Annotated in this window: 129 protein-coding genes, 2 tRNA genes, 2 pseudogenes, 1 riboswitch and 1 other annotated feature (1 of these 135 running past the window's edge); of the genes and pseudogenes, 117 read left to right on the top strand and 16 right to left on the bottom strand. The window is 46.6% G+C overall.

Features of this window, described 5'->3' with window-relative positions; translation table 11 throughout:
* Positions 1-17: 17 nt before the first annotated feature.
* Together IEX62_RS09660 and IEX62_RS09665 are read right to left on the bottom strand one after the other, a co-directional pair.
* Complete coding sequence (locus IEX62_RS09660) at positions 18-584, bottom strand: hypothetical protein (protein WP_188775252.1); 567 nt, start codon at positions 582-584, stop codon at positions 18-20.
* Positions 574-978, bottom strand: coding sequence for a hypothetical protein (locus IEX62_RS09665; protein WP_188775253.1), 405 nt, complete (start codon positions 976-978; stop codon positions 574-576). Before IEX62_RS09665 ends, IEX62_RS09660 begins: the two co-directional genes overlap by 11 nt.
* Before the next feature lie 834 nt (positions 979-1812).
* On the opposite strand from IEX62_RS09665, the gene lysA reads away from it, so the two are divergent.
* The 3 genes from lysA (at position 1813) to IEX62_RS09680 (ending at position 5839) form a co-directional block, all read left to right on the top strand.
* Positions 1813-3147 carry a diaminopimelate decarboxylase gene (gene lysA / locus IEX62_RS09670; protein WP_188775254.1) on the top strand — a complete coding sequence of 445 codons (1335 nt, stop codon included), beginning with the start codon at positions 1813-1815 and terminating at the stop codon, positions 3145-3147.
* A gap of 270 nt (positions 3148-3417) precedes the next feature.
* A complete protein-coding gene (locus IEX62_RS09675; RefSeq protein ID WP_188775255.1) occupies positions 3418-3849 on the top strand; it encodes a peptidylprolyl isomerase in 432 nt (143 codons plus the stop codon).
* A 385-nt stretch (positions 3850-4234) separates the two neighbouring features.
* Positions 4235-5839 (top strand): amidohydrolase, encoded by a 1605-nt coding sequence (locus IEX62_RS09680; RefSeq protein ID WP_188775256.1) that lies wholly within the window; start codon positions 4235-4237, stop codon positions 5837-5839.
* A gap of 315 nt (positions 5840-6154) precedes the next feature.
* Here IEX62_RS09680 and IEX62_RS09685 read toward each other — a convergent pair whose 3' ends face one another.
* From IEX62_RS09685 to IEX62_RS09695, 3 genes are all read right to left on the bottom strand, one after another.
* A complete protein-coding gene (locus IEX62_RS09685) occupies positions 6155-7123 on the bottom strand; it encodes a hypothetical protein (RefSeq protein ID WP_188775257.1) in 969 nt (322 codons plus the stop codon).
* 968 nt (positions 7124-8091) lie between these two features.
* Complete coding sequence (locus tag IEX62_RS09690; protein ID WP_188775258.1) at positions 8092-9318, bottom strand: replication initiation protein; 1227 nt, start codon at positions 9316-9318, stop codon at positions 8092-8094.
* A 679-nt stretch (positions 9319-9997) separates the two neighbouring features.
* Positions 9998-10996, bottom strand: a complete 999-nt coding sequence (locus IEX62_RS09695) for a zinc-binding dehydrogenase (protein ID WP_188775259.1) — start codon at positions 10994-10996, stop codon at positions 9998-10000.
* Between the two features lie 125 nt (positions 10997-11121).
* Here IEX62_RS09695 and IEX62_RS09700 point away from each other — a divergent pair, with 125 nt between their 5' ends.
* The 7 genes and pseudogenes from IEX62_RS09700 to scpB form a co-directional block, all read left to right on the top strand.
* On the top strand, positions 11122-11475 hold the full coding sequence (locus tag IEX62_RS09700; RefSeq protein WP_188775260.1) for a winged helix-turn-helix transcriptional regulator: 354 nt from the start codon (positions 11122-11124) through the stop codon (positions 11473-11475).
* A gap of 90 nt (positions 11476-11565) precedes the next feature.
* A riboswitch (FMN riboswitch) is annotated at positions 11566-11737 on the top strand.
* A gap of 510 nt (positions 11738-12247) precedes the next feature.
* Entirely contained in the window at positions 12248-13348 is a 1101-nt protein-coding gene (ribD, locus tag IEX62_RS09705; protein ID WP_188775261.1) for a bifunctional diaminohydroxyphosphoribosylaminopyrimidine deaminase/5-amino-6-(5-phosphoribosylamino)uracil reductase RibD, read from the top strand.
* Positions 13349-13373: 25 nt separating this feature from the next.
* Complete coding sequence (ribE, locus tag IEX62_RS09710) at positions 13374-14045, top strand: riboflavin synthase (protein ID WP_188775262.1); 672 nt, start codon at positions 13374-13376, stop codon at positions 14043-14045.
* 52 nt (positions 14046-14097) lie between these two features.
* A pseudogene (ribB, locus tag IEX62_RS09715) lies at positions 14098-14718 on the top strand (3,4-dihydroxy-2-butanone-4-phosphate synthase); the annotation flags it as partial.
* A 77-nt stretch (positions 14719-14795) separates the two neighbouring features.
* Positions 14796-15266, top strand: coding sequence for a 6,7-dimethyl-8-ribityllumazine synthase (gene ribH, locus IEX62_RS09720; protein WP_188775264.1), 471 nt, complete (start codon positions 14796-14798; stop codon positions 15264-15266).
* 193 nt (positions 15267-15459) lie between these two features.
* The gene (locus IEX62_RS09725) at positions 15460-16251 is read left to right on the top strand and encodes a segregation and condensation protein A (RefSeq protein WP_188775265.1); all 792 of its coding nucleotides are present in this window, start codon (positions 15460-15462) and stop codon (positions 16249-16251) included.
* A pseudogene (gene scpB, locus IEX62_RS09730) lies at positions 16220-16816 on the top strand (SMC-Scp complex subunit ScpB); the annotation flags it as partial. The gene IEX62_RS09725 and the pseudogene scpB, both read left to right, overlap by 32 nt.
* Positions 16817-17506: 690 nt before the next feature.
* Here scpB and IEX62_RS09735 read toward each other — a convergent pair.
* The 4 genes from IEX62_RS09735 to IEX62_RS09750 form a co-directional block, all read right to left on the bottom strand.
* Positions 17507-18403 carry an AraC family transcriptional regulator gene (locus IEX62_RS09735; protein WP_188775267.1) on the bottom strand — a complete coding sequence of 299 codons (897 nt, stop codon included), beginning with the start codon at positions 18401-18403 and terminating at the stop codon, positions 17507-17509.
* A 281-nt stretch (positions 18404-18684) separates the two neighbouring features.
* Entirely contained in the window at positions 18685-19695 is a 1011-nt protein-coding gene (locus tag IEX62_RS09740) for a FecCD family ABC transporter permease (protein WP_188775268.1), read from the bottom strand.
* Positions 19692-20708 carry a FecCD family ABC transporter permease gene (locus tag IEX62_RS09745; RefSeq protein ID WP_188775269.1) on the bottom strand — a complete coding sequence of 339 codons (1017 nt, stop codon included), beginning with the start codon at positions 20706-20708 and terminating at the stop codon, positions 19692-19694. Before IEX62_RS09745 ends, IEX62_RS09740 begins: the two co-directional genes overlap by 4 nt.
* 94 nt (positions 20709-20802) lie before the next feature.
* Entirely contained in the window at positions 20803-21753 is a 951-nt protein-coding gene (locus IEX62_RS09750; protein ID WP_188775270.1) for an iron-hydroxamate ABC transporter substrate-binding protein, read from the bottom strand.
* Between the two features lie 166 nt (positions 21754-21919).
* Here IEX62_RS09750 and IEX62_RS09755 point away from each other — a divergent pair, with 166 nt between their 5' ends.
* The 5 genes from IEX62_RS09755 (at position 21920) to IEX62_RS09775 (ending at position 28853) form a co-directional block, all read left to right on the top strand.
* Entirely contained in the window at positions 21920-24535 is a 2616-nt protein-coding gene (locus IEX62_RS09755) for a beta-mannosidase (protein ID WP_229685707.1), read from the top strand.
* 359 nt (positions 24536-24894) lie between these two features.
* A complete protein-coding gene (locus tag IEX62_RS09760; RefSeq protein ID WP_188775271.1) occupies positions 24895-25500 on the top strand; it encodes a hypothetical protein in 606 nt (201 codons plus the stop codon).
* A 249-nt stretch (positions 25501-25749) separates the two neighbouring features.
* The gene (locus tag IEX62_RS09765) at positions 25750-26472 is read left to right on the top strand and encodes a pseudouridine synthase (RefSeq protein ID WP_188775272.1); all 723 of its coding nucleotides are present in this window, start codon (positions 25750-25752) and stop codon (positions 26470-26472) included.
* Positions 26473-26698: 226 nt separating this feature from the next.
* On the top strand, positions 26699-27415 hold the full coding sequence (locus IEX62_RS09770) for a response regulator transcription factor (RefSeq protein ID WP_188775273.1): 717 nt from the start codon (positions 26699-26701) through the stop codon (positions 27413-27415).
* A gap of 1 nt (position 27416) precedes the next feature.
* Positions 27417-28853 carry a HAMP domain-containing sensor histidine kinase gene (locus tag IEX62_RS09775; RefSeq protein WP_188775274.1) on the top strand — a complete coding sequence of 479 codons (1437 nt, stop codon included), beginning with the start codon at positions 27417-27419 and terminating at the stop codon, positions 28851-28853.
* A 246-nt stretch (positions 28854-29099) separates the two neighbouring features.
* On the opposite strand, the gene IEX62_RS09780 is transcribed toward IEX62_RS09775, so the two are convergent.
* Entirely contained in the window at positions 29100-29573 is a 474-nt protein-coding gene (locus tag IEX62_RS09780; RefSeq protein WP_229685708.1) for a DUF3592 domain-containing protein, read from the bottom strand.
* A 267-nt stretch (positions 29574-29840) separates the two neighbouring features.
* Positions 29841-31433, bottom strand: a complete 1593-nt coding sequence (gene serA, locus IEX62_RS09785; RefSeq protein ID WP_188775275.1) for a phosphoglycerate dehydrogenase — start codon at positions 31431-31433, stop codon at positions 29841-29843.
* 298 nt (positions 31434-31731) lie between these two features.
* Positions 31732-31967 (bottom strand) — a binding site (T-box leader).
* Positions 31968-32408: 441 nt separating this feature from the next.
* Between serA and IEX62_RS09790 the strand changes: the two genes are divergently transcribed.
* Positions 32409-33002 carry a CPBP family intramembrane glutamic endopeptidase gene (locus tag IEX62_RS09790; protein ID WP_188775276.1) on the top strand — a complete coding sequence of 198 codons (594 nt, stop codon included), beginning with the start codon at positions 32409-32411 and terminating at the stop codon, positions 33000-33002.
* Positions 32999-33370 carry a hypothetical protein gene (locus IEX62_RS09795; RefSeq protein ID WP_188775277.1) on the top strand — a complete coding sequence of 124 codons (372 nt, stop codon included), beginning with the start codon at positions 32999-33001 and terminating at the stop codon, positions 33368-33370. The genes IEX62_RS09790 and IEX62_RS09795 overlap by 4 nt, the downstream gene beginning before the upstream one ends.
* A 137-nt stretch (positions 33371-33507) precedes the next feature.
* Here the strand turns inward: IEX62_RS09795 and IEX62_RS09800 are convergent, their stop codons facing one another.
* Positions 33508-34443 carry a polysaccharide deacetylase family protein gene (locus tag IEX62_RS09800; protein ID WP_308422639.1) on the bottom strand — a complete coding sequence of 312 codons (936 nt, stop codon included), beginning with the start codon at positions 34441-34443 and terminating at the stop codon, positions 33508-33510.
* A gap of 358 nt (positions 34444-34801) precedes the next feature.
* On the opposite strand from IEX62_RS09800, the gene IEX62_RS09805 reads away from it, so the two are divergent.
* From IEX62_RS09805 to IEX62_RS09970, 35 genes are all read left to right on the top strand, one after another.
* Positions 34802-35413, top strand: coding sequence for a genetic competence negative regulator (locus IEX62_RS09805; protein WP_188775278.1), 612 nt, complete (start codon positions 34802-34804; stop codon positions 35411-35413).
* A gap of 124 nt (positions 35414-35537) precedes the next feature.
* Positions 35538-36236: a glutamic-type intramembrane protease PrsW gene (gene prsW / locus IEX62_RS09810; protein ID WP_188775279.1), complete on the top strand. Its 699-nt coding sequence runs from the start codon at positions 35538-35540 to the stop codon at positions 36234-36236.
* A 120-nt stretch (positions 36237-36356) separates the two neighbouring features.
* Positions 36357-37001, top strand: a complete 645-nt coding sequence (locus tag IEX62_RS09815; protein ID WP_188775280.1) for a flagellar brake protein — start codon at positions 36357-36359, stop codon at positions 36999-37001.
* A gap of 109 nt (positions 37002-37110) precedes the next feature.
* The gene (gene cmk, locus IEX62_RS09820) at positions 37111-37815 is read left to right on the top strand and encodes a (d)CMP kinase (protein WP_188775281.1); all 705 of its coding nucleotides are present in this window, start codon (positions 37111-37113) and stop codon (positions 37813-37815) included.
* Entirely contained in the window at positions 37812-38393 is a 582-nt protein-coding gene (locus IEX62_RS09825) for a lysophospholipid acyltransferase family protein (protein ID WP_188775282.1), read from the top strand. The genes cmk and IEX62_RS09825 overlap by 4 nt, the downstream gene beginning before the upstream one ends.
* A gap of 95 nt (positions 38394-38488) precedes the next feature.
* Entirely contained in the window at positions 38489-39718 is a 1230-nt protein-coding gene (rpsA, locus tag IEX62_RS09830) for a 30S ribosomal protein S1 (RefSeq protein ID WP_188775283.1), read from the top strand.
* A 331-nt stretch (positions 39719-40049) separates the two neighbouring features.
* Positions 40050-41372 carry a ribosome biogenesis GTPase Der gene (der, locus tag IEX62_RS09835; protein ID WP_188775284.1) on the top strand — a complete coding sequence of 441 codons (1323 nt, stop codon included), beginning with the start codon at positions 40050-40052 and terminating at the stop codon, positions 41370-41372.
* Between the two features lie 12 nt (positions 41373-41384).
* Positions 41385-42008: a glycerol-3-phosphate 1-O-acyltransferase PlsY gene (plsY, locus tag IEX62_RS09840; RefSeq protein WP_188775285.1), complete on the top strand. Its 624-nt coding sequence runs from the start codon at positions 41385-41387 to the stop codon at positions 42006-42008.
* The gene (locus IEX62_RS09845) at positions 42001-43044 is read left to right on the top strand and encodes an NAD(P)H-dependent glycerol-3-phosphate dehydrogenase (RefSeq protein WP_188775286.1); all 1044 of its coding nucleotides are present in this window, start codon (positions 42001-42003) and stop codon (positions 43042-43044) included. Before plsY ends, IEX62_RS09845 begins: the two co-directional genes overlap by 8 nt.
* 39 nt (positions 43045-43083) lie before the next feature.
* Entirely contained in the window at positions 43084-43698 is a 615-nt protein-coding gene (locus tag IEX62_RS09850; protein ID WP_188775287.1) for a hypothetical protein, read from the top strand.
* 9 nt (positions 43699-43707) lie between these two features.
* On the top strand, positions 43708-44079 hold the full coding sequence (locus IEX62_RS09855) for a 2Fe-2S iron-sulfur cluster-binding protein (RefSeq protein ID WP_188775288.1): 372 nt from the start codon (positions 43708-43710) through the stop codon (positions 44077-44079).
* 206 nt (positions 44080-44285) lie between these two features.
* Positions 44286-44558: a non-specific DNA-binding protein Hbs gene (hbs, locus tag IEX62_RS09860; RefSeq protein ID WP_188775289.1), complete on the top strand. Its 273-nt coding sequence runs from the start codon at positions 44286-44288 to the stop codon at positions 44556-44558.
* 174 nt (positions 44559-44732) lie between these two features.
* Positions 44733-44966 (top strand): trp RNA-binding attenuation protein MtrB, encoded by a 234-nt coding sequence (gene mtrB, locus IEX62_RS09865; protein ID WP_188775290.1) that lies wholly within the window; start codon positions 44733-44735, stop codon positions 44964-44966.
* Positions 44967-45598: 632 nt separating this feature from the next.
* Positions 45599-46459: a heptaprenyl diphosphate synthase component 1 gene (locus tag IEX62_RS09870; protein WP_188775291.1), complete on the top strand. Its 861-nt coding sequence runs from the start codon at positions 45599-45601 to the stop codon at positions 46457-46459.
* Between the two features lie 26 nt (positions 46460-46485).
* Positions 46486-47232 (top strand): demethylmenaquinone methyltransferase, encoded by a 747-nt coding sequence (locus IEX62_RS09875; RefSeq protein WP_188775292.1) that lies wholly within the window; start codon positions 46486-46488, stop codon positions 47230-47232.
* Positions 47225-48100, top strand: a complete 876-nt coding sequence (locus tag IEX62_RS09880; RefSeq protein WP_188775293.1) for a UbiA-like polyprenyltransferase — start codon at positions 47225-47227, stop codon at positions 48098-48100. The genes IEX62_RS09875 and IEX62_RS09880 overlap by 8 nt, the downstream gene beginning before the upstream one ends.
* Positions 48091-48774, top strand: a complete 684-nt coding sequence (locus tag IEX62_RS09885) for a UbiX family flavin prenyltransferase (protein ID WP_188775294.1) — start codon at positions 48091-48093, stop codon at positions 48772-48774. The genes IEX62_RS09880 and IEX62_RS09885 overlap by 10 nt, the downstream gene beginning before the upstream one ends.
* The gene (locus IEX62_RS09890) at positions 48761-49624 is read left to right on the top strand and encodes a menaquinone biosynthesis protein (RefSeq protein WP_188775295.1); all 864 of its coding nucleotides are present in this window, start codon (positions 48761-48763) and stop codon (positions 49622-49624) included. The genes IEX62_RS09885 and IEX62_RS09890 overlap by 14 nt, the downstream gene beginning before the upstream one ends.
* Positions 49621-50595, top strand: a complete 975-nt coding sequence (hepT, locus tag IEX62_RS09895) for a heptaprenyl diphosphate synthase component II (RefSeq protein WP_188775296.1) — start codon at positions 49621-49623, stop codon at positions 50593-50595. The genes IEX62_RS09890 and hepT overlap by 4 nt, the downstream gene beginning before the upstream one ends.
* A gap of 415 nt (positions 50596-51010) precedes the next feature.
* On the top strand, positions 51011-51454 hold the full coding sequence (gene ndk, locus IEX62_RS09900; protein WP_188775297.1) for a nucleoside-diphosphate kinase: 444 nt from the start codon (positions 51011-51013) through the stop codon (positions 51452-51454).
* Positions 51455-51506: 52 nt separating this feature from the next.
* Positions 51507-52307, top strand: coding sequence for a CheR family methyltransferase (locus tag IEX62_RS09905; protein WP_188775298.1), 801 nt, complete (start codon positions 51507-51509; stop codon positions 52305-52307).
* Between the two features lie 279 nt (positions 52308-52586).
* Complete coding sequence (gene aroC / locus IEX62_RS09910; protein ID WP_188775299.1) at positions 52587-53756, top strand: chorismate synthase; 1170 nt, start codon at positions 52587-52589, stop codon at positions 53754-53756.
* Positions 53757-53764: 8 nt separating this feature from the next.
* Positions 53765-54859, top strand: a complete 1095-nt coding sequence (gene aroB / locus IEX62_RS09915; RefSeq protein ID WP_188775612.1) for a 3-dehydroquinate synthase — start codon at positions 53765-53767, stop codon at positions 54857-54859.
* Position 54860: 1 nt separating this feature from the next.
* A complete protein-coding gene (gene aroH / locus IEX62_RS09920) occupies positions 54861-55229 on the top strand; it encodes a chorismate mutase (RefSeq protein WP_188775300.1) in 369 nt (122 codons plus the stop codon).
* 575 nt (positions 55230-55804) lie between these two features.
* The gene (gene trpE / locus IEX62_RS09925; protein WP_188775301.1) at positions 55805-57373 is read left to right on the top strand and encodes an anthranilate synthase component I; all 1569 of its coding nucleotides are present in this window, start codon (positions 55805-55807) and stop codon (positions 57371-57373) included.
* 78 nt (positions 57374-57451) lie between these two features.
* On the top strand, positions 57452-58492 hold the full coding sequence (gene trpD / locus IEX62_RS09930) for an anthranilate phosphoribosyltransferase (RefSeq protein WP_188775302.1): 1041 nt from the start codon (positions 57452-57454) through the stop codon (positions 58490-58492).
* Positions 58482-59306 carry an indole-3-glycerol phosphate synthase TrpC gene (trpC, locus tag IEX62_RS09935; RefSeq protein WP_188775303.1) on the top strand — a complete coding sequence of 275 codons (825 nt, stop codon included), beginning with the start codon at positions 58482-58484 and terminating at the stop codon, positions 59304-59306. The genes trpD and trpC overlap by 11 nt, the downstream gene beginning before the upstream one ends.
* A gap of 115 nt (positions 59307-59421) precedes the next feature.
* The gene (locus tag IEX62_RS09940; protein WP_229685730.1) at positions 59422-60093 is read left to right on the top strand and encodes a phosphoribosylanthranilate isomerase; all 672 of its coding nucleotides are present in this window, start codon (positions 59422-59424) and stop codon (positions 60091-60093) included.
* Positions 60093-61289, top strand: coding sequence for a tryptophan synthase subunit beta (gene trpB, locus IEX62_RS09945; protein WP_188775305.1), 1197 nt, complete (start codon positions 60093-60095; stop codon positions 61287-61289). Before IEX62_RS09940 ends, trpB begins: the two co-directional genes overlap by 1 nt.
* Positions 61290-61315: 26 nt before the next feature.
* Positions 61316-62119 carry a tryptophan synthase subunit alpha gene (gene trpA, locus IEX62_RS09950; protein WP_188775613.1) on the top strand — a complete coding sequence of 268 codons (804 nt, stop codon included), beginning with the start codon at positions 61316-61318 and terminating at the stop codon, positions 62117-62119.
* Positions 62120-62395: 276 nt separating this feature from the next.
* Entirely contained in the window at positions 62396-63493 is a 1098-nt protein-coding gene (gene hisC, locus IEX62_RS09955) for a histidinol-phosphate transaminase (protein WP_188775306.1), read from the top strand.
* 63 nt (positions 63494-63556) lie between these two features.
* Positions 63557-63682 (top strand): hypothetical protein, encoded by a 126-nt coding sequence (locus IEX62_RS23935; RefSeq protein ID WP_268239805.1) that lies wholly within the window; start codon positions 63557-63559, stop codon positions 63680-63682.
* 181 nt (positions 63683-63863) lie between these two features.
* Positions 63864-64970, top strand: a complete 1107-nt coding sequence (locus tag IEX62_RS09960; protein WP_188775307.1) for a prephenate dehydrogenase — start codon at positions 63864-63866, stop codon at positions 64968-64970.
* A 568-nt stretch (positions 64971-65538) separates the two neighbouring features.
* Positions 65539-66057, top strand: coding sequence for a sigma-70 family RNA polymerase sigma factor (locus tag IEX62_RS09965; RefSeq protein WP_229685709.1), 519 nt, complete (start codon positions 65539-65541; stop codon positions 66055-66057).
* Positions 66054-66917: a DUF4179 domain-containing protein gene (locus IEX62_RS09970; protein ID WP_188775308.1), complete on the top strand. Its 864-nt coding sequence runs from the start codon at positions 66054-66056 to the stop codon at positions 66915-66917. The genes IEX62_RS09965 and IEX62_RS09970 overlap by 4 nt, the downstream gene beginning before the upstream one ends.
* Before the next feature lie 398 nt (positions 66918-67315).
* Here the strand turns inward: IEX62_RS09970 and IEX62_RS09975 are convergent, their stop codons facing one another.
* The gene (locus IEX62_RS09975) at positions 67316-68806 is read right to left on the bottom strand and encodes a recombinase family protein (protein ID WP_188775309.1); all 1491 of its coding nucleotides are present in this window, start codon (positions 68804-68806) and stop codon (positions 67316-67318) included.
* 32 nt (positions 68807-68838) lie between these two features.
* Entirely contained in the window at positions 68839-69507 is a 669-nt protein-coding gene (locus IEX62_RS09980) for a LexA family protein (RefSeq protein ID WP_188775310.1), read from the bottom strand.
* A gap of 178 nt (positions 69508-69685) precedes the next feature.
* On the opposite strand from IEX62_RS09980, the gene IEX62_RS09985 reads away from it, so the two are divergent.
* From IEX62_RS09985 to IEX62_RS10300, 65 genes are all read left to right on the top strand, one after another.
* Positions 69686-69982 (top strand): hypothetical protein, encoded by a 297-nt coding sequence (locus IEX62_RS09985; protein ID WP_188775311.1) that lies wholly within the window; start codon positions 69686-69688, stop codon positions 69980-69982.
* A 13-nt stretch (positions 69983-69995) separates the two neighbouring features.
* A complete protein-coding gene (locus IEX62_RS09990; protein WP_188775312.1) occupies positions 69996-70154 on the top strand; it encodes a hypothetical protein in 159 nt (52 codons plus the stop codon).
* Positions 70155-70285: 131 nt separating this feature from the next.
* Entirely contained in the window at positions 70286-70474 is a 189-nt protein-coding gene (locus IEX62_RS09995; protein WP_188775313.1) for a hypothetical protein, read from the top strand.
* A 17-nt stretch (positions 70475-70491) separates the two neighbouring features.
* Positions 70492-70821 carry a hypothetical protein gene (locus tag IEX62_RS10000; protein ID WP_188775314.1) on the top strand — a complete coding sequence of 110 codons (330 nt, stop codon included), beginning with the start codon at positions 70492-70494 and terminating at the stop codon, positions 70819-70821.
* Entirely contained in the window at positions 70802-71119 is a 318-nt protein-coding gene (locus tag IEX62_RS10005) for a hypothetical protein (protein ID WP_188775315.1), read from the top strand. Before IEX62_RS10000 ends, IEX62_RS10005 begins: the two co-directional genes overlap by 20 nt.
* Positions 71116-71760 (top strand): Rha family transcriptional regulator, encoded by a 645-nt coding sequence (locus IEX62_RS10010; RefSeq protein WP_188775316.1) that lies wholly within the window; start codon positions 71116-71118, stop codon positions 71758-71760. Before IEX62_RS10005 ends, IEX62_RS10010 begins: the two co-directional genes overlap by 4 nt.
* Positions 71757-71879, top strand: a complete 123-nt coding sequence (locus tag IEX62_RS23940) for a hypothetical protein (protein ID WP_268239806.1) — start codon at positions 71757-71759, stop codon at positions 71877-71879. The genes IEX62_RS10010 and IEX62_RS23940 overlap by 4 nt, the downstream gene beginning before the upstream one ends.
* Before the next feature lie 147 nt (positions 71880-72026).
* On the top strand, positions 72027-72533 hold the full coding sequence (locus IEX62_RS10015) for a hypothetical protein (protein ID WP_188775641.1): 507 nt from the start codon (positions 72027-72029) through the stop codon (positions 72531-72533).
* Positions 72526-72798 carry a hypothetical protein gene (locus tag IEX62_RS10020; RefSeq protein WP_229685710.1) on the top strand — a complete coding sequence of 91 codons (273 nt, stop codon included), beginning with the start codon at positions 72526-72528 and terminating at the stop codon, positions 72796-72798. Before IEX62_RS10015 ends, IEX62_RS10020 begins: the two co-directional genes overlap by 8 nt.
* Positions 72791-73978 (top strand): DnaD domain-containing protein, encoded by a 1188-nt coding sequence (locus IEX62_RS23740; RefSeq protein WP_229685711.1) that lies wholly within the window; start codon positions 72791-72793, stop codon positions 73976-73978. The genes IEX62_RS10020 and IEX62_RS23740 overlap by 8 nt, the downstream gene beginning before the upstream one ends.
* Positions 73965-74684 (top strand): ATP-binding protein, encoded by a 720-nt coding sequence (locus tag IEX62_RS23745; RefSeq protein ID WP_229685731.1) that lies wholly within the window; start codon positions 73965-73967, stop codon positions 74682-74684. Before IEX62_RS23740 ends, IEX62_RS23745 begins: the two co-directional genes overlap by 14 nt.
* Positions 74685-74747: 63 nt before the next feature.
* A complete protein-coding gene (locus IEX62_RS10035) occupies positions 74748-74933 on the top strand; it encodes a hypothetical protein (RefSeq protein ID WP_188775318.1) in 186 nt (61 codons plus the stop codon).
* Complete coding sequence (locus tag IEX62_RS10040) at positions 74926-75102, top strand: hypothetical protein (RefSeq protein ID WP_188775320.1); 177 nt, start codon at positions 74926-74928, stop codon at positions 75100-75102. Before IEX62_RS10035 ends, IEX62_RS10040 begins: the two co-directional genes overlap by 8 nt.
* 37 nt (positions 75103-75139) lie before the next feature.
* Entirely contained in the window at positions 75140-75814 is a 675-nt protein-coding gene (locus tag IEX62_RS10045; RefSeq protein WP_188775322.1) for a hypothetical protein, read from the top strand.
* Positions 75815-75837: 23 nt separating this feature from the next.
* The gene (locus tag IEX62_RS10050) at positions 75838-76137 is read left to right on the top strand and encodes a hypothetical protein (protein ID WP_188775324.1); all 300 of its coding nucleotides are present in this window, start codon (positions 75838-75840) and stop codon (positions 76135-76137) included.
* Positions 76134-76892: a hypothetical protein gene (locus IEX62_RS10055; RefSeq protein ID WP_188775326.1), complete on the top strand. Its 759-nt coding sequence runs from the start codon at positions 76134-76136 to the stop codon at positions 76890-76892. Before IEX62_RS10050 ends, IEX62_RS10055 begins: the two co-directional genes overlap by 4 nt.
* Positions 76885-77226, top strand: a complete 342-nt coding sequence (locus IEX62_RS10060) for a hypothetical protein (RefSeq protein ID WP_188775328.1) — start codon at positions 76885-76887, stop codon at positions 77224-77226. Before IEX62_RS10055 ends, IEX62_RS10060 begins: the two co-directional genes overlap by 8 nt.
* Positions 77227-77373: 147 nt before the next feature.
* Positions 77374-79152, top strand: coding sequence for a DNA cytosine methyltransferase (locus IEX62_RS10065; RefSeq protein ID WP_188775329.1), 1779 nt, complete (start codon positions 77374-77376; stop codon positions 79150-79152).
* A gap of 118 nt (positions 79153-79270) precedes the next feature.
* Complete coding sequence (locus IEX62_RS10070) at positions 79271-79615, top strand: hypothetical protein (protein ID WP_188775330.1); 345 nt, start codon at positions 79271-79273, stop codon at positions 79613-79615.
* Positions 79616-79660: 45 nt separating this feature from the next.
* Positions 79661-80077, top strand: coding sequence for a hypothetical protein (locus tag IEX62_RS10075; RefSeq protein WP_188775332.1), 417 nt, complete (start codon positions 79661-79663; stop codon positions 80075-80077).
* Complete coding sequence (locus IEX62_RS10080; protein ID WP_188775334.1) at positions 80067-80342, top strand: DUF3850 domain-containing protein; 276 nt, start codon at positions 80067-80069, stop codon at positions 80340-80342. The genes IEX62_RS10075 and IEX62_RS10080 overlap by 11 nt, the downstream gene beginning before the upstream one ends.
* Entirely contained in the window at positions 80329-80640 is a 312-nt protein-coding gene (locus IEX62_RS10085) for a hypothetical protein (protein WP_188775336.1), read from the top strand. The genes IEX62_RS10080 and IEX62_RS10085 overlap by 14 nt, the downstream gene beginning before the upstream one ends.
* Positions 80637-80930, top strand: a complete 294-nt coding sequence (locus IEX62_RS10090; RefSeq protein WP_188775338.1) for a hypothetical protein — start codon at positions 80637-80639, stop codon at positions 80928-80930. The genes IEX62_RS10085 and IEX62_RS10090 overlap by 4 nt, the downstream gene beginning before the upstream one ends.
* 17 nt (positions 80931-80947) lie before the next feature.
* The gene (locus IEX62_RS10095; RefSeq protein ID WP_188775339.1) at positions 80948-81313 is read left to right on the top strand and encodes a hypothetical protein; all 366 of its coding nucleotides are present in this window, start codon (positions 80948-80950) and stop codon (positions 81311-81313) included.
* 496 nt (positions 81314-81809) lie between these two features.
* The gene (locus IEX62_RS10100) at positions 81810-82061 is read left to right on the top strand and encodes a hypothetical protein (RefSeq protein ID WP_188775341.1); all 252 of its coding nucleotides are present in this window, start codon (positions 81810-81812) and stop codon (positions 82059-82061) included.
* 45 nt (positions 82062-82106) lie between these two features.
* A tRNA-OTHER gene (locus tag IEX62_RS10105) sits at positions 82107-82174 on the top strand.
* An 86-nt stretch (positions 82175-82260) separates the two neighbouring features.
* Positions 82261-82330: transfer RNA gene (locus IEX62_RS10110), tRNA-Val, on the top strand.
* A 370-nt stretch (positions 82331-82700) separates the two neighbouring features.
* On the top strand, positions 82701-82991 hold the full coding sequence (locus IEX62_RS10115) for a DUF2829 domain-containing protein (protein ID WP_188775343.1): 291 nt from the start codon (positions 82701-82703) through the stop codon (positions 82989-82991).
* 490 nt (positions 82992-83481) lie between these two features.
* Positions 83482-83907 (top strand): hypothetical protein, encoded by a 426-nt coding sequence (locus tag IEX62_RS10120; RefSeq protein ID WP_188775344.1) that lies wholly within the window; start codon positions 83482-83484, stop codon positions 83905-83907.
* A gap of 40 nt (positions 83908-83947) precedes the next feature.
* Positions 83948-84892, top strand: a complete 945-nt coding sequence (locus IEX62_RS10125; RefSeq protein ID WP_188775346.1) for a terminase small subunit — start codon at positions 83948-83950, stop codon at positions 84890-84892.
* Positions 84882-86159, top strand: coding sequence for a PBSX family phage terminase large subunit (locus IEX62_RS10130; protein WP_188775348.1), 1278 nt, complete (start codon positions 84882-84884; stop codon positions 86157-86159). Before IEX62_RS10125 ends, IEX62_RS10130 begins: the two co-directional genes overlap by 11 nt.
* Before the next feature lie 14 nt (positions 86160-86173).
* Positions 86174-87661, top strand: a complete 1488-nt coding sequence (locus IEX62_RS10135; RefSeq protein ID WP_188775350.1) for a phage portal protein — start codon at positions 86174-86176, stop codon at positions 87659-87661.
* On the top strand, positions 87661-88761 hold the full coding sequence (locus IEX62_RS10140; RefSeq protein WP_188775351.1) for a hypothetical protein: 1101 nt from the start codon (positions 87661-87663) through the stop codon (positions 88759-88761). Before IEX62_RS10135 ends, IEX62_RS10140 begins: the two co-directional genes overlap by 1 nt.
* A complete protein-coding gene (locus tag IEX62_RS10145) occupies positions 88754-89698 on the top strand; it encodes a hypothetical protein (RefSeq protein ID WP_188775352.1) in 945 nt (314 codons plus the stop codon). The genes IEX62_RS10140 and IEX62_RS10145 overlap by 8 nt, the downstream gene beginning before the upstream one ends.
* Before the next feature lie 16 nt (positions 89699-89714).
* The gene (locus IEX62_RS10150; RefSeq protein ID WP_188775353.1) at positions 89715-91193 is read left to right on the top strand and encodes an SU10 major capsid protein; all 1479 of its coding nucleotides are present in this window, start codon (positions 89715-89717) and stop codon (positions 91191-91193) included.
* Between the two features lie 59 nt (positions 91194-91252).
* Positions 91253-91570 carry a DUF7349 domain-containing protein gene (locus IEX62_RS10155; RefSeq protein WP_188775354.1) on the top strand — a complete coding sequence of 106 codons (318 nt, stop codon included), beginning with the start codon at positions 91253-91255 and terminating at the stop codon, positions 91568-91570.
* Positions 91570-92451 (top strand): hypothetical protein, encoded by an 882-nt coding sequence (locus tag IEX62_RS10160; protein WP_188775355.1) that lies wholly within the window; start codon positions 91570-91572, stop codon positions 92449-92451. The genes IEX62_RS10155 and IEX62_RS10160 overlap by 1 nt, the downstream gene beginning before the upstream one ends.
* Positions 92451-93212, top strand: coding sequence for a hypothetical protein (locus tag IEX62_RS10165; protein ID WP_188775356.1), 762 nt, complete (start codon positions 92451-92453; stop codon positions 93210-93212). Before IEX62_RS10160 ends, IEX62_RS10165 begins: the two co-directional genes overlap by 1 nt.
* Positions 93178-93990 carry a hypothetical protein gene (locus IEX62_RS10170; RefSeq protein WP_188775357.1) on the top strand — a complete coding sequence of 271 codons (813 nt, stop codon included), beginning with the start codon at positions 93178-93180 and terminating at the stop codon, positions 93988-93990. Before IEX62_RS10165 ends, IEX62_RS10170 begins: the two co-directional genes overlap by 35 nt.
* A 3-nt stretch (positions 93991-93993) precedes the next feature.
* On the top strand, positions 93994-94590 hold the full coding sequence (locus tag IEX62_RS10175) for a hypothetical protein (protein WP_188775359.1): 597 nt from the start codon (positions 93994-93996) through the stop codon (positions 94588-94590).
* The gene (locus IEX62_RS10180; protein WP_188775361.1) at positions 94583-94780 is read left to right on the top strand and encodes a hypothetical protein; all 198 of its coding nucleotides are present in this window, start codon (positions 94583-94585) and stop codon (positions 94778-94780) included. The genes IEX62_RS10175 and IEX62_RS10180 overlap by 8 nt, the downstream gene beginning before the upstream one ends.
* 14 nt (positions 94781-94794) lie before the next feature.
* Positions 94795-95895 carry a phage tail sheath subtilisin-like domain-containing protein gene (locus tag IEX62_RS10185; protein WP_188775362.1) on the top strand — a complete coding sequence of 367 codons (1101 nt, stop codon included), beginning with the start codon at positions 94795-94797 and terminating at the stop codon, positions 95893-95895.
* Positions 95896-95920: 25 nt separating this feature from the next.
* Positions 95921-96355 (top strand): hypothetical protein, encoded by a 435-nt coding sequence (locus IEX62_RS10190; protein ID WP_188775364.1) that lies wholly within the window; start codon positions 95921-95923, stop codon positions 96353-96355.
* Positions 96356-96401: 46 nt separating this feature from the next.
* Entirely contained in the window at positions 96402-96869 is a 468-nt protein-coding gene (locus IEX62_RS10195) for a hypothetical protein (protein ID WP_188775366.1), read from the top strand.
* Positions 96870-96915: 46 nt separating this feature from the next.
* The gene (locus IEX62_RS10200; protein ID WP_188775368.1) at positions 96916-97122 is read left to right on the top strand and encodes a hypothetical protein; all 207 of its coding nucleotides are present in this window, start codon (positions 96916-96918) and stop codon (positions 97120-97122) included.
* Between the two features lie 15 nt (positions 97123-97137).
* A complete protein-coding gene (locus tag IEX62_RS10205) occupies positions 97138-100746 on the top strand; it encodes a peptidoglycan DD-metalloendopeptidase family protein (protein WP_188775370.1) in 3609 nt (1202 codons plus the stop codon).
* Positions 100743-102485 carry a LysM peptidoglycan-binding domain-containing protein gene (locus IEX62_RS10210; protein ID WP_188775371.1) on the top strand — a complete coding sequence of 581 codons (1743 nt, stop codon included), beginning with the start codon at positions 100743-100745 and terminating at the stop codon, positions 102483-102485. The genes IEX62_RS10205 and IEX62_RS10210 overlap by 4 nt, the downstream gene beginning before the upstream one ends.
* Positions 102482-103102, top strand: coding sequence for a hypothetical protein (locus tag IEX62_RS10215; RefSeq protein ID WP_188775373.1), 621 nt, complete (start codon positions 102482-102484; stop codon positions 103100-103102). Before IEX62_RS10210 ends, IEX62_RS10215 begins: the two co-directional genes overlap by 4 nt.
* A 4-nt stretch (positions 103103-103106) precedes the next feature.
* Positions 103107-103721 (top strand): hypothetical protein, encoded by a 615-nt coding sequence (locus IEX62_RS10220; protein WP_188775375.1) that lies wholly within the window; start codon positions 103107-103109, stop codon positions 103719-103721.
* Positions 103722-103724: 3 nt separating this feature from the next.
* Entirely contained in the window at positions 103725-104084 is a 360-nt protein-coding gene (locus tag IEX62_RS10225) for a hypothetical protein (protein ID WP_188775376.1), read from the top strand.
* Entirely contained in the window at positions 104081-104983 is a 903-nt protein-coding gene (locus IEX62_RS23750) for a contractile injection system sheath initiator (protein ID WP_229685712.1), read from the top strand. The genes IEX62_RS10225 and IEX62_RS23750 overlap by 4 nt, the downstream gene beginning before the upstream one ends.
* A gap of 15 nt (positions 104984-104998) precedes the next feature.
* Positions 104999-106141 carry a baseplate J/gp47 family protein gene (locus IEX62_RS10235; RefSeq protein ID WP_188775378.1) on the top strand — a complete coding sequence of 381 codons (1143 nt, stop codon included), beginning with the start codon at positions 104999-105001 and terminating at the stop codon, positions 106139-106141.
* Between the two features lie 9 nt (positions 106142-106150).
* Positions 106151-107212, top strand: a complete 1062-nt coding sequence (locus tag IEX62_RS10240; RefSeq protein ID WP_188775380.1) for a hypothetical protein — start codon at positions 106151-106153, stop codon at positions 107210-107212.
* Between the two features lie 10 nt (positions 107213-107222).
* A complete protein-coding gene (locus IEX62_RS10245) occupies positions 107223-107753 on the top strand; it encodes a hypothetical protein (RefSeq protein WP_188775382.1) in 531 nt (176 codons plus the stop codon).
* A gap of 18 nt (positions 107754-107771) precedes the next feature.
* The gene (locus IEX62_RS10250) at positions 107772-109889 is read left to right on the top strand and encodes a hypothetical protein (RefSeq protein ID WP_188775383.1); all 2118 of its coding nucleotides are present in this window, start codon (positions 107772-107774) and stop codon (positions 109887-109889) included.
* A gap of 14 nt (positions 109890-109903) precedes the next feature.
* The gene (locus tag IEX62_RS10255) at positions 109904-110299 is read left to right on the top strand and encodes a hypothetical protein (protein WP_188775384.1); all 396 of its coding nucleotides are present in this window, start codon (positions 109904-109906) and stop codon (positions 110297-110299) included.
* A 1-nt stretch (position 110300) separates the two neighbouring features.
* Positions 110301-110561, top strand: coding sequence for a hypothetical protein (locus tag IEX62_RS10260; protein ID WP_188775386.1), 261 nt, complete (start codon positions 110301-110303; stop codon positions 110559-110561).
* Positions 110562-110620: 59 nt separating this feature from the next.
* On the top strand, positions 110621-110962 hold the full coding sequence (locus IEX62_RS10265; RefSeq protein WP_188775388.1) for a hypothetical protein: 342 nt from the start codon (positions 110621-110623) through the stop codon (positions 110960-110962).
* 3 nt (positions 110963-110965) lie between these two features.
* A complete protein-coding gene (locus tag IEX62_RS10270; protein ID WP_188775391.1) occupies positions 110966-111184 on the top strand; it encodes a hypothetical protein in 219 nt (72 codons plus the stop codon).
* Positions 111174-111563: a hypothetical protein gene (locus IEX62_RS10275; RefSeq protein WP_188775392.1), complete on the top strand. Its 390-nt coding sequence runs from the start codon at positions 111174-111176 to the stop codon at positions 111561-111563. The genes IEX62_RS10270 and IEX62_RS10275 overlap by 11 nt, the downstream gene beginning before the upstream one ends.
* A gap of 38 nt (positions 111564-111601) precedes the next feature.
* Entirely contained in the window at positions 111602-112543 is a 942-nt protein-coding gene (locus tag IEX62_RS10280) for a GH25 family lysozyme (protein WP_229685713.1), read from the top strand.
* A 14-nt stretch (positions 112544-112557) separates the two neighbouring features.
* Positions 112558-112830, top strand: coding sequence for a holin (locus IEX62_RS10285; protein WP_188775617.1), 273 nt, complete (start codon positions 112558-112560; stop codon positions 112828-112830).
* Positions 112831-113099: 269 nt separating this feature from the next.
* Positions 113100-113786, top strand: a complete 687-nt coding sequence (locus tag IEX62_RS10290) for a RelA/SpoT-related domain-containing protein (protein ID WP_188775396.1) — start codon at positions 113100-113102, stop codon at positions 113784-113786.
* 1 nt (position 113787) lies between these two features.
* Positions 113788-114537 (top strand): Panacea domain-containing protein, encoded by a 750-nt coding sequence (locus tag IEX62_RS10295; protein WP_188775397.1) that lies wholly within the window; start codon positions 113788-113790, stop codon positions 114535-114537.
* Between the two features lie 83 nt (positions 114538-114620).
* Positions 114621-114824 (top strand): hypothetical protein, encoded by a 204-nt coding sequence (locus tag IEX62_RS10300; RefSeq protein WP_188775399.1) that lies wholly within the window; start codon positions 114621-114623, stop codon positions 114822-114824.
* 45 nt (positions 114825-114869) lie between these two features.
* Here the strand turns inward: IEX62_RS10300 and IEX62_RS10305 are convergent, their stop codons facing one another.
* A complete protein-coding gene (locus tag IEX62_RS10305; protein ID WP_188775401.1) occupies positions 114870-115205 on the bottom strand; it encodes a YolD-like family protein in 336 nt (111 codons plus the stop codon).
* On the bottom strand, positions 115198-115343 hold the final stretch of the coding sequence (locus tag IEX62_RS10310; RefSeq protein WP_188775402.1) for a Y-family DNA polymerase. The gene runs 1135 nt beyond the window's last position; only the last 146 of its 1281 coding nucleotides appear in the window; the start codon falls outside the window, past its right edge — the gene reads right to left on this strand; its stop codon occupies positions 115198-115200. The genes IEX62_RS10305 and IEX62_RS10310 overlap by 8 nt, the downstream gene beginning before the upstream one ends.

A 115343-nucleotide genomic window follows, 5' to 3' on the forward strand; every position in this document is an offset into this window, starting at 1 on the left:
GCTTTTCCAATACAATCTCACACTTTTAGCCGAAGCTGCCGAATCACTGCGGTCATTAACACGATCATCCCTACGCCAAAGCCAGCTATCGATAAAGGAGCCAGTACAAACCGCATCAGCTCCCCTTGAACGAAAAAGCTAGTCAGCATCACGATCATACAGATCACGGTAAAAATACTCACGCTCACCATACTCACCACATCCTGCAAGCTATGCGGATCTTCACGTGCAATCGTAATTCGATTGTCTTTAAGCAGCGGTAGCTCTAGCAATTTGGGCACATAATCCTCTAGCTTTCCTTTTACCTTGCTAATCCGCTCCTTAATCAACTGTCCCTTATTGATCTGACCGCTATACGATTGACTTGCAGCAGATAAAGAAAAGGTCGGATTAACAGAGGATAGTGTGCCATCCAGTGTAATTATCGCACGAAATGCTCCAGCGACAGTTGGCTTTAATGACATTCCCATATCAGTAACCATCGCCATCAGTCGCTTCATCATCACGCTGGTAGGATTGGAGGAAAAGGACGCTTCCATTAATAATCGACTGAGCCGCCGCTCCATCTGTCGTTCATCTAACAAATTTGAATCCTCGCAAACCTTCATCAAGCACTGCACCATCTGCTTCGTATCCCGATTGCCATAGCCGATCAAAAAGATCAGCATCCGACGGCACCGTTGCCTGATTAAAATATGTAAAAGATAATATCCCTGTTACCGCCGACACGCTAAGTAATACCGATAAACTAAGCTTAACATGCGCCTGCCGAAACGTACTCATATTGCCAATAATAAAATAGAAAATAAACGCAACGACCAGAATACTGCTTAAATAAAACTGCTCCAGTACCTGCCAGATCATACTAACAACAAGCGAACTCAATAACGAAACCATCACCTTATGCCGCGACCGAAAAAAAGAAGCCATCACCCAGAACACGACAAAAAAGACAAGCCACGTTACAAAAAAGAACACGCTACATCCCACCTGTCCCATAATAACCTTCACTACCGTGATCCTATTCCACCACAAGCAACAAAAGTGAATCTTTTCCCAAACTCAATCAAACCCATCGTAGCCCCATCAATATCTCCCCCTACCATAGCACATTCCCAACGCAATCGGAAATAAAGTCAAACCACGTCTAACTCACTATTGTCTATATGTATAGAATACCCCTCCATAATTCAGAAGCTACCTTACGTAAGACAAAAATAGGGCGATTGATCAAATAACGCCGAATATCTAATCACTATTTAGAAGTGCAACACTGCAATTCAACTACAGCTCAAAAAGGTCATAAAATGCCAATCTAAATTTGCATTAGATTAAAAATTCAAGATAATTTGGCAGTAGCAGTAGCAGTAGCAGTAGCAGTAGCAGTAGCAGTAGCAGTAGCAGTAGCAGAGAAAGGCTAGAAGTATAAGCAATCAGTTCTGAACTTAAATAATGATGCATCAGGCACGGAACGGAGGGAAGGAAATAAGGGAAAAGGACGATTTTGGAGGGGCGGGAATCTACCTTCACTCCTAATCCAGTAGATTCCCGCGGCTCCACTGAGTCCGTTCCCTTATTCCTTCCCGGAGTGGTTGCCTGCCCACAACTTTATTGCAAATTAACACTCCCCCCATCATTTGATGCTACAATATGACAAACTACCAATCACCACCCTGACAAACCGTGCAAAATACAAATGTTCAGCACAATAATCCATTCTGAACACCAGCTAACAATTCTATACTGACGATACATTGCACGATACGTAGCGATATCGCTACACTCAGTTGACAGAACGAACGGAGGACAACAATGTATTTACATGGAACGAGCACAATCAATAACGAAGGCCATCTGGAAATCGGTGGCTGTGATACAGTAGAGCTGAAAGAGCAATACGGCACCCCTCTATACATTATGGACGAGCAACTGATTCGTCAGCGTTGTCGTGAATATATGGATGCTTTTCGCGCGACAGGCATGGAGTTTCAGGTAGCCTATGCGAGTAAGGCATTTTGTACGATGGCGATGTGCCGTATCGTGGAAGAAGAAGGACTATCGCTGGATGTTGTTTCCGAGGGAGAACTTCATACTGCACTACAAGCAGGCTTCCCATCTGCACGTATTCATTTCCACGGTAATAACAAAACACCGGATGAATTGGAAATGGCACTGGATGCAGAAATTGGCTGTTTTGTCGTTGATAACTTTATCGAGATGCAGATGCTGGATGCGATCGCAGCGGAAAAAGGCTTGAAGCCGGGTATTCTGCTCCGCGTCACCCCCGGTGTAGAAGCTCATACGCATGAATTCATTTCCACCGGACAGGAAGATTCCAAATTTGGCTTTGATATCGGAAATGGCTCGGCAGAGGAAGCTGTCAAACTGGCTCACAAGCTGGAGCATGTCGAGCTACTTGGACTGCATTCGCACATCGGATCGCAGATTTTCGAGGTGGATGGATTTCAGGTTGCTGCGCAGCGTGTAGCTGATTTTGCTCGTCAGTTGCAGCAGGAGGTTGGTGTTACGTTTAAAGTGATCAATCTTGGCGGCGGCTTCGGTATTCGTTATACCGAGGAAGATAGCCCACTGGATGCGGCGGAGTATGTACAGGCAATTGCCGATGCGGTGAAGCAGCAATTTGCTGGTCTGGAAGGACAATTACCGCAGATCTGGATTGAGCCGGGACGTAGCATCGTAGGTGATGCAGGCACGACATTGTACACGATTGGCACGAGCAAGGATATTCCGAATGTACGCAAATATGTCGCTGTAGATGGCGGCATGACGGACAATCCACGTCCTGCGCTCTATGATGCAGTGTACGAAGCTGTGCTGGCGAATCGTGCGAATGATGAAGCGACCGAGCTTGTATCTGTAGCAGGTAAATGCTGCGAGAGCGGCGATATGCTCATCTGGGATATCGAGCTGGCAGAGCCGATGGCAGGCGATCTACTTGCCGTTGCGTGCACGGGTGCATACAATTATTCGATGGCTAGCAACTACAATCGAATTCGTCGTCCAGCAGTCGTGCTGGTACGCGATGGAGAGAGCGATCTGATCGTCGAGCGTGAAAGCTTTGAGGATATTACGCGTAATGATGTGGTGCCTGCGCGTTTGCGTAGCAGCGTTTCTGCTCAGCGCTAAGCGCTAGAATTGGCTTTACCCTTTACGCGTACAGACATTTCATAGTAAACTGATAGGGTGCTGTGCCACGGCTGTACTGCTGCGGGCATGGCATCCTGTATTTATGATGCGGGCCTATAACCGAAGGGTGAGGGAGCAGGAGCTGCATACGGCGTACAAGCAAGCTTGCATGTAGGCAGTAGCAACGAGCGCTGCGTTAACCTTTTCGTCGCAGTTTTATCCATCCGGCATGAACATCATGCCCAATGCTGAGAGGAGATAGATGTAATTATGACAAAACAGGCTAAAATCAAACTGGCAAACGGTGGCGAGGTTGTCATCGATCTGTTCGATCAAGATGCTCCCAATACGGTAGCAAACTTTGAAAAGCTGGCTAATGATGGCTTCTATAACGGTCTGAGTTTCCACCGCGTTATTCCAGGCTTCGTAGCACAGGGCGGTTGCCCGAACGGTACAGGTACAGGTGGCCCGGGTTACACAATCAAATGTGAAATCAACCCGAACAAGCATGAGCGTGGTACACTGGCTATGGCTCACGCAGGTCGTGACACAGGCGGTAGCCAATTCTACATCTGCTACCAACCACAACCACACCTGGACGGTCAACATACCGTTTTCGGTAAAGTCGTAAAAGGTATGGAATATGTAGATGCATTCCAGGGCCGCGACAAAATGGAAACTGTTGAAGTTGTAGAAGCTTAATTCTACGTATTCGATACTATAGGATAAAACAAAAGCGAGGGCTGTGTTAAGCAGCCTTCGCTTTTTTGTGTATTTGGGTATCGGTTCGTTTATGTGATTATGTCGTGCTACAGGATGCTACGCTGTAATTTTAGAAGGGATTACATGAACGGTAGTTTAACAAATCCTGCTTATGCTACACTAGCAGAGTGAACTTTTGATCATGATTACCCTAATAAATGATGGACTCTAGATGAATAGGCTGCATAATTATTGTGCTTTATGTTGCTCAAGCTGCACAGCTTGTGCTGCAAGAAAAATGCCAATATAACTGCATTCTGAGACGTATATTCATCCAGTGAGATCGAATTGAAATTTATTAATGACCGGGCGAAGGAGAATAGATATGACAGCAACTTTATACATAAATGGACATTTTCACCCTGAAATAGGCGTACCGAATGGAACAGAAGCGATCTACGCCGAAAATGGAATCATTCGCGCACTGGGTAGTCTTGACGAGCTACAGCTACAACTGAGCGGACGGAGCTACACGACGGTGGACTGGGACGGCGGTTATGTATTGCCGGGACTGGTCGATTCGCATATGCATCTATCCATGCATGGTATGAAGCTGTCGATGCTCGACTTCACGGATGTACGCTCCAAGCATGAGATGCTGGAGCTAATCCGTCAGCGCACTGCGATCACGCCACCTGGAGAATGGATTGTCGGACTGAACTGGAATGAAAATGCGTTTACGCCAGCTGTACCACCACTGCGTGACGAGCTGGATGAGATCACAACCGAGCATCCGATTTATTTGACTCGTACATGCTTTCACGCTTTTCTTGCGAACAGTGAAGCTTTCCGCAGAGCTGGAGTGCACAGCGACACACCTGATCCGCCATCTGGTTCATTTGGGCGAGATTCCTCGGGTGAGCTGAACGGCTGGGTATATGAAGAAGCGAATCAAGCCTTTGTCGCGGTACAGCCAGAGCCGGATTATGCCACCAAAAAGGAGGCGATTCGCCGTGCCTGTAAGGATGCGTTGCGCTTAGGGTTGACCGGAGCACATACCGAGGATTTACGTTTTCTCGGTAGCATCGACACAATGTTGCGCATTCACCGCGAGCTGCGCGAGGAAGGCTTGCGTTTCCGTAGTCATCAGTTGATTTATTATACACATCTGGATGAAGCAGAGTCACTCGGAATGCGTGCAGGGGATGGAGACGAATGGCTTCGGATTGGTGCTGCCAAAATTTTCTCCGATGGCGCAATTGGTGGACGAACAGCATTACTTCGTCAGCCGTATGCCGATGATCCGTCAACTTCTGGTATGGCGATTCACGACCAGCAGCGTCTGAATGAGCTGACTGCACGCGCACGAAGTCTTGGTTTCCCGATTGCAGTTCATGCGATTGGGGATGGTGCTGCGGATATGACGCTACAGGCGATGGAGGCGTATCCGTTAACAGGAATCAGCCATTTGCCAGACCGCTTCATTCATGCACAGGTACTGGATCGGGAGCTCCTTGAGCGTATGCTTCGATTGCCGCTTATTGCAGATATTCAGCCACGCTTTGTAGCCAGCGATTTTCCATGGGTACTGGATCGTGTAGGCGAGCAGCGCACCGAGTATTTGTATGCATGGAAAAAAATAATCCAAGCGGGTGTAATCTGTGCTGGCGGCAGTGATGCGCCGATCGAGCCACTCGATCCGTTACTTGGTATTCATGCAGCCGTTACTCGCCGTCATCCTCGGCATGTGGAGCCAGCCGAAGGCTATTTGCCACAGGAACGGCTTAGCATTGCCGAGGGTGTGAAGCTGTTTACAGACGGGAGCGCCGCTGCGGTCAGTGAGCAAGCACAGCGTGGGACGATCGCTGTCGAGAAGGCTGCTGATTTTACTGTGCTGGATCGGAATATTTATGAGCACTCACAGCAATTGCTTGAAGCAAAGGTACGCATGACGATTGTGAATGGTGAGATTGGGTATCGTGCAGATTGATAAAGGTCAATCTCGATGAGCTGCCGTAAGGATAGGTGCGCCGACCTGAGCTATCATTTGGCGTAGACCGATAAGAATGATGTGCCACTTTACTATGTTTATATAGTAAGAACACATACACCTACTGCTTATAGTCGGCTAGCAACCGAGTAGCCAGGTAGCCGAACGGTTAGTATAGAGATCGATTACTCTTAGTTAAAATAAGCCGCTGACTCGATGAATAGTCAGCGGCTTATTTTTAATATGACTGAAAATACGGCATGATGAATGATCTTTTTCACATTCGGATATACGTGTTCGTTAACAGCTACTGACTTATAACTCATACCGCGCCTTGATACCAGCGATAATCTCGTGAATCAGTGGGAACACATAGCCATTCGTGAAAATGGATGTCTTGGCTGCGGCTCGCACCTCCAGAATTGCTTGATCGGCTGTATGGATTAGCTCGGTATCCTCGGTTGTTTTGATTTTGGCGAGCCATGCTCTAGCGATACCTGCTTTCTGGCTGGCTTCTTTGTTCAAAAAGGACTGATTATACAACAGATCAAGCTGCTGCTTCAAAAATCCCATTTGTGCCGCAAAGGTTTCGCGAGCACGCCGTATACGAGCATTCTGGATTAATTCCTCATCCTCTGCACTGAGTGTAAAGTTGCTGGCTTTTACATTGCTAAAGTTAATACTAGGATAGATTGCTTCAGCCACGTAGGCATAGTTCGCCAGATTAAAGTCCTTTTGCAGGACATGTCCGGCTTCTTTGGAGCTTGTTATATCGACAACGCCAGCGCGAATCACACCCAGCTGATCCTGTACACGCAGTACAAAGTCAGGGCGCGCATTGCCATGTGTCTCCTGCGCAGAATATCCGGCTGCACCAGAAACGCCCTGCGTGACCATATCCTCGATCACATAGCCGGTAGTCATCGCATTTGGATTATTCAGCCAATTCGTATAGTGCCCGGTCGTTACGCCCTCATCCTTTACCAGACCTGGATTGTCGGTTTGTAGCGCTTGAAGGGTGAGTGTATGTGCGGCGGTAGTTAAGCTATCCAGTTTATCTGCCATCTGCTCAAAGGTTGCAAGGTTCGCATGATCCTCTTTTGGGCGGAAACGCTTTTTCTGACGCTGCATAATCGCACCTGTAGCCTGATTACCAAGCACCTTTTGCAATTGAGCAATCGGATGAGCATGAGCTAGCGCAGTAACAGGTGAATTTTGTGGTGTCGAACGAACGGGTGTAGGTACAGGCAATTTATGTGGACGAAGGGTAGGAAGCTCTCTCAATAGGTTCACCTCATCAAATTGGAGTAAATAGATGATCGGTTGATTGGCGGAGCGTTGCTGCTAGAGCATGATCGTGAGGTAGACATTATGCATAAAGTTAGCCCTATCATACAGTGAAATGACCTGTACTGCATCTATAATTTTGCGAATGTATAACGTATAAGGATCGCAATAGTAGCGATGTTCTCTGAAGCTTCATTTATTTAGATATTTAAATTTTTAGATACGGGGCATATTGGGGATTAACATGGACAAAAATAGGGTAATACTACAATCTGCTTCATGCTATACGCCCTATTTTTGTCATAGTTGTCTCTTTTAAGCTCAAACCATAATAAAAGAATATCATAATATAAGTTGAATATATAAATTAAATGATCAGATATTGATGTATGGATTTTTGTCATTATAGGCGGGGTGGTTTTCCATACGGTTCCAATAGAATAGAGTATTGATGAAGGTTTATACAGCTTGTGAATAGATCAAAGCGATCTGTATGTTTAGTTGGTTTATCTACATAAAAAGTATACCTACGATAGAGCACCCTATTTTTGTCCATCTTGCCTGCAAATATACGTCTGCCTGTGAATTTGTAACATGAATTTTTAAAAATGAGTCTCGGATTACTCGCATTACAGACAAGATTAATATGGACAAAAATGGGGTAATAGTGTGGTTAACTTAACACTGTCGACCCTATTTTTGTCATAGTTGACGTGAAGTCGAATGAGAATCTGCTTGCATATAGCGATTCTGCTTATTTTCACAGCGATCTATGCACAGTGCGTAGTTCGAAAAGCGATTTTTCTAACTATGCTTTATTTCCACCCTATTTTTGTCCATTTAAAAAGCCAGCATCCATCAAGGATACTGGCTCTTCATTATTTCACTACGATCTTTCTCGTAGGTATCAATATATCAACACAGATACATGATCAAAAAGGCAATTCCTGTTCACCCTGTAATACTCAATCCAGATCCGTCTGCTGTTCACAATACAGCTCAAACGTATAATCCTTAAAATATTTCTTCTGAATATACTGGATAAAATAGCCTCCACTCTCGCTGAAAGGATCTAATATCTCATCATCCACAATCTCAATGCCCAGCGTGCGTACGCTGTATTTCAGCCCTTCCAGCTCCTGCTCCAGCTGCTGGGGCGATAAGCTAATAATATGTTGCTGAACCTGCTGCGATAGCTCCTGAATGTAGGATTCCATCAGATCAATACCGATTTGCTTCGCCTGCTGTGTAGCGAGCTGTTCCTCTTCCAGACCAGAGCGTTTTTTGCGATAGTCGGTTTTTAATGCTGACATCGTATAGGCAGGAATATCCTTGATTCTGCCACGCTTGGCATCACTGCGAACAACCTCTAGATTCTCTGCGATATAGTTCTTATCGTATTGCGCCAGCACCTGGTCAATCGCCTTTGCTTGCAAGCCGAACTCTTCCTTGAGCTGCTGACGAAGTCTGGAGGAGGTATGGTGGCGAGCGCCAGCAGGCTTGTCTGGATGGTTCAATACACTTGACTTGGCGTCAGCCGATTTGCTGGTCAGAAGGAATTTGATCTCTGTAATTTTGCGTCCGGTTTTCATTTCCTCGAATGAAAATGAAATATCGGTATGCTTGTTGATTTCCTGCTGTGCTTTGACGAGAACACGCTTTTTAAAATCAGCATAGACCGGATATTGATCTTCAATGCCAAGTAGCTCCTTGAGCCGCTGTACGGTAAACGTACGACTGCCGATTCGCTCATATTGCTTGAGCAATTCGTAAATGCGCATCGCATACGCGCTTTTGAGCTTGATAATATCGATCAGTCGATAGGTAGTGAATTTCTCCTTCAATTGAAGCAGATAAGGCTTGAGCTTGGGCGAAAATTCCACCTCGACTACACCTTCACCAGGAAAATATTCCGCAGATGCGAGCCACGTTACCTGCAAATTATCATGCAAATAAAAAGGCTGCGACATCAGGCTATATGTATAATCTTTAATTTGCTGATGAATATTTTTATTTTTCACGCCGATCATCTTAGCAAATTCAGAAATTTTGAAGCGATATGGCTTAAAGTCATCGTCATTGGGAGAAAGCGTGCTGATTAATACAATAATAATCCGCATTTCAACGACCCCTAATTTCAATGGTGTCTCGATCAGGTTGTTTGATTTCGTAACGAGGTTGTTGCCGCGCATTTCAATTCCTCCACAACAGATAATAAAGCCAATTATATAGTATAAATGAGGAGAAAAATAGGGCAGAAGCAACAACTCGTACCTTGTGATGTTTTACTCCTGTTTTACAATTCTTGTTTATCATGTTTTAAAGTATTTACTTGTTTTATAGAGCTAGAAAGTCAGTGTTATCAAGGTGTTTTCGTTGTTGATCAGGACAACTTTAGGGTAAAGGAGGACATTTTTAGGGTGTTTAGTGGACGTTTTTAGGATTAACTGTAGACAAATGTAGGTTGTAAGCATGGACAGAAATAGGACAAAGACAGACTATTTTAGGGTCAAAGAGGACAGATTGAGGGTCACCATAGTCAAAAATAGGGCAAAAATGTAGCATAGACGGTAGATACCCTATTTTTGTCATAGTTCGAATGCAAGTGTAGCTAAAACTGTTAAAATGTAATTTATGAGACCGATTCGTATAGATTCCACCCTAAATATGTCCATAGTACAATCGAGACTTGACCACCCATTTGCAAACCAGATGATACATATTAAATCGTTCGTATCAAACGGTACAAACCGGACAAGTCTTATGCCAGAAAAGTCTTATGCAATGAAGATGAACAGCTCCGATAGCGCTCAGCCATATTCGTGGCTGCCCTTCATACCTCTAGTTTGATACTAGTCCTTCAATCGCCGCTTAGTCACGCTCATCAATACGTATAACAATATTCCCGAACTGCTGACTCTGCTCCATGTGTTTAAAAGCGAGGTCAATCTCAGACAATGGATAGACGCTATCTATAACTGGACGAATGCTGTGCTGCTCCAGTAATGCCATCATTGCGGCAAATTCTTCATGACTTCCCATCGACGTACCTTTAATATTCACCTGTGGGAAAAATAACGATCGCATCGGAATAGTGATATCATCTCCAGAGCTAGCTCCGAATACGACAATCGTTCCATTAGGCTTAATGACTTCAAAATATTGTGAAAAGGTTGCCGGGCCGATGCTATCCAGAATGAGATCGACCGCATTCATCCCAATAGCCTGTACCCAGTCGGCATGACTATCAAGCGCAGATGTAATCGGCAAGTCCAAAGCCTTTTGGCGCTTAACTTCACTTCTGGAGGTGACGGTGACATGAGCACCAATTGCAGCTGCCATCAATGCGGCAAATGTCGCAACACCGCCGCTAATTCCCGGAATCAGTACATGCTGTCCTGGCTGCAATTGCCCCTTTGTAAATAAAGCGCGATAAGCGGTAAGAGCAGCAAGCGATAATCCACCAGCTTCTTCCCAGGATAGATATGGGGGCTTGCGAATAACATTTTCTTCTGGCACAATGACATATTCAGCTAATGTTCCCGCAGTCGGGCCACCAAGTATATTAGGAACGGTGGGTACCTGTTTGGTTTTAGCCCAGTCTAGACAGGGATTAATAATTACTTCGGAGCCAATAAGCAGCTCGTCTACGCCTTCACCGACGGCTTCGATAATGCCTGCACCATCGGAGCCGAGGATCAATGGAGAGTCCGCGTCTGTTCGCTCTGCCATCAAAAATAAATCCCGATGATTTAATCCAGCAGCCTTCAGTCGTATTTTGACTTCGCCTGCGCTGGGCAGCCCTTCGGGTAGCTCTGTCTGCTGTAGGGAATGTATACCTGAACCACCTGCATGTATGATTGCTCTCATCTCAAGCCTCCTGTTAGGATAATGTTAGATTGTTAGATTTCAAGTATATAGGCTACGCCTACATAGCATAAGTATGCACATTGAGGTTATAGACTAACCTTTATGTTAGTAATAGGAGGATCGATATGGACTTTGACGTGAAGTTTGGAAGCTGTCCCATCTACTACACCATTTCGAAAATTGAAGGCAAGTGGAAGTGGGTAATTTTGTATAAGCTGCATAAATCGAAGGTGATTCGGTACAATCGACTATGGGATGAACTCAAGCCCATCGCCCATCGTACACTCAGCCGACAGCTCAAAGAGCTGGAAGCGGATGGACTTGTTCACCGGGAGCAATATAATGAAATTCCGCCCAGAGTGGAATATTCATTAACTCCAGTTGGAGAGACGCTGGCACCGATTCTGGAACTGATGTCCGAATGGGGAGCAGAGCAGTTGAATCATTGTAATTCCAACAGTGTGGATAAGCTTTCTTGATTTTCGATCATCAAGGTGATATGATTTCACCATTACGCTGCATGTATGTCAGCAGCAGGTAATGAGTAAGTGACACCACAACTTCATAAGTTTTGTCCTCGGGGCGGGGTGTAATTCCCCACCGGCGGTGTTGAGATGATAGATGGCGAATTGCCGTCTGCAAGCTCTAAGTCCGTGACCCGGCGAGCATGATGTCATGCTTGGCGGTGGATCTGGTGAGAATCCGGAGCCGACAGTATAGTCTGGATGGGAGAGGAAAAGGACAGGTCTGACGCATGTGTAGGCGCTGTTCGTATGGAGATTCATGCACGCTTGTTCAGGCATGGATACAGGATTGCCGACTGGAAATGGCTTGTTTGCTATATTTCTTTATTCGGGCACATCCGTATATCATTATCATTGGTCTGAATAGCGAAATGGGCTGTCGTATGCCTATTTGCATGATCATGTCTGCCGAATCAAAGGTATTACTTGTGAATACCATTGTTTGCGTATGAACTGAATCCATATTTCTGTCTATTTATGATGCCCCGTAGTACCGGTATGTTGCCGGTCTGCGGGGCTTTTCGCGTTTTCGGATTGTTCATGAAGTATAATTTTGTTACTATGTTATAAATGGTAACTTAATAAACTGTAGGATTTGATCTTTCACCTCCAGCTTTCATCATTTCACTGAGCTTCTTTTTATAAAAGGCGAATGAAACGTGAACGATGCGGTATGGATGAGATAACAGATCAGATCACATTTGTACAATACGAAGGAGCCCTGAAGATGAACTTATTAAACGATGAATTTTATATGTCACTTGCACTGGATATGGCGGAGCGCGCCCAGGGACAGACGGAGATTAACCCGGTCGTCGGCTGTGTAGTTGTGAAGGATGGGCGAGTCGTTGGTATGGGCGCCCATTTGAAGCGTGGCACTGGACATGCGGAGGTGCATGCTCTCACTATGGCTGGCGCTGAAGCGAAGGGAGCTACAGCCTATGTCACGCTGGAGCCTTGCAGTCATTATGGCAAGACACCACCATGCAGTGATCGACTGATTGCCGAAGGGGTTAAGCGTGTCGTGGTCGCCGCGGTCGATCCGAATCCGCAGGTAGCCGGTTCAGGCATTGAGCGTCTGCGCAGTCATGGTATTGAAGTCGTAACTGGCGTGCTGGCGAAGCGTTCGGAGCGTCTGAACGAGACATTTAACAAGTACATTACGACCAAGCTGCCATTCGTTACACTCAAGACAGCAAGTACGCTCGACGGACGTCTTGCTGCCCGTACAGGTGACAGCAAATGGATCTCCAATGCAGCCGCTCGTGAACGTGTACACGCGATGCGTCATCGTCATCAGGCAATTATGGTTGGCATCGGCACAGCGCGCGCAGACGATCCAGAACTGACGACTCGTACCGAGGTGCCAGGCTTGAATCCGATTCGTATCGTGATCGACTCGAAGCTGCGCATCGATAATGAAGCACGACTGCTTGATACAACACTGGCACCGACCATCGTAGTGACGACTGCACAGGCAGATCGCGCACATATAGCAGAGCTGGAAAGTCGTCATGTACAGGTGCTCATCTGCGGTGAAGGCGAGCATGTCGATCTGCATCTAGCGATGCGTCGTCTTGGTGAGCTTGAGATTTCTTCCATTTTGCTGGAGGGTGGCGGCAAGCTGAATGGGGCGATGCTCGAAGCAGGCTTGGTGGATCGGATTACGCTCTTCTTTGCACCGAAGCTGATCGGCGGCAACCTGTCTACATTCGTATTTGATGGCTTTGAGAAGATGAATCAAGCCGTGACACTCGATGAGGTTGAGGTCGAGACGCTGGATGACAATGTGTGCATCAGCGGACGTGCGTTATATCATCATTTGTAAAATTGGCAAAGGCAGGTGATCCTCCATGTTCACCGGATTAATTGAGGAAATCGGTACGTTGAAAAAAATAGACCGTCGCGGCGAAGCGATGGTGCTTGGTATTCAGGCATCCCATATTATGCATGGGCTAGCACTGGGCGATAGCATTGCCTGCAATGGCGTCTGCCTGACTGTAACGACGATTGCAGGCTCGATCTTTACAGTAGATGTGATGCCAGAAACGTATCGTCTGTCCAGTCTCAAGGAGCTGCGTTCGGGAAGTCCGATCAATCTGGAGCGTGCGATGGCAGCGAATGGGCGCTTTGGCGGTCATATCGTGCAGGGTCATGTGGATGGCGTGGCGACGATTGAAGGGATTGAGAGCAACCAGAATGCGGTAATTTTCCATATCAAGCCTCAGCATAGCGAGCTATTCCGCTATATTATTCCCAAAGGCTCAATTGCCGTCGATGGCATCAGTCTTACCGTTGTATCCGTTGATAACGGTAGCTTTACCATCTCGATCATTCCACATACGCTCAAGGAAACGGTGCTCGCGCATCGTAAGCCGGGCGATACGGTCAATATCGAATGCGATGTGCTGGGCAAATATATCGAGCATATGATGAATTACCGTCAGTCGACACCGAATGATGCCCAGTCTTCACGTGGTAGCGGCTTGACGGCGGATTTTTTACAGCAAAACGGGTATATGTAACCTACACGTACGAATAGCAGTGCATCCTGATAGACAGAAGGAGGCGGAGCACATGAGTGACGAACTTACCGGTCTAAGCCGCATTGAGGATGCTGTGCATGATTTGCAGCAGGGAAAGGTCATTATTGTGGTGGATGATGAGGATCGGGAAAACGAAGGCGATTTTATCGCGCTGGCTGATCATGCAACACCCGCGATCATTAATTTTATGGTGACCGAAGGACGTGGCTTGGTCTGCTTACCGATCACAGCCGAGCGTGCACAGGAACTGAAGCTGGAGCCGATGGTGCAGCAAAATACGGACTATCACGGTACAGCCTTTACCGTTTCGATTGATCATGTGGATACGACAACTGGCATTTCCGCTTATGAGCGCTCGCTCACAGCGATGGCGATCACGAATCCAGCAGCAGGCTCAGAGCATTTTCGCCGTCCAGGGCATATGTTTCCACTCATTGCGAATCCGGGCGGTGTGCTGGCACGGCCGGGACATACCGAAGCGGCTGTCGATCTGGCACGTCTGAGTGGTGCGTATCCGGCAGGCGTCATCTGCGAAATTATGAATGAAGACGGCACGATGGCACGTCTGGATCAGCTACGCACGCTGGCACAGAAGCATGATCTCAAGCTGATCAGCATTCAAGAGCTGATCCATTATTTGCAAAAGCATGAGAGTGAGCTACAAAGTAATTAAATTTCAGGTCAATCAGTATACTATCCCATACACTAACCAAAGCGAGGAATCCAACTATGGCGAATATTTTCGAAGGACATTTAGTTTCTCAGGGGCTGAAATTCGGTATCGTTGTCGGACGTTTTAATGAATTTATTACCAACAAGCTGCTCAGCGGTGCACTGGATGCACTGCACCGTCATGGTACAGCACAGGATGATATTGATATTGCCTGGGTACCTGGTGCATTCGAAATTCCGTTAATCGCCCAAAAGATGGCGGAATCAGGCAAATACGATGCAGTCATCACACTGGGCACAGTGATTCGCGGTTCAACGACGCACTATGATTATGTGTGCAACGAAGTAGCCAAAGGCGTTGCAGCGATCAATCTGAAAACAGGCGTACCCGTCATTTTCGGCATTGTAACGACAGAGAGCATTGAGCAAGCGATCGAGCGCGCAGGTACCAAAGCCGGCAACAAAGGCTGGGATTCGGCGAATGCGGCGATCGAAATGGCCAATCTGTCCAGCCAATTCAAGAACTAATCCGCATAAACGCATATCAAAGTTCACAAAAAGAGGCCATCCAAAGAGGATTAGGCCTCTTTTTGCTGAATATGTATAGTCATGTCTTCACATTAAGGATAAAATAAGGTTGGTGTGATATGTTAGTTATGCGTATGCCTTATACGATAACCAAGCATGATACCGACCGATATTGAATCAAGGGAGTGTGCCTGTGACTGTACTATACAAACTCGCTACGTTCGAAGGGCCGCTCGATCTGCTGCTTCACTTAATTGACGAATCGGAAATTGACATCCAGAACATCCCGATTAGTGAAATCACGGAACAGTATCTGGATTATCTTCATAGTATGAAGGAGCTTGAGCTTGAAGTTACCAGTGAGTTTCTGGTGATGGCGGCAACTCTGCTCTCTATCAAGAGCAAAATGCTGCTTCCTAAGCCACCGGTAATGGAGATCGACGATTTTGATTATATTGAAGATGACGATATGGACCCTCGTGCGGAGCTTGTGCGCAAGCTGGAGGAATACCGGAAGTATAAAGGCATCGCGGGTCATTTGCGTGAGCGCGAAGAGGAGCGTAGCCTGATTTTTACAAAGGAACCGGAGGATATGACGCCCTTTGTCGCTCGAGTGAATTACAATCCGGTCGAAGGCTTACATACGATGGATCTGGTGGAAGCCTTTCAGAAGGCGCTTCGCCGGGCGACAAGACGTGTGCGCGTGACCCGGATACAGCGTGATGAGATTTCCGTAAAGGATCGCATTCGGCAGGTGGTGGATCGTTTCCAACGGCTGGAGCGGGGCGAGCAATTGCTCTTTTCCAAGCTGCTTGAAAGTGAGACTGTGCGCCAGGAGATCGTAGTGACCTTTCTAGCAGTGCTTGAAATGATGAAAATGCGGCAGATTTGCTGTTACCAGAGTCGTCTGTTTGACGACATTGTGATGGAGTGGAGAGGAGAAGTAAGCCTTAATGAAGTCCCAGAAGTTGAAAGCAGTTATTGAAGGCATGTTATTTCTCGCAGGAGAGGAAGGGCTGAATGTACGGCAGATCGCCGAGGTGACCGAGCAGCCTGTCGATGTCGTGCAGATTGCCATCGACGAGCTACAGGCAGATTTGAAAAAGGCACGTCGTGGCATTCAGATCATTCATATCGCTGGCTGCTATCAGCTATCGACCTTACCTGCACATGCAGTATATTATAAGCGGCTGGCAGACTCGCCAAGCCGCTCCTCCTTGTCTCAGGCAGCATTGGAGACCTTATCGATCATCGCCTATCGCCAGCCGATTACACGCGTGGAGATTGAGGAGATTCGTGGTGTCAAAAGTGACCGTGCCCTCTATACACTCGTGAACAAGGATCTGATTCAGGAGGTTGGACGTGCGGAAGCGATTGGACGTCCGATTTTGTATGGTACGACCAAGTCATTCCTGAATTATTTTGGCTTGAGCGGCTTACGTGAGCTGCCCGATGCATCTCAGTTTGAGACCGAGGGTGATCTGGAAGAAGAGACCCAGCTTCTGTTCAACCGTCTGGAGGAACAGACATATGGAGAGGATCTACCCGAGCTTGCCGAGCTGGGCGAGGAATTGCTCGAAGCGGTGGAGGAAGCGGGGGTGCAGGGTTTCGAGCTGCCAGAATCGCTTCGCGACATAGCAGAGCATGGGCATAGTGATGAAGGTGCAGCTCGTGAAGAGGATATCGCTGACCCTGCCCCGAATGAAAATCGTAGAGATGATAAAGGATCGGAGTAAGATCGATTCCTTGCGAAACATAAGCCTGTAAAAGATAAATTGCATGATTGCTATTCGTTTCGATGTTTTTGCATAATCAACTTTTGACTGTGTGACTGTGTGACTGTGTGACTGTGTGACTGTGTAAAGCATCGACATGCAACGTAATGCTAAGGTGACAGGCTCAAACTGTATATACTAAGCTAAATTAAAAACAGGTCCATTCACGACAAGGTGAGGGACCTGTTTTTGTTATGTGCATTGTTAATGGGGAGAATGGAGCCATCCCAGATAATAGATAAAGCTAGACAATAGATAGAGCTACGGGTAAACATACGTATCATTGCAGATTATATCGTAATCCGTATTGCTAATGAACATCCACGCTAGTTCATTGAGATCAAGCATGGCTACGATCTGTGCATATTACATAGAGCCGTTTAAAATAACGATGCGGATCATTGGTATACAGGCAAAGCATGCATCCGATACCTATCATTCGTTTATCGCCCGCTTAGTCCGTCACTACTCCTTTTTCTCCACCGGAATATAAATGTCCATCACCAGATTCTCGTTGCCGTAGCAGCGCTGATCGTATACCTCAAAATCTACTCCACCCTGTGCATAGGCATAACCAGAGCTAGGGAACCATTCATTGAAAATATAACTCGTCGTACCCTGAATCGCACGTACAAAGCCGCCATCTGCGCGATGAGCAGGTGGAGTAGTAAAAACAGCATAAGTAGAGGCAGGCACGGTCGTCGTAAACAAGCCATCGGGTACACGATCAAAATTCTCTACCTCCACCCCGATCACATAGCGAAAATGCTCTGAATGCTCTTCATTCATAATACATGCGCCATATTCAGTATGACTGACAGGCTGAATCACCTCATGCAGCGTGTGCTCCCAATTTTCAGCCATATAGCGTTGCCAGAAAGCAGGGATATCAGTCATATTTTCACCATTCACACGTGTTTCGAGAGCATAGCCTGCCAGCTTAAATTCCGGTTTGATTACAAAGGTAGGTCGCATCATCATTCCTCCGATTAGTTGGTAGTTGGCGAGCTTCGCAAGGTCTACCTTTTCGGGAACATAGCCAGTAGCGTGCATACGATATTGCTCCGGAGACAAGCCGTATGTCTTGCGAAATGCCTTGGTGAAGCCTGCATGCGTTTCAAAGCCATAATCGAGCGCGATATCCAGCAATGTACGTGTGCTTGCCATATCTGCTGCGGCATACGCTAGCCGTCTGCGCCGAATATATTCCATAACAGGTAAGCCGGTCTGTGACTGAAATACTTTGTAAAAATGATACAGCGAGAAGCCTGCCTGACCAGCAAGTTCTTCGGCTCGCATCGGTTCTTTGAGATGCTGCTCGATATAATCGATAGTCGATTGAATGCATTCCATATGATTCATAGATTCGTTCCCTCCCGATCGGTAAAGCTATTGTAGCAAAATGAATTCGGATGAGCTTGTCCATTTTTGCGAATGATTGGGGTTATAGATACGATCGAGATTGTAATCGTAGACAAAGGTGCGATGACAGCCAAAAGGCTCTGTCTATGGAGGTAATATAGACAAAGCCTTTTGAGAGTTATATTCGATTTATTGACAGTTTAAAGAACCGGATAATAGAGTACAGCATGCGCGCCCATCTTTGTGGTTGAGTCACATCTATTCCTTACTTACTCATCTGCCTACTTTTTCAATAGCAAATACAAAAAGTACGGCGCACCGATAAAAGCAACCACAACACCGGCAGGTAAGCCGTCCGGTTCCGTTAGATTACGACCGATCGTGTCGGCGAGCAAGAGAAGCCAACCACCGATCAGGATCGAAACGGGAACGAATAGCTGATGCTTCGGTCCAACCAGCGCGCGTGCGATATGCGGTGCCATCAGTCCGACAAAGGCGATGCCGCCTGTGACAGATACTGCGGATGCAGCGAGCGCTACAGCAGCTAACATGAGTAATAGACGATCCCGTTGAATCGGTACGCCTGCACCCACCGCAGTCTCCTCATTGAGTGCGAGCAGATTAAGTGAACGGCATTTATACAGGACAAACGGAATCAGGATGATGAGCCATGGTAATAATGCGATAATAAACGGCCAATCCGTACCCCACACATTACCAGCAAGCCAGCGAGCGATAAAGTCGACTTTCACCTGATCGACGGAGGCGATGAGTACCACCATCACACCGGACAGGGCGAGTGAGAAGCCTACACCAGTAATAATCAGCTTCATCGGCTGTAAGCCCTCGGCACGACTGTAAGAGAAGAAGTAAATGATAATCGCAGTCACCAGCGCCGACAGGAAAGCAACGATCGGAATCATATAAGCAAAGTTTCCAACCTCCAGTGGAGCAAACAAAAAGAAGATCGTAATCCCCACACCAGCGCCCGAGTTGATGCCCACAATACCGGGATCAGCGAGTTCATTACGTGTAATCCCTTGTAGCACAGCACCAGACAGGGCAAGCGCCATCCCTGCCAGTAATGTGATCAGCATACGAGGCAGACGGATGGAGAAAATAACGAATTGATCCATAAAGCTTCCCTGTCCAAGAAGCGTCGGAATGATCCGATCAAAAGATATGGATGAGGAGCCAAGACCAAGCGATAGGATGAGTGTCGCGATGGTGAGTAGAGTTAGAGCCAGCATAACTATTTGCTGACGGCGAAAGGTTTGTACAGCTTTGATCATAACGATTGCACTCCTTTGCGTACGATGAGCAGGAAGAACGGTAAGCCCATAATCGAAAGGATTGCCGCAACCGGTGTCTCAAAGGGAGCATGAATCGTCCGGGCAAGCATATCTGCGAATACCATAAAGGCAGCTCCAATAATAGCGGATAACGGTAAAATCGTACGGTAATCGGTTCCAGCGAACATCCGCACAATATGCGGCACCATCAGCCCGATAAATGCCAGATTGCCCACAAGCGCAACGCCTGAGCCTGCAAGCAGGGTAATTAGCACGAACAATGCAATTTTGATCGGCATCGTTTTCAATCCAAGCCCTACAGCCGTACTTTCACTCAGGCTCAAAATCGTAAGCTGTCTGGACAGCATAACCGCGGTGATCAGACAAATGATGATGATCGGTGCCAGTGCTTGAACCTGTGTCCATGTTGTGCCAGCCAGACCCCCGGATGTCCACATCGATACACTTTTGGCAACCTTGAATTTCAGGCTGATGCCATCTGCAATTGCGCTGAGTAGCGCGGACACCGCAGCACCTGCCAGCACCATCCGTAGTGGCGACATATTGCGTTTACGCAGTGCGGCAATGCCGAAGACGAGCAGGACACCGAGCGCTGCACCGATAAAGCAAGCAATCATCGTACCGATATAGCCTGCTGCCGGGAAGATCGCAAATACAAACGCAAGCGCTGCACTGGCACCAGCCGTTAATCCGAGTAACCCGGGATCAGCGAGTGGATTGCGAGTGAGACCTTGCATAATCGCACCCGCTACGGCCAGTGCAGAACCAACCAGCACACCAGCTACTTCACGTGGTAAGCGAATTTCACGAATAATCGAAATGTCGCCACCGCTCAAATGAGGGCTAAAGATCGCATCCCGAATATCTGCAAGGGAGATGCTTTTCGCGCCTAGCAGGATCGCTACTACAAAAACAATCACAAACAGCACCAGACTGAGCAAGAGCTGCAATGGAAAATACCGCAAACGCTTATTTAACGCAGGAGTTTTCATCGATCCATCATTTCCTTCACTGAATTTGGAAAAAAGGAACGCATCGCCGCGTTCCTTTTTGTGTGTTGCAATGTGCAGTTTACTATTCGTACGATCAGGATTGACCAAGCAGGTCTTTTTTGATCAGCTCCATCTGGAAGTCCAGCGTCGTTGCATCATTAAATGTAAACCCACGTCCGTCCGCTTCATACAGATGATTATTTTTTACAGCTGGAATATTTTTAAATGTATCAGTGCTTTCAAATGATGTATCTGAATCTGGATATTTGCTGAAGAATACATAATCACCCATATAATCCGGCAACACTTCAGCAGATAGGGTGTAGTACCCATCCTTCTTCGTCATTTCTTTTACTTTTTCCGGCATGTTCAGACCCATTGCCTGGTAAAGGATCTCCGTACCGCGTCCCCATGCATCGCCGAAGGTATACATTTCTTTACCATACACTTCAAATACGGATACGGTAGCATCAGCACCGATTTTGGCTTTAATTTCTTCGCCTGCTTTAGCAGCACGTTCTTTAAAGTCCTTCACCCAGGCCGCGCCTTCTTCGGCTTTGTTTACCACTTTAGCCGTTTCCTCAATCTGAGTCAGATAGTCAACCTTGTTGTACGTAAACGAAACGAGTGGAGCCAGTTGTTTCAATTTGTCGATGTTTTTAGTCGTGCTGGTGGCGATAATCAGATCCGGTTTTAGTTCAATAATTTGCTCCAGATTGTCAGCCGATACTTCTTTGGCATTGCCCAGATAAGGCTTCATATTCGGATTGGACATCGTCCAGGTGTCTGCACCTACGATGGGTACGCCTAACTTAGCGAGCGTACCCGCAGAGCCGTCCAATACCACTACACGTTGTGGATGGGCAGGCACTTCAACCGGACCATTTTCGGATTGATATGTAATCGTCGAGGCTTCAGTCGTTGTCGCTTCACCAGACGGGCTGCCTGAACCGTTCGTTTCCGTTCCTGCATTGCTCTGTGCATTACCACATGCCGCGAGCATCAATACGAGTACAACCATCAAAGGCAAAAACCATTTTCTCATTTCCTAATCCCCTTTTTCTTTGTTGAAATTGATAATCATTATCAAACACAATAATAAAACTTTACGTTCCGAGCTATAATTTGTCAACCCTCCATTTGCTTCTTGCGTGCAGTCGTAGTAAGGTGTATGCATAACATTTTAGCCAATTGGAAAGGATGATCTCACCATGACCGATTTGCAATTGATGCCCTACCGACAAGCCCTTACAGACTGGAGTTTTAAAGCAACGAACGATAAAGAGTGGTTACCCGCAACTGTACCTGGAACGGTACATACCGATCTACTTGCACACCGTAAAATTCCCGATCCATTTTATGGAACGAACGAGAAGGATGTTCAGTGGATCGATAAGCAGGATTGGGAATACATAACGACGGTAACGATTGAGCAAGCTGCGCTTCGTCATTCCCATGTGGAGCTGGTGTTTCACGGATTGGATACGTACGCAGATGTATACTTAAATGGTCAGCTGGTGCTCTCCGCAGACAATATGTTTCGTACATGGCGAGCAGATGTGAAAGCGTATGCGAAGTCAGGTGAGAACACGCTTCGCATCGTATTCCGCTCGCCAATTCAGGAGGATCTGCCGAAGCTGGAAGCATTGGGTTATCCGTTGCCTGCCAGCAATGATCAGTCTGATGTTGGAGAGCTAGGGGATAAGCGCGTGAGCATCTTTGCCCGCAAAGCGCCATATCATTATGGCTGGGACTGGGGGCCACGTTTTGTGACAAGTGGAATCTGGCGTGAGGCAGAGCTGGTGGCATGGTCAGATGTACGGATCGAAAGTGTATTTATTCGTCAGGATCAAGTAACAGCCGAAGTAGCAGAGTTAACTGCGGTCATCCAGGTATATTCGGAGCGTGAACGTGAGGCGAATATACATATCCAGACTGATGGGGAGAATTGGGAGCGCAAGGTGACGCTACAGGAAGGCACAGATGTGATTGAGCTGCCGCTCACTGTAGATCAGCCGCGTCTGTGGTGGTCACGTGGTCTGGGTGAAGCGCATTTGTATACCTTCACAACCGAGGTATTAGATGAAGCGAGTCGTCAGCCACTGGCTACACACGAGGTGCGTACTGGACTGCGCTCGGTTCGACTTGTACGTGAGCAGCATGAGGATATGCCTGGCACATCGTTTTATTTTGAGCTAAATGGTGTCCCTGTATTTGCTAAAGGTGCTAATCACATTCCAAATGATAGCTTCTTGACGCGTGTAACACGCGAGCGTTATTTGCATGAGATTGTCTCGGCAGCCGATGCCAATATGAATATGCTACGCGTATGGGGCGGCGGCATTTATGAAAATGATGAGTTCTACGAGCTGTGCGATGAGTACGGTATTCTCGTATGGCAGGACTTTATGTTTGCATGCAGTATGTATCCGGGGGATGAGGAGTTCCTCGATAGCGTACAGGCAGAAGCAGAGGATAATATTCGTCGTCTGCGCAATCACCCGTCGATCGTGCTCTGGTGCGGAAACAATGAGATCGATTCCGCATGGGCGCATTATATCGAAAATGGCGGCTGGGGGTGGAAAAAGGATTACACCGAGGAGCAGCGCAACAAAATCTGGGCAGATTACGAAGCTATTTTCCATGAGCTATTGCCCGAGGTTGTCGAAGCAGAGGCACCAGGCGCAGAATACTGGCCGTCCTCACCACTCGTTGATCTGACAGGCGATGCTGATCAGCATACACGCGCCTTAACCGATACCGGAGATATTCACTATTGGGGCGTATGGCATGGTAGTGAGCCCTTTGAAAATTATAACTCGTATGTCGGTCGCTTTATGAGCGAATATGGCTTCCAGTCCTTCCCGGAATATCGCTCGGTACGTACGTATGCAGAGGAATCTGATCTGGAGCTAGAATCCGAAGTCATGCTGCGCCACCAGAAAAATGGGGCGGGTAACCGTCTGATCAAGGAATACATGGATAAATATCTGCCACAGCCAAAGGACTTTCCGTCCTTCCTATATATGAGCCAGGTGCTGCAAGCCGAAGCGATGCAAATGGCAATCGAAGCCCATCGTCGCAACAAGCCATATTGCATGGGAACGCTGTACTGGCAAATGAACGATTGCTGGCCGGTCGCTTCATGGGCAGGGATGGACTACTATGGTCGCTGGAAAGCCCTGCATTATTATGCGAAACGTAGCTTCCGTGATATTGCTGTTTCGGTCGACAGTACAGACGGTGAGAACTTCCATATCTATACGATCTCGGATGTACTTTCGCCTGCTGCCTTGACCTTACGCGTGAAGGTACTCGGTCTGGATGGCGAATTGTACAAAGAAATCCCGCAATCGTTCCATCTGGCAGGTAATGATTGTGTGAAGCAGATGTCCCTGTCCAAGCAGCATTTGCTGGATGGTGTTGATCCACATCAAGCGGTATTGCTGGTCGAGCTGGAGCATGAAGGCGAGGTCATCGATAGCAAGCTGAACTACTTCGTGCCTGCAAAAGAAGTTGCACTGAGCCAGCCTCAGATTACCGTAACAGAAACGACGGAAAATGCAGTTAGCGTGATCAAGCTGACAACCGACAAGCTGGCACGTCAAGTATGGCTATCCGCAGACAATACAGGCGAATTCAGCGATAACTATTTCGACCTGCTGCCAGGACAGACGCATACCGTTTATTTCAATCAGCTGGCTGCTGTAACACAGAAGGATGCTGATGCTACGCAACCACAGCATGGCTTGAGCGCTGCACGCTTCACGCCAGCTGTCGTCGAAGGTTTAAAGGTGACCTCGATGGCGGATTATATTGAGCTTTAATGGTATAGGTAGTACCTGTACCGCAAGATGCCACAGCTCTCTGCCCATACTGTCTTCTACTATATAGTAGGAAAATATGCGTTTGCAGGTATGTAGCAGATGTTGATAACAGCAAAAGTCCGCTCTCTGTATATACAGGGAGCGGATTTTACTAATTTTAAAAGATAGATTGAAGCAATCTTCTGATCGAAAGAACCTCACTACTCTCCATAATGATAAGCTACCGAATAACCAGTAAAATGATCCAAGCTACATATTGTATCGAATTCCCAGTGTTATATAATGACAGGAAGAAATGAAATACATACAGAACGCCCAAAGCATGATCCATCGCAACAAAACATGCTAGAAAGGAAGCTATGTATACTACAATAACTAAAATCATTCCTGCTATCCTTTTATTCATTACGTGGTCGCTATTATCTGGCTGCGTGCATTCACAGTCTACAGCAGTTTCAACAACGATTTCTGCTCAAGCAATGAACAATAACCATAAAGAAGATAGATCTGACAAGCAATTTCAAGCTTCTGAGCCAGCTGACTTTTTAACAGGCGACCAATTTAAGCAGAACTCCGACTTGATCATCAAAAATTTTGAGCTTGCATATGACAAACAAACACAAGCCATGACGTATCATATAGAGTACAAGTTAGGGTTAGATGCAATAACATTTATCCGAAGCGGACAGCATCCTTATTATTTTCGTTTGGAAGCACCTGAAAAATGGCGTTCTTCGTTCACTTCAGCTCAATCTGCGGAGCCAGCTGGTGCTAAGCTAAGTGGTGATTCAGAAAATATCTATACGGTAGATATGAGTATTCCATTACAGCACGAAGCGACGGATCAGACGATTCAAAAGCTTGTAAACGATCCTTACGACTATGTATTGTATCTTTACGAGAATCCCGCGTTCCCTGCACGTATCGTAGGCAATGTATATGGCTCGATCAACAACCCTTCCTAATCGATAAACATTTGTGCTAGCACGTAATAAAAATAGCCTGTAAGCTGTCTTTTCACCCTGTAGATTCTCTTTTAACTTGGAGAAAAATCTACAGGGTGTTTTTATAGCCATATCCTCATTCTCTCTACAAAAAACAATCGAAACGGTACTTTTATGTAAACGATTGGAAAGACATTGCAGCTAATTTACATCCTGTCTTGTGATTTTGTTCGCGTATGAGTATCATTAGTGTGAGGTGAATTAACTATTATGGAACGATTGCAAAAAATATTGGCTCAGGCTGGGATTGCTTCACGCCGTAAAAGTGAGGAGTTAATCCTTGCTGGTAAAGTAACCGTTAATGGTGAAGTGGTGACCGAGCTTGGAACAAAGGCTGATCCGACAGTGGATGAGATCACAGTGAACGGCAGATCCATCGCAGCTGAGAAAAAAGTATATTATATGCTGAACAAGCCAAAAGGTGTCATTACGAGTGCTTCCGATCCAGAAGGTCGTAAAATAGTACAGGATTACATGAAGGGCGTCAAAGAACGTGTATATCCAGTCGGACGTCTTGATTATGACTCTGAAGGATTGCTCATTTTGACCAATGATGGGGAACTGGCGAATAAGCTGACGCACCCAAGGCACCATGTACCGAAGACGTATCTCGTTACAGTCGAAGGTGTACCACATGGTGAAGCGCTGGAGAAATTCCGCCGCGGGATTCAGCTGGAAGATGGTATGACCAAGCCAGCCGAAGCGGACTATTATGACGTGGATACCGATAAGAAGCAGGCGACCATTCGTGTAACGATCTACGAGGGTAAGAACCGTCAGATTCGCCGGATGTTTGACGCACTATCACATAAGGTTATTAGACTGAAACGTATTTCCTTTGGTGAGCTGCTTATTGGCAATTTGAAGCGCGGTATTTATCGCCCGCTAACAAAGGAAGAAATCGATCAGCTGCACAAAGGAATTAAGCAATAACCTGCAATAAGGCAGTAGAGTAAGCCAACTTGTATTATCATTCTGCTTCAAGTTGGCTTACTTCCTGTTTTACGTATAATGGAACGGCTACATAGCGATGTGGATCTATCCTTTTGGAGTGAGGATCGCATAGCATTCCGCTTCTGTTATACGACTTACATTTATTAAAGACAATTCATCCGGCATCGACCGGATATTTCGTCGCACAGCTAGGAGGCCTCAGGTAATGAGTGAACCAATGAATCGTATTCTCGTAGTAGATGACGAAGAGCGTATTCGCCGTCTGCTGCGCATGTATCTGGAAAAAGAAGGCTATGAAATTGAAGAGGCTGAGGATGGCGAAACGGCGCTGCGTAAAGCGCTTGCCGACGACTACGGTCTAATTATGCTGGATCTGATGCTACCAGGCATCGATGGTATTGAAGTATGTAATCGTCTGCGCCAGTCCAAATCGACACCTGTGCTGATGCTGACTGCGAAGGGTGAAGAGGTCAACCGTGTACAGGGCTTTGAAGTGGGTGCGGATGACTATGTAGTCAAGCCATTCAGTCCGCGCGAAGTCATTTACCGGGTGAAGGCGATTATGCGCCGTTCATCAGCGACTGCGTATCTGTCTCAGGACAGCAATTCGAGCAATAACATCGTCTTTCCGAATCTGATCATTGAGCATGATGCACATCGTGTCATGGCAAGTGGGCATGAGATTAGCTTAACACCGAAGGAATATGAGCTGCTGCACTTCCTGGCAACCTCGCCGGATAAAGTGTTTTCGCGTGAGGAATTGCTCAAGGATGTATGGAACTATGAGTTCTTCGGCGACCTGCGTACAGTCGATACGCACGTTAAGCGTTTACGTGAAAAATTGAATAAAGTCTCTCCTGAGTCAGCCGCGATGATTACTACTGTCTGGGGTGTAGGCTACAAGCTAGAGGTACCGAAGTAACGTGGATTTCTGGAGAACACTTGTCGGTAAGCTATGGCTGACGATTAGCGGGCTCGTTGCCTGTGTGCTGCTGACACTGGGGCTATTTTTGCTGCCCTATATCGATACGAATTTTACGAATTCCGATGCGATTAAGCGGTTGTTTACGTATGTGTCGATTATCGGCTTTACGATGACGACATTTTTTGCCCTATTTTTGCTGACTAAGATTACACAGCCGATGCAACAGCTTATTCAGGCAACCGATGCGATCCGTAAAGGAAAGTACAATACGCGTGTCGCCCTGCATACGAGTGATGAGATCGGTCAGCTGGCAAGTGCCTTTAATCATATGGCAGAGGAGCTGGAGCGCAATATTCAGAGCCTACAGCTGGAAAAGGAGCAAATGGCGAGCGTACTGCGTAGTATGGGCGATGCTGTTATTACCTTTGACAAGCAGGGCAATATGATATTGCATAATCCGCTGGGCGAGATGATTATGGATAGCTGGCATAAAACAGGCTGGGAGCATGGTGGGCAGGAAGACGATGATACCGATACAGCCACAGCGGTATCACGTGTACCGGAGCCGCTCTACCCGCTGTTTGAGCGTGTCATTCGCGAGCGCCAGGAGGAAAGCTCCAATATTCATGTGAAGCAGCAGGTATGGGCGGTCAATATGACTCCGCTCTATTCAGCTAATGATGTACACGGTACGGTATCTGTATTGCGTAACGTCACCGAAGAGGTGCGTACCGAGAAGATGCTACGTGACTTTGTAGCGAATGCATCGCATGAGATTCGCACACCACTGCAAATGATTCAGGGCTATAGCGAGGCATTGCTCGATGGCATGGCTTCCTCGAAGGAAGAGAGCGATGAGCTGGTACAGGTGATCTACGAGGAATCGCTGCGAATGAGCCGTCTCGTACAGGATTTGCTCGATCTATCGCGTATGGAAGCCGGGCATATGGATATGAGCTTTGGCGAAATGAAGCTGAATGAGCTCGTTGAACGTATGGATCGCAAATTTTCCGTGCGTGCGAAGGAACGCGATCTGAAGCTGGAGGCAGGTTGTCAGCCAACGCCCTTACTCATTGAAGCGGATACAGATCGCTTAGAGCAGGTATTTACGAATCTGCTCGACAATGCATTCCGTCATACACCAGCAGGTGGACAGGTAACTGTACAGGCAGTGCTCAAGGATGAGCAGGTGAAGGTAACGTTTACGGATACTGGAGCTGGTATTCCGCAGGAGGATCTGCCGCATATATTTGAACGCTTTTATAAAGCCGACAAAGCACGTGTGCGCGGTGAATCCGGTGGTACAGGATTGGGGCTTGCCATCGTACGCAACATTGTCGAAGCACATCATGGGACGATTCATGCGGATAGCGAGGTAGGGAAGGGAACCACCTTTACGTTACTGCTGCCGATACGTCATACGAATCGCGTGTAGCGACCTGGTGCTAAACGTGCCTAATCGGATAGATAGCATGCTCAAGAAGATCATCTAATCTATTTAAAAAGTGAACGTAGTAGGATGGAATCATATTAAAAGCCTCTGTCACATCGTAGTGCTCTTCGCAATGGACATTAGAAGCCCTTATGGGGGTCAACAAATGTACATGCAGAGAGCCACGCTAACGCTGTGACAGAGGCTTTTTGTTATGTTATCTGATTTCTTTCGTTTAGAGGGATACTCTTATAATATAATGCCCAGAATACCACCTGCTATAAATGCCAGACCCATCAAAATAATCGAGGTAATCATACAGCCAGCACCATTCACGCCGCTTGCAATGACGGCTTGCTGTGGACGCTGTGGATTGTACATAATATTCATTCGCTTGCCAAGACGCTGGAAGGAAACGCTGGTGCTGTACGGATTCCCAAATTGAATGCGTTGACCGGAAGTGGTATAAAATTCGATCTTCAATTCGCGTGTATACCGAGTGTCCACAGGATCTTCACGATCAAACGGCGTAATATCCACATCGATATCCAGATTTGCATCGATGACTGTACCTGTCGTACGCATCCAATGTCTTTTGCGATATCGGTGCTTTTTCAGCATATAAAAGGCGAGATACAGCATCAGCAATCCGACCAGAGCAAATAGAGGTGCCAGTAAAGGCGAACTAAAATGAAACCAGTACACATTAAAATCAATCGACATCGTTTAAAAACTCCTAGTATGTAATATGGATATGAATAGTAGTAAGGAATTGCAATACCCTACTTCTTATATATATCGTTCACTAGCTCATAAAATAATAGCCTGCTATCGATACTAACCTGAAATGATCCTCGTCCCGTGCGATAGAGGACGATACAATCATGTTCCGATTTGCGCGATAGCAGGCTTTGATCTAGCTATAGTGGTAATCTCAATGATCTATTTAATACATACACTCACATAACGGTAAGGATAAGAATCCTTTTATTATACGAGTACAACAACCTGTGCCGTATTCAGGTTTGGCAGCTCGACCAATCCGAGCAGCACATCCTTCGGTACATCTTTATCGACGGTCAGAATCATAATCGCTTCGCCACCCTCGATTTTACGTCCCACTTGCATGGACGCGATGTTCACGTTCTTTTGACCGAGCAGGGAACCAACATTACCGATGATACCTGGTTTATCCGTATGGGATACGAGAATCTGGTGACCGGCTGGCAGTACGTCAACCGAATAGTCGTTAATACGCACGATACGCTCGCCATAGCCACTCAGCAGTGTGCCAGCTACCTGCTGTGTGCTGCCATCCTGTGCAGTCAGCGTCACGGTGATCAGGTTCGTAAAGCCACGAGTGGATGGAGCGCTCGTTACGATCACATTCAGGTCGCGCACCTTCGCCAGATGAAGCGAGTTCACGATGTTCGCTTCCGAGCCCAGATGACGGGACAGAATGCCTTTCAAAATATAACGTGTCAGCGGCTGTGTATCCACCTCGGACAGCTCACCTGCATAGTCGATACGGATTTCCTGAATCGCCTGTGCAGAGATTTGAGCGGCAAAGCTACCCAGCTTTTCACCCAGACCGAAGTATGGCTGGAGCTTGTTCATAACGCTAGCTGCCACTGGAGGCATATTGACTGCATTTTTGAACGGCTCATCACGCAGAATGTGTAGCACCTGCTCGGACACGTCGATCGCTACATTTTCCTGTGCTTCTACAGTCGAAGCACCCAGGTGAGGCGTTACGATAATGTTCGGATTGTGCAGGAATGGATGATCTGCCTGTGGTGGCTCACTTTCAAATACGTCGAACGCTGCGCCAGCTACAATGCCTGCATTGATCGCTTCAACAAGTGCCAGCTCATCCACAACACCGCCGCGTGCACAGTTCACGATGCGCATGCCTTTTTTCATGATGGCAAATTGTGGAGTGGAGATCATATGCTTCGTTTCCGGTGTTAGTGGTGTATGCACTGTCATAAAGTCTGCGTTCTGCAAAATATCATCTACGCTCGCCAGCTTCACGCCCATTTTCTCCGCACGCTCCTGCGTAAGGAATGGATCATAACCGAGAATGTCCATACCGAATGCTTTGGCACGCTTGGCTACCTCGCTACCGATGCGTCCCATACCGAGTACGCCCAGTGTTTTGTTACGTAGTTCGACGCCGAGGAAAGATTTACGATCCCATGTACCACCGATGGTTTTGGCATACGCCTGTGGAATATGACGCGCTAGCGCCATCATCATGGCAAAGGTATGCTCACACGTTGTAATCGTATTACCATCTGGAGCATTGATAACGATAATCCCACTCTGTGTAGCAGCTTCCAGATCGATATTGTCAACACCAACACCTGCGCGTCCAACAACCTTCAGCTTCGTTGCCGCTTGCATAATACGAGCAGTAACGGTTGTTTGACTGCGTACGAGCAGTGCATCATATTCACCAATAATCGCAACGAGCTCATCTTCACTGAGGCCTGTCTTTTTGTCTACCTCAATATCGTTTGCATCCACCAGCTGTTGAATTCCCAGATCGCTGATCGGATCGGATACCAGTACCTTAAACATGTTATTGTTCCTCCTCCAAAATGGTCATTCCTTCGTCATTGTACGTATGATGGGTCATTGTAACTTGCAAAGTACAGCAAAATTTATATGAACATCTGTTACTGTCGCCAGCGCTGACACGCAGTAGCAAATGTTAATATTAAATAGGGTCTGTCTGAAGCATGGAAGATCATTGTTTGGGGCGCATATGCCCTGTTCGAGGTTTTGATTAACTATGGCTGATTAGTGGATGAACGCAGTAACGCATCGAAGCGAAATTCATACAAAAAAAGCACTCATCCGCATACTACGATCGTAGCAAAGGGACGAGAGCTATCGTGGTACCACCCTAATTCGCTGCTCTCTCACAAGAGCAAGCCTTATGGTCAAGCTGGAACTTGACCGGATCGTTAACGGGATCATCCGACTGTACCTACTAACATGTTCAATACAGTGACTCCGGAGCGCTCAAAGCGACGACAGGCTTACCGGTTTGCACCAACCACCGGCTCTCTGAAAACCTGAACTGAAGCTTTTCTCCTTCATTGGCGTTCGTGTTGATTTAATTGTTTCATAATGTATCATGGGTTACATGGCATGTCAATAACGATTTTAAATTAAAAACACGAATATTAAAGTGACTCACTCGTCATAACATACGTATTCGCTGTATCTGGCTTTTATTGTAACGCAGGAATGTGAGATAATACAATCATAACTGTGCTGAACGACAAAAATAGGCGTATAGGTACCTGTAATGGATCGCTTGTATAGGCACAGCGAACGATTTGTATACAGGGGCTCCGACAGCTCTAATGAACATGCTATAATACATGCTCGGAATGCTGTATTGCTGACTGGCGGGGATTGTTTTGCCATCTATGCAATATTACATAAGGGTGCGACTTCTTGCCATCCGGAGCGTATGTAGGAATAGTTATCTCCAGACTAAACGGTCACCTCACCGTGTGCTCCGTCATCCAAAGGATCGTGATTATGAAAAAGAAGAAGTTCCGTTCATTCAAATTACAACGGGTGCAGCCCGAACAACTTACAGATCGTCTGTTGCTTGCTAATTTGTATTTAACACAGGGGATCACGTTGATTGCTGGTCTGATCTGGATCTGGCTGCAAGGACGTAATCCGTTCTCGCTGCTCGTTTTACCGCCAGGCTTCGAGTTTATCTGGTGGGGGCTAGGGCTTGCAGCAGCGATGCTGCTGGTTGATCTATTTATCTCACGTATTGTGCCAGAGAGCAGTATGGACGATGGCGGCATTAACGAGATGATTTTCAAAAATCGTCCGTTATGGCATATTATCATCATTACACTCATGGTCGGTATCTGTGAGGAATTGTTGTTCCGTGGTGCGATTCAATATGCGTTTGGGCCGTACTGGACGAGCATTTTGTTTGCGGCGATTCATTTTCGTTATCTACGTCATTGGATTCCTACAGGCTGGGTGTTTGTCAGTAGCTATGCGCTTGGGTATATTTATATTGAATCCGGTACATTATGGGCACCTATCTTATGTCATTTTATGATTGACCTGATATCCGGTCTGATTATTTCGTTGCGGAGGGAAAAATGAGCGAACGTCTAAGCAGGTTGGAACGCTATGGAACTCATCGGGATGAAGGTTTACTTACGAGTGGGCGAATTAAGGTGCCTGGAGGTCGTAGTAATCGGTCATCACGAACGGTAAGGAAAGCGTCATATCAACCATTACAACCAAATGGAGAAGCAGCAGAGCATGAGCTTGGTCAAGAGGAAGAAGAGGATAAGGAATACGCGCCTCGCAGCACGATCTATCCATCTCGTAAAATCAAGCTGGCAAAATTTTTCTACGGTTACCTGATCTTTATGTTTGTTGTGCTCACAGGGATGCTGCTCTGGTGGGGCTTTAAGCTGTCGGGCTTCACGCTCACATGGAGCTGGTTCAAGCAGCTGACGATGTGAGTTAGCAGAAGAGTAAGTGCCGCTTCTAGGGTAGCTCGCTTTAGCGAACGATAAACATAGCAAAAAACGCAGAGTGCGGATGATGATCCGGCTCTGCGTTTTTTGGCTTCTTTTCAGTTACAGGTTGGAAGCTGCCTTTATTGCATCTTATTATCAATCACATTCGGATCAACAAAGGTATAGCCTTTGGCTTCCAGCTTGGTCAGCAGGCGATCCAGAGCCTCAACCGTCCACGGCAGCTCATGCATCAGAATAATGCTGCCGGAATGAAGCTGATCCATGACGTTCGTAATTACCGCATCCGGGTCTTTCTGATTGACCCAGTCCAGTGAGCCGACTGACCAGTTCATGTAGAGCATATCATGCTTTTTCGCAAGCTCATGCACCGTATCGTTGGTAGCGCCATTCGGTGCGCGTAGAAAGCGTGGAGAGACATTAATCGTTTTCTCAATCAATGTCTGGGTGTCCTCAATTTGCTGAGTTACCTTTGCCTTCGATTCCTTTTTCAGCACGATATGGTCATATGTATGATTACCGATAACACCGCCACGATCATGAATCAGCTTGAGCAGCTCTGGATGGCTTTTAATCCGATAGCCATTTACGAAGAAAATCGCCTTCGCATTGTGCTTATCCAGCGTATCCATCATACTGTTGATCATTTTTTCGTCCTTGGGGCCATCGTCAAATGTGAGCAAAACGACTTTTTTTGGAGTGGCTTCGGATTCTTCATTCGGTACGATGTTATAGCTTTTGTTCATATGGTACGTGTAGGCTGCCTCTGCCTTGTCGCCAGTAGCAGCGGTGCCCTCATTGTTGCCGGTCGCTGCTCCTCCAGTGGTAGAAGAAGCTGTAGCATCGGTCGAGCCTGCTGCTGTCGTATCGCCGCTACCATTGGAGCTCGCTTCGTCGGTTGCCGCGCCTTCATTGTTAGTTGAGGAAGCCGCTGGAGCGTTCTCACTTTGCTGACTGGTGTTCTCTGCTGGAGCACTCTGGTTGGTTGCGGGACTGCTGCACGCGGATAATATCAGAAGCGAGAGAAGCATGCAGGCTGCTGTTTTGCTTTTCATCATATTCAGCTCTTTTCCATTATGTATTGGGGTGCGTGTTGATCACATGTACGCATCGCTATGTAAATTAAACCCATAAAAGGAACAGAAAATCAACCATCCCTCTAATTTTACATCTCGTAAACGCACGGCATCCTATTAACCTTAACGCTCGTTTGATGAATCATAAATGGTTGATTTATGCCCGAATTCCGCACCAAATCGAGGAATTATGTCCGAAGCGTTTTATTACGTGCATTTGCGGATAATAAATGGTAACATAGTGAATATAGCATCGCTATATTTATCATCAAATGAATAGGGAATAAATGACCGGTCATTCACCGTTGTCATAACCTATGTTTTTAAGGGGGATCCTATCATGAAAATAGAAAGATTGAGCTCAGACAAAATACGGATTTTCCTTACGTTTGACGATCTGACTGAGCGCGGGATTCAAAAGGAAGATATGTGGCAGGAGATTCCCAAGGTGCATGACCTGTTCACTGAAATGATGGATCAGGCCTATACAGAGCTTGGATTTGATGCTACTGGTCCTCTGGCTGTTGAAGTATTTGCACTTCCGGCGCAGGGAATGGTAGTGATCGTTACTCGCGGTAAATATGATCAGCATCTCGGTACGATGAACGAAGATGATCTGGCAGATGAGATATACGAAATGGAAGTCACACTGGAGGAAACCGATTTTATCGCGTATTCCTTTAAGGATTTTGAGACGTTAATCGAAGCAGCACATACATTATCGCAAAATGTAACCGAAGCTGGTCGACTGTATCATTACAGAGACCAATGGGTATTCACGCTTGATCCCGCGGATGTGGACATGTCCAAGCATGCTGCGTTGATCGCCGTACTGGCCGAGTTTGGTGATGCAACATCACTGACCGAAGCCGTGCTGGACGAATATGGAAAAGTCGTTATGTCTGAGAACGCGATTCAGACCATTTGTGAACATTTCAAACGCAATGACTGATTGAAAACAAGGCATCCGGGTAGTCCTTCATTCTGAATAGTCCTAGCTGACCGGAAGGAGTTCCTGTTCGCATGCTACGGTGATGTTGCCGGTCGCAGGGCTATATTAATGAGGGGGTATACGGGTGTCTTTATTTTCAGTTCTCATGGCTGCAATCGCTCCGGGCATTGCGCTATTGATTTATTTTTACCTGAAGGATAAGTATGACACCGAGCCGCTGCATTTGGTCGCCCGCTTTTTTGTGTTTGGTATTGCTATCGTCTTTCCGATCATGATTATTCAGCGCGCGCTCATTTTGGGGCTTGGCGATAATCCATATGTGGATTCGTTTATTATTTCCTCCGGTGTAGAGGAAACGATCAAATGGTTCATACTGTATCATATTTTGTACAACCATACCGAGTTTGACGAGCCGTATGACAGTATTGTGTATGCGGTAGCGATCGGTCTAGGCTTCGCTACATTGGAAAATGTACTGTATGCCCTGTACAACTCGATGTCGATCATGTCCTTGCTTGGACGCGGGCTGCTGCCGGTATCCGGACATGCATTGTTCGGCGTGATTATGGGTTATTATATGGGCAAAGCCAAATTCAACACGAATTCGCGCAAGCGACGCTGGGTCATCCTGCTGTCGCTGATCCTGCCGATTTTCTGGCATGGCGTGTATGATTTCATTTTGAACACGTTCACCCAGAACTGGCTCTGGTACATCGTACCGCTCATGCTGTTCCTATGGTACGGTGGTATGCTCAAGATCGCTCGTGCGAACAGCCGCTCACCACTACGGTTTGTGAAGCGCGAGGAAGAAATCAATACGTAATCGATAGAAGACGGATTTTGCAGCCGGTAACGGTATTGTGAAATCCGTCTTTTCATATTATGTTAAGAAGTAAGCAGGCAATACGCTTGGTTCAAATTGACGGGTCGGGGAGTGCTTACGATGGATTGGAGACAATCAGAGCGTTTATATCTGAATTTTGGAATAGGAGATGCAGGCGAGCCATCAGAGCTTTATGCTGCTGATATGACCCTCGTTGATCAGCAGTACATACATATCGGGCAGCTTACGAACACCCAGCAGCAGAAGCGAGCAGTCGAACAGGGCCAGCTAGTAAGCGGCTTTATTACATTAACGGATGGAACGAAGCACTATTTTGATAGTGAGATTACACACTATGACGCCGGAGCAGAGACAGCTATTTTGCGGCGTCCGCTAGATAATGAGCTGACGATTACACCAAGACGTCAGTATTTGCGTGTAAAGGCATCGATCGAGGTGGCAGTTAAGCAAGGAGAGCATCGTTTTACAGCGATGACTTCTGAGGTGAGCGCAGGTAATCTGGTGCTGCTGCTTGAAAAAGGGCATCAGCTACGCAGTGGAGATGAGCTGGAATGCTGGCTATTGATCCATATGAAAAATGGAGCTATCGAGCATGTACCACTCGAAGCTGTCGTGCTGCATGCAGGAGACGGGAAGCAGGAATCGCCGCGCTGTAGAATCGAATATACACTCCTTGCAGAGCCAGATCGGCAAAAGCTCATCCGCTATTGCTTTGAACGACAGTTTGATTTTCGGAATCCATAAGTAACAGGCGCTTTTGCATGTTAGTATCGACTGTGTTATAATTTGCTTGACGCAGGCTTCGCCTGTTTTTTTATTGAAATGGAGTATAAGGTTGAGGGGGAGTTCCCGCTTGGAACGCCAGGATTTGCAAAACAACGGGAAGATCAACATTGCAATTGATGGACCCGCCGGCGCGGGGAAAAGTACAATTGCCCGTAGAGTCGCTACGCGACTTGGCTACATTTATGTAGATACAGGAGCAATGTATCGCGCTGTAACATGGCATATGCTTCAATTAAATATTGAGCCTGACAATGCCGAAAACGTGCTTCAAGAAGCACAAAAACTGGTGATTGAATTAATACCCGATGAAAATGGGCAAAAAGTTCTGGTGAATGAGATTGATGTTACATCCGAGATCCGCACGCTTGCGGTGAATCGTAGTGTATCGCGATATGCACAAATTGAAGGCGTTCGCTTGCAGCTATCCACTATTCAACGTCATATGGCTTCACGCAAAGGTGTTGTAATGGATGGCCGCGATATCGGCTCTCATGTGCTTCCGGATGCCGAACTAAAAATATTTATGACGGCAACCGTTCAGGAGCGTGCAAGACGTCGTTTTGCCGAAATGGACGCTTCCGAAAGTATTACACTGGAGCAGCTGGAACAGGAGATTGCACAGCGTGATCAGCTCGACGAGCAGCGTGAATTCTCACCGCTTGTATGTGCAGATGATGCGATCGTTTTGGATACAACAACGATGGGCATTGATGAGGTAGCAACGCGCATTTTGGAGCTTGCTCATACCGCAATGGCAGGGCAGACCCGATGACATTTTACCGATTCGCTCGTGCCGTTCTTCGTATTGTCTACAGGGTATTATTCAGAATAAAAATCATTGGAACCGAACACATTCCTGTTGAGGGTGGAGTACTTCTGTGCTCAAACCATATCAGCTATCTGGACCCGCCGATTGTCGGCATTTTTATCAAGCGTCCAGTTCGCTTTATGGCGAAGGAGGAGCTGTTCAAGGTGCCAGTGCTAGGGCCAATCATTAACAAGCTGGGTGCCTTTCCAGTCAAGCGCGGAGGGATTAGTAAAGACTCGATCCGTACAGCGCTAACTGTACTTCGTGAAGGAGGTATCATGGGGATATTCCCCGAGGGTACTCGTAATTCACAAAGTGTAGCTGCGAAGAAGGGTGCAGCAGTATTCGCTCTACGGAGTGATGCAGCAGTGGTACCGGTCGCTATTATCGGACAGTACAAGCTGTTCAGCAAAATCAAGGTTGTCTACGGACCGCCTGTTGATCTGACTGCTTATAAAGGCAAGGAAGCAACAGGAACTGCCGAGGAAGCAACCGACAAAATTATGGCTGAGATTCGTCAGCTCATGAAGCAAAATCAATAATAAGTGTTTTGAACTCGGCAAATGAAGCATGATTAAAATTGCTAGCATTTGTACAAGTTTAAATAAATGGGATTTGAATTGAGGAGGGTATTGACATGTCGGAAGAAAACAATAACCAAGAAACTACCGAAGTTACTAACCAGGAGGCACTGGAGCAAGTGGTGTCTGTAAACAAAGGTGACACGGTTACCGGAACAATCGTCAAAATCGAAGATAATCAAGCTTATGTAAGTATTGGATATAAATATGACGGTATTATTCCAGTTCGTGAACTTTCATCAGTACACGTAGACAGCGCTGCTGATGCGGTACAGGTTGGACAAGAAGTAGAATGCAAGGTTGTCAGCATCAACGACGATAAAGAGAGCCTCGTTCTGTCCAAACGTGCAATCGATAGCGAAAACGCTTGGGAAACACTGGAACAGCGTTTTGAAGCTGGTGAAGTATTCGAAGTTACTGTGTCTGACGTTGTAAAAGGCGGACTGGTAGCTGACGTTGGTGCTCGTGGATTCATTCCTGCATCGATGGTAGAGCGTCATTTTGTAGAAGATTTCAGCGATTACAAAGGCCGCACACTGCGCGTTAAAGTAAAAGAGCTGGATCGCGAAAACAACAAAGTGATTCTGTCCCAAAAAGACGTGCTGGAAGCTGAATACGAAGCGAACAAGCAATCCATCATGGAAAACCTGAAAGAAGGTCAAGAGCTGACAGGTACTGTACAGCGTCTGACTCAATTCGGTGCTTTCGTTGATGTAGGTGGCGTAGACGGTCTGGTACACGTATCCGAGATCGCTTGGACACATGTAGACAAACCAGCTGACGTACTGTCCGAAGGCGACGAAGTAAAAGTAAAAGTACTTCGCGTTGATCCGGAAAAAGGCAAAATCAGCCTGAGCATTAAAGCAGCTCAACCAGGTCCATGGGAATCTGCTGCTGACAAGTTCCACACAGGCGATGTTGTTACTGGTGAAGTAAAACGTCTGGTAACTTTCGGTGCGTTCGTTGAGATCGCTCCAGGTGTAGAAGGTCTGGTTCACATTTCCCAGATCTCCCACAAACACATCGGTACTCCGCAAGAAGTACTGGAAGAAGGACAAACCGTTACTGTAAAAGTATTGGATGTAAATCCTTCCGAAAAACGTGTTAGCCTGAGCATCAAAGAAACAGAAGAAGCACCAGCAGAAGAGCCAAAAGCACCACGCGAAAACAAATCCAAGGCTCCGAAGCAAGAAGAAATCAACAACCCTAACGTTTCCCTGAGCAACCAGGGCATGAACGTAACACTGGGCGACCTGTTCGGTGACAAACTAAGCAAATTTAAGTGATAAAGAGCAAGCGCCCTCCTTGCTCGCCATGAACCGGAACGCTTCAATCCGGTTCACCTTCTTTTAAAGGGAAAACGAGCAAGGAACCAAGCTCCACATTCACACCAATACACCTCCTGTATCCCGTCTACACTCATCCGAGCGCATACGACCCATACAGGTGATCAGCATAATCGGCGAATCCGAAAATGGGTTCGCCGATTATGTGTTTATATGCATAAATTTCCTTTCAATATACGAAAATCGTAGTAAAACAGCATATTTGTTAGCCAACACAGGCGTTTTTTGCTATGATGGTTAACGGAAAGAACGAACAGGAGGAATTATACCTATGGCAAGACCCGTAGTGGCAATCGTTGGCCGTCCCAATGTAGGGAAATCAACGATCTTTAACCGGATGATCGGTGACCGGTTGGCAATTGTAGAAGACCGACCGGGAGTGACCCGTGACCGGATATATGGTACATCGGAATGGAATGGTAAGGCATTCAGTGTTATTGATACCGGTGGTATTGAGGTAGACGGAGAAGATACGATGCTCAAGTCGATTCGCGTACAGGCAGAGCTGGCGATTGAAGAAGCAGATGTCATCGTATTTATGTGTGATGTAAAATCTGGACTGACGCAGTCGGATGAAGAAGTAGCGCAGATTTTGTACCGTTCAGGCAAACCGGTTATTGTTGCCGTTAACAAAGTAGACAATATGAACCGTATGAACGATATTTATGAGTTTTACAATGTAGGCTTTGGTGATCCGATTGGCGTGTCCGGTAGTCATGGTAGCGGTATGGGCGATCTGATGGATGAGATCGTAAACAAGCTGCCTGAGCTGGAAGACGATGAATACGATGATGATGTGATCAAGGTTGCTTTGATCGGTCGTCCAAATGTCGGCAAATCCTCGCTTGTGAATGCGATTCTCGGTGAAGAACGCGTTATCGTTAGTAATGTAGCAGGTACAACACGTGATGCGATCGATACACCGTTTGAAAAAGACGGTCAGCGTTATGTTCTGATCGATACCGCAGGTATGCGTAAACGTGGTAAAGTTTATGAAAATACCGAAAAATACAGCGTAATGCGTGCGATGAAAGCGATCGAGCGAGCTGACGTTGTACTGATGGTTATCAACGGTGAAGAAGGAATTATCGACCAGGATAAACACGTGGCTGGTTATGCACATGAAGCAGGTAAAGCAGCGATCTTTGTCGTGAATAAATGGGATGTTGTTGAAAAAGATGATAAAACGATGCAGCGCTTTGAAACCACCATCCGTGATCACTTCCTCTTTATGTCGTATGCACCAATCGTCTTCCTGTCTGCATTGACCAAACAGCGTATTCATAAGCTGTTACCGGTTGTGAAGCAGGTAGCTGAGCAGCATGCGATGCGTATTCCTACGCATTTGCTGAATGATGTCGTATCGGATGCTATTGCGATCAACCCACCACCAACGGATAAAGGGAAGCGTCTGCGTATTAACTATGTGACCCAGGTTGCGGTGAAGCCGCCAACGATTATCGTATTTGTGAATGAGCCGGAAATGATGCACTTTTCCTATGAGCGATATCTGGATAACAAAATCCGTGCAGCCTTTGACTTCACAGGTACGCCGATTCGCCTCTTTACTCGACGCAAATCCTCGGAGGAATAAGGAGAGAAGCTCGTGATCTTATCTGTGTTGGCTATCATTATCAGTTATTTGCTAGGCTCCATCAGCTTTAGTCTTTTGATTGCCAAGGGCATCAAGGGTATCGATATTCGCGATCATGGTAGCGGCAATGCTGGCGCTACCAATACATTGCGCGTGCTGGGTAAAGGGCCTGCTATTTTTGTACTGCTGCTGGATGCACTGAAGGGTGTAGCAGCGGTATGGATTGGCGTTGCGTTTAATGCATCGCCGGATTACTGGGTACCAGCGCTGTGTGGTCTGGCAGCGATTTTGGGGCATAACTGGCCGATTTACTTTAATTTCCGTGGGGGTAAGGGAATTGCAACGACAATTGGAGTACTGGCTACGCTATGTATCGTGCCGGCTCTGCTTGCGGGTGTGATTGCGATTGTATCGATCGTTATTACTCGTTACGTCTCCCTCGGTTCGTTGATCTTCGTTATATTAACTCCGATTGCACTGTTAATTATGGGCTATTCGGCACCGCTTGTTGTCGTTAGTATCGTAATCTGTGTACTTGGAATATGGCGTCATCGCGCCAATATTGGACGCATTATGAAAGGCACAGAAAGTAAACTCGGCTCCAAGGGGAGCAAGGGAGGAACTGGCGTTGTCTGATAAGGTGACTGTTCTGGTAGCCGGAAGTTGGGGAACCGCACTTGCCTGTGTGCTAGCGGATAACGGATTTCAGGTATCGCTATGGACACGTACATCCGAACAGGCGGCAGAGATCAATACGAACCATCGTAATGATCGTTATTTGCCGGATGCGGAATTGCCTGCCAATATTACTGCAACCTCTGATCTGGAGGAAGCGATGAAGGGAACAGCTGCTGTCATTATCGTCGCCCCATCCAAAGCGATGCGCGACGTATGTAAGCAGTTGAAGCCTTACTATGAGCATGACATGCTGTGCGTGCATGCGACAAAAGGCTTTGAAGTCGGTACACTCAAGCGGATGTCCACTGTCATTAGCGAGGAACTGGAAATGCCCGATCAGGATGTAGTGGTATTATCCGGTCCAAGTCATGCGGAGGAAGTCGTTAAGCGTATGCCAACGACTGTTGTTGTTGCTGCTGCGAATGAAAAAGCTGCCGCAGCTGCACAAACGCTATTTATGAATGAAGAATATTTTCGCGTTTATACCAATCGGGATACAACCGGAGTCGAGCTTGCAGGTGCACTGAAAAATATCATTGCACTTGGAGCTGGCTTATCGGATGGTCTTGGATTTGGCGATAATGCCAAGGCAGCGCTATTAACGCGTGGTCTGGCTGAGATGGTGCGTGTAGGTACTGTACTCGGTGCGAATCCGTTAACCTTTTCTGGATTGGCAGGTATTGGCGATCTGGTCGTAACCGGTACAAGTAAACACAGCCGTAACTGGCGTGCTGGCTATATGCTCGGTCAGGGAAAGTCACTCGATGAAGTGATGGACTCGATGAATATGGTTGTAGAGGGTGTACGCAGTACACAGGCTGCACACGATATGTCACGCCATCATGAGGTGCAAATGCCGATTGCTGAGCAATTGTATCGTGTATTATTCGAACAGGCTGACCCGCGTACAGCTGTCGAGGCGTTAATGGGACGCGATCCGAAAAATGAAATGGAATCGATGAAGCTTGAAACCTGGAAGCAGTGGCATGCTTAATACAATGCACTGCTAACGGCTGCGGAAGGAGAGAGTACAATGACAAAGCCTGGTCATTCGCTGGCATTGCCATCATCGTTACAACAGGCACTTGAGGAACTGACATCTGCGCTGCGTCAGTCTGCTCCGCAGACAGACTGGTTACTCGGCGGTAGCTGTAGCTTGTTGCTGCAAGGAATTGAGCTGGAGCAATCACCACGAGATATTGATCTGTATGCCGATGGTGCTGCCATCACATCATTGCATCATGCTTTGCAGCAGACGTTGACTGTGCTGGATGCTCCTGAGCTGAATGAAACACGGATGTATCGCTCCACACTTGGTCATTATGAAGCGAATGGATGTACAGTCGAGCTGGTTGGTGACTTTGAAGTGAGAGCGCGTGAATCATACTACCGTGTACATGTGGACAAGCTACTATATCCTGCTTCGGTAATCGTACAGGTAGGTTCCGTATCGATCCAGCTTATGCCACTTGCACATGAGCTTGTGTTCAATTTACTACGTGATCGCCCGGATCGTTATGAAGCGATCGCAAGGCATATTCAGCAGCAGCCGGAGGCGCATGAAGCGCTTATCAGGCAGTTGATTGCTCATAACGGCTTCCACCCCAATATGACTCAGCGCATTTTGCGTTTGACGGGTCTGGAGTGAGGAGGCAGCATGAATCCTACGTCTAAGGAAAAGGTAGTTTTTTTACCTGCGAACAAAACGATTCAGATTACACGTGGAACAACAGTGCTGCAAGCGGTTCGTCAGGCAGGCTTATCCTTGCCTGTGCGCTGTGATGGTCGTGCAGCCTGCCTGATGTGCAAAGTGCAGGTGGAACAGCCGCAGGAGGGACAACAGGACGGTTTATCCGACCCTTGCGAAGTAGAGCGTCGCAAGCTTGGAATCGATGGAGAACGCGCGCTGCGACTTGGTTGTCAGGCTCGCATTGTTGGCCCAGCGGTGATCCATTTGCCAGAGGATCGTTTAAAACAGGCGATCCGTCGCCAAATGCAGCAGCAGGACGATGATTTGAGCGATTGGTAGCGGAAAATACGGCAAAATGCTTGAAATTACAGGGTGGCTGTATTACTATAGTTTTGTTCTGTTTGCCGCAGTCTGTGGCGGCTGAACTCCAATCGTACAATCCGCAACGTTTACGTATATTTCGTATTCAACGAACCGTTTTCGTGCTCACGAAAATTAGAATCGTACGTGGCATTCATTAACTTTAATTCAGGAGGTGACAAGACATGAACAAAACGGATCTGATCACACAGGTTGTTGAAAAAACTGACCTGCAAAAGAAGGATGCAACAAAAGCAGTTGAAGCTGTTTTTGAAGCAATCGCTGACGCGCTGCAAAGCGGTGATAAAGTACAGCTGGTAGGATTTGGTAACTTTGAAGTTCGTGAGCGTTCCGCCCGTAAAGGACGTAACCCACAAACAGGTGAAGAAATCGAAATCCCAGCAAGCAAAATCCCGGCTTTCAAGCCTGGTAAAGCCTTGAAGGATGGAATTAAATAAGTTGTACATATTCCATGTTCAGGAAAGGGACCGTGATCATATTGTTCACGGTCCTTTTGTATGTATTCTTTTATCGATCATGCCTTGTATTTGCCGGAAGCGGAAGCCGGCTGTATGATAGAGAGGAAGCACGAGACGACTATCAATCCCGCTACACGCGGAAGGAGGAACATCATGGATTCGACCAATAATTACACCAACAGCGAATATGTTGTGATCAAAGCCAAAGATAACGGCGTACAAGTGATCGGTCTAACACGCGGACGCGACACACGCTTTCACCATACCGAAAAGCTGGATAAAGGCGAAATTCTAATCGTACAATTTACCGAAAACACATCCGCGATCAAAATCCGCGGCGACGCCGAAGTCCAGACGAAGCATGGCATCGTTAAAACAGAAGACTGAGTTCACATAAAGTAAAGCAAGTGATTTAAAATACACAATATTCTAAATCGATTGATGAAAAAACTGTGGACTTGCCGATTAAGTCTACTTATGTATGATAAGAAGACCTATAATACTGAAGGCTGGCTCCTATTCTTCGCTGTATGATACAGTTAAAGATTGGCGAGCTAGTCTTTTGTTTGTGATAAAGATGAAGATTCTAGCATGGTCTAAACTAACATTTAGATTCAAAATACAGTGCTAAAGTTGCATACCAAAAACTGAGAAATAAAACAAGTATGAATACCGCTGCTGAATATTATTCATAATGTGACTGTACGTAATATGAAACAAGCACAGAACGGAGGCAAGGAAATAAGGGAAAAGGACGATTTTGGAGGGGCGGGAATCTACCTTCACTCCTAATCCAGTAGATTCTCGCGGCTCCACCTGAGTCCGTTCCCTTATTCCTTGCCGGAGTGGTGTTAGCTTCAAATAAACAAGAACGTTACTCTACCCAGTCATTTACCATAGTGCCCTGTCTTGTGTCGACAACATATGATATAATGAACCGAAGTGGTTTAAATCTAAAGTATTTGCTAGATTAAGTTTGTGAAAATAAAGACTTGCCTGGATAAGGCACGGAGGCTGAAATGAAACCGTATCGCTTGCTGGAAACATCCAAAAAATACACCGAATACGATATGATTCAAAAGCATACAGAAGTTGCTCCGTTCCCGGATGTACGTGCTCGTCTGCTATTTCTATTTTTAAGCAAAGCAGGCGACAGCCGATTGCAGGAAAATCGGGAGGAATTGTTCCCGCTCGTTACGGGTCTTGTGCAGATGGCACTTGATACGCATGATCGCATCGATACATCATCTGAATATCAGCGGGAAGAGCAAATGCGCTCACGTCAATTGAACGTACTTGCTGGTGACTACTTTAGTAGCCGATTTTACGAGTTGCTGGCGCGTGCTGGAGAGATTGACATGGTCGCACGTCTCAGTGAAGCAATCTGTGAAAATAATCGTCTGAAAATGGATTTGTATGAGCAGGCTAACGATTCTAGCTTGACGGCAGAGCATTATATGGAAGCAAGTATACAGCTGAAGATGCAGCTGTTTCTTTCGTTTACATCCTATATTGATAATTCCGCTCGTCAGCTATGGGAGCAGATGCTGTATCTGTTCAGCCGTTGTGAATGGCTGGCAGCAGAGCTAAAGGCTGGTTCAAACGTACAGCCTTTCGGTGAATACGGTCTGTACTATGTACTCCAGCAATCCACTCCAGCGGATCAAAGCCGTTTGAAAATGGAAGCCAATGCGGACGACAGCGCACGCTATCGTCAGGAATGGGAAGCACGCTATGGCATCAATGCCCATCTGGAGCAATTGCTTCAGCATTCGCTTGCTGCCATTGGCGAACGCTTGCAGCAGGAGGATAATACCGAGCTTGCTGCGGCAGTATCGGAGTTGACTGGCAGCTATGCTGCGCTTGTACATCAGGTGTAAGATCATCAGAAGAGGTGAAGTTGCTTATGAGCAAACCGGAAATCGTAAAACCGGAAAGTACAAAACCGAAGGAACAATTCGTGCAATCCGTCTTTGAATCGATTGCACCCAAATACGATATGATGAACGATCTGCTCAGCTTTCGTATGCACAAAACATGGCGTAAATTCACGATGCAAAAGATGAACGTACAGCAGGGCGATTCCGCGCTGGACGTATGCTGCGGCACCTGTGACTGGACGATCAGCATTGCCGAAGCGAGCAAAACAGGATCGGTGTACGGTCTTGATTTTAGCCCGAATATGCTAAGTGTTGGTCAGACGAAAATTGATCGTGACGGCTGGCAGGATAATATTACACTCAAGCAGGGCAATGCGATGGATCTGCCTTTTGAGGATAATACGTTCGATTATGCGACGATTGGCTTCGGACTGCGCAATGTGCCTGATCTGGAAAAAACGCTACGCGAAATGCAGCGCGTGGTAAAGCCGGGTGGTATGGTCGTGTGTTTGGAGCTATCCAAGCCGACATGGCAGCCGTTTAAAGGCATTTATTATTTCTATTTCCAAAACCTGCTCCCACTTATGGGCAGAGTTGTAGCGAAAAGCTACGAACAGTATAAATGGCTGCCAGATTCGTTGATCGCTTTCCCGGGTCGGGAAGAGCTTGCCGGTATTTTCCGGAACATCGGTCTACAGCAGGTGCAGGCGTATCCGCTAACAGGTGGAATTGCCGCACTTCATATTGGAATCAAGGAGAAGCAGCATGTTTAAGAAAATCAAAATTTTCCTCGAAATGATCAAGGTTGAGCATACGCTCTTTGCTTTACCTTTTGCTTTTATGGGAGCGATGCTTGGCTCTTATGTTATATTTGGACATTTGCCAACGTGGCAACAGATCGTATGGATTCTGGTTGCTATGGTCGGTGCGCGTAGTGCGGCGATGGGACTAAATCGCCTGATTGACCGGACATTTGATGGCAAAAATCCACGTACGATGATGCGCGCTATTCCGGCGGGTCTGCTTCGTTCTGGCGAAGTGGTCATCTTTATTATTATCTCGCTGATCGTCTTTTTCTGGGCGGTGCTGGAACTGTCTCCACTGGCGCTGCGATTGTTGCCAGTTGCGGTATTTATGCTTATTTTCTATTCGTTCACGAAGCGCTTCACCTGGCTGTGCCACGTGGTGCTTGGTATGACGATTGCCCTTGCTCCACTTGGTGGCTGGGTAGCAGTGACTGGCACGGTAACCTGGACGGCTATCGTGTTCTTTGTGGCGATTACGTTCTGGACCGCAGGCTTTGACGTGATCTATGCCTGTGACGATGCGGAGTTTGACCGTAAGGAAGGACTGCATTCGATTCCGAGTCGCTTCGGTGTGCCACGTGCGCTGAAAATTGCGCAGGGCTTTCATGTGATTACAGCGATCGGATTGATCAGCTTGTTCTTTATCGCAGACCTTGGCTGGTGGTATGCCGCTGGTGTGGTCATTGCGATTGCAATTTTGTTCTACGAGCATTACATTGTGACACCAAAGGATTTGAGCCGTTTGCAAACTGCCTTTTTCACCATGAACGGGGCACTTAGTATTATTATGTTTGCGTTCACGCTGGTTGATCTGGCGGTGAAGCAATGGTGGTAAACAATCAAGCTACAGATCCGCTGAACACTCCGGCAACAGCCGAGGTGTTCGGCTTCCATCCTAATCATGCGTCCAAGCGTTATGTGATCGGTATTACAGGCGCGAGTGGCTCAATATATGGGATACGACTGGCTGAGGTGCTGCTGTCTTACGGTTATACGGTGCATCTGGTCATTTCTAATGCAGGCTGGCGTGTGCTTAAGGAGGAGCTGGACTGGTCAGCATCGGGGCGTGAAGAGATGCTGCATGCGCAGTTCGGCTCGTTACCGGGTAAATATATTTATCATTCGTTCTCCGATATTGGTGCCTCGATTGCAAGCGGCTCGTTTCGCGTAGAGGCGATGATTATTATTCCATGCTCCATGGGGACGCTTGCTAATATTGCTGGCGGTATCTCAGCGAATCTGATGACACGGGCAGCAGATGTTATGCTCAAGGAGCAGCGTAAGCTGATCATCGTACCACGGGAGACACCACTGCATGCGATCCATCTGGAAAACATGCTCAAGCTAGCTCGAATGGGAGTTAGCATCATTCCGGCGATGCCGGCTTTTTATTATCGTCCGCAAACGCTACAGGATGCGATTGATTTTATGGTAGGTAAGGTGCTGGATATTCTGGGAATTGAGCACGATTTATTTGAACGCTGGGGGAGTAACGATGACAACATTTGAATTACCGATTCAAATTGGTAAAATTGAATATACGAACGACTGGCCCATCTATCAGCATTTTGATCCACAGGAGCTGTCCCAGCCGGCTGTGATCCATAGTGATTTGCCGGCTAATTTGAATCGTGCGCTACTGGAGGATCGGCTGTATATTACGCCCGTATCCTCTTTTGCTTATGCGACACGTTCGGATGACTTCTGGCTATTGCCAGGCCTGTCGGTAAGTGCGAAAAATGCGGTCGGATCAATTCTTCTGTTTTCCAGAAAGCCCATCGCTGAGCTGGGAGATGGAACGATTGCGCTGACAAATACCTCAGCGACCTCGGTCAATCTGTTGAAAATTATTTTACAGAAGCGATATGGCTTCAAGCCGGAATATGTATCGATGAATCCGAATTTGGATGAAATGATGGAGCGTTGTGATGCAGCACTGCTGATCGGTGATCATGCGATTGAGGCAGCGCGCAGAGATAGTGGCTATATCGTAACTGATCTTGGTCAAGCGTGGAAGGAATGGACAGGCTATGGCATGACATTTGCCGTGTTTGCCGTGAACCGCAAATTTGCTGAAGTGCATGCCGAGCTGGTGAGTGAAGTGGCTGAGCAGCTACGTGCGAGCAAGGTGCGCAGTCTGAACGATCTGACGCCGGTCATTGCGGATGCCCAGCACAAAATGGGTGGCGATTCCGCGTACTGGGAGCATTATTTCCGTCAATTATGGTATGATTTTGGAGAGCAGGAGCAGCAGGGGCTAGGGCTGTACTTTCAGTATGCTCATGAGCTTGGCCTGCTGGATTATGAAGTGCACATGCAATTATGGACTGACAATACGATGACACGGGTGAACGAATGAAACTACTGGATATTTTCGGGACACTAAGAAAAGACATGAACGTAATTGAACGTGAGCTCAGCCGTAGCATCGATACCGACCATGCACTGCTGAACGAAGCGTCCTTGCATTTGCTCAAAGCGGGAGGGAAAAGGCTTCGTCCCGCTTTTGTGTTGCTTGGTGGCAAGTATGGTAATTATGATCTGGAGCGTCTCAGTCATGTCGCTGTACCGCTGGAGCTGATTCATATGGCTTCACTGGTGCATGATGATGTGATCGATAATGCTGATACGAGACGTGGACAGCTCACTGTGAAGTCCAAATGGGATAATCGTATCGCGATGTATACGGGCGATTATATTTATGCCAAGGCGCTTGTGATCGTAGCACGCCTGCAAAATCCAGAGATCCATCGTGTACTTGCGAAGGCGATGGTACAGATGTCGATCGGTGAAATGGAACAAATCCGCGACTTTTTCAATACCGAACAGACGGTTCGTCGCTATCTGCTGCGTATTCGCCGCAAAACGGCATTGTTGATTGCGATTAGCTGTCAGCTGGGTGGTCTCGCTGCCGATGCGCCAGCGGCGTATACACGCCAGCTCTATCGTTATGGCTACAATGTCGGCATGGCGTTTCAGATTCGTGACGATGTGCTTGATCTGTGTGGTACAGAGAAGCAGATCGGTAAGCCACCAGGCAGTGATCTGCGCCAGGGGAATATTACGCTGCCTGTGCTATACGCGTTACAGGAGCAGGACATGCAGCGTACGCTGTTGCCAGAAATCCAGCGTATCCACGAATCCGATGGTGCTACAGATGTCACGCGTGCAGTCGAGATGGTGAAGCAGAGCCGAGGCATTGAGCGTGCCGAGCAGTTAGCCGACCGTTATATTCAAAAGGCAATGGATGCCTTACAGAAATTGCCAGAAGGTAAGACACGTAAGCATCTACAGGAAATCGCTCATTTTGTAGCGAAGCGTTCTCACTAAGCTACATAGCGCTACATTAGCGATTGTAGGACGTATCTACGAATAGCAGTGAAGGTGAAAATGCTAGAATCATGCCTTCATAAAAAGAAGCCCGGTGCGGGAAAAGCACCGGGTTTATTTAATTTACTTGAACATTTATAAAATAGGACTAAACGACCAGCCATCCAATGTCGATATATACATTACAGTACATGCGTATCCTTTGAAAAATCGGATATAACAGCCGATTTACGAGCGAAAGAACGCATAACCAGTAATTTACTCCACACAGCCGCGATATTATATCAAAAATCTCCTTATGTTGATATAATCACATTTCTTTCTGTACCTCGAGGTTTCTGTTAGAATACACAAGTGGGCATACATATATTGCTCCGATAGCAGATTACTTTGTAGATAACAGGAGAGTGAGTCAATGGAACGGACATTTTTGATGATTAAGCCTGACGGAGTACAGCGGGGGCTAATCGGACGCATTATCAGTCGCTTGGAAGACAAAGGATTCAAATTGATCGGAGGCAAGTTCCTCATCCCAACAAAGGAACAGGCCGAGCGCCATTACGCTGAGCATGTCGGCAAAGCATTTTATGGTGAGCTCATTGACTTTATTACATCGGGTCCTGTATTCGCAATGGTATGGGAAGGCGATGATGTGATTACACTGTCCCGTATGGTGATGGGGAAAACACAGGTCAAGGAAGCGCTACCTGGCACGATTCGTGGTGACTTTGCCGCTCATACACCGTTCAACCTGATTCACGGCTCCGATTCGCCGGAAAGTGCAGAACGGGAGATCGCGAATTTCTTTGCTCCAGACGAGTTAAGCGTTTACGAAAAGAACATTTCTGCCTGGCTGTAACAACTGCCCCCGCATGGACTGAACTCATAATGATGATCAAGGAAGTGATGCCATGCTTACGAATGATGCCATTCAACCAGACTCGGACTATACAGGCTTCATCAAAAAAGTGAAGGATAGTACGGGCATTGACTTAGCACAGTATAAGGAAGCACAAATGAAACGTCGTCTGACTACACTGCGTACGAAAAACGGCTATTCGACCTTTGCTTCATTTTTCGATGCAATGCAAAAGGATAAAGCCCTGTTTTATGAGTTTCTCGATCGTATGACGATCAACGTCTCCGAATTTTGGCGCAACCCGAATCGCTGGGAAGTGCTGCGGGATACGATCCTGCCTGCTTTGAATCGTCAGAGCAAGAATCTGAAGATCTGGAGTGCAGCTTGCTCAACAGGCGAGGAGCCTTATACAATTGCAACTATTCTAGCCGACAAAAATCTGTTGTCATCAACGACTCTGCATGCGACGGATATTGATGATGGGGCATTAGAAAAAGCGAAAAAAGGTGCTTATCTGGAGCGTTCGCTCAAGGACGTACCACCCGATGTCGTCAAGCGTCATTTTACTGCAGACGGAATGATGTACAGCGTTAACGATACGCTGAAAAAAGCGGTACAATTCCGTAAAGGCAATCTGCTGACCGACAAGTTTGATACTGGCTATGATCTGATCGTGTGCCGTAATGTTATGATCTACTTTACTGAGGAAGCCAAGCACATGCTGTATCATAAGTTTGCAGCAAGTCTGCGCCCTGGCGGTGTATTATTTGTAGGCAGCACGGAGCAGATTTTCTCTCCGGCACAATATGGCTTTGATTCATCTGAGACGTTCTTTTATCACAAAAAGGGCTGAGTCTCATGCGGGAGCAGCGTAGCAAAAGCAATAATAAAATGAAATCGATATAATCCTGGAGCATACCGGAGCGCGTATTTGTACGTGTGCTGGTATGCTCTTTGTGCTGTTATGTATTGTTGCAGCAACGATAAAGCGCGACCGGAAAGGCGAATCTATATGGATAAATGTGAAGCTCGGCATTCCTTGTCAAATGGTTAAACCATGTACTATAATAAGCGAAGGTAAATACGGATTTTAGCGATGCACAGTTTAACAGTTTAAAGGGGGAACGCAAAGATGAGTATACGTTACTTAACAGCAGGGGAAACGCACGGTCCCCAGTTGACTGCGATTATTGAGGGATTACCGAGTGGATTGGAGCTTGATTTTGAAGCATTGAACTTCCAGCTTGCACGTCGTCAAAAAGGCTACGGACGTGGACGCCGGATGCAAATTGAGAAGGATACAGCTGATATCGTCGGCGGCGTACGTCATGGTTATACAACAGGAGCACCAGTAGCTATGGTCGTTGCTAACAACGATTGGAAGCACTGGACTAAAATTATGAATATTGAGCCGATGGAAGGCACGGACGAAGAAAAGCGTCGTGTACACCGTCCTCGTCCAGGTCACGCCGATCTGAATGGCGGCTTGAAATATAATCACAAGGATCTACGCAATGTACTGGAGCGCTCCAGTGCGCGCGAGACAGCGATTCGTGTAGGTGTAGGTGCTATTGCACGCCAGTTCCTGGCACAGTTCGGTATCAAGATCGGTGGTCAGGTGATTCGTATCGGTGAGATCGAAGCGCCAGCTAATGATCTGCCACTGGATGAGCTGATCGCTCGCACAGAGGAATCCTCGGTACGTGTCGTCGACAAGGAAACCGAGCAAAAGATGGAAGCGTACATCGATCAGATCAAAAAAGAAGGCGATTCGATCGGCGGTATCGTGGAATGTATCGTTGAAGGCGTACCGGTTGGTCTGGGAACCTTTGTTCAATATGATCGCAAGCTGGATGCCCGTATTGCACAGGCGGTTATGTCGATTAATGCGTTCAAGGGCGTAGAGATCGGTATCGGCTTTGAAGCGGGTCATATTCGTGGCTCTCAGGTTCATGATGAGATTCTGTACACACCAGAGCGCGGCTATCATCGTGCAACGAATCGTCTGGGTGGATTTGAAGGCGGCATGACCAATGGTATGCCAATCGTTGTACGCGGGGTAATGAAGCCGATTCCTACGTTATACAAACCGCTGCAAAGCGTTGATATTGATACGAAAGAGCCATTCACTGCACAGGTGGAGCGCTCGGATGCTTGCGCGGTTCCAGCGGCAAGCGTTGTGATGGAGAGTGTGGTTGCATGGGAAGTAGCCAAGGCTTTTCTTGAAAAATTCGGCGGTGACTCGATGGCAGAGATCCGCAAAAACTACGAGAATTACAAAGCACAGCTGGAGGCTTATTAATGTCTGATGTGCGTGTAGTGGACGTTCAACTTGGCGATCGTTCCTACCCGATCTATATCGGTGAGCAGTTGCTTCAGCAGGCAGGAAGCTATCTGGAGCAGCACGGATTATCCAAGCAAAGCCCGCTATTAATCGTTACCGATGAGCAGGTTGCACCGCTGCATCTGGACAAGCTGGAGCAATCACTCCAGGCCGCTGGATTTCGTTTTGTCACTGCGGTTGTCGGTTCCGGTGAGACATCCAAGTCGATTGTAGTATTTGAGGAGGTGATGACCCGTGCCATCGAGGGCGGGCTTGACCGTAAATCTGCTGTTATTGCGCTGGGCGGAGGTGTAGTCGGTGATCTGGCGGGTTTTGTGGCAGGAACGTATATGCGCGGAATTCGTTTTATCCAGATGCCAACTACTGTACTTGCTCATGATAGTAGCGTAGGCGGCAAGGTAGCGATCAACCACCGACTCGCCAAAAATATGATCGGTGTATTCCATCAGCCGGAGCTTGTATTGTACGATCTGTCTACACTCCAGAGTCTTCCAGCACGCGAGGTTAGCGCAGGCTTGGCCGAAATGGTCAAGCATGGACTGATCTGGGATGCTGAATTTGCTTACTGGTGTCTGGACAATGCAGAGCGACTGCAAGCACTCGACATGGAAGCGATGGGTTATGGTCTTGAAAAGGGCTGCTCCATCAAAGCGATTGTGGTGTCTCGTGACGAGCGTGAAAATGATCTGCGTGCCATCCTCAATCTGGGGCACACGATCGGTCATGCGATCGAAGCCGTTGCAGGCTATGGCGAGATTATTCACGGTGAGGCGATCTCGATCGGTATGGTCGGATCAGCGATCATCGGTGAGGCGCTTGGTGCGAAGCCGGGCTTGACGGATACGACACGCCAGATGCTGAAGGCGCTAGGCTTGCCAACTGTGCTTCCAGCTCATCTGGATACCGACCGTATTATGGGGGCTATGATGCATGATAAGAAATTTCAGGAAGGCCGTATGACGTTTATTGTCCCATCAGAGATAGGTGTTGTAGCGATTGATCACAATGTCGATTATGATCTGGTGCGCCAGACGGTTGAGCAGTTAAAGAAGGAGGCGTAACATGTATACACGAGGTATTCGCGGGGCTACTACGGTTACCCGCAATGATCGTCAGGAGATTCTGGGTGAGACATTGGTATTGCTCAGAGAGATTGTAGAGCGTAATCAATTCGATCCTGAGGATGTGAGCAGCATCTGGATTACAATGACTGCTGATCTTGATGCGGCATTTCCAGCGCTGGCTATTCGTGAAATGGATGGCTGGAGTATGGTGCCATTGATGTGTGCAGTGGAAGCATCGGTGCAGAATAGCTTGCCCCAGTGCATCCGACTGATGATCCATATCAATACTACCAAAACACAGCAGGAAATTAAGCATGTGTATTTGAACGAGGCAACACGCCTTCGTCCTGATCTGGCAACTTCCTGATCGTGAATCGTAGCGTAAGGGTTGCGTCAGCCATACGTTATAGGGTATAGTATAGAACAAGATCAACAGGCAAACAGAGCCGTGTATTGAGATGAGATGCAGGTAGCAGAGTTTAGTATAGATGAGAAGGAAGTGTAGGTCTTGTCGGTGGACAGGGCGGAAGGTGCGAATGGATAGCCATTAATAGCCTTCCGGGTCGTGTGTGCGCAGGAAGACAAGAGCCGTGTCACTTCAGAGCATAGCCTTTTGAAGAGAAGTACCCATACAGCAAGAGACGAGTAATGGGCGTACAGACATACTATATTGATATAGTACAGGTCAAGGTATAGCTGCATTACCGCACAAGCTGGTATCCATGTGATTATGGGAGGGAGCTTACGTTTTCATTTGGCGAAGCCGGCAGCAGATGAACTTGCTGTCTACATTTGTACAATTAATTATGCAGCCTTCATGCGTCCATCCGCATGGAGGCTTTTTGTTTACCTTTAGGAAAGACTGTTGACGAAGGTCACAGCTTGCCGATTCCTGCGAATAAGGAAAAGCCAATGAATTGATCAGCCAAAGGAGCGAGTATAATGATCCAACCTCATGTAGAACAAGTGATTGCCATGTCTGGCCAGTATAATTTGATTCCGATCGTAAAGCGACTGCTGGGCGATATGGAGACACCGATTCGTATTTTCCAGCGTTATGCACAGCGGCGACATGCCTTTCTGCTGGAAAGTGTAGAGGGAGGTAGTAAATGGGCGCGGTACTCGTTTATCGGTAGTGATCCATTCCTCTTGATTTCCGGTAAGCAGGGCAAGATTGAAGTCGATCTGGATGGCGAGATAAGCGAGCTATCCGGTAAGCCGATAGAGCAGCTAAAAGCATTGCTGCGACGCTATCGCAGCCCTAAGGTGGATGGCTTGCCGCCTTTCACAGGCGGAGCGATCGGATTCTTCGGTTACGATCTGCTTCAATATTATGAGAAGCTTCCTGCTCATCGCATTGATGATATGAATATGGATGATATTCGCTTCATGTTCTGCGATCAGATCGTCGTCTTCGACCATGTAAAACAGCATATTTTGCTGGTGAGTAATGTACATGTGCCGGAAGGTGCAAGTGATGATGATATCCGCGAGGCATATGGCGAAGCGGCTGCTAAGCTGGATAGCATGGAAGAACTGCTGCATACACAGCCACCAGTGAGCAGTGCAGGGCGCGCTACAGTGTCTGACAATATTGAGATGGGCGAGATTCAGTCCAATATGACGAAGGAGCAATATCTGGATGGCGTCAATCGGGCGAAAGAGTATATTCGCGCAGGTGACATTTTTCAGGTCGTGCTGTCCCAGCGCTTCCATATCGAAACAGAGGTTGCACCGCTGGAGGTATATCGGGTGCTACGCACGATGAATCCATCACCATATATGTATTATTTGAAGCTGGATGATGAGATTATCGTCGGTACATCACCGGAGGCACTGGTCAAGGTGGAGGGTGATCGCTTGCAGACACGTCCAATTGCAGGGACACGTCCACGAGGACAGAATGAAGCCGAGGATCAGGCGCTGGCAGAAGAGCTGCTCCAGGACGAGAAGGAACGCGCTGAACACCTGATGCTGGTTGATCTGGGACGCAATGATATCGGACGTGTGGCGGAATACGGCACCGTCAAAACCGATTCCTTTATGCAGATTGAGCGCTATTCGCACGTGATGCATATCGTATCCAACGTATCCGGTAAGCTGCGTAAGGATCGTGATTTCTTCGATGCTTTCCTGTCCTGTCTACCAGCAGGTACAGTATCCGGCGCCCCTAAGCTGAGAGCGATGGAAATTATCGCTGAGATTGAAAATGAAGCACGTGGCGCCTATGCTGGTGCAATTGGCTATCTAGGCTTCTCCGGTAATATGGATGCGTGTATTACGATTCGTACGATTATTTTCAAGCATGGAAAAGCGTATGTACAGGCTGGAGCCGGCATTGTATGGGATTCGGTACCGGAGAAGGAATACGAAGAGACCGTGAACAAAGCTAAAGGCATGCTGAAATCAATCCGTGTCGCTGAAGCGATGTTCCCTCGCAAAGGGGAAGAGGCACAAATCGCCAATCCAGATTATCTGTATGGCTATGAGCCGGTTAAGCTGGGCGATTGAGCGGGAGTACAGCATGAACATATAGATCGATAATGGAAGCTACACACAGTATATTTTACAGTTCGGGAGGAAACGGGTATGCACACAGCGGAAACGATACAACAGGCGATTATGAATGTGATCGAGGGTAAACATCTAACGCGGGAGCAGTCTTATGAGGTGATGAGTGCGATTATGAATGGTGAAGCTACACCATCGCAAATCGGCGGTCTGCTCACATCCCTGCGGATGAAGGGAGAGACGGTGGAGGAAATCACTGGTTTTGCGGAAGCCATGCGCAGCAGTGGTGGACGTGTTCCGGTGATGTCAGCAGGCTTGCTGGATACATGCGGAACAGGTGGATCGGGTATTCACAAATTCAATATTTCCACCGTATCAGCGATCATTGCAGCCTCTGTATCGGTTCGTGTCGCAAAGCATGGCAATCGTTCCGCTTCTGGTAAAGCAGGTAGCGCCGATGTATTGGAGGCGCTGGGTGTGAATATCGGGCTGAATGCCGTACAGGCAGCAAGCTGTCTGAATGAGATCGGCATCTGCTTCCTGTTCGCTCAGGTGTTCCATCCTTCGATGAAGCATGCGGCGGCTACCCGTCGTGAGCTGGGTGTACGCACTGTATTTAATATGCTAGGCCCACTGACTAATCCAGCTGGTGCAGACCGACAATTGATTGGGCTGTATGATGGCAGTAAAATTGAAACTGTAGCACATACTTTAAAGCTGCTTGGTCTGGAGCGTGCTATGGTGGTAGCCAGTCAGGATGGATTGGATGAGATTAGCATCGCTGCACCAACACGCATCGCCGAGCTGCGAGATGGCGAGGTGCATACGTATGAAGTGACGCCGCAGGATTTTGGTTTGAGCAGTCATCCATTGGAGCATATGCTGGGCGGCAATGCAGAGGAAAATGCATCGATCATCCGTCGTGTGCTTCAAGGCGAAAGGGGAGCGTATCGTGATGTAGTGCTTGCCAATAGTGCAGCTTGCATTTATCTGGCATGCAAAGCAAACAGTCTGGCGGAAGGTGCTGCGATTGCGGCACAGGCGATTGATTCAGGAGCAGCAGCGAATAAGCTGCAACAATTAATTCAAACTACGGAGGCATTCAGCTATGTATCTTGATCGTATTGTCGTTACCAAGAAGCAGGAAGTTGAACAGTTGACCCAGAGCTTGTCTATCGCTGAGGCAGAGCGTACCATCGCAACCATGCCGGCAACACGCGGTTTCCGCGATGCACTAACGAAGCGTGCTAATCGGCGTGTTGGTCTGATCGCCGAGGTGAAAAAGGCATCTCCATCCAAAGGTCTGATTCGTCCAGATTTCCATCCCGTGACGATCGCGCAGGCGTATGAACAGGCAGGAGCGGACTGTATTTCCATCCTGACAGATGTACAATATTTCCAGGGCAATAATTCGTATTTGACGGATATTCGAGCAGCTGTAAATTTGCCGCTATTACGTAAAGACTTTATTATCGATGAACATCAGATTTATGAAGCACGTCTGATCGGTGCGGATGCGATTTTGCTGATTGCAGCGATCCTCACACCGGAGCAAATTGATCGTTATATCAAAACAGCGGTATCGCTTGGACTGGATATTCTGATTGAGGTGCATGATCAGGCGGAGCTGGAAACCGTGCTTTCTATCGAAGGCAGTGTGGAGCATGGCTTGATTGGCGTAAACAATCGTGATCTGAAAACATTCGAAACGTCACTATCAACGACAGCAGAACTGATTCGTCTATTGCCAGCTGGTGTACCATTAATCAGTGAAAGTGGGATTATGTCAACGGATGATATTCGCTATGTGTCTGATGCAGGTGCAGCAGGCGTGCTTGTAGGCGAATACTTTATGCGACAGCCTGATATTGCGGCAGCCGTGCATACATTGATGGCTCCTGCCAACCGTGAAGCAGGCGCTTCTCATGAATGAAAATGGAACCTCTCTCAATGAACAGCAGGTAACAGGGGGCTCTGGCATTACGCCAGAGCCGTCTGCTCTAAAGATAAAAATCTGTGGACTTCAAGACGTTGAAGTGCTAAAATCTATGATACCATTACCGATTGATTACATCGGATTTGTATTTGCACGAAGCAAGCGACAGATTGATTGTCAGCGTGCAGCAGAGCTACTGGATGTACTGAGCCAATGGCACGGACAGGCACCTCAAAGTGTCGGTGTATTCGTGAATCCAACGCTGGAGGAGTTACTGCATATTACCGAAGCAGCACCGCTGGATGTGATTCAGCTTCATGGTAATGAGACCCCTGCATTTTGCCAAGAGGTACGTGAAAAGCTACAGGTGAAAGTAATCAAAGTCATCTCTATTCAAGCTAAAGATAATCCTAAGGCAGCAGAATCTACATTAACTGCTAAAATAACACAAGTAAATAATGAGCCTGATGTGTATGAGATTGCAGCTGCAAAGCTAGCGCCATATGAAGGTACCGTAGATGCCTTTTTACTGGACACACATGATCCGCTCTATGGCGGCGGCTCAGGTAAAACCTTTGCCTGGGATGGCATTGCACCGTATCACCGCTGGACAGCAGCGCATGGTATTCCATTACTTGTTGCAGGCGGTTTATCACCTGATAATGTAAATGAGCTAGTCGAAGGCTATCCGCTGGAAGGCATTGATGTATCCAGTGGTGTCGAAACCGACGGAGTGAAGGATATCGATAAAATCAAACGGTTTGTGGAAAGGGCGAGAGCATAATGAAAATACTACCTGATGCAAAAGGAAGATTTGGCGATTTTGGTGGACGTTATGTACCGGAAACGCTGATGAATGCACTGATCGAGCTTGAGGATGCCTATCGCCAGTATGCTGAGGATCCGGAATTTCAAGAAGAACTGAATTATCTACTAAAAGAATACTCTGGCCGCGAGACACCGCTCTACTATGCAGAGCGACTCACCGAACAGCTTGGCGGTCCTAAAATATATTTAAAACGTGAAGACCTGAACCATACAGGTGCACACAAAATTAACAATGCCATCGGTCAGGGACTGCTTGCCAAGCGTACTGGCAAGCAAAAGGTCATTGCCGAAACGGGTGCAGGTCAGCACGGCGTTGCGACTGCAACCGTAGCTGCACTGCTTGGGCTGGAATGTAAAGTATTCATGGGAGAAGAGGATATCAAGCGTCAGCAGCTGAACGTATTCCGCATGAATATGCTGGGTGCTGAGGTTGTGCCTGTTACATCCGGTACACGTACACTCAAGGATGCGGGTAATGAAGCGCTTCGCTACTGGGTGAGTAATGTGGATGACACATTCTACATTCTCGGTTCAGCTGTAGGGCCGCATCCATATCCGATGATGGTGCGTAACTTCCAGCGTATTATTGGTGACGAGACACGACGTCAGATTTTAGAAAAGGAAAATCGTCTGCCGCATACGGTTGTGGCTGCGATTGGTGGCGGTAGTAATGCAATCGGCATGTTCTATCCATTTATCGGTGACGAAGCCGTGCGTCTGATCGGTGTCGAGGCAGCTGGACGCGGTATTGATACACCGCTACATGCGGCAACGATGAGTCTCGGTACAAAGGGTGTATTCCAGGGCTCGATGAGTTATCTGCTACAGGATGAATACGGTCAGGTACAGGAGGCGCATTCGATCTCCGCAGGTCTGGATTATCCGGGTGTTGGGCCAGAGCATTCATACCTAAAAGATATCGAGCGTGCCCAGTACGTACCGATTACCGACGCGGAAGCGATTGACGCGCTCAAGCTGCTCTGTCGCACCGAAGGCATCATTCCAGCGCTGGAATCGGCTCATGCGATTGCGCATACGGTGAAGCTAGCAAAAGAAATGACACCGGATCAACTGCTCGTCGTCTGCCTGTCCGGTCGTGGTGACAAGGACGTCGAATCGATCATGAGATACGAACAGGAGGGATCGCTGTGAGCGTAACCGGACAAAGTCAAAACCGCATGGATGTTACCTTCGCCACACTGAAGGAAAAGGGCGAAACTGCACTGATTCCATTCCTGACCGTTGGCGATCCTGATCCACAAACAACTGTTGATGTGATTATGGAGCTTGAAGCGGCTGGAGCGAATATTTTGGAGCTTGGTGTACCGTATTCTGATCCGCTGGCTGATGGACCTGTGATCCAGCGCGCTTCTCAGCGTGCATTGACGCATCGTGTGACGATTGATACATGTCTCCATGTAGCCAAGCAGGCGCGTGAGCGTGGCTCACAGATGCCGTTTGTACTGTTCACGTATTACAATCCGATTTTGCAATATGGGCTGGATCGCTTTTTTGAAGAGCTCCAGCGTAACGATATCAGCGGCATGATCATTCCCGATCTGCCGATTGAGGAATCCGAAGAGATGCGTGCACGCTCACGTGCAGCAGGTGTGAGTCTGGTACCGCTGGTGGCGCCAACGTCTCATGAACGCATCGCTTCTATTTTGAATGGAGCGCAGGGCTTTGTATACTGTGTGTCCTCGCTTGGTGTAACAGGTGAGCGCACGTCCTTCCACTCCAATGTAGAGCAGTTTATTAAAAGCGTACAGGCGAGCACCGATCTTCCAGTTGCCGTTGGCTTCGGTATTTCAAGCCATGAGCAGGTGAAGCAGTTCTCTGCATTTTGCGATGGAGTAGTAGTGGGTAGTGCAATCGTACGCCAGATCGAATCGCAAATTCCACTGCTGACCGATCCGGCGCGCAAGGCGGACGGCTTACAGCAGATTCATCAATTTGTTGCTGATCTAAAAGGAACACGTTGATCGAGGCTACTCACTGCGCGGCGCGATAAACCGTTAATGCTGGCAAAAGTACAATTTGTTAGCCTTGAGATGTATTAGAGCGGCAAATGATATAAACTAAAGCATATACGCTCATCTACATACTTACTCCGTAGCGAGCGGCTGGATTGGATCGACAGGTGCCTTTTATATAAAAGGCGCCTTCCTTACATCCGGAGAATCTGGAGCATAACATATCATCAGGCAAAGTATGGTTCGTGAAGTTCTGTTCATTAAGTCGATAAGGAGTTGTTCCGATTGAAACCAAAATCACGTATTGTTAATATTCCTGTTTATCAGCCTGGAAAGCCGATTGAAGAAGTGAAACGAGAGTTAGGATTGGAAGAAGTCATCAAGCTTGCTTCCAATGAAAATCCATACGGCTCGGCACCATCCGTGCAGCAGGCGATCATGAATGAGCTATCTCAGCTGTACCTGTATCCAGACGGCGCTGCGGTAGAGCTGACGGCTCAGCTTGCCGACCATATCGGTGTACAGCCGAATCAGATCGTGTTTGGCTGCGGCTCGGATGAGGTCATTGCGCTGATCTCCCGTTCGTTTCTGGAGCCAGGTGATGAGACGATTATGGCAGACCAGACGTTCTCTGTGTACAAAAGCAATGCGGATATTGAAGGAGCAACGGTGGTGGAAGTACCGCTTCAAGCGGGTAAACATGATCTCCCAGCTATGCTAGCTGCGGTAACGGACAGAACAAAGATTATCTGGGTATGTAATCCGAACAATCCGACAGGAACGATTGTGACCGAAGACGAGCTGGTCGCGTTCCTCGATGCTGTTCCATCCGATGTTATGGTCGTACTAGATGAAGCGTATTACGAGTATGTCATTGCTGGCGAATATCCACGCAGTGTGGAGCTGTTAGATCGTTATGAGAATATCGTCATTTTGCGTACATTTTCCAAAATTTACGGTCTGGCTGCACTGCGGATCGGCTATGGTGTCGGTAATGCAGACACGATTCGTCTGATAAATCAGGTACGTGAGCCGTTCAATACATCGCGTATTGCTCAGGCAGCAGCGCGTCAGGCGATTATCGATCAAGACTTCGTGAACGATTGCCGGATCAAAAACCGCGAAGGTATGGATTACCTGATCGCTGCCTTTGATCGCCTTGGTCTGACCCATTTCCCAAGCGAAACCAACTTTATTATGGTGGATACGGGGCATCCGGGTAAGGAGATTTTCGATGCACTGCTCCAGCGTGGAATCATTATTCGCGCAGGTCATAGCAAATATCCAACCTGGATTCGCGTATCGATCGGTAAGCCAGAGCAAAATGAAGCATTCGTCCAGGCGCTGGAAGAAACGTTGCAGGCACGTAAAGCGACCGTATAAAGGAATAACGATAGTAAAAGAAGTGATGACGAATCTGAATCATTTGTGGCAAAGGGTCTAAAAGTGATTCAGATCGTCGAACTGTACGATACAATTGAGCAGCAAGCAGCAAGCAGCAAGCAGCAAGCAGCAAGCAGCAAGCAGCAAGCAGCAAGCAGCAAGCAGCAGATGGCAATGCATTTTGCGTAATCGAAAATTTAAAGGTACAATACATGGATGGCAGTATAGCGTGATAACGGAGAGCAGGCGGCATCATATCCAGACGCAACAGGGTTGCTGGAAGGAGTGAAGCGTCTGTTTGTCAGTTATTCGCGTTGTGCCGCTTTAACGCAGCAGGAAAGACAATCGATAAAGAATGAGTGGGATACTAATGACGACAAAAATTGCGATTTTCGGCGTAGGGCTTATTGGCGGTTCGTTAGCTCTGTGCTTTAAAGGAAAACCGGGACTGCATGTTACCGGATATACGCATCTGCCGGAATTGATACATACCTTTCAGGAAAGGCAGGTCGTTGACCATGCAACCCTGTCGGTAGAAGAGGCTGCGCTGGATGCAGACTTTATTTTTCTCTGTGTACCGGTAAGCTTGCTGAATACGTATTTGGAGCAGCTTAGCCGTTTGCCGCTGAAAAGAGGCTGTGTCATTAGCGATGTAGGTAGCACAAAGGCATCGATCATTGCATGTGCGGAGCAGCTTCATTTCCAGACGGATGTACATTTTATCGGCGGTCATCCAATGGCTGGCTCCGAGCGCTCAGGTGTAGGTGCAGCATCGGCACTATTATTTGAAAATGCGTACTATGTGCTCACGCCACCAGCGGGCGTGCCGGATCATGCATATGATCGTCTTGCCACACTATTGTCTCAGCATACACGAGCGCAAATGGTACGTGTGGAGCCTGTGCTGCACGATGAGATCGTGGGCGCGATCAGTCATCTGCCGCATGTGATCGCTGTAGCACTGGTGAACCAGATTCGTGAATATAATGAGCATAATCCGCTTTATCGTATGCTCGCCGCAGGTGGATTCCGTGATATTACTCGGATTGCCTCCAGCGACCCGATCGTATGGCGTGATATTCTGCTCAGTAATCGCCATGTGGTCTTGAATTTGCTGAACGATTGGAACAAGGGTGTACAGCAGTTTATCGAGCTACTACAAACGCAGGACGCCCGTGGGATCGAGCAGCAGTTTGAATATGCAGGTGCATTCCGTGACGAGCTGCCCGAGCGCCGTAAAGGCATGATCACCACATTGTATGATCTATATCTCGATGTACCTGACCATCCGGGGATTATCGGTAAAATTACAACCGAGATCGGTAATCGCGGTATTAACATTAGCAATGTGCAGATTATTGAGAGCCGTGAGGATGTACCAGGCGTGATGCGTTTATCGTTCCGTAATGAGAAGGATATGGAGCAGGCAAAGGCGATGCTGCTGGATAGCGAATATAGTGTGTTTGCACGGGTATAGGAAGCGAGTAGTTTACGCTGAATAGGTTGCTTGATTATTCTATGTTATGAAAAGATAGCTGGGCTGCAAGTATGAGCGATTTGCTCTGTGCAAGGTATACCAGCTAGTTGTAATGATATGCTATCAGATAACAGCATTCATCTAATGGATGGAATGGTGCTATCTTTTTCTAGCTAGACTTCTCTACAATTCATCTATATCGTTCTCAATGTAATCTTGTATGGATAATCATTTATAGCTCAAAATGCACCTTATTCATAAAAGCGGACAGGATAATCGAAATCCGCTCTTATGAACAGGTGCATTTTTCTTATGGCAGAGGAAGGTACTTTGCTCACAATCCGATCTCGTCCATTTATAATCGAGAAGGATCACCCAGCTACATATCATTATTTAGCCATCTATACATCCCGAATCCCATCCAGCTCCACATAAAAAAATGAAAATTCAAGAACTATTTTCTACACAAAACAGTCTAACGATTAGTAACACACTCAAGCGCTTGAGAATGAAGCTTTCATACACCATGTAACGAGGTACTTTTATCCATAAGGGGTGTTCATCGGCAGTGATAGGACGGAAAAAAAGTAAAGCAAAGGAAACGCAATTCACCGAGCAAATAACCAGTATACGTGGCAAGCTATATCGACTCGCCTACTGTTATGTCAAAAATGAACAGGAAGCGCTGGATATCGTATCGGACGCTACGTATAAGGGCTATCTTGCCTTTATGAAGGCAGATACTGTAACCTATTTTGATTCATGGATGTCGCGTATTGTTATCAATACAGCCATCGATTATATGTATCGCAGTAAGCCGATGCTAGTTTTAGAAGATTTTACTCAGGGGCTGGAGGCTCCAGTAGAGAATGTGTCAATTGAAGCGAAGATGGATTTATACAATGCACTGGATCGGCTACGACCGGAGGAGAAGACGTATATTATTTTAAAATATTTTGTCAGTCTGTCTTTTAGAGAAATGGCAGAGGTATTAGCTGTACCTGAAAATACAGTCAAATCCCGATTTTACCGCATTATGCAGCAGCTCAAAGCCTATTTGATCGAAGGGGAGGTGGATTCGATATGATCGGAAAAAAGCATTACGATGATATTCAGATTCCACAGCAGTTGGCTGAGGTGATGGAACAGGCGCAGCAACGAGCAGCACAAGCACATCAGCAGCGTAAACGCCGCATTCGCTATGCTTCCGTGATTGCCGCTTGTATCGCATTATTATTCGTTAGTGCCAATATACCGAGCGTTGCGAGAGCGATGTATCCGATTCCTGTACTTGGCAGCATCGTAAAGGTGCTGCAATGGGGAGAAGGTGGAGCGATAACCGATGGAGCTCATGTTCAAACACAGGTAACCGACGAAGAGCTGCGCATTCAGTTTAGCAATGAGGGTAAAGAGCTGAGTCGTGTACCTGCTTATACAGTAGAGCAGAAGGAAGCGCCCCATCGTCTAATTTTTACGATTCAGGGGGCACGCTATCTCGACTTTGGTACAATTCGGCAAGATTTGCAGCAGCTACCTCTCGTGAAAGAGGTCTATCCGGTCATGATTCTGGATGATTCGGCTATTCGCTTTGTCGTAGAGCTGCAAAATGGAGTAGAGCATACGATTACAGAGTACCAGCAGCCTGCATCGCTGCAATTAATGTTACGAGCCTCGGATAAACAGGTACAGCCGCATGAAGTATTCGCTTTGCGCACGGCAGCCATGCCGATGAGTGAAGAAATGGCGATGCTGGAGGAAATGTATCCGCAGGAGGATGTATCCTTTATTAAAATATCTCCAGATGCATTCGTGGCTGTCATTGGCAACTACACAACAGCAGCAGAGGCAGAGCAAAAGCTAGAGCAATTAACAGCGGAAGCGACGGATGAGCCAACCTTTTATGTAGATCACTGGATGAGCGATGCCAAGCCAGCAGCGGTAAAATAATCGAATAGATGTAAAGGTTCATCGGGTGGTTGCTGAGTCTCTATACTTATGCTATGGAGAACTAAAATACGGATATACGATTTTAATACATTTGGAAGTGGATTCATACGATAGCTCCAAGAAGCCTATTTTCATCTTACCTGTACCTTATCTATACCTAGCTATATGCAAACCCCCATCTGTGTAGCAATGGGGGTTTTTGCTCAATCGAAATAGCCAAATTGATAAAATAGTAAAAAACTTCAAAAATATTACCTAAAGGGGTTGACGAAATGAAAGCGCATACAGTATACTTTAACTACAGTATGGTTTCTCTCCACTCCTATCCAACCACTGGAGTTTCTGAAACATGAAACTCGGCCGCTACGCTTAAAGCTAGCGGTTCTTTTTTTGTTAATTTAGTAAAAGTAAGTACTACCTTTACGTTTAGTATACTGTACCGGTATTTCTTGAATGTCGCCCCATTTAAAGTGCACTTCAGTTGGAGAGCCAGGGATGATTTTTTGTATCAGCAATTCAACAGATACTCGCTGTTTATCTGCTGGTAGACTTGATAATGCATCATCTGCAAGAGTTTCTAAGACATCATCATAATCACCATATGCTTTTTTTGTAGGTAGAGGAACTTTTTCTAAGAGTTCATAAATTTCTTTTTGTCGATTCTCATACCTATTCATGAGCGCAGAGAATTGCTCTTCATTTAATTTGCTGTTAAGGTAATAGTCATCAAATACTTTCTGTTTTGCCGCATCAAGTATTTGATATTCTTGCTGCAATTTTGCTAGAGAACTGCTTTTGGAATTGTTCTCACTGTCCTCTTTGTCAGTTAGAGCTGACATTACTTGATGCGGGGAAAAATGCTGTTTAGCTTTATCTGTGAGTAATTTAAGAACTGCCTGATCTAATGATTGTAAATCAAAGCTTGGACAGGCACACTTGCCGGTGGTGTTCTTCCTACTACAGATATACCGTCTAGTTTCTAGCCCGTGGCTAACTCGGCGAGCATGCATTTTTGACCCGCACAAGGGACAGCGCAAGATCGATGACAAAAGTTGCCTATCATGTTGACCTTTCCAAACAGTTCCTTTAGCAAAACGCATATTTTGAATGAATTGAAAGTCAGACCATTCAATCAAGCGGTCGCAGTCTTTAAGGGGATAATGCTCGCCCTCCCAATGTTGCATGGCAGCATAAGTACTATTAGATAATACATACCTTACTCGACGTACTGACCACTCTACACCAGATGCCATTTTAAAGCCTTTATCATTTAACCAGTTGGCTATAATAAAAGGACCCTTACCGTCTAAAGCTAATGTGAATATTTCCCGAATAATACTGGCAGCTGGTTCATCAACTACAAAATGATCGCCTTCTTTTTTTAAACCGTAAGGAGGAGGTCCACCGTTCCAACGCCCATTTTCTGCGTTGGTTTTTTTGTTTTGCATAGTAACTTGCCTAAGGTTATCACTATAGTATTCATTGAAATCCACCAAAACGCCAGCAACAAGACGACCTGCGGGAGAATCGAAATCAAGTGATTCAGATGCAGAACATAGATCAACTCCGAAAGAGCGAATAATGTTATGAATTTTTGAGAAATCTTGTTTTAGTCTAGTCACTCGAGACAAATGATATACAACAAATTTCTTGACTCGGCTATTAGGAGTATTTATATGATCTAAAGCAGACATCATTCCAGGTCGTTTAGTATAAGGCAAACTAAATCCAGAATAATCAATATCTTTGTACACAGCCACTAGCTTAAATCCATTATAAGCACAGAACTCTTGAATTTTTTTCAACTGAGTCTGTTCAGAAATATCCACCTTATCATTTCTTTCCTCACTCTGACGAATGTAACCAATAGCTTCAATTTCCTCATTCATTTATTTTCTCACCCCCCTTCAGGTAAGAACGATCAATATTTTCTTCTAACTTCAATCAATCTTCCAATTACAGATACTTCTTCTGATTTAATGATGTCCGGCTGAGATTTGCTATTTGAGTAACTGATCACGCAAATATCCTCCTGACATTTTATTCTACATAAAATAGCTTCCTGTCCGTTGATTGATACAACTGCAATAGAACTTGGATCAACTTGTTTGGTTCGTACTGCAATAGCAACATCTCCTGTAGAAATAAAGTCACCTATCATCAAGTCGTTATTTACTTTGAGTGCGAAAACTTCACGGTTCGCAATATCAGATTTATGTATGTATTCGCACTCATTTGTATTTGCTGTAGCAGAATTGATGACAGGAACTTTGATCATATCTAGAGAAGCGGAGTTGTATTCAGCTTGAAGTTCGCGAAGCTGAGTAAGTCGTTCCATTTTTTCGCGGATTTCATAAGGAGATTTTTGAATAGCAGCAGCCATGAGGAGCTTTTCAGGGTCCCCTCCAGTAACTTTAGCTAAAGCTCTATTCATCTCGTCACTACCAGGATTACCAGTTTTGCCGTTCTGGAGCTGCGAGATGTACCCCTTACTCACCGAAATACCTTCTTCAGACAATTCCTCAGATATTTTGGAAAGGGACTTTCCCGATCCAGCTATGTATGAACGTAACAATGCAAAGTAATCCAAATAAGACACTCCTCTTTTTTTAACTTCAATATAGCGGTGCTTTCTGTTTACATTCTACTAAACGTTTCAGTAAAAAGTCAACAATTATTGTTCGTTAAGTATTGACTGAAACGAAAATTACGTTTACTATCTACTTAACGATTCGTTTACTTTTTAGTAAACGGGAAGGGAGGAACAAATGATTGCTGCCAATCAGAGTGTGAGATATGCCAATGTGTTGACTGATGCAATTATCAAGACGGGTTATACCTATCAACAAGTCTCCGACAAGTGTAAGTCTTGTAACGTGTCGGTTTCAAAATCTTATATCAGCAAACTAGCATCTGGTAATCTGTCGCCTGCTTCTGATGATGTAAATAAAGTGTTGGTTGAAGTGCTTGGTCCTAAAAGCGGTTTAACTTATGAGGATTTAACCATTGCAAAATACAAAGAGATTATCCCTTTAGAGATTTTAGAAATGCTGAAACGGGCTTGAGAGGGGGACTAGGATGCGATCAAAAGAACAAGTTGTTAAAGACATGAACAAGCAGGGAGTTACTCCAGAAACGATTCAAAAGGAAATTGCAGCCTTAGAAGCTGAGATTTACTCATTTTTTATAAAAGGAGGTCTGCAGCGTGAAGATAGAACGCAAGCTAGAACCTTATGAACAGCAATTTTTAATGCTGTTCTGTGAAGGCATAAGACTGGCGCATCAAAAACGCCAATTCGATAAAGAGGCGAAGACTAATTCTAAAACTGGATAATGAGTCTTCACAAAATTTTTGGAGGAGATACACCATGAACCCAACAGTAGGACGCATCGTGCATTATCACTCAGCAAGTGGTGATCGCCCAGCGATCGTCACACAGGTCAACCAGTCCGGCACGATCATCTTAACGGTGTTTTACACCCATGAAACTCGCGCCGGTTTGGAATGCCGCGAAGGCGAGGATGTAGGCTGCTGGAGCTGGCCGCCGCGAGCATAAATGAGGAGGGATGATGCATGCACAAATCGATTGACAAGCAAGCAGCCAGTGAGCTGCTGCTGGAGCAAATAGGCAACAGTGTGTCGTTACAAGTAAAGCATATGGGTACGATCTTTGCGCGCAGCACCGGCAAACTCACGGACGTGCGCTTTGATGATGGATTGGTCGCGCTGGAGATTGACCGTACAACCATTTATATTGCCGCTGACGCATATGGCATCGTCCACAGAGGATGCTTGCCGCGCTCGTTTTTACAACTCAACGACAAAGTAAGCCGTATTGTTTGCGAGCTTACACCGTTGCAGCAGGCGCTGAGAGGAGTAGTCGGTGGACAAGTCAATCAGTAAGCAGGGGGCAATCACACTACTGCAAACCCACTTGGACGACCGGATTAGCATCAAAGTAAGTCGTGCTGGCGTAACCTTTGCCTGCGCCAACGGGGTGCTGACTGGCACCGATGTGAGCGATCACACGGTGACAATCGAGATTGAGCGCGTAGGTATTCGAGTATATGCAAATGCATATCAGATTACCAGCGATGGAGTAGACGGAAGAGAACGCTTACAGTTCATTGATACGCACACATCAATCATATGCGACATTGCGGTATTGACTCCAAAATTAAGAACGGATGTGATTACATGAATCAACTGGTATATATCGAAAACAACAAGCCTGTAACAGACAGCTTGCAGGTAGCGCTCACATTCGGCAAACGGCATGCGGACGAACTGCGTAGTATTGAACACTCTGGATTTAGTGCCGAGTTCACTGAACGCAATTTTGCGCTGAGTAATTACCGTGATAGCACGGGTCGCCGTCTCCCGAAATACATTATTAGCCAAGACGGATTCTCTATGTTGGCAATGGGCTATACTGGCGCCGCCGCTGTTCGCTTTAAGGAGATGTACATCGCGGAGTTCAACCGAATGGCTGCCAAGTTAAACGGAAACTCTTCTGGCGTGCAGGCGTTGCTACAGGCGACTCAGAACTTGATCGACACCCAAATGGTCATGGCAGAGCGTATGGACGCTGTAGAAAGCAAGGTGGACGCTCAGATCACACTCAATAGCGGACAGCAGAGGGCGCTGCAACAAGCAATCAACAAAAAGGTATGCAGTATCGAACCAATCAGCTCGGAACGCAGGGACTTGTTCCGACAAATTCACAAGGAAGTCAAGGATCGTTGGCAGGTGGCGAGTTACAAAGACGTGCTGCGCCATGAACTGGAGGGTGTTTTGGAATACGTTAAGGCATGGGTACCGGTGCGGAGGATCGAGCTATGACCTACGAGCATCTGGCACGTCTGTGGTTTAACCATCCACTTCAACACGCAATCATCTGCCGGAACATGAAAAAGGTCGCACGCTGGAACGTGCGACCTGATCGGACGGTTAACAAATAAACTACTGAAAATTTAACACGGATCGGAGTCACAGTCAATGTTGATATATGTGATTGTTGGCAATGCAGCTATTTTATGCGGAGCAGCCTGTGTGCTGTATTGGCATCTGGCTAAGGCTTGTAAATAGAAAAGGGGTGCGGTATGCGAGTGTTGCTTTTACGGGATACCCAGTACGCTAACAGAGTTGTAACTGGTAAGGTCGGCGTTTTTATTCGCCACTTAGGGGATGGGATCATTAAGTTTCCAGCTGGCACAATGGCAGAAGTGAACAACGACGGATTCTTGGTAATCGGCGGAGATGTTACTCCATATCGCTTACCAACGGATAAACCCAGATCGTGGGTTGAACTAATTACGCGTGATGAAGCGGACGAAGAACAGCGTTCACTTCACATTGATTTGAACAACTCTTTCGACTACTGCAAGTCGCTAGAGGATCGGGCTAGGGATGCAGAGTATGAAGCACGTGAATGCCGTTCTGAGCTTGAGCAACTGTATTCAGACCTGCTTGGTACACAGGCAAGCATCATACGCATTACAAGCCGTATCACGGCTATGGGGGTGATGCGTAGTGAACGAATGGAGACCCGTACCGAAGCCAGTCCACAAGCGAGTGAAAAAGACTGCCAAGCAGCGGGGCCAGATCATGGCTGAGGTCTACGCTGACGCTCTGGATCGCAGCCAAGGATATTGCGAGCGCTGCGGTAGCCCACAATGGCTTGAATGTGCCCACCTGGTACGGCGCTGGAAGCTCGATGAAACGACAGTTAACGATGTTGCTATGCTCTGCGGACCATCGGTCAACACAGGCACCTGTCATAACTGGGTGGATTACACTGCTGAGGGGCGCAAATGGGCAGAAGGCTTGCGTAATGAGTTTTGGCAACGAGAACGTGAAAGGATGATTACGGATGGCTGAGAAGCGGATGTTAAGCAAAGTTATATCCGTTTCGGAAAAGGTGAACATGCTGCCGGATATTTTCAGCATGCTACTATTCACCTGGATGATTCCGCATGCGGACGATTATGGCCGATTAGCCGGATCTCCGGCTAAAGTGAAGGCACTGGTGGTGCCTATGCTGGAGAAATCAATTCGGGATGTTGAGCAGGCGATACGCCAACTTGAAGAACAAGGAATCATTATTTGGTATGAGGTGGCCGGTGAAAAGGTTATTGAAATTATCGACTTTGCCCGGCATCAAGAAGGCTTAAAAAGCAAACGCAAGTCCAAATTCAACTCGCCTAACAGTCAAATAACGTTAAATAACAGTTATTTATCTGCAAGTGAAAGTGATATTGAGGAAATACTTGTTGACCTGATACAAAATGACGGTTTTATCGAGGGTGATAACATCACTTCGGTGGAACGACAGTTGAGGATTGATAATTCGTATTTGGACATTGTAGCGACAGGGCTATACCGTCGTTACTTATTCGAAATAAAGAGGCAGCGCCTATCGAATGCATCGATTGAACAAATATTAAAATACCGGGGCATGCTAAAAGGAACAGAAGTTGTTTGTACGCTGATCGGTAATGGTTTGGCTTCGAACTTCGATTTGCAGCGTTGTCGCGACGAAAAAATAAACGTCGCTGTGTACGATGATTCACTCAACATGGAATACCCTCTGTTATTTAACGTTAAGTACCGTCATTTACAGTTACTTGCTAATAGAACTGAACTGAAGGGAACTGAACAGAACTTAACAGAAGAGAAAAGAACGGAACAGGAAGATAAAATAACCGGCAGCGCCTATCGTCTTTTTGAAGAAGAGGGATTCGGGACACTCAGCTCCATCATTTCGGATCAGATCGATGACATGGTGAAAACCTACGGAATCCGTTGGTACCAGGAAGCTATGAAGGTATCAGTCGTTGCAGGTAAGCGCTCATTGAATTACGTGAACGGAATTTTGAAAAGCTGGAAGTCGTCTGGTATTGACGATCCTTGGAAGGAGGAAAAGCGGAATGAAGAGTTTAAAGGACGAACTCAAGGGATTCGATCTGGAAGCAATCCGGCGGCGGGCGGAAGCCAAGGCGAATACGCCAAGCTCGACGAGCAACAGCAATGGAAGCCCCGCCGAACTGCCGCGACATGACCGAGGATGCGAAGAGTGCAACTACGAAGGTGGCAAGCTGGTCGAGCGCCTGCGGGAAGGGAGCAATCCACCAGTTAAGGATTGGGTTTGGAAAGAATGTAGCTGTCGACGGGATCACATTAGCCGGATCATGAGTAGCAGTCACATCACGGAAGAGTTCCAACGCAAATCCTTTGACAATTTCGATTGCGACGGGCGCCCAGGGATCGTTACAAACGCATACGAATGCGCCAAAGGATACGCTGAGGACTTCCCAGACATTCGAAACACACCGCAGAACAGCCTAGCATTGCTTGGGCGATCAGGCTGCGGGAAGACGCATCTGACAATAGCAGCATCCAATCAGCTACTGTCACGCGGGGTAGCAGTCGTCTACTTTCCTTGGGTAGAAGGATTCAACGAGTTAAAGAATGATCTATCTCAGCTCGATCAAAGAATCCGGCGATTGCAGCAGGCGGAAGTGTTGTTCATTGATGATATGTTCAAAGGTCGTGCTGAACCGACGGCATTCCAACTGGAGCAACTGTTCGCCATCGTGAACGATCGATACCTGAACAAGCGCCCGATGATTGTCAGCTCAGAACAAACGATTGCCCAGATGTGCGAGTATGACGAAGCGATTGCCAGCCGGATCAATGAAATGTGTCGGGATTACAAAGTCACATTGACTGGTGGACTGGAACTCAACTATAGGCTGCTGACATGATAGATGATTTCGAACTCTACAATCAGGATTGGGACGAATTCATACGGAAAGGACGTGAATCCTATGAGCTTGAAGCAACCGAACAAATGGGATGTGTACGAGTACATGAAGAATCGATTCATGAACACGGGCGACATACCCAGCCGCCAAGAAGTATGTACGCAACTGACTGGCGTTGACCCATCGGAAGCGGACGAGGGAATCATTCACTTTTACGAGATTGTCAAAGGGTGGCCAGCTCATGCGTGATCCGATATTCCAGCAACGGAACTTTTTCACAGTCGCCGACGATAACGGGCAGGAGCTGGGCAGGGTGTATGTGCTAGATCGTGAGCACCTGCCACACCACTCGTCCAACCGGAAGAAAAAGGAACGCATGAAGGCACAGCATCTTCCGCGCAGGAAACGTAAAAACTGATTTTAAATCATATAACAACGAATTGGAGCGATTAAATATGGACTTGAACAAATTGGTAAATAACGCTATGGCAGAAATTCAGGAATCCGGATTTGTAGAACAGGTGGTAAAAAAGCAACTGGAAAGCACGATCTCATCAATCATCAGCGATCTGTTCCGATCCTATGGCACTTTTGGTGAAACGCTGAAAAAGCAAATTGAAGAACAGTTAAATATCGATTTTGGAAATTTGAACATCGCAGGCTATAACCAGCTCGTTTTGAACGCTGTAAAAGAGAAGTTGGATGAAGCTATCCACATTGAAGGCGTTCAAAAAATTAAAGAAGCAATGGACAAAATGCTGGGCGATCCAGTTAAGGAAATCAAACTTTCTGAACTGGTAGAGGTCATGAAGGAAGAAAAAACTGGGTGGGGTAATACGGATCATGATGACGAAGTGACTGTTGATATTGATAACAGAAGCACTCTCAGTTTTATCGGATTGGATGAAGAAGAAGGCAAGGAACGCTTTGAATGCAAATACAGATTTTCCGTTTGTGAAGATGGGTCTATCAATACAATGCAGATCGATGGCAAAGAATTTAATAACAAAATCATCATGGGCGGCCTTCGTGGATTTGAGAAAACTTTGTTCAAAATGTATGCATCCGGCACAAAAATCATCGTTGATGAAGATGACGTAAACACTTACTACTCTGACAGAGAATATTAATAAAAGGACTGGAGTGATTGGATATGAAAGAAGCAAGCATTATCAAGGTCGGTATCGGTGAAGGATTAAGCAAATATCTCTATACGTCAGCTACAGTAGCGGAAGTGTCCATCGAGGCAGACAAGTTACTGCAAAATTCATCCGATCCTGAACAGACTGTTAGTGGTCACTTGTCAGTATTAGATTCGGAGCTTGATTCGCTTTACCTAGCAATCAGTTGTGGCGAGTCGGTAGAAGTAATCCGTGAAGAGTGTACAGCAGCAATCGCACGACTTGTACAGATTTATCAGAAAGCAGGTGATCGGGACGGAGGTGCAAAATGACACCGCCGATTCCACGCCGCAATGAACCCGGATCACCGCCAGGTGAAGTATCAACTTCAAAATGGACGCCAGAGCAAATCGCGGAACATTTGTCTGGTAGTGAAGCGAAGATGAAGAAAGCTGAAAATAAAGGCACTTATGTACTGGTTGATGATGGCAGTCGCAATAAAAAACCAAAAGTCACCCCTGACATGGCAGAATACCTGAAGCTGCGTGCACAAGGCTATAGCCGCGCTTATATCGCAATTGAATGGGGATTGAAGGAAACGAACTTAACAGCCTACTGGATCCGAAAATGGGGGATAGGCACGAAAGAGCTTGAGCATGCCGCAATTAAGAAGTACAAGGAATCCAAAGGACAAGCGGAGCAAACGCCATCTGTAAACGTGGAGTCACCGCCTGCAGCTTCAGACAAGTCAGCATCATCGGATGAAATCGAATGGTTTATACCAGGAGCTAAACCAGTGGCTGCATGTGTAGGGATCATACGCGATGGACTATCAATATCTCGTACAGCACTGAAGTTAATCAGCGATGTAAAACCTGATCATATGAGTGTAGGTTTGTGTGCTGATGGTTTGATTCTGAAATTATCGCCAGCTGGCATGAAATTAGCTACAGGGAAAGCAGGCGGTGCGCAGATCAATAGCAGAGCTTTAGCTCGTTGGATTGAATCTAAAAAGATCAAAGCCCAGCGATACGAAGCATTACGGCATGCACCAGGCGAACTGTTAATTAAGGTGGAGTATGAATAATACGTTTTATACTCACTTCACCCGAGAGCATGCAGAAAGAGCGCTACCAGACTTGCGCGAAATTCTCCAAGGCGACCGAAAGCATGTCAATCTGCTTAAAAGACAAATTGAGGACATCCAAGACAAGTTCCTCAAACGCCGCAAACAGACTTATACAGAGAATGATCTGGAGTATTTCCAAATTATTTTAAATGAATCGCTATTACCAAGCCTGAAGAATCTCGAACAGGCAGTCTATGAAGTTCAGTTAATGGCAAATGGATATACATGGGAGCAAGTTGTCGCGCAGCGTGAAAAAACTCCAGAAGATGAACCAGAACTTACTCTATTTTGAAAGGATGATCTGCATGGAATGGATCAAATACCAATGTGAAGAATGCAACCGGCGTTTTTCTGTAGAGGAAGAACCGTCGGATCGGCTCGATGAACCTGGGTGTCCTGAGTGTGGTGTAACAAATTGTATAGAGCTGGAGGACTGAATATGCAAGAAATCATCGTAGACAATTTTGCAGGTGGGGGCGGCGCCAGTACCGGTATCGAGCTTGCCACCGGACGAAGCGTAGATATAGCAATTAACCATGACCCAGCAGCGATCGCAATGCATCGGGCTAACCACCCTGATACGGAGCATTACTGCGAGTCGGTTTGGGATATAGATCCACGGGAAGTTGTGAAGGGACGACCGGTTGGACTGGTCTGGCTCAGTCCAGACTGCAAGCACTTTAGCAAAGCTAAGGGTGGTAAGCCTGTTGAAAAAGGCATTCGCGGTCTGGCGTGGGTAGCTATTCGTTGGGCGGCTACCGTTAAGCCAAGAGTGATCATGCTAGAGAATGTAGAGGAGTTCAAGACGTGGGGGCCGTTGATGAAAGACGGATACCCTGACCCGGCACAGAAAGGTCGCACGTTCAATTCATTCGTCAATGCATTGAAAAGACAGGGTTATGAAGTACAAACCAAGGAGCTTCGCGCCTGCGATTATGGCGCACCGACAATTCGCAAACGCCTGTTCATGGTAGCTAGGTGTGACAACCAACCGATCACATGGCCAGAGCCGACGCACGGTGCGCCCGATAGTCCAGAAGTGTTATCAGGCAAGCTCCAGCCGTGGCGTACAGCAGCAGAGATTATCGACTGGGATATCCCAGCGCCGAGCATATTTGAACGGAAACGGCCATTGGCTGAAAACACGCTACGCCGGATTGCACGGGGTATTCAGCGCTTCGTAGTGGATAGTCCGAATCCTTTTGTGATGCGAGTCAATTTCAGTGGTTCCAATCATCATTATTGTGATTCGATAGACGAACCACTTAAAACCATCACATCTAAAAATGGATGGGGAATCGTAACGCCGTATATTGCTCGGATTGGACAGACAGGATTTGGCGGCGACAGGCTACAGTACAAGGCGACTGATCCACTTACAACTATCACGACCAAAGCTGAGCATATGCTTATCACACCTGTACTGGGAGTCAATACAAGTGGTCATCCAGGTGGCTCGGTAGACGATCCGTTAAAGACAGTAACGACTGGCGGTCATCACATGTTAATTGCGCCTATGTTGACTCAGTACCATACAGAGACAGATTCAAACTCAGTTAGAGGTCAAACGGTCGACCAACCAATACTGACACTTGATACATCTAATCGTTACGGCTTAGTCGCTGCTTTTCTGGCAAAACATTACGGAGGCAATTACACCGGTGCAGGCACGGAGCTGACTGATCCGCTCAGTACGGTTACCACAGTTGATCATAATGCATTGGTCACAAGCCATCTCGTTAAGCTACGCGGAACCTGCGCGGATGGGCAGCCAGTGACAGACCCGATGCCAACTATTACAGCAGGCGGCTTACATGTTGGTGAGGTGAGAGCCTTCCTGCTCAAGTACTATGGCAGCGCGGATAATGGACAACAGCTCAACGAACCGCTGCACACCGTCACTACAAAAGACCGGTTCGGATTGGTAACAGTTGAGGGTGTTGATTACCAGATCGTTGATATCGGTATGCGTATGCTGGAGCCGCATGAATTATTCGCGGCGCAAGGCTTCCCTGCCAACTACATCATTGACATGGATGCAGATGGGAAGCGTTACGCAAAGAGTGCGCAGGTCGCTCGTTGCGGAAATGCCGTACCGCCGCCATTTGCACAGGCATTGGTACGCGCGAATCTGCCAGAGCTATGTACCGGATCGGGCAATCAGTTAACGGTGGAGCGATACAAGGAAGCAGTTGGACAGGTGGAATTTAGTATCTAGTACACGAAAAATTAAAAACCTGATAAATTCACAAAAATGAATAATAAAGGGCTGGAACAAAGATGCACAAAGTCCCAGCCCATCATTTAGCGGTATTCCGCATAAAGGAGAGATAGACATGAACCATGTAGCGAAGAAGCCGCTCAAAGCGTACCGTGTATTCCAGTGTTCGCCCTGGGGTCATGGAGACGAAGTGAAGTATTATCAATGTCCCATCCAAGCTGAAAAAGACTTCTGGGAACGCATGAGAAAAGGCATAACCAGTAAAAACCTTCCCACTGTCGAAGATGTTTGTGACGACAAGGTAAAACCGTGGTCAGTTAAATTTAATAGTTCATCCTTATTTAGCGGAGTTTGCAAGGCGGTGGGCGTTATCCATTATTGGGATAGATGTAGCTATGAATACGACGAATGGGACATCAATTGTTATGAAATAGTAATTGATGAAATATCCATCGCTTAATCAATCACATACAGGCTGGGCATTCCCAGCCTATGGAGGGATAACATGAAGATCGGAACAATCAGCAGTAGCGAGTCGGAAAAGTGCATCGTATGTGGTCGTCAAACGGCTGATCGCAAAGTGTATCACCAGTCCGGCATACAAGTAGTCATACCAGCCTGCCACATCGCTCGTGACTGCTTCGACAAAGCGGATGTTAAGCGTATGTTGGCGGATATTAGGTATTTAAAAAATGAAGCTGAATACCAACGTATCCGTGCTGAAGCAGCAGAGCAAGAACGGGATAAGCTGCTGGCTATCGTGCAAGGAGTCTACGGAGCGGCACTCAATGACGTAAACAGATGGGAAGGCGGTATGACAGTAGGTACACCAGTATTTCAAGATCGAGTGTTCGTAAAACATCTGGTGAGAGACTTACAACCGTTCATCTTCGCAGAAGGGAGCAAACCAGATGGGGAATGACATCCATCGACTCAAGTTGGTACAGCCGTATTTTGATGAGGTAGTCTCCGGAGCTAAGACCTTTGAAGTCCGGGTAAACGATCGGGATTACAAAGTCGGGGACGTTTTGGATCTGTTGGAATACGATCCAGAAACTACGTGGCTGACAGATCGCTCCATACGAGTACGTGTAACCTATATCCTTGATAATCCGCGGTATGTACTGCCCGGCATGGTGATTATGGCAATCGAACTTGAAGGTGGTGCTACAGATGCGCCAGAGTGAGTACCCTGCAATGCGCCAACAGTTCTTTCGCCGCTCTTTAGATGGAGCCGCTATGGTCGCTGAAGGTGTGCTATTCGCTCAATACAAAGGACACAACGTCTTTCTGGATGATAGAGGTAATCTCACACATGCACGTAGCGGATATCGTCTAAAGATCGATCCAGCAAAAGGCGCAGTACATGTAGAGCAATATGTAGCTGACAACATGGATAAAATCATTGCACGTATGAAGCGCATGCCTAGATTAAACTGGCGCAGACCATGGCCTACACCAAAGTTAGGAGGTAGTAATACATGATTACACGTAAACAACAAGCAGAGGCTGCGGCAGCCTTCAACGAGTCTCAAATGGCTAGGATGCGTGAACGCACACTTGGAAAGCAAGAGACTGTTACAGCTCGTACAGAGTGGGTATGGACACAGGAAGCACAGCGTCGTAATCCAAGCAGGCAAAAAGCTGGGGAACCTGTATGGCCGCAATGGCGTACCGTGATCCCGAAATTTAACGTTGATCAGGGATTAGTAGTTGATAAGTCGGAATTCGGAGATACTAAAGAAGGCCAAGCGGATCTATTCGAGTATTTGTAAAAGAAAGGGAGAAGGCGATGGAGCAAATGCAGTGGCTACCCGAAGCGAACCCAGATGAATACCTTGCAGCTCGATCGCTGCTACGGCGGTATAAATATATGAAAAAAGCTGTTACGGGCCTACAGCAAATGGGAACATTAACATTAAAACAGCAATGCAAACTCCGGGAGTACGCAGACAAGGTAGCCAACATGGAACTGGCCGTATCGCTGATCCTAGACCCAGAGGTTCGCGATATTACAGATCACGTATTTTTACAGGGGAACAATAGACAAACAGCCATCTATAAGCTAAGATGGCACACAGAGCGCACAGTAGACCGGAGAATAAGGCGTGGTGTTATATCGGTTGCTAACACACTCAAGGACTGGGGGATCATATGAGCTTACCAGAGATTATTATAGTCTCGTCCGTCTGGATCGCTGGTATCATCTTAATCATTGGAGCGTTCATACTATTTAAGTAATTGGTGTCTGTATATTGTCTGTAAGAGGACGGCACAGCGTCTGTATAATGGGGCTACACTATCACTATAGGAACTGATGTTCCGGGTGAAGGTGTAGCCCCTTACCACTACACTACTCAGACACGATGAATGACCGAGCTTCCGGCAGATGATATGTACAAATGTCATGGCGGACTCATAGCGTAACTGGTCTAAGCGCGGCGCTATTATGAGGCCAATGACGCGGCGTTGTGTGCGTGGGGAAGTGAGGTAAGATCACTCACATGTATACCAATTAACCCGCCAAGCTGGGCGGTATAAAAATGCAGTAGATATGATGAGAAGGCGTGTCGCTTCGGCGGTGCGCCTTTTTTTTGTGTGCCTGCATCAAGATACGATGCAGGCTTACATACCATAGAAAGGAGGGATATATCATGGCAATTGCATATCTGGATAAAGAACATGTATTGCATGTAATTGATGACAAAAATGCTGCGGCGCGTGAAGCGTCAGGCAAACTGGCAGAAACGGATATTGATCATCTGGGCGGCTATCCAGTAGTGGACGGCAAAGATGTGATCTATTACGCAGATACCAATAAAGCGTATGTCGACGGTAATAAATCAGACGGCAAAGAAATTTCGATACCGGACGCGATCCGTGCACTGCTGGATCAGCTCAAGTAATTACAAATAACACTTTTCGACTGACCGGTACGCCGGTCTTTTATGATGATGGTAGCCAAATTGGTAAGGCGGCCCTAAACGGGTGCTTGTTGGTTCGAGTCCAACCCATTGTCAACTGCGCGCAACAACAATATTTACGCAACATTAGAGTAAGCTACAGCAGTTATGCAGACGTGTGTGCTGCTGTGCATCTATATCTGTCTGTATAGCTCAGCTCGGTAGAGCAATTGCGACGGCATGGCGCGCTGGTTCGAATCCAGCTACAGGCATTTTAAACAAACTGAGAGGATGAAGAATAGGAACAATGACTTAAACTCGGTATTCCACTATATGGGTATATTGCATTATGATGGGTGAGTAGTTAAATACTTATCTGGAGGGATCCAAATGAATTTGAAGTCGAAGGTAATAACAGCGCAAAAACCAGAAGAATTAGAACAGAAATTAAATCAATTTCTCATCAATTTTCCGTCAGTAACAAGTAGAACTAATATTAATCAACACAAGATGCATGATGTTAAGTATCTATTCGTTGATGGCGTGTATACAGCAATAGTTATTTATGATTAAGTTTAGTAATTATAATTAAGTCGCTCCTAGTGGGCGGCTTTTTTATTTTAGATCGAGAGGAGAACTATTATGGAATTTGGCGAAGCAATCAAGGCATTGAAAGAAGGTGAGAAAGTAGCTCGTGAAGGCTGGAATGGTAAAGGAATGTGGATTGTGCTTATGCCAGCATTGCAATTACCACCGCATTCTACACAAGAGCCGAGTGCAAAGGTAAACGATCGCACAGCCAAACATATCGGTGTAGATACTCCTCTGGATTCGCAGCCATATATCGCTATGTGGACGGCGACGCAGCAATGGCAACCTGGTTGGTTAGCGTCACAAGCAGACATGCTGGCAGATGATTGGGTGACCGTATAATAAATCTAATTTGATTAGGGGGCGAGAGGAATGCCAAGCGCGAATATCGCAGGTCACATGTATAACATTAACGAATCCGGTATCGTAATCACTAAACAGGAAAGTGTATGTAAATTTATCTCGTGGCGCCGGATTGACTGTGTAGATTATACAGAAGAAGCGGTCTTATTCGCTAAATTGCTTCGTAATCATATAAAGAAATAATTGTTTAAGTAAATAGATTTAACGAGATATACATCATTGACTAGGGCGTATGTGCGCGCCAAACAGATTATAGTAACTCTTACATCGGTGACGGTGGGCGGTACGTTTAAAGTCAGTTGGGTGAAACTGAACTACCGATTTCTGGTATCCGAATTGATTATGAAACAGGATCAGTTGCAGACATTAATGAAATATGGGGGTTTGATTTACCTAGATCGACTCATTTTACGGCGAAAGTAACGGTTGTATCTGGTGGTAATGTATCCGTAAGAGAGGGATAGTAGTCGTGCTGAACGCAAATATTGTAGATCACATCGGTAGCAAAGTAACCGTTTGGACAAAAGACGGTAATGCTGCTGAGAATCGGCAGCTCCATACGGTAGATGAATTCGGTCTCGTGATTTCCAATCAAGATGGCAAACGTACATTTATTCCGTGGTGCCAGATCAAGTATGTCGATTATGTAGATGAAGAAAATGCACAATTCACTCTTGATGCAGCGGAAGCCGTTGCTCACGCTGAATCGCTTCGTGATTTTACAAAGAAAGAATTGTTCGAAGAACTAAAATGCAGAACGCATAGATTTAATGAGATCGTTGAAGTCGGAAAGGATTTTAATTTTTCAGTACGTTACCGAAGCAAAGATGGTCATCTCGAAGGCGGTAAGGACAATCTTTCTGGTCCGGCGACGATATTCATTCACAAACACTAGTTTTTAAAAAGATTAAGACCCCGGGGGTGGTGATCATGTAGTGGGTAGACAGAGAGACCCGAAGCGGAACGAAGCTTTTGAAATTTATCAATCCAGTAATGGTGAAATCAATTTAGTTGATATAGCATCTCGACTTGGAGTATCTGCCGGCACAGTGCGCGGATGGAAGGCGAAGGACAACTGGGAGGACAGATTGAATAGTTCTCCTGCTTTGAATTCAAAGAAACGTAATGCCAAAGCGAATATGGAACGTTCCAAAAATACGGAGCGCTCCAAAAAGAAACAGAGCGTTCCTGAAAGGCGGAAGCCGCCGCCTATATCAGAACCTGAGTATGAGCCACCTGATATGCCGGATGAAAGTGGTCTAACAACGAAGCAACGTATGTTTATTTTAGAATATTTACGGGATTTTAATGCGACACGCGCAGCAATCGCTGCAGGGTACAGTAAAAAAACTGCCCATGTAACGGGCTGGGACAACTTAAGGAATCCTAAAATCAAGCAGGAAATCGATAAAGTGAAAGATGACTTGGTGGATAGTTTAGGATTAAGTGTGCAGCGTATCATCATGGAATACATGAAAATCGCATTTGCTGATATATCTGACTATGTAACATTCGGTCAAAAAGAAGTTCCTGTAATGGGGATGTTCGGTCCAGTTCAGGATGAAGATGGCAATCCAATGATGCAAGACGTCAACTATGTCGAGTTCAAAGAATCAGACGAAATCGACGGAACTGTCGTCTCTCAGGTGAAGATGGGTAAGGACGGGGCGAGTATTAAGCTCTACGATAAGCTGGCTGCTCTTAAGCAGCTTGAAAAGTATACAACTTTCCTGACCGAAACTCAGAAAATTCAACTGGAGAAAGCACGACTAGAAGTTGCTAAGCTGCGCGGTGACGATCTCACTGATGAGGATAGCGACGATGGCTTCATGGAAGCATTGGGCGGTATAGCCGCCGAGGTATGGCCGGATGAGGATTAAGCGACCAAAGTTCAACTGGCGACCCTTCAGCCATAAACAAAAGCAAATACTCACCTGGTGGAATGAGAATTCTGCCGTAAAAGACAAAGAGGGAATTATCGCAGACGGCGCAATCCGTAGCGGTAAGACTGTATCGATGTCTTTTTCTTATGTCATGTGGGCAATGGAGACGTTCAGAGGACAAAACTTCGGGATGGCTGGTAAAACGATCGGTAGCTTCCGCCGTAACGTGTTGTTCTGGCTCAAACTCATGCTGGTTAGCCGTGGATACAAAGTTAAGGATGCGCGCGCCGACAATATGGTCACTGTTACTAAAAAAGGCGTAGAGAACTATTTCTACATCTTCGGCGGTAAAGATGAGCGATCGCAGGACTTAATTCAGGGTATCACGCTGGCGGGAATGTTCTTTGATGAGGTTGCACTTATGCCTGCTTCATTCGTTAACCAGGCGACTGGTCGCTGCTCAGTGGACGGATCGAAGTTTTGGTTCAACTGCAACCCAGACGGACCGTATCATTGGTTCAAAACGGAATGGATCGATAAGGTCAAAGAAAAGCAACTGCTGCATCTTCATTTCACCATGGATGACAATTTGTCATTGTCGGAACGCATCAAAGAACGTTACCGCTCGATGTATAGTGGTGTGTTCTATAAGCGTTACATCCTGGGTTTGTGGGCGATGGCAGAAGGCGTTATATACGACATGTTTGACGAGGTTCAAAATGTCATCCAGACCGGTATGTTGCCGACCTCTTTCCCAAAATATTATGTAGGGGTCGACTACGGCCATACCAACGCAACGGTATTCCTACTATTTGGGCAACTCGACAATAAGCTGTACCTAATCAAGGAATACTATCACAGCGGTGCCGATGCATCTGGTGAAGCCCGCGCACCGAGTGATTATGCTCGTGATTTTGTCGAGTTTATTGCTGGATTTGATGTGAAAAAGATATTTATTGACCCATCTGCAAAAGGATTCATCACGGAATTGAAAAAAATGGGCGTCCGCCGGATCGAAGAAGCGGACAACGCTGTATTGCCGGGTATTGAATCTGTGGCGGTTGCCCTGAAAGAACAGCAACTCTTTGTATCTGCGCTCTGTACTGAGACGATCAAAGAGTTTTTTAGCTATATATGGGATGTAAAAGCATCGCAGCGCGGTGATGATAAGCCCATCAAACAGAATGACCACGCAATGGATGCGCTTCGTTACGTCATTTATAACCTGCTGGGCAAACCACGTCGTTCCAAATTCATTGTGTGAGGGGGTGAACATTTTTGGAGGAAACACAGGTACAACCAGCCAAGAAAGCCAAATCCGCCGTTATATTGCCTACTGCTGGTAATGGCATTGGTGGTACACGGTCCAAACCGACACTGCTGTCATTTGCCACATTGAGGAATATGTCCAAAGTACCTGCGATAGCGGCAATCATCAATACAAGACTCAATCAGGTTGCTCGGTTTGCTCGTAGACCGCGATTTGAGGGAGATATGGGGTTCCGTATTGGATTCAAGAACCCACAGCAGAAGATGAGCAAGGCGGCTCAGCAACGAGCATTCCAATTAGAGGAGTTGTTCTTGCGAACAGGCAACTGGGACAATCCGCAACGCACAGATAACTTTGATCAGTTCTTACGTAGGATCGTCCGTGATAGCTTGACTTTGGATGCGATGGCATGGGAAAACGTATTGACTCGTCGTGGGGATATTACGGATCTGTTTGCTGTGGATGCTGCTACTATCGAGCTTTTACCGATTGCTCCTGCTTCAGAGGCTTTCACGCCGCCAGATTACCAGGCAATGACCAGTTATAACGAACCTGATCCAATCGCCTTTATCCAGCGAGTAGAGGGACGTGTAGCAGCTGAATACAGTCGTAAGGAACTGGCGTACAGTATTCGCAATCCGCGTACTGATATCGAGTTCGCTGATTTTGGCATGAGTGAGCTGGAAAATCTGGTTGAGATTGTGACCGGTATTATCAACGGTGTGCGGTACAACACTTCCTATTTCTCGTACAACAGCCTGCCGCAAGGTGTGTTGGAGTTTGTCGGTAAGTATGAAGAAGAAGACTTCGAAGCATTTGAACGTCACTGGAAGGCATTGACGAGCGGTGCGCAGGGGAAATGGGCAGTACCGCTCATGGGCATGGAAGAAGGTAACGGCTTCAAGTTTACACCGTTCAAGTCCAGTAACCAGGATATGCAGTTCAATGAGTTTCTGGAGTTCCTATTCAATATCAGTTGCGCGGTATATCAGATCGATCCGAACGAAGTTGGCTTCAAGTCATGGACTAGTAGTTCCGGTATGTCGCAGTCGGATAATACGAAAGTGAAAATCGACAGTAGTATGGATAAAGGCTTTATGCCGCTAATGCACTTTTTATCTAATTCCTTCAATCAAAATATTCTGGATATTATCGCGCCGGAGTTCGCCTTCTACTGGACAGGGTTGGATGACGAGGAAGAGGAACGTAAGGCGCAGCGGCTGAAGGATGATATCGAAATGGGGATTGTTACCGTTGCTGAAGTGCGGCAACAGCGTGGCTTGCCTGTACCAGAAGATGCGGCATGGATGCGTGCGCCAGCCAACCCAGTGCTGATACAAGCCTATATGGCTTCTGTACAGCCGAATAACAGTGACAATGAGGACCCGGAAGAAGATGATCCGCAGGATATAGGAAAGGAGGAAGCCGAAGATGACGAGGAAACGGAAACGATTGAGAAATCGCTGGAAATCGTTGTTTCTTGGGCTGATTACTGATGCCAAAAGTCAACATTCAGCTACCGCCCGAACTCCGTTCCTTTTCCGATGACGATAAGCTGCAGGTGATTGAAGAAATCCGTAAGGCGCTGAATGTATCGAAGCCAAAGCCTGATGTACACGACGGACGCAGTATGTGGGAACCCTCAGATGATTCACTCATCGCTCAGCTTGAAGATGGCTTTTACATGGAGTTGGACGAAGCTGCACGGCAAGTCAATGCCGAAACGGTTGCGCTACTAGACCTGCCAGACGACCAGCTGCAGAAATCGGGCAAGATAGATCGCTTCAAAGCGTTAGTTAAAAAGTTTCGTGATAGATTTTCTGCTCTCAAGAATAAATTCAAGCGCAAAAGTGCGGCGGATATACTCCAAAAAGTAGATGATTTGTGGCGACAGCGGCTGGGCACACTAAGCCGTCTAGCAGAAAAGTATATTGTGCGTTCTACTCTGGCGGCTAGGCTTCGTATTGAAGCGGAAGATCATGATATAGAGCTACCGGATGATATCGTCGACAAGCTGCCGGTGACGATCAAGGCTGCGCAGAAAGATCCGTTCCCATTTACTTTATGGGATAAGCAGGAACAGATTGAACTCGTTACTTTATCACCGGCAGAACTATCTGCTATGGAGTATGCGGTACTGAGTGCAGCTGAAAAGATCAATCAAATATCGGATAGTCATCGGGCAGGTGTTAAAAATCTGGTGATCCAATCTATAAAGGAGCGCTGGGGAGCAGATAAACTCTCTCAAGCGCTTTTTGACGCGTACAGCACACAGAACCGCGACTGGCGTCGGGTGGCTATCACTGAGCTGGCTATGGCTACTAATGACGCTTATATCGCAGGTCTGCAAGAAGGCGATGAGGTCAAAGTACCGATCGTTCCAGGAGCCTGCAAGCACTGTCAGCGTCTGCTGGAAGGAAAGACATTCACTGTATCAGCCACACCGCATGAAGATGGCAATAAGTATGTTTGGGCAGGGAAAAGTAATATCGGGCGAACGGTAGCAAATTGGTGGGCTTGCAGTCCTCTACATCCGCATTGTCGGCATAGATGGATTAGATCATTCCATAAAGGAGGTGAGAAGAAAAATGATTAAAGGCGATTCATTCCGATTATTCGTTCCGCTTGAAAAGTCTATTGATATGGACGGAGCTGGCGACTACATCGTCGAAGGCGTCATGTCGTCGGATGATACAGACGAGCAAAACGATAGTATCACTCCTGCGGGAATGGACACTTCTTACTTCCTGGATAAGGGCTGGATCAAATGGGAGCATGGAAATACCCCGGATCAGTTCATTGGCGAGCCGCTGGACGTCCGGATCGGGGAGTTTCAACATCCAGTCACGCAAAAATCTATCAATGGTGTCTACCTTAAGGGCAAACTGTATGCCAATCGCAATTTAACCATGCAGGCAGTTGTTGCAATGGAAGATTTGCAAAAGTCTCAAAGTAGTCGTCGTGTCGGTTGGAGTATTGAAGGCGGCGTTGTAGAGCGCTGCAAACAAACCGGAAAAATTCTTAAATCTGTTTTGCGTAACGTAGTGTTGACTATGAACCCAGTCAATACTGTGACATACGCGGAACTGGTAAAATCATTTAATCAAGGAGATGAAACGTATATGACAACTAACAATCAAGATCCACAAGGGCAAGAGAGTAACGACATCACGGTCGCATTGGCTGGCTTGTCTAAGTCAATGACGCAAATTATCAAACAAAATGGCGAAACACAAGAGCTGGTGAAATCTCTTACGGCAGAAAATTCGACTCTGAAGACAGAGGTCGAGGAGCTGCGTAAGTCGCTGGATCAGCCGCAGGGTCGCAAAAGCTATACGAGTCAACGCGACCCTAAAAGCTTCACGCGTCCACAAGACGGCGACCAAAAAACACACAAAGAAATCTTGGAAGTTCTGGAAAAGTCGTTTGAAGAAGGTGAGCTGGGAGCTAACGAAGTCATTCGTTTTGAATCCGGTACTCCGCTGAGCAAACTGTCCTTGCCAGCGTCTGTAAAAGAAAAACTCGGGGTATAAGAAGGAGGATAACTAGATGGGCAATCTGCAAAACATGACAGACGGCTTTAACGGAATGACGCAGCTAGAGCTTGAAGAGCTGCAAAAGGCAATGGGTACCGGTACACCTGGTGCCGCTTATGGTGAGGGTATCTATGGTGATATGTCAGCCATCCGTCCACAATCGCTGGAAACTACCCTCCGCGTAGTAACTGCAAAAGAAGAGCATTTGGCTCTGTGGCGCCGGATCGGTAAGAAAGACGCGAATAGCACAGTCGAAGAGTTCAACGTACTGGACAGCTACGGTAACGACGGAGATCCGTTTATCGTAGAGGGTGGACGTCCACAAGAACGCAACAGTAACTATGAACGTCAGGCTTCGTTGGTCAAATTTATGGGCGTTACTCGTGGCGTGACTATGCCTATGCAATTTGCACAAACTGTAGGTGTAGGCGATGCAATGGCAGCTGAGACGAGAAACGGAACCATGTGGTTGCTGCAGCAAATCGAAAAAAGTCTGTTCTTCGGTGACAGTTCTAAAAATCCGCTTGCATTCGATGGCGTGCTGGCGCAAGTAAGAAAATTCGTTAAGGGTAAGTCGTTCGAACGCGAGCATATCATTGATATGCGCGGTCAACCGCTGACGGAATCTATTCTGGAAGATGCAGCTACTATTATTTCTGATAACTATGGCGGTGCAACGCTGGAATTGTACCTGACTAATCAGGTGCACAAAGACTTTTCCAAGCTGTTCACTGGACCAACGGGTCGCCAGCGCGTAATTGAAATTGGTAGTAACGTGCGTATGGGTCAACCTGTGCGTGGCTATGCAGCCAATTCAGCCAATATTGATTTCATTCCTGATCGATTCCTCAAGCCAGAAGGGCCGCCGAAACAAATTTCTCAGCAGGGGGCACCGGCAGTACCAGCATCGGCTACTATCGAAGCTGTAGCTGATACGGGCTCTCGTCTGGATGCAGGCACTTACTTCTATTTTGTATCAGCTAAAGGCACAAAAGGCGAATCCGCTACTGTAGCAACGGGTTCTGTCGCAACAACCGCTAAACAGAAAGTGAATATCACAATTCCGCGCGTAGTGAATGGCGATCCCTCTCTGTCTGCTACAACATACAAGATTTACCGCGGTGTAAGCAGTGATGTAGCGGCAGCTCAGTTCCTTGCGGAAGTACCGGATGCAGGTAGCGGTACAACTCAGGTACTTGTAGACAACGGTGACGATCTACCAGGCTGCGAGTATGCATTCTTGATTGATAACGATCCAGACGATGTACTGGCATTCAAAAAGCTGGCCGATCTGATGCGTGTACCACTTGGTCTGACGGATACAACCAGCAGATTCATGATCTTGCTGTTTGGTATGGCTCAGGTATATAATCCACGCCGTATTGTAGTGTTCAAAAACGTCGGCAAGTTGGGCACAAACAGCAACCGTGAACTATTTGATCCATCCTACGGAGCAGGATCGTTCGGTACATTTAAACCAGTAGCAGAATAAGAGAGATCGTTAACTCATAACGGTCTCTTTTTTATTGCCTGAAAGGAGATAATAAGACCATGAAGATCAAAAAAACGAGCGGGGAATACCCGCTCACTATTACTACTTCTGCAGGATCAGTCGAATTCGATGAAAAAGGAATTGCAGAAGTGGATGAAGAAGCTGCCGAACTGCTGTTGAGTATTCCTGGATACGAAGCGGTAAAGGATAACACGAAGAAACCAGAAACGCCTAAAGCGACAGATGATGACAGCAAGCCCAAATCTGATTCTGTCGACGCAAAGAAGGTAGATGCAGACTCTGATCAAAAGAAAGAGGCAGCGACTGCATCCAAACCAGCGGATGCTACTACTAAAAAAACAGCTGAATCTAAGTAATGGATATTATTCCTTACTATCTGACGGAAATAGACGAATCGACTGGTGAGCTGGTTATCACATCTCCGGTTGGTTTACCTACTCCGGCAGAGATACGGAGCCGCTGGACATATGGTTTAAGTCTGGCAAATGCTGCTGGAGTAACGATGGATGACCGGGACATACTCGGCTTCCTGATGACAGCAGTTAAAGAGGTAGAACGCAGGTTAGGCATTTTGCTGAAGCCTACAATTATTGCGTGTAACCCCGATGACCGCGGCCTGATTCAGGGAGTTGATTATGAACTGGAAGAGCAGCCATATGATTACGATGTACAGCGGTGGCAGTCATATGGCTTCCTCCAACTGCGCCAGCGATATGCCAGTCAGGTGACTATGTTCAAGCTAGTGAGCTATGCAGGACAGCTTACAGTCGACTTTATGCGGTACCCTGAGTGGATCAAACTTAACAAGAAGGCATCGCATCTACAAATTGTTAATCGTGGCGGAAACGGCATGACGGCAGGTGTTGGTTATGGAATGGGTTATAGCGCAACACCGTTCGCTGCCGGACTGCTATCACGTACGCCGCAAGTATTCCATATTGATTATGTAGCAGGTTTGTCACCGGGGCAGCTCACAGAAGATATTCGATCTGTAGTTGCCAAGATGGCGGCAGTGGACGTGCTTGGTGTGGCTGGAGACTCTACGTTAGCTGGTATGGCAGGATACTCATTGTCCATCGATGGAATCAGCGAAAGCTTCCAGTCGACTGCTAGTGCTATGTACGGTACGTACTCGGCACACATCAACCAAATGCAAACGGAGATTGCCGCTTTCTTCGATCCGAAAATCGGTGGAGCGCGCACCAAAATGCGTGGCTTCACGATGGGAGGCATCTAATGGGATTCGGTAATGGTATTAAGGCGCATGCAAATCGGTTTGAAGATGTATTGGCAAAACACGGACGCGATGTGCTTTGGCAGGAATCTAATCGTTGTTCCTGCTTTAATGTAGACAGCGGGCAGCCACGATATGATTGTAAGGCGTGCGGTGGCACTGGATTTGTATACGAGCTACCTATAGCTGGACGTCCGGCTATTCAGAATGTAATGACCAATAAGGAATACCTGGCCTATACGGGGATGTTTGAAGTGGGAGACATTTTGATGACGGTACCAGCGAACACGATGGAGCGTAAATCAGATGGCACGTTCAATCCTGCGATCCGCGAGCCGGTAAAAATGTATAATATCGGTTTTGGCGATATCGTCACTTTGATTGACGATGAGGTCAAAACGTCTGAGGTGTTGATCCGCGGCGAACCGTTGAACAATCGTCCAGCGGACACACTGCTCAATCCTAAAGTAACTCGGGTGTTATCGATCCGCATGCATGATCCGCTTACAGGGGCAACAACCTTGTATGATGCAGACGATTATACAGCTACTGGAGCGACCATTGAATGGTTCGATGGTGCAGGACCACCAGAAGGTGAACAATACACAGTGACATATATGCATCGCTCGGTATACACCGTATATGCTGTATTGCCGCGGCCAAGGCATCAAGACGGGCAGGAACTACCGCGTACCGTGGTGCTGCGGTATTATCCGGGAGGTGTACTGCATGAGTCGATTATCTGTCGAAATTCAGCTACCTGAGTTTGATTCTGTACTGGAGCGGCTGGGCAAAGGCAACAAGTTACCTTATACGGAAGCCGCTGTACGAGAAGCCGCACATCTGCTGCAATCTACTTGGGTAGAATATGCATCCGGCGTAAATGTGAGTTACAGCGGCGGTACGTTCCGCGTAGGCATCCAGACTGGTGATTATGTACGCAGTATCCAAAACGGTTTGCGGTTTCCTGACTCGATGACTGGTGAGGTGTTCAGTACATCTTCACATGGCGAGTCCATCGAAAGTGGACAAGATTCCAGAGACCTGAAACCTAAGCTACTGGCATCACCGAAAGCCAAGACAGGAAAAAACGGTAAAAAGTATATTACAGTTCCTTTTCGGCATGGAGCGCCCGGGGCAGCCAACAACGCAATGCCTGGTCATATCTATGATCAAGCACGCAGGCTAACGTTCAGCCGTGTCTCTTCCAATTTACCGACTCGTACCTATGATCGGGGAGGGCGGATCAAAGAGGACAATACAGGACAGCGTAGTCAGGCTGGTGCGCATCCAGGTGCGGGGAATAGCTGGAAAGCTGGACCATATCAAGGTATGGTACGGATGAATAAGCAAGGGCAAACGCAGTATATGACGTTCCGCCGCTTGTCTGAAAACTCTCCAGCAGCAGCTTGGCGTCGCCCGCCGACAAAACCGAAGCCGATCCGCAATGCCGTGATTGAGAATACCCGTGATCAGATCGAAGAAATGATTTCTCAGGGATTCCAGCAAGACATGGCAGCGACAGGGTTAGGAGGCAATTGATAAATGGATTTCAAAAGCATAGATATGAAAGAGCAACTACTGCAATTTTTGAAGCAGTCTTTTCGTGCTGCGCAAATCAAGATGACAGTGCTCAAGTCAGATCCGCAGACCTCCGGTGAGTTGCCCTGTATTGGCATTAATCGGGTATCAGACAGCGAAATCAATCATACTTTGGGTGAATATGCTGGCGATACGTTCGATGAGGATGAAATGGAATATAGCGAGCTGTATGGTGCTGTATTCCAAGAATCCATGGAAGTACGGATCTGGCATAATAACGCCGATGAACGGGAGCGTATCTACCGCTTGCTTAAAGCGCTCATTATTCAGTTCCGGAAGAGCGCGGTACAGTTGGGTGTCCGCAGCTTTAGCATGGAAGCTGGTAAGGATGAGAGTGATTTTAGCGGGAATGTTGTACCGTTCCCGGTGTATTGGGCAAGCATTGTCATTACTTATATTAATCCTTTTGATGTAGAAATCGTGCAACACGCAAATGCGATTACAAGCGTTACAGTGGATGGAGGTGTACAGATTGGCACAGATACAGAAGAACGAAGCGGCGACGAAGGATCAGGAGACAGCTCAGCCACCGGTGAGTGAAAATTCCAAGAATCCAACTACCGGTCCGGTTAAGATCACGCTGGATGAGTATCAGAAACAGCATGACGTCCACATTGGACTGATTGCCAGCTATCGATACGAAGCGCTTGAACATCCAGAGCTATTGCAAGACAAGACAGATGCGGAGTGGACTTCCGCGCTGCAGGAACAGTCTAAAAAACATTATTAATAAGGAGGTGCCATATGGCCATTAATATCTCTTTTGGCGGTACCACGATTAAACGCCCTGGTGCCTATTCGCAGGTGGACTCGTCCAATATGATTCCGGTCACATTGGGCGCTCTGAAAACACTCGCAGTCATTGGACGTGCAGGTACAGGCGGTACACTGACGGCAGGGCAAGTTGCTTATTTCAACAATCCTAAAGACGCTACCGCAGCGATCGGTACTGGAGATACGCTGGATGTCATGAATGTTGCTTGGCGGCATGGAGCAGACTTGATTGCTGTTTCTATTGTTGCGGCAGCAGATGCTACTGCTGGTCCGACGGATGCCGAGTGGCAGACGGCAATTGACCTACTCCAGCCGGAGGATGTTGCTGGTATTATTCCAGTTACTACAAAAGCTGCGATCTGGGCAAAAATCGATACGCATATTTCGTTTATGTCTAATACAAAAAACCGTAAGCGTCGCCGAGCGTTTTACGGACACGCTGTAGGAGCAACGGTTAGTGAGATCACTGCTATGGCAGCAACATTGCCTACCGAGCGTGGGATGCTGGTCACGCCTTGCCCGCTTGTGGCAGACAGCGATGGTAATAAGGTTGCTAAGCCAGGCTACTACATGGCAGCAGCTGTAGCAGGGCTGTGGGCAGGGCAGGATTCGCAGGAGCCAGTTACGTACAAGCTGGTCAAATTCGACGGCTTGCAAAAGGTGTATATCGGTCTTGAAATTGAAACGCTGTTAGAAGCCCATGTTAGTCCGATCGAACAAGTGAAAAATGTCGGATTCCGTATTGTGCAGGGCGTTACACTTTCGCCGAGTGCCGACCTTACTAAAGCCGAACTTTCAGTTTCAACACTGAAGGATGATATGAGTGCCGATTTGGAAAACTATTTCGAATCGACTTATGTAGGTAAGGCAGCCGTAGCGGGGATTGCGACTACGATTTACAACGATCTGGTATCCCGCCTGCAGGCATTCCGAAAGCAGAACTGGATTACAGAGTATGATCCCGATTCGGTACGTGTTACACAAAATGGTACCGTCTTTTCGTTAGAGTGGCTGGGTAAACCGACGCTACCGATCAACAATTTCCTAATGACCAACCATTTTACATTGTAATTGATCAAATAAAGGAGGGAAAAGCATGGCTACTGTAAAAGATCAACCGGCACACGCGGGGCATACGATCCGCCTCAAGATTGGCGGTCAAGAAGTCGGGCGTGCTCAAAGCATCAACGGTCGGCGGTCGTTTGGTACAGAAAACCAATACGAAATTGGCTCGATTATGCCGCAGGAATCCGTTCCGTTGCGTGCAGAGGGCAGTGTATCGCTCGAAAAATACCGCATTCGTGGTAAATCATTAGCGGAACTCGGTCTTTCAAGCTACGGTATTGGTATTCTGACGATGAACGTAATCGATATTGAAGTCACTGACAAATATACCGGTGATATCGTTATCGTGTATCGCGGTTGCACGCTGCAAGAGTCTTCTGAGACTTTCCAAGCGAATGCCATGTCGGGCGAGAATGCCACTTGGCTTTACCTGTCTGCCGACTACGGCAAACCAGAATCTGCATAACATCCAGCCCTCTGCGTGAGGGCTATTTATTTTAAGGAGGACATATATGTCTCAATATACGGATAAAGACAGAGAAGATGCATTGGCGGCTGTGAAAGCTGCTGAACAAGCTCGTGCCGGGACGGACTTGAAGGAAGGCGAAGCACTGGATTACGAGTCGCAGGAAGGCAATCACTATACTGGCGTAATCGTATTTAAAAAACCTTCTATGGCCGACATTATGAAGATGGGCGCAATTAAGTCGGAAATCCTACGAGAGTCCGGGGTGAGAGATACCCGATTTGTAGATAACGAGATCTTGTTCATGGCTCATGTAATCTCCGCTCTGGAAGTAGTCATGTACAAGCGTCCAGAATGCCTGCTGCATCTGCGTGAAATTACAGAGGCTGATTTGTTATTCCACGTATACGGCTTGTACGAGGTATGGGAGTCTTCTTTTCGTAAAGACTTTCGAAACGCATCTGCAAACGATCGTGCAACTGCCGCTGGAGAGAAAGCTGTGGATACTCCGTAAGTACGTATATGGCGGGCTGCCGCCGACTGATCCACGTATTCTGGCAATGACACCGGAACAGGTTGAATTGGAATTTGCGCATATGGCCTTTGATAAAAAAGCGAACAGCCCCACTGCGGAAGAGTACAACGATGATGAATTCGAACAATGGAATCGAGAAATTGATGAAATCGATAGCAAATTGTCATATGACTATAAGCCGCGGCAAGCACCGCAGCCTGATCCGAATGATTGGGAAGACGTCGAACCATAGAAAGGAGGGACAGGAGTGGCAAAAGAGAATACAGTTCGCGTATCTGCCAAAGCTGAATTTGGTTCGCTTCAGCGCGGCTTAAAGCAGCTTCAGCAGGATTTGAAAGGCGTGACTGGTGTCGTTAATAAAGGAGCCAATAAAGGTGGTTTCTTCGACGAAAACCAATTAAAGGCACTCGATATCTATAAGCAACGTTTTACCGATACCATGCAGGAGCTGGACAGCCAGTTTCGCAAGCAAAACGATGCTGTAGAGCAGCTTTATGAAAAGATGAACTCGGCTCAGAAGTCGGAACGTGGTGAGATTGAAAAAACGATCCGTGAGCGTGAGAAGAAGTTGGACATTATTCGTAAGGAATTGATCGAAACCGAACGACTATACAATGCACGTTCGAGAGAATCGTCTAATTTCAATTTGAGAAGTGGTTCCGGCTCAGGTTCCGGCGGCAGCGGATCAAACGGTCTGAATGCAGATGGCATAAATGATCAAGTAAACAACGGGATTATTGGCAAATTCTTTAAAGGTACCGCAGGGCGCGTATTAACTGCTGGCAAAATGGGACTTGGACTGGCTGGTGTTGGCGGGATCGGTGCGATCATTTCACAAGCCTACGGGTTAGCTTATAGCCGTCAGGTTGATTCGCTTGATCTGGCGCAGCGCATGCGTGGACAGAAAGGCTGGACGGGACTTGCGCGAGATATGTGGGATCGATCTGGTGATGTCGGGCGTAGCGATCGCATGGGGTATAGCTCGGCAGAGTCGTGGGGATTTTTGGACCAGTACACTCGAACTGCTGGTAATATCAATACCGATCAACAAAAAGGATTACTCAAGTTTGGACGTGCATATGGCCTGACAACATCTGAGGTTGCCGGTACTACAGCCGCTAACCGAGCAACAGGCGGTACATCGTCGCCTAAAGCATTCGCAGATGCTATCGCAGGCAGTGTAGCTGAATCAGGAATGACACCGCGCATCTTAGAGGTTATGGAAACCAATAATGCGTTGTTACAAACTATGAACACTACATTGAAGGACGGTAGCTCTAAGCAAATCCTTGCTTACCAGACAACGCTGGATCGTATTGGTACAAATAAGGGTATGACACAGCTGACCGGCGCATCCGGTGGTAACCTGATCAGTGGACTTGGCGGAATCTTCTCACCAGAGAACGATAGCTGGAAGTGGATGGGTATCCGTGCTCTACAGGGATACAAGCCGAGTAAATACGGCAAAATGGATCTATTCGATTTAGAACAATCCTATGAAGACGGATTGATGAACGAAGACAATATTCCTGCTATGGCAAAGTACATCAAGGGTATTAGCGGCGGTAATCAGAAATTAACGAAGCGGATCATGCAACGATGGTTAACGGACGGTGGGTTCGCGGCAACGAAACGGGAAGCATCCGATTTTTACGATGCAACCGATGGTTTAACCGCATTTAGTGCCGATCAGATCGAATCGATGAAAAACGGCTCTATTGATTCTGGTGCTAAGTACGATGCCGAACGTATGGGTGAAAAAGGCCAGGGCTTCTTGGATATCGATGCACAATACAAACAGAGCCTGACGGGACTGGGAGACCAGTTTGTAGGCATCGTGAATGAATTAAAGCAAGGCGCAGGCAGCTTTGTTGGAACGCTCGTTGAGGGCTTTAATGCTGTCAGTGATACCGTGAAAGATTTAGAGACAGGCTTAGGCCAATTTGTTGCTGAAACCTTACAGAGACTCGGTGTAAGCCAAGGTACAAGTAATAGCGTCGGCGAGACGGTAAGCAATATCACTGGCTATATTGCAGAAAACCCAGAAGATGTTGCAACTGCAGCAGCAGGTGGGTGGGCTGGATGGAAAATCTTCAACAAGGTAAAGGGTTGGCTTAATCCTGCTTCTAAAACAGTTGCTGGTGCAGCAGCAGCTGGCGAAGCGGCTGCAGGTGGGGCAGCGGGGGCAAGTATAGCCAGTAAAATCCTTCCGCCTGTTGCTTTTTTAGGAACTGCAAAGGTATCTGATGCTGCCGGTGGCAGTGTGATTGATTGGCTACTGGGTCATGAATCTGGACAAATGAAAACACCTGCACTGTTTGGGAATCCTTTTAAAAATGAGTATTACCAGGATGACCGACAGGGAGCTATCTCTAAAGGCTGGAATTGGCTATGGGGATTAGATAATCATGCGGGTGATTCTGATATCGGTGTGATGCCTAACGAGATAAAAGACAATGTAGAAGACATGTCACTGTCTGGAAAGAACAATTTTAAGAGTATGGACCGTTCAATCGGCGACATGGTGGACAATGCATCTACAAAGTATGGAGTTATGGAGAAAAGTACAAAGGATCTGTCTGAAAAAGGTACTTGGGTGTTTCGTCAAATGTTGTATACGGTGCAAAACCGTATGTCAGACATTTATTCCGAACATCAGGGTATTAAGCAGATGATCGCAAGCCTGCTAGGCGGTGGGGGCAATTCGCTAACTGGTGTAAGTTCGGCATTATCCGGTGGGTATAGTACATCTTCTAAAATTACTGATATGAGCGGTGTTACTGCCGCGCAACTGGATACCAAGCTGGGCGGCGCTCTTAAAGGTAAAGGAGCACAATTCGTAAAAGCAGGTATGGATTACGGTATCGATCCTGCGGCACTTGCAGCTATTGCTATGCATGAGACAGGTAACGGCACGTCTGCCGCTGCGCGTAATCGTAATAATGTCGGCGGCATGATGGGCTCTAATGGATTGATGAACTTCGATAGTATTGAAGATGGAATAATAGCCATGGCGCGTAATTTGAAAAAGAATTACGTTGATCAAGGGATAGATACCATTGCAGCAGTCCAACGAAAATATGCTCCTGTAGGCGCTAAGAACGATCCTGACAACCTTAATAACAATTGGTCAAAAGGTGTCGCTGATATAGCAAATAGCTTGATTGGCGGAAACACGAATAGCTCGGGTAGTGGCTTTTTTAACGGGTGGCAATCTCGCATTACCAGTAAATTTGGTGCACGAGAAGGTTTTAGGAAAAAAGATCACGGTGGACTAGATATAAATGGTGAACAAGGTGATAAGCTAGGCGCTCTCACTGGCGGTACAGTCTCGTTTATTAAGATGGACGATGGCAGTGCGCTGGATGAGGATGGCAAAGCCAACACTCGCGGCGGCGGTACCGAAGTTGGTGTAAAAATGGCAGATGGCAATACTTATTTCTATAGCCATTTATCTAATGTTAATTCCGGTCTCAAGGTTGGACAGAACATCAAAACTGGTGATTGGATCGGTAATGTTGGCGGCGATCCCGGTGTGCCTGGTAGTGGTAGTAGTACCACCGGGAGCCACTTACATTTGGGTTACATGAATGGCGCTGGTAAGCTAATGGACCCCGAGCAGTTATTAAGATCGCTCGGTACCGGCGGAGCAGGCGATAGTGATATTGGATATATGGGCGGTTCAACCGTCAAACATCAATCCGAGATCACCGTAAACCTAAATGTAAATGGCGAGGGTGCAAAAGCGCTGAATAGCGCCACGCAAAGCCAGCTTGAAAAACTGGTACGTAAAATTATGGCGGATGCAGAACGGCAACGTCTGCGTATGTCTCCAACAAAGGTGGGATACAATTGATCAATCGTTATAATTGGGCACCTGTTGGAGGTGTAGAGGGCAAACGGTACGTGCCAGTAGTGCGAGTGAGTTTTCATACCGAAAAGGCATGCTACCAGCTCAAGGGTAAAGCAGAAGATATCAATAATCCAACAAACCAAGTGTTGTCGATCTCTACGCAGAAGACGCTGGATGCGCCTGCTGGTACGTTTAGTATGACGCTTGCCGGTGATACCTGGTTCCGATCACAATTAATCAAGTCAAACGATTTGGTTGTTATACAGATGGGCTACCAGACCATAAAAGGCGAGGAAACCTCAACTGTTATGGTGGGACTGATTGACCGGGTGCGCAGAACACGGGATGTAGATGGCGGCATGGCTACCTCTGTCACTGGTCGTGATTTTGGCAAAGTCCTAATCAAATCCAATCTTAAGTTTTATCCGCAAATCGGCGGCAATTCCGCCAAGTCGGACAAATTCTTTTTGACAAACGAAGGGTGGATTACTCTCATGAGTTATTTCACTAACGAGAATGTCATGAAGGGTACACCGGCTGCTGTGCTAGATAATATCATGCGCTTCATACTGCCCAAGCTGAATACAGTGCAATGGACAGTGTGGGATGAGAAGAAAGCCAGTCCAGTCGCCAAAAAGATCGATGTTACTAATGTGCTGCGGTACAATTTTGCGCGGGTTGATATGTTCTTGCCAATGATTCTGACCGCTGATCAGTATGAAGGATCGCTGTGGAATCTGATGGAGCGCGCATGTGTACAGCCATTCACAGAACTCTTTGTGGATGTACGCAATCCAGACGAGGCATGGAATAAGGGTAGTAAGCCGCGCGTGGTTAACGAAACGATCGAGCAGGCTTCTGATGCTGCAAAAGCAAAATTTCCAAAAGGCAAAGGATACTATCCATACCCACGCTTTCCTTTCGGCAAAGACAATGCTGTCGTATCGATTTTCTTACGTAATACGCCATTCGATAAAGGTGCATGGGATAAATTGCTAGCTCACGAGGTGATTGCTGCTGATGTAATTGAGGAAGACCTATCCTATTCGGATGACGAGCACTACAACCTGTTCTGGGCTGGTACGACGATCAATCCGTTGGGATTTGATCTCAAAAACGTTGTACCGCCGCTGATTAATGAAGCGAATGTCAGCCGGTATGGACTGTCTCCGTTGGAAATACAGGTAGAGGGTCTTTCTATTGATCAGGATGATCAAACAAGCACTACGCTGCTGGAAGGCATGAGCACACAGTATACCAAGAAGCTGAAAGCATGGTTTGAAAATAACCACTTATTCATGAATGGATCAATGACTGTTCGCGGCAAGGGGGATTACCGGATTGGACAGCGGCTGCAAGTGTCTGGCATCATGAAAGAATTCTATATCGAAGCAGTGAGTCAGACATTCAATCTGTATGAGGGATGGACGACGACACTACAACTAACTCGTGGTAAGGATTATAAAAAGGCTGCTGCACCTTCTGCTAACAAATCAGCGACTGCAACCGCGACTGCTGGGAAGTCAACTTCTAAGAAAACAGAAGCTGAGATCAAAGCGGAATACCACAAAGTGAAAAAAGGTGAATCGTTATGGAGTATTGCAGCAGCCGCATACGGTAAAGGCGATAGTTGGACAAAAATATGGAATGCCAATAAGGATATGCTGATCAAAAAGGACCAGCGCAATGTATCAAGTCCAGGACAGTATATTTATGAAGGGCAGGTGCTCAAAATACCATGAAGAATCAGAGTTCGCTCGGCGGAAGGACGGTCAATCGTCAGCCTGAGTTTGGCGCAAACCGCCTTGCTAAAGTGACCAGCACCAAAGATTACACAAAATTCGGACGCATTGAAGTCATTTTCTTAGACTATAGCCAGCCGGTACCGGTCTGGGTCATCAATGATATTGACCGTGAGCCAGTAGAGGGTGATACGGTGCTGATCGGGTATATGGATAATCGCAAAGATGCGCCTTATATGATCGGATTCCAGCGTAACAGCAGCTACAGTAGTAATTTTGTTACAGTGGAGCGCGATAAGATCCGGGTTCAACTGCCAGTATTTGATATTGGAGTAAAAGGCGGTCTTGCTCATCAGGATACACAAGGCAATCTACTCGATGAAAGCAAACTGTCGACGCGGGCATACGTGGAGCTGTCAGCCAATCAAGCAGTTGTTTATTATCCTGCAGACAAAGACGGAGCAGCTTCATCCATTACTATGACAGCTGTGGACACTACAATTAAACACGCTACAGGATACATCAAGATAACTGATATCGGATTCGAATTCTTCCATCCTACCGGCTCTGCATTGTTCAAGTTGCCAGAAGGCGATATTAAAGTAGAAAAAGGGTGATTGAATGGCTCTCGTAAGCAATCGAACCCGTGATATTAAGAAGTTTTACCGTATGACATTTGAAATACGCAAAACAACGCCGGCGGGGAATTCCGGTTCTTTGGTGCTGCACACACTACTGGTGAACCCCAGCGACTTTGCTCAGGAAGAAGCCGGACGAGGGAGTGTCGTACAGACGCTTGGTGGCGCCTACGTACAAGACTTTGGCATAGGACTACCGACGGTGACGTTATCCGGTACAACCGGCTACAGTACACGTACCAGCGCCGAGGGCAAGAAGTTAGATGGCTATGAAGAACTCATCAACTTCCGTGCTCGTGTCTATCGTAAGTTCCTACAGGCAAACGATCCAGCACACGCAATGTACTGGTACAACTGGGAAGATGACGAACATTATGAGATTCAGCCCCAAGACTTCCGTGTACAGCGTAATAAATCAGAACCAACGCTATACCGGTACGAATTTAGATTCACTTGTCTGCGACGCTTGGCGAAGACGCGGCAGGAGGCCGCTTCAGATTATCTGACTCGAAATCCTTCTACTAAAAATGTGGCAGATAAGCTGGCAGACAACGTATCCAATATTGGTATGTTTATGAGTAAAGTGACAGGGAGGTAAGTAATGGAAGATACGTACTATCTGCCCAACACAGAGCCGAGCTTTATCAATTATCCAGTGCTCAGAGACGAGCAAGCGAACATTGAAGCCATCAGCACATACGCTGAACGCGCATACTCTGCATTATATGACTACAATGAGGCTATTTATGATCGGGTCGATATCAATACCGATGAATTGGAACAGTATATTACGTTGTGTCGCCAAACATGCAGCAATTTAGGTACGGCCGATCGTATACCGTACGACGTGCTGATTGAGCTCCGGTCTATTCTGGCTGAGCTATACAGACTCCGGCAGTTGGCGGCAGGTACGGATACCATCGGCGTACCAGATGAAATCAAAGAGGATGAAGGCATATGATTGAACATACGTTAAATGATGCGGATACTATACAAGGCTTGTCTGTACTGTATAACGTGCCTTGGCAGGACATTGCAGATTATAACAATCTAGAGTATCCATACACGATGACCAGCCGGCAGGCGTATTACGAACTCTATGCTGGTGGATACGTACGGATCAGCCGTGTCCAAACAAACAGCGAATTGGTAATAGCTGCTGGTGGGCAGTTCCAAACGGAAACCGATGCGCAAGGAATTCAAAAAACATACGAATTGATCGAAACAGCAACCCTGACTACTGGCGTAGCAGAGGGCTATTTTTATGTTCGCTCATTAGTGCCCGGAAGCTACGGCAATACCATTGCAGGCAGTATTATCGTCGTCGGTAGCATTCAAACTGATTCGATGTACTCGAATCCAATTACAGTCACCAATCCGCAGCCGTTTACCAGCGGCAAAGATGCACGCGTGCGATTAACTGGTCAAGTCATCTATATTGATATCGCTAACCAGACCTCAAAGCAGCCGAGTAGTAGTTACATTGAAGAATTAGGCGGTATTGACTTGGTGACCATGCCAGACAACGATATTACCTACGATGGCGCAGGCGATTGGGATGTTGTGACTGGATCGGAGAATATTCAGCAGGCAGCAAATCATCGACTGACGACTCGGCGCGGTAGTATTACACAGCATCCTACCTACGGCAGCCGATTACACGAATTGATTGGGATTGCACAGGCGCCTTATGTGCAAAAACTGATTGAGTTGGACGTAATCGAAACACTAATGAATGACGAGCGGATCGATACTGTAACGGTCAACTCGATTGAAATGGACATAACAGCGATCCGCGTAGACATCAGTTTCACCGCAGCAGGGACAGAGTCACAGACAACCGCATCCGTATCCGCATAGAAAGGAGGGAATGACTTGGCATTTGAACGTAAATCGATGGAATCTATTGTACAGGATATGATTGATTGGTCGCGCGGAGTATCATCCAAAATCACCGATTACCGGATCGGTTCACGCGCACGTACATTTTTGGAGTCTCCAGCTAAGGAAATCGAGGAATTGTATGACAAGGTTCACCGATACACCCGCAGGTTAATCGCCGAAAGCATTTATACGATCATGGCTTTTCCGAAGCTGCAAGCAGTATCCGCCACCGGAAAGGTCGTATTTGCCCGTGCAACAGCAGCAGATGACAATTACCTAATTCCAGCTGGTACTCTGATCAAAACGAAGGCAACGGCAACGCTGGCACCGATAACTTTCCGTACACTTGCCGATGCAGTATTAGCCATTGGTGAAACGACAGTCATGGTATCCGTAGTCAGTACGATCGCTGGTACTGATGGGAACGTGGAAATCGGCAGTATTTCGGATTTCTTATCGAAGCCAGCTGGAGTGGACACTGTCACTAATCTGGTAGCCTTTACGACCGGTAAAGCAGAAGAAACGCTGGATGAGCAGAAAAATCGATTCCAGAAGTTTATCGCATCATTGAGTCGAGGTACACTACAAGCCATTGAATACGGAACAACAACAGCGCAATTAACCGATGGAAATGGAATCATTATCGAACGCGTGGTAGAAGCTAAAACGTTTGAAGACTTAATCAATCGCAAAGGTGAAGTGGATTGCTATATCTGGAACGGCACCGGTACGGCATCTGCTGATCTGCTAAGTGAGGTAGCCAAAGTATTAGCGGGATACTATCAGAATGGTAAGCCTGTATATGGCTACAAGCCAGCAGGTATCCCGGTGAATCTATATTCAGCTAAGGTTAAGCCAGTCAAAATGCGGCTAAAATTGACGCTGAACAGCGGCGCTTCACTCTCGGATACTCAGACCTATATCAACCGTGAGGTATCCGACTTCTTCTCCGCACTCACTCAGGGGAAAGAGTTAGTACAGACGGCATTAGAATCCCGAATCAAGCAGCTTGATAGTGTATACGACATCAAAATAGAACTATCCACGGATGATGGTAAGACATGGACCTACAATAACCTACAGGCGGCGGATACAGAGATTTTAACGCCAGTGTTCCCGCTGCTGTATGTGTAGGAGGATGGCATGAATCTATTACGAAAACTGCTTGATAACCTGGGGGACAAATGGAACAAGTCCGCTAAAGCATTCCCTTTCCTAACGATCCGGCAGGGTAGTGGACTGCATCATCTAATTACAATCGATTTAGGAGTTATATACTTCCATAGCGCTCCATATCGTCCTGAATTGCCTGGTAAGCAGGCTATTGTTTTAAAGGGACTTGCTACAGATGAAGTACTGCAATTGATTCGTAGCATGGGCTATGAGGTCGATACCACTCCTGGAGCCACTGATTATCCAGATGCGGGCATACTGTCGCTGCTGGAGATCAGGGATCAGCAGTTAAATACTACGCTATATGCTTTCAACAGCGGAACATGGCATTTGCTATATCCAATATACCGTGCGCTGCGGCAGGCGAACATGGATATTGATGAAGCGCTCTCACAACTAAATCGGGATATGGCAAAAGGAGACTGGCTGGATTACTGGGCCAGTTTTTTTGCGATCAAACGTAATCCTGGCGAAACAGACAACAACTTCATTCGACGATTCACCATGTGGTTGTTTAATCCTAAGACCAATAACGTCGCGTTGAAAGAGTTGTTGTCATATCGGCTCCAGGACACGAATATCGAAGTTCGTGATAGAGCCCCTGCAGAATTTGATGTCACAGTGGATACCAAGTATATCGAAGACTCATCCGATCTGCACGAAATACTGCTGGAAGCCAAAGGCGCGGGTATACGTTACTTTTTAAATTACATTTCTCCTGGCTTCGCTGAAGACTACCGAGCAAATTTCCAGAATGTACAGGGGCAGAACTTTTACGATTCCGATTCGCTTTCCGGAACACTGGCGGCGAGCTTATCAGAAGTATTTCCAAAACTAAGTGAAGTAATTGCTGCTCAGGCTTCCTACCAAGAAGTCTATATGCTACCGCAGGCAAGCTTTGATGGAGCATTCAGGCTATCGATTAGCCAACTCGGTATCGGAAAGATTGGAGATCAATATAGTGAGTTCCAAGATGTAGTTAAAGTGACGCTGGTCAAAGATGGGCTGGTCACATATGAAAATGATTATTAGGAGAGATGATATGAGCAGATACAATGATGCTTATCCTTTACCAGCAGGATTCGTAAGTGTTCTTTTGCATAAAGGGCCGCTTGCTGATAAACAGATTGCAGAAGAGCTACACATCAAAAATTTGATAGTAGCGAACGCTTCGAAATTCATGGCAAAGCGCATGCGTCCTGGAGCGAATTGGGGGGCAGGCATTACACATTTGGAAGTCGGTACTGGTGTTGGTGACGGCACACCGTCTAATCCTCAAGCGCCAAGTTCTGCTCAAACAGTGCTACGTTCGCCATTAGCCCGTAAAGGCATTACGTCATGGACATATTTGGACGCTTCTGGTCAGGCAACCAATAACGAAACGAACATCTTACAATTGACCACTACGTTTCTGGAGTCAGAAGCTAACGGCGCAATCGTTGAAATGGGGATGTTTGGTGGGGATGCCTCCAATACGATCGGTTCTGGGTGCATGTTCAACTACAAGACTGTACCAGTAATTAATAAAACAAGTGAATACCAGCTCACGTTCGCGTGGAGACTGACATTCTGAGAAAGGAGGTGAAATGAATTGGCATATACACCAAAAACGAATTGGCAAAAGGGCGAAGTCCTTGAAGCTGCTGATATGAATCGAGTCGAAGGTGCTTTATCTGATGTGTACACCCGACTGGATACAGCGGCTGCTACGAGTATTACGTTAAAAGCAGGACTGCAAACAATCACATCAGATCGAGATAAGCCGTTTAATTTGACGAGCGTTAGAGGACGCCTGCTGCTCAACTTACTAGGGCGCGCAGGTAACTTCGAAACGTTAACAGGATGGACAGCGGCAGGCATTACAATAGCGCCGAACACAGCAAATGCCTTGTATGGTAGCAACTGCGTTCAAATTACACTAGGCTCAACCACTGGGCGCGTAAGCCGTGCCATCAACACCGTATCCGGTAGAACCTATGTTGTTGCCGTTGAAACTCGTGTTGGTACTGCTACGAATGCCCGGGTTGATGTGACTGGGCAAGGTAACGGGAACGCAATTACAAGCACCAGTGGCTATCAGATCAGTTACATGCGATTTACTGCTAACGCAGCAACGCACACCGTAGGAATTACCGTAACAGGAGCGAACGGACAGACTGTTTTTGCCGATGGCTTCCGAGTATACGAAGTTAGCCCTACAGAGTATACAGCGTTCACAACTTTGACTGCTGATACCTTCGCAGTTAAGTACCCTTATACGGAAGGATTAGCAGGCGTAAAGAACCCGTATGCGATCCGTTGGACAGATAGTAGCAAATCTCAGCTTGCGGCGATGCTCGCTTTCGACACCGAATTGTTAGCTAACCCTTCAACAGATGCGGATGCCGAAACAGAGATTTTGTATGTGGGGTCAGATGGGCAATATTACAAAACGAGTATATGGGTTCGTAAGCAACTTAACGGCATGCTTAATTGGACGATAAGTGCAAGCTTGACGGGCTTTAAAGAAGTGAAGGTAATCGGTTTTGAAACCTATTCTCCCGCTACTGTATATCCTATCAAATATGATGGAACGGTTATGCAAAATGCACTGTCTAATAAAGCGGATGTTGCTTCATTCGATAGCTCCGGTAATTTCTATTTGACTGCGACTGCGGCAGACACTGGATGGGGCGATAACTACACGCCTACCAATGACGAGATTCGAGCTTATTTCTATGGATACAAAATGTACGATAGCGGTACTTACACGGCTGCACAGGCACAGGCGGCAACTTCCGCGACTTACAACGGTAGTGGCACGAAGCAATGGGTTAATTTGGTGGGCTCTCCATCTGGAGCAAGCTTACCAGTGATTTCAGCCTCAAACTTTATGGCCTATGAGCTGATGTATCGTCGCGCTATTTCAATAGCCGCAGCTGTGGCATCGGAAGGCGCGTTAAGTTTAGCCGAAGGGAATAATATTATCGAAATTGGCTCTGGCTTAATATTAAGAGAGTCTGCGCGGATGGTGATGTTTACAAACGGAAATTATTATATCAATAGTAATAATGCTGCTGGATCTAACACAAGTCGTAAGCCGCGTAAAATACTTGCTATCTACCGAAACAATCGAGATGATATTAAGTCCTTTGCAGTTTACACGGACGGGCAGTCAAACGGTATTACGGCCGAAATAACTCCAGCAAATTTTGACCCTAACGGAAGCTATAGCATTAGTTATTTTGATACAACTATCTTTCCGACAAGCGATATCAAAGGGGCAACACAAGATAACGAGCGCGCAATCATTACTGATCTAGTCCGTGATTTGGAGCAGGTCACCCGTCGGGTGTCTGCCAATGAATTGCGTAAAGCGGAAAAAGGCTTTTCAGCAAACTGGACAGCTCCGTCCTCGCTTCTAAACGGCTGGTCAAACTTCGGCGGTGCGAATGAGGCTACTGCCGCTTATCGCAAAGATGATAAAGGGATGGTATATATGCGGGGCCTGATAAAAGATGGGTCGATGGCAAACGGCACTATGATTTTCCGCTTACCAGAGGGGTATAGACCTTCCCAGAATTTGCAGATTCCTGCGACGTCCCGAAACAGCACAGGCGCCTTTCAATCTTGTACTATTAACATTAATACACTAGGAGAAGTTAGAATCGAAAACGCACTTAACTATTGGCTGACGTTGGTTATACCGCCATTCGTGGCGGAATTATGAAGGAGGTGTTTATATTGACCGTATTGCCAAAGGTAGATGATCAAGGATATTTTGTTGAGGATATTGAGGTGTTGGGGGTACAAAAAGGTGTAACGAACCATTTTACCACTTCTGTCGATCCAGCTATCAGGGGATACATTGTCGGGTATCCGATCCCTGAAGGTCTTTTCAAACCACGTCTTAATGTCGAACAATTGACAAAAGAGTATGGGAGTAATGACGCTACGAAGTGGTACGACGGTTCTGACCCAGATAAGGCTATGCCTTATTGGGTTGAGGGGCTAACGCCGGAGGAAATCAAAGAGATCACCAAAGAACAGCCTCTTAGTGATCTGGAAAAGTTTAAACAGCAAATAGCAGAGCAACAAGCGGCGATGTGGGACTTCATTCTGCCATTAGGGGGCGTGTGAGATGGCTTTGCCAGTAGCGGCACTCGATATTTACTGTATAACTATTTTCGAAACAGGCAGCCGGACGCTTTCACAGTTTCACCCCGCTTGGCAGGAGGAAATCAAGACGCATGCTGTGCAGTTCAAGCGATACCAGGTCACGGTGTATGACACGACACTGACAGCCGGGCGGATCACTCAAGCGCAGTATGATGCTATCGTCGGTATGATACCACCTGCAGCATCTCCAGCCGCAGAACGACAAATAGAATCGACAGAGTGACCTAACGCCGCAAGGCGTATTTTTTATGCACTCTAATCACACGACAAAGGAGCGGGCACATGATAAAAGACATCGTCGTCATGTCCGCAACGGATCAATTCAGCCTGGATGCCGCTGAGCGTATCGGCGCTCTTGTAGAACGATATGGCTTTGCCGTTATTACTGCGCTATTTCTTTTTTATGTACTGTATCGCGTGTTCTTTGACTATATCAAAGAACTCAAAGATGCAGTGGCGCGGGCGGAAGCCGGGCGAGAACGGGCTGAGGTTGAACGGGACGAGGCACAGAGCGCGTTTCAGGCGCTCGTCAACGATATTAATACCGAGCGCAAAGAAGTCCTTGAATCGCTGACCGGCATGGTTAGTAAGATCAAGAAGGACAGCGACGATCGGGGAGGGTGAAGCATGTTTCGTAAATTGTTCAAGCGGTTCGTACCTAAAGTGCCTGAGCCGCACGAAATATCCAAAAAGCCGGAAATCGATCGGGTTAAGCGTCAGGCAAGGATTGAACGCATTGCTTATCAGGATGCTTCAGAAAAATTAAAAAGAGAAATTGAGATGAACGGATTTGCTCCGTATCTGATCTATGAGCATAAAAAGGGGGAGCATCAGCGTGACACTTAACGATGTAGTGCTGTTGTCATTATATGCAGTATCTGAGTTTTGCGTGATCTATATGATCATTAAGTTTTATCCGTACTTCCGTGAGCGTTTCGCAGCGGGCGCAGTTAACCAATTCATGTTGGCGATGCTCGGATTTATGACTGCATACGGCATCAAGATGGCAACAGCATTTTGCATTCGTATTAGCTACATCATTCAGCCGAGCGGAGACACACCTATTAATCACGCCTTACAGACCTATACCTGGACAGCAGCTCAATGCCTGACCACTGCATCGCTGATCATACTGGCAATTTTGACGCGGAAAAAGCGTTTCGATGTATGGTTTTATCTACGCCGGCAGGAGCGAGAAAATAAATATAAGGAAGGTAATGAATAATGCAAAATCGTAAAGCAGGGAATGCGCAAGGAATTGATGTGTCGAGGTGGCAGGGTAACATCAACTGGGGAGACGTCGCAAAAAGCGGTGTCTCTTTTGTTTTTGTAAAGGCTAGTCAAAATAAGATCGATCCGATGTTTATTCAAAATATTACAGGGGCACGGAAAGCTGGGCTGCTGGTCGGCGCATATCATTACTTGGATGAGTCTGTAACAACTCCTGCACAAGCCCGAGCAGCGGCAAACAAGTTTTATACAGCTATCCTGGCGGGCGGTGGTGTGGATCTGCCGCCGGTATTGGATTACGAGAGCAAGGCAACCGGTGTGACCCCGGCGCAGGCTACAGCGATTGCTCTGGCATTTTTACAGGAGATCGAGCGGCTTACAGGCAAGCGCCCGATGCTGTACACCTATCCGAGTTTTATTGGTAATTTTACCGGGCTTAGTGCGTATCCGCTATGGATTGCCCGTTACAGTGCCAGTAGAGTGCCGGAGGACGCGCAGGGCTGGCGTAGCTGGGAGTTCTGGCAGTACAGCGACGGAACAGACGGCGGCACACTTCCGAGCAGTAGCCGCAAAGTAAATGGCATCTCCGGCCCGGTTGATCTTAACGAGTTTAACGGCACTGTTGCGGATTTGCAGCGAAAGTACGGCAAGCGGGAGCCAGCAGCAAAGCCGGAGGAATCATCCGCTCAAAGTATGCAAAAGCAAATTCGTGTCTTGTATGAGGACACGGTAGGCATTGGCTACCTGATCGGAGATACCACTTATGTATCTGTAACGTCTCTGGCTGATGTATTCCGATTCACGGTCGGCTTTAATGACAGCGATAAGGCAGCGATCATCAACGGTCGCCAGCTTCAAGACACACGATTGATCGATGGAAAATCATACGTGCAAGTACGTCCATTGGTGGAGTCATTCGGCGGCGCGCTGGTTTGGGATAACAACACTAAAAAATTGATGATTAAGAAAGGTTGATGAATATGGATAAAATGCAATTGGTACTTGCTTTCGCTTCAACGCTGGCGGTTGTTGTACTTGCGCTAGTGCAACTGGTCAAGACAACAGTCAACGTACCGAAGAACATCTTACCTCTGATTGGACTGGTTGTAGGCTTATTGATCGGCGCGGCAGCGTATCCATTTAGTGATTTGGAGCTGGTACTCCGATTGTGGGCAGGTGGATTGGCTGGCTTGTCGGCAACGGGATTATTTGAGTTAGCTCTTAGTAATCGTCCAGGCGCAAGTAAAGATGTGGACAAATGATGTTGTTTTAATTATGATTTAGTTACCGCACACGGAAGCGCTGTTGTGCATCCGAAAGAATCGGTGCAAAGACCTTGCCTATTTACTGGCGAGGTCTTCTTTACGCTTAAAATTTGTTTTTCGATATTAATTTATGTGTGAAAAATTCCGATATTATATTGAGGACTAATTTATATTAAGCAATATATAATTGGTAATTATTAAGAATAGTCCTTGCATGATGTGTTATAGTAAATATATTCCAATATAAAAGGATTGAAAATCACATTATGAAAGACTATGATTCCATCCAGAAATTAATTATGAGCATATGCAGCTTGCATAAAGAAGCTTCATCAAATTTTTTTGAAAGTTTAAAATCTGAAAGTATAAATTTTAACAAGAAAAGCGTTAATTATGTTATTGATGAAAGTCAAAGTTCTATAAAGACTTCTTTTATTGGGCTAATTCAAGAATATCATGAGTATATAAGTTCGTTAATCATTGATATTGAATATGAATATGAGTATCCTTGTTTTGATTTTCGTGCTCGTGTCAAACAAAAAGATTCGATAATTAACAAGTTGTTACATTACAAGGTTAACAAAGAAGAAGTTGGTGGCGTGCCAATAAATAAGTGTTTGAATGATTTATTAGGATTTAGAATTACTGTGGAGAACTTTGACTACGACAATCAGGATATTTATAATCTTTGTAATAGTATAAAAAATGAGTACAGAATAAATGGTAGAAACTCCTCTAAAGATGAATACAAAGCTACTCATATTTATTTTTACGGAGAATATAAATACTTTCCTTGGGAGCTACAAATCTGGAATCCGAACGATGCAATTAACAATGAAATTTCTCATAAAAATCACAAAAGTAAAAGGCAATACATACATTGGCCACAAACATACGTAGAATCCATGGAAACGGAATCAGAATCCTATTCTGTAGAAGGAGGCGATAAATAGTATGGTTTATCACTTTATTGCAGTATATAGCAACTATGCTGTCGGAAGACGCTATGGTTGGCATTATGCATCTAAGGAAAGACTGGAAAAAGGCAAAATTCAATTGCTTATGAAAAAAGTGGAGCAAAGCGGTGGAGAGATACAATTAGGAATTCATAAGTTATCAACAAATTCTTTGAAATGGGAATCGGTTATAGAGAAAGATTCTTTTTTTGAAGATATTATTGTCACAGAAAACATGAAGACTTTTATCCAACAAATAACTAGTGATCGTAAATTAAGCGCTTATGATGTAGCTAAATTTATTTTATCAGTAATTCCTGTTTCTCACTTAAAACTTCAAAAATTATTGTACTACTGTTATGCAGAATACATGGTCAAAACAGGAAATAAATTATTTACGGACAATATAGTGGCATTCAAATACGGTCCGGTTGTAGAAGATGTTTTTTACAAATACAAACATAACGGTTCTTCAGCCATTGACTATACAGAAGACGGAGAATTTTATATACACGGAGCCATTCAAGCTGCAACTCCTTCTTTTATTAGGATGATTTCGGCTGAAGATGGGATAGAGGCAGCAAGGTGTGTTGCTGATGTATTGAAAAAATATATAGAATATAGTGCTGAAGAATTAGTAAATCGAACGCATCTTCCAGGTGGCCCATGGGATTTGGTTTATAAGCCAGGAAGAAATTGCGAAATAACAGATGAAATAATAAAGAACTTCCATCATATCGTTGAATAATTTCATTCTTTTTTTGATTTTGTAAACAAAGTAAAAGCCCTGTTACATTACACAGGGCTTTTTTATATAATAGGAGGATTTGTTTGGAAAGACCAATATACAGAGAAGTAAAAACAGATATGGAGTTATTAGCCGCTGCTTTAGCTGAAGTACGTGTGCAAGTACAGGATGAGACCAATGCGATCGTAGATTATGGTGGACCAATCAAAGTATACAATAAGGAGTTTGTTAAAATTCAGGATACATACTACTCGCGTAAAATACATAAGTTCATAGTAAGTAAATAAAAAAACGCTCTACTGGTATTTGTCCAGTAGAGCGTTTTGATTATATCAAAAGTCTCTGACTTCTATGATATTGGATAATTTTATTTTGATTAGACGCTCGTCTTCTTGTACATGTAACGTACGATTGATTGGATCGTACTTGGAAATAGTACCAGCCACGTCAATCACAGCATCATGTTTAAAATGTGTAATAGTAATGATTCGCTTTTCAATCAGTGCAGCTTGAATCTTATAATTCAAATCCTCCCATTGATCTGCATCCAGTCTAGGCTTAACTACTTTTTGCTCATTTTCAGCCATTTGTCGAAGCCGTTCGCGATGCTCAGGTAAAAGCATTGCACTCCATTTCTTATTCCCACGATCCTGATATCCGTTACTCATAATGTCCTCCAAGTTTAAGCGCGCGATCTAGCCAAGTCCCAGCAGACGTCAAAGAGGCTGCTCGCATGATAGCCGACATGCCATGATCATTGATGATTTGATCCGTGGCTAATCCTAATCTGTATAATTTCTGATGAT

Source organism: Paenibacillus hunanensis (assembly GCF_014645615.1).
GTDB lineage: Bacteria > Bacillota > Bacilli > Paenibacillales > Paenibacillaceae > Saccharibacillus > Saccharibacillus hunanensis.

What these genes read in the sequence shown, in the direction of transcription:
- lysA (WP_188775254.1), top strand. Translation starts at nt 1,813, where the DNA reads ATGTATTTACATGGAACGAGCACAATCAATAACGAAGGCCATCTGGAA.
- IEX62_RS09675 (WP_188775255.1), top strand. Translation starts at nt 3,418, where the DNA reads ATGACAAAACAGGCTAAAATCAAACTGGCAAACGGTGGCGAGGTTGTC.
- IEX62_RS09680 (WP_188775256.1), top strand. Translation starts at nt 4,235, where the DNA reads ATGACAGCAACTTTATACATAAATGGACATTTTCACCCTGAAATAGGC.
- IEX62_RS09690 (WP_188775258.1), bottom strand. Translation starts at nt 9,318, where the DNA reads ATGCGCGGCAACAACCTCGTTACGAAATCAAACAACCTGATCGAGACA.
- IEX62_RS09695 (WP_188775259.1), bottom strand. Translation starts at nt 10,996, where the DNA reads ATGAGAGCAATCATACATGCAGGTGGTTCAGGTATACATTCCCTACAG.
- IEX62_RS09700 (WP_188775260.1), top strand. Translation starts at nt 11,122, where the DNA reads ATGGACTTTGACGTGAAGTTTGGAAGCTGTCCCATCTACTACACCATT.
- ribD (WP_188775261.1), top strand. Translation starts at nt 12,248, where the DNA reads ATGAACTTATTAAACGATGAATTTTATATGTCACTTGCACTGGATATG.
- ribE (WP_188775262.1), top strand. Translation starts at nt 13,374, where the DNA reads ATGTTCACCGGATTAATTGAGGAAATCGGTACGTTGAAAAAAATAGAC.
- ribH (WP_188775264.1), top strand. Translation starts at nt 14,796, where the DNA reads ATGGCGAATATTTTCGAAGGACATTTAGTTTCTCAGGGGCTGAAATTC.
- IEX62_RS09735 (WP_188775267.1), bottom strand. Translation starts at nt 18,403, where the DNA reads ATGAATCATATGGAATGCATTCAATCGACTATCGATTATATCGAGCAG.
- IEX62_RS09740 (WP_188775268.1), bottom strand. Translation starts at nt 19,695, where the DNA reads ATGATCAAAGCTGTACAAACCTTTCGCCGTCAGCAAATAGTTATGCTG.
- IEX62_RS09745 (WP_188775269.1), bottom strand. Translation starts at nt 20,708, where the DNA reads ATGAAAACTCCTGCGTTAAATAAGCGTTTGCGGTATTTTCCATTGCAG.
- IEX62_RS09750 (WP_188775270.1), bottom strand. Translation starts at nt 21,753, where the DNA reads ATGAGAAAATGGTTTTTGCCTTTGATGGTTGTACTCGTATTGATGCTC.
- IEX62_RS09755 (WP_229685707.1), top strand. Translation starts at nt 21,920, where the DNA reads ATGACCGATTTGCAATTGATGCCCTACCGACAAGCCCTTACAGACTGG.
- IEX62_RS09760 (WP_188775271.1), top strand. Translation starts at nt 24,895, where the DNA reads ATGTATACTACAATAACTAAAATCATTCCTGCTATCCTTTTATTCATT.
- IEX62_RS09765 (WP_188775272.1), top strand. Translation starts at nt 25,750, where the DNA reads ATGGAACGATTGCAAAAAATATTGGCTCAGGCTGGGATTGCTTCACGC.
- IEX62_RS09770 (WP_188775273.1), top strand. Translation starts at nt 26,699, where the DNA reads ATGAGTGAACCAATGAATCGTATTCTCGTAGTAGATGACGAAGAGCGT.
- IEX62_RS09780 (WP_229685708.1), bottom strand. Translation starts at nt 29,573, where the DNA reads ATGTCGATTGATTTTAATGTGTACTGGTTTCATTTTAGTTCGCCTTTA.
- serA (WP_188775275.1), bottom strand. Translation starts at nt 31,433, where the DNA reads ATGTTTAAGGTACTGGTATCCGATCCGATCAGCGATCTGGGAATTCAA.
- IEX62_RS09790 (WP_188775276.1), top strand. Translation starts at nt 32,409, where the DNA reads ATGAAAAAGAAGAAGTTCCGTTCATTCAAATTACAACGGGTGCAGCCC.
- IEX62_RS09795 (WP_188775277.1), top strand. Translation starts at nt 32,999, where the DNA reads ATGAGCGAACGTCTAAGCAGGTTGGAACGCTATGGAACTCATCGGGAT.
- IEX62_RS09800 (WP_308422639.1), bottom strand. Translation starts at nt 34,443, where the DNA reads ATGATGAAAAGCAAAACAGCAGCCTGCATGCTTCTCTCGCTTCTGATA.
- IEX62_RS09805 (WP_188775278.1), top strand. Translation starts at nt 34,802, where the DNA reads ATGAAAATAGAAAGATTGAGCTCAGACAAAATACGGATTTTCCTTACG.
- IEX62_RS09815 (WP_188775280.1), top strand. Translation starts at nt 36,357, where the DNA reads ATGGATTGGAGACAATCAGAGCGTTTATATCTGAATTTTGGAATAGGA.
- IEX62_RS09825 (WP_188775282.1), top strand. Translation starts at nt 37,812, where the DNA reads ATGACATTTTACCGATTCGCTCGTGCCGTTCTTCGTATTGTCTACAGG.
- rpsA (WP_188775283.1), top strand. Translation starts at nt 38,489, where the DNA reads ATGTCGGAAGAAAACAATAACCAAGAAACTACCGAAGTTACTAACCAG.
- der (WP_188775284.1), top strand. Translation starts at nt 40,050, where the DNA reads ATGGCAAGACCCGTAGTGGCAATCGTTGGCCGTCCCAATGTAGGGAAA.
- IEX62_RS09850 (WP_188775287.1), top strand. Translation starts at nt 43,084, where the DNA reads ATGACAAAGCCTGGTCATTCGCTGGCATTGCCATCATCGTTACAACAG.
- IEX62_RS09855 (WP_188775288.1), top strand. Translation starts at nt 43,708, where the DNA reads ATGAATCCTACGTCTAAGGAAAAGGTAGTTTTTTTACCTGCGAACAAA.
- hbs (WP_188775289.1), top strand. Translation starts at nt 44,286, where the DNA reads ATGAACAAAACGGATCTGATCACACAGGTTGTTGAAAAAACTGACCTG.
- mtrB (WP_188775290.1), top strand. Translation starts at nt 44,733, where the DNA reads ATGGATTCGACCAATAATTACACCAACAGCGAATATGTTGTGATCAAA.
- IEX62_RS09870 (WP_188775291.1), top strand. Translation starts at nt 45,599, where the DNA reads ATGAAACCGTATCGCTTGCTGGAAACATCCAAAAAATACACCGAATAC.
- IEX62_RS09875 (WP_188775292.1), top strand. Translation starts at nt 46,486, where the DNA reads ATGAGCAAACCGGAAATCGTAAAACCGGAAAGTACAAAACCGAAGGAA.
- IEX62_RS09880 (WP_188775293.1), top strand. Translation starts at nt 47,225, where the DNA reads ATGTTTAAGAAAATCAAAATTTTCCTCGAAATGATCAAGGTTGAGCAT.
- IEX62_RS09885 (WP_188775294.1), top strand. Translation starts at nt 48,091, where the DNA reads ATGGTGGTAAACAATCAAGCTACAGATCCGCTGAACACTCCGGCAACA.
- IEX62_RS09890 (WP_188775295.1), top strand. Translation starts at nt 48,761, where the DNA reads ATGACAACATTTGAATTACCGATTCAAATTGGTAAAATTGAATATACG.
- hepT (WP_188775296.1), top strand. Translation starts at nt 49,621, where the DNA reads ATGAAACTACTGGATATTTTCGGGACACTAAGAAAAGACATGAACGTA.
- ndk (WP_188775297.1), top strand. Translation starts at nt 51,011, where the DNA reads ATGGAACGGACATTTTTGATGATTAAGCCTGACGGAGTACAGCGGGGG.
- IEX62_RS09905 (WP_188775298.1), top strand. Translation starts at nt 51,507, where the DNA reads ATGCTTACGAATGATGCCATTCAACCAGACTCGGACTATACAGGCTTC.
- aroC (WP_188775299.1), top strand. Translation starts at nt 52,587, where the DNA reads ATGAGTATACGTTACTTAACAGCAGGGGAAACGCACGGTCCCCAGTTG.
- aroH (WP_188775300.1), top strand. Translation starts at nt 54,861, where the DNA reads ATGTATACACGAGGTATTCGCGGGGCTACTACGGTTACCCGCAATGAT.
- trpE (WP_188775301.1), top strand. Translation starts at nt 55,805, where the DNA reads ATGATCCAACCTCATGTAGAACAAGTGATTGCCATGTCTGGCCAGTAT.
- trpD (WP_188775302.1), top strand. Translation starts at nt 57,452, where the DNA reads ATGCACACAGCGGAAACGATACAACAGGCGATTATGAATGTGATCGAG.
- trpC (WP_188775303.1), top strand. Translation starts at nt 58,482, where the DNA reads ATGTATCTTGATCGTATTGTCGTTACCAAGAAGCAGGAAGTTGAACAG.
- IEX62_RS09940 (WP_229685730.1), top strand. Translation starts at nt 59,422, where the DNA reads ATGATACCATTACCGATTGATTACATCGGATTTGTATTTGCACGAAGC.
- trpB (WP_188775305.1), top strand. Translation starts at nt 60,093, where the DNA reads ATGAAAATACTACCTGATGCAAAAGGAAGATTTGGCGATTTTGGTGGA.
- trpA (WP_188775613.1), top strand. Translation starts at nt 61,316, where the DNA reads ATGGATGTTACCTTCGCCACACTGAAGGAAAAGGGCGAAACTGCACTG.
- IEX62_RS09960 (WP_188775307.1), top strand. Translation starts at nt 63,864, where the DNA reads ATGACGACAAAAATTGCGATTTTCGGCGTAGGGCTTATTGGCGGTTCG.
- IEX62_RS09970 (WP_188775308.1), top strand. Translation starts at nt 66,054, where the DNA reads ATGATCGGAAAAAAGCATTACGATGATATTCAGATTCCACAGCAGTTG.
- IEX62_RS09975 (WP_188775309.1), bottom strand. Translation starts at nt 68,806, where the DNA reads ATGAATGAGGAAATTGAAGCTATTGGTTACATTCGTCAGAGTGAGGAA.
- IEX62_RS09985 (WP_188775311.1), top strand. Translation starts at nt 69,686, where the DNA reads ATGATTGCTGCCAATCAGAGTGTGAGATATGCCAATGTGTTGACTGAT.
- IEX62_RS09990 (WP_188775312.1), top strand. Translation starts at nt 69,996, where the DNA reads ATGCGATCAAAAGAACAAGTTGTTAAAGACATGAACAAGCAGGGAGTT.
- IEX62_RS09995 (WP_188775313.1), top strand. Translation starts at nt 70,286, where the DNA reads ATGAACCCAACAGTAGGACGCATCGTGCATTATCACTCAGCAAGTGGT.
- IEX62_RS10000 (WP_188775314.1), top strand. Translation starts at nt 70,492, where the DNA reads ATGCACAAATCGATTGACAAGCAAGCAGCCAGTGAGCTGCTGCTGGAG.
- IEX62_RS10010 (WP_188775316.1), top strand. Translation starts at nt 71,116, where the DNA reads ATGAATCAACTGGTATATATCGAAAACAACAAGCCTGTAACAGACAGC.
- IEX62_RS23940 (WP_268239806.1), top strand. Translation starts at nt 71,757, where the DNA reads ATGACCTACGAGCATCTGGCACGTCTGTGGTTTAACCATCCACTTCAA.
- IEX62_RS10020 (WP_229685710.1), top strand. Translation starts at nt 72,526, where the DNA reads ATGGCTGAGGTCTACGCTGACGCTCTGGATCGCAGCCAAGGATATTGC.
- IEX62_RS23740 (WP_229685711.1), top strand. Translation starts at nt 72,791, where the DNA reads ATGGCTGAGAAGCGGATGTTAAGCAAAGTTATATCCGTTTCGGAAAAG.
- IEX62_RS10035 (WP_188775318.1), top strand. Translation starts at nt 74,748, where the DNA reads ATGAGCTTGAAGCAACCGAACAAATGGGATGTGTACGAGTACATGAAG.
- IEX62_RS10040 (WP_188775320.1), top strand. Translation starts at nt 74,926, where the DNA reads ATGCGTGATCCGATATTCCAGCAACGGAACTTTTTCACAGTCGCCGAC.
- IEX62_RS10045 (WP_188775322.1), top strand. Translation starts at nt 75,140, where the DNA reads ATGGACTTGAACAAATTGGTAAATAACGCTATGGCAGAAATTCAGGAA.
- IEX62_RS10050 (WP_188775324.1), top strand. Translation starts at nt 75,838, where the DNA reads ATGAAAGAAGCAAGCATTATCAAGGTCGGTATCGGTGAAGGATTAAGC.
- IEX62_RS10055 (WP_188775326.1), top strand. Translation starts at nt 76,134, where the DNA reads ATGACACCGCCGATTCCACGCCGCAATGAACCCGGATCACCGCCAGGT.
- IEX62_RS10060 (WP_188775328.1), top strand. Translation starts at nt 76,885, where the DNA reads ATGAATAATACGTTTTATACTCACTTCACCCGAGAGCATGCAGAAAGA.
- IEX62_RS10065 (WP_188775329.1), top strand. Translation starts at nt 77,374, where the DNA reads ATGCAAGAAATCATCGTAGACAATTTTGCAGGTGGGGGCGGCGCCAGT.
- IEX62_RS10070 (WP_188775330.1), top strand. Translation starts at nt 79,271, where the DNA reads ATGAACCATGTAGCGAAGAAGCCGCTCAAAGCGTACCGTGTATTCCAG.
- IEX62_RS10075 (WP_188775332.1), top strand. Translation starts at nt 79,661, where the DNA reads ATGAAGATCGGAACAATCAGCAGTAGCGAGTCGGAAAAGTGCATCGTA.
- IEX62_RS10080 (WP_188775334.1), top strand. Translation starts at nt 80,067, where the DNA reads ATGGGGAATGACATCCATCGACTCAAGTTGGTACAGCCGTATTTTGAT.
- IEX62_RS10085 (WP_188775336.1), top strand. Translation starts at nt 80,329, where the DNA reads ATGCGCCAGAGTGAGTACCCTGCAATGCGCCAACAGTTCTTTCGCCGC.
- IEX62_RS10090 (WP_188775338.1), top strand. Translation starts at nt 80,637, where the DNA reads ATGATTACACGTAAACAACAAGCAGAGGCTGCGGCAGCCTTCAACGAG.
- IEX62_RS10095 (WP_188775339.1), top strand. Translation starts at nt 80,948, where the DNA reads ATGGAGCAAATGCAGTGGCTACCCGAAGCGAACCCAGATGAATACCTT.
- IEX62_RS10100 (WP_188775341.1), top strand. Translation starts at nt 81,810, where the DNA reads ATGGCAATTGCATATCTGGATAAAGAACATGTATTGCATGTAATTGAT.
- IEX62_RS10115 (WP_188775343.1), top strand. Translation starts at nt 82,701, where the DNA reads ATGGAATTTGGCGAAGCAATCAAGGCATTGAAAGAAGGTGAGAAAGTA.
- IEX62_RS10130 (WP_188775348.1), top strand. Translation starts at nt 84,882, where the DNA reads ATGAGGATTAAGCGACCAAAGTTCAACTGGCGACCCTTCAGCCATAAA.
- IEX62_RS10140 (WP_188775351.1), top strand. Translation starts at nt 87,661, where the DNA reads ATGCCAAAAGTCAACATTCAGCTACCGCCCGAACTCCGTTCCTTTTCC.
- IEX62_RS10145 (WP_188775352.1), top strand. Translation starts at nt 88,754, where the DNA reads ATGATTAAAGGCGATTCATTCCGATTATTCGTTCCGCTTGAAAAGTCT.
- IEX62_RS10150 (WP_188775353.1), top strand. Translation starts at nt 89,715, where the DNA reads ATGGGCAATCTGCAAAACATGACAGACGGCTTTAACGGAATGACGCAG.
- IEX62_RS10155 (WP_188775354.1), top strand. Translation starts at nt 91,253, where the DNA reads ATGAAGATCAAAAAAACGAGCGGGGAATACCCGCTCACTATTACTACT.
- IEX62_RS10160 (WP_188775355.1), top strand. Translation starts at nt 91,570, where the DNA reads ATGGATATTATTCCTTACTATCTGACGGAAATAGACGAATCGACTGGT.
- IEX62_RS10165 (WP_188775356.1), top strand. Translation starts at nt 92,451, where the DNA reads ATGGGATTCGGTAATGGTATTAAGGCGCATGCAAATCGGTTTGAAGAT.
- IEX62_RS10170 (WP_188775357.1), top strand. Translation starts at nt 93,178, where the DNA reads ATGAGTCGATTATCTGTCGAAATTCAGCTACCTGAGTTTGATTCTGTA.
- IEX62_RS10175 (WP_188775359.1), top strand. Translation starts at nt 93,994, where the DNA reads ATGGATTTCAAAAGCATAGATATGAAAGAGCAACTACTGCAATTTTTG.
- IEX62_RS10185 (WP_188775362.1), top strand. Translation starts at nt 94,795, where the DNA reads ATGGCCATTAATATCTCTTTTGGCGGTACCACGATTAAACGCCCTGGT.
- IEX62_RS10190 (WP_188775364.1), top strand. Translation starts at nt 95,921, where the DNA reads ATGGCTACTGTAAAAGATCAACCGGCACACGCGGGGCATACGATCCGC.
- IEX62_RS10195 (WP_188775366.1), top strand. Translation starts at nt 96,402, where the DNA reads ATGTCTCAATATACGGATAAAGACAGAGAAGATGCATTGGCGGCTGTG.
- IEX62_RS10200 (WP_188775368.1), top strand. Translation starts at nt 96,916, where the DNA reads ATGACACCGGAACAGGTTGAATTGGAATTTGCGCATATGGCCTTTGAT.
- IEX62_RS10215 (WP_188775373.1), top strand. Translation starts at nt 102,482, where the DNA reads ATGAAGAATCAGAGTTCGCTCGGCGGAAGGACGGTCAATCGTCAGCCT.
- IEX62_RS10220 (WP_188775375.1), top strand. Translation starts at nt 103,107, where the DNA reads ATGGCTCTCGTAAGCAATCGAACCCGTGATATTAAGAAGTTTTACCGT.
- IEX62_RS10225 (WP_188775376.1), top strand. Translation starts at nt 103,725, where the DNA reads ATGGAAGATACGTACTATCTGCCCAACACAGAGCCGAGCTTTATCAAT.
- IEX62_RS23750 (WP_229685712.1), top strand. Translation starts at nt 104,081, where the DNA reads ATGATTGAACATACGTTAAATGATGCGGATACTATACAAGGCTTGTCT.
- IEX62_RS10240 (WP_188775380.1), top strand. Translation starts at nt 106,151, where the DNA reads ATGAATCTATTACGAAAACTGCTTGATAACCTGGGGGACAAATGGAAC.
- IEX62_RS10245 (WP_188775382.1), top strand. Translation starts at nt 107,223, where the DNA reads ATGAGCAGATACAATGATGCTTATCCTTTACCAGCAGGATTCGTAAGT.
- IEX62_RS10260 (WP_188775386.1), top strand. Translation starts at nt 110,301, where the DNA reads ATGGCTTTGCCAGTAGCGGCACTCGATATTTACTGTATAACTATTTTC.
- IEX62_RS10265 (WP_188775388.1), top strand. Translation starts at nt 110,621, where the DNA reads ATGATAAAAGACATCGTCGTCATGTCCGCAACGGATCAATTCAGCCTG.
- IEX62_RS10270 (WP_188775391.1), top strand. Translation starts at nt 110,966, where the DNA reads ATGTTTCGTAAATTGTTCAAGCGGTTCGTACCTAAAGTGCCTGAGCCG.
- IEX62_RS10285 (WP_188775617.1), top strand. Translation starts at nt 112,558, where the DNA reads ATGCAATTGGTACTTGCTTTCGCTTCAACGCTGGCGGTTGTTGTACTT.
- IEX62_RS10290 (WP_188775396.1), top strand. Translation starts at nt 113,100, where the DNA reads ATGAAAGACTATGATTCCATCCAGAAATTAATTATGAGCATATGCAGC.
- IEX62_RS10295 (WP_188775397.1), top strand. Translation starts at nt 113,788, where the DNA reads ATGGTTTATCACTTTATTGCAGTATATAGCAACTATGCTGTCGGAAGA.
- IEX62_RS10305 (WP_188775401.1), bottom strand. Translation starts at nt 115,205, where the DNA reads ATGAGTAACGGATATCAGGATCGTGGGAATAAGAAATGGAGTGCAATG.